The 113,859-nt window shown below is 75.4% G+C and carries 98 protein-coding genes (2 of these 98 cut by a window edge); 45 read left to right on the top strand and 53 right to left on the bottom strand.

Features of this window, described 5'->3' with window-relative positions; translation table 11 throughout:
- The 8 genes from AB0N04_RS10200 to AB0N04_RS10165 form a co-directional block, all read right to left on the bottom strand.
- On the bottom strand, positions 1-757 hold the 5' portion of the coding sequence (locus tag AB0N04_RS10200) for an alanine--tRNA ligase-related protein (RefSeq protein ID WP_360215719.1). 410 nt of this gene lie to the left of the window's left edge; 757 of the gene's 1,167 nt are visible here — the first part of the coding sequence; the start codon lies at positions 755-757; the stop codon falls past the left edge of the window.
- A 330-nt stretch (positions 758-1,087) separates the two neighbouring features.
- Positions 1,088-2,419, bottom strand: coding sequence for a helix-turn-helix transcriptional regulator (locus AB0N04_RS10195; protein WP_360215722.1), 1,332 nt, complete (start codon positions 2,417-2,419; stop codon positions 1,088-1,090).
- A gap of 492 nt (positions 2,420-2,911) precedes the next feature.
- The gene (locus AB0N04_RS10190; protein ID WP_360215725.1) at positions 2,912-3,172 is read right to left on the bottom strand and encodes a GlsB/YeaQ/YmgE family stress response membrane protein; all 261 of its coding nucleotides are present in this window, start codon (positions 3,170-3,172) and stop codon (positions 2,912-2,914) included.
- Positions 3,173-3,330: 158 nt separating this feature from the next.
- Positions 3,331-4,518: a sn-glycerol-3-phosphate ABC transporter ATP-binding protein UgpC gene (ugpC, locus tag AB0N04_RS10185; protein ID WP_360215728.1), complete on the bottom strand. Its 1,188-nt coding sequence runs from the start codon at positions 4,516-4,518 to the stop codon at positions 3,331-3,333.
- Positions 4,519-4,552: 34 nt separating this feature from the next.
- Positions 4,553-5,383 (bottom strand): carbohydrate ABC transporter permease, encoded by an 831-nt coding sequence (locus tag AB0N04_RS10180; protein ID WP_360215731.1) that lies wholly within the window; start codon positions 5,381-5,383, stop codon positions 4,553-4,555.
- Positions 5,380-6,315 (bottom strand): sugar ABC transporter permease, encoded by a 936-nt coding sequence (locus AB0N04_RS10175; protein ID WP_360215734.1) that lies wholly within the window; start codon positions 6,313-6,315, stop codon positions 5,380-5,382. Before AB0N04_RS10175 ends, AB0N04_RS10180 begins: the two co-directional genes overlap by 4 nt.
- Positions 6,312-7,589 carry an ABC transporter substrate-binding protein gene (locus AB0N04_RS10170; RefSeq protein WP_360215737.1) on the bottom strand — a complete coding sequence of 426 codons (1,278 nt, stop codon included), beginning with the start codon at positions 7,587-7,589 and terminating at the stop codon, positions 6,312-6,314. Before AB0N04_RS10170 ends, AB0N04_RS10175 begins: the two co-directional genes overlap by 4 nt.
- A gap of 166 nt (positions 7,590-7,755) precedes the next feature.
- Complete coding sequence (locus AB0N04_RS10165) at positions 7,756-8,640, bottom strand: helix-turn-helix transcriptional regulator (protein ID WP_360215740.1); 885 nt, start codon at positions 8,638-8,640, stop codon at positions 7,756-7,758.
- 138 nt (positions 8,641-8,778) lie between these two features.
- Here AB0N04_RS10165 and AB0N04_RS10160 point away from each other — a divergent pair, with 138 nt between their 5' ends.
- Positions 8,779-9,558: an NAD(P)H-dependent oxidoreductase gene (locus AB0N04_RS10160; protein ID WP_360215742.1), complete on the top strand. Its 780-nt coding sequence runs from the start codon at positions 8,779-8,781 to the stop codon at positions 9,556-9,558.
- A gap of 43 nt (positions 9,559-9,601) precedes the next feature.
- On the opposite strand, the gene AB0N04_RS10155 is transcribed toward AB0N04_RS10160, so the two are convergent.
- Positions 9,602-10,198, bottom strand: coding sequence for an NAD(P)H-dependent oxidoreductase (locus AB0N04_RS10155; RefSeq protein WP_360215745.1), 597 nt, complete (start codon positions 10,196-10,198; stop codon positions 9,602-9,604).
- A 266-nt stretch (positions 10,199-10,464) separates the two neighbouring features.
- Here AB0N04_RS10155 and AB0N04_RS10150 point away from each other — a divergent pair, with 266 nt between their 5' ends.
- Positions 10,465-11,445, top strand: a complete 981-nt coding sequence (locus tag AB0N04_RS10150) for an endonuclease/exonuclease/phosphatase family protein (RefSeq protein ID WP_360215748.1) — start codon at positions 10,465-10,467, stop codon at positions 11,443-11,445.
- A gap of 125 nt (positions 11,446-11,570) precedes the next feature.
- Here AB0N04_RS10150 and AB0N04_RS10145 read toward each other — a convergent pair whose 3' ends face one another.
- Positions 11,571-12,128: a YceI family protein gene (locus tag AB0N04_RS10145; RefSeq protein WP_360215751.1), complete on the bottom strand. Its 558-nt coding sequence runs from the start codon at positions 12,126-12,128 to the stop codon at positions 11,571-11,573.
- Between the two features lie 398 nt (positions 12,129-12,526).
- Between AB0N04_RS10145 and AB0N04_RS10140 the strand changes: the two genes are divergently transcribed.
- Positions 12,527-13,666, top strand: a complete 1,140-nt coding sequence (locus tag AB0N04_RS10140) for a D-alanyl-D-alanine carboxypeptidase (protein ID WP_363363951.1) — start codon at positions 12,527-12,529, stop codon at positions 13,664-13,666.
- 63 nt (positions 13,667-13,729) lie between these two features.
- Here the strand turns inward: AB0N04_RS10140 and AB0N04_RS10135 are convergent, their stop codons facing one another.
- Positions 13,730-14,614, bottom strand: a complete 885-nt coding sequence (locus AB0N04_RS10135) for a prohibitin family protein (protein WP_360215754.1) — start codon at positions 14,612-14,614, stop codon at positions 13,730-13,732.
- Positions 14,615-14,861: 247 nt separating this feature from the next.
- Complete coding sequence (locus AB0N04_RS10130) at positions 14,862-15,362, bottom strand: TetR/AcrR family transcriptional regulator (protein ID WP_360215757.1); 501 nt, start codon at positions 15,360-15,362, stop codon at positions 14,862-14,864.
- Between the two features lie 440 nt (positions 15,363-15,802).
- Between AB0N04_RS10130 and AB0N04_RS10125 the strand changes: the two genes are divergently transcribed.
- Positions 15,803-16,204, top strand: coding sequence for a hypothetical protein (locus tag AB0N04_RS10125; protein ID WP_360215760.1), 402 nt, complete (start codon positions 15,803-15,805; stop codon positions 16,202-16,204).
- A gap of 57 nt (positions 16,205-16,261) precedes the next feature.
- Here AB0N04_RS10125 and AB0N04_RS10120 read toward each other — a convergent pair whose 3' ends face one another.
- The gene (locus AB0N04_RS10120) at positions 16,262-16,687 is read right to left on the bottom strand and encodes a DUF5959 family protein (protein ID WP_360215763.1); all 426 of its coding nucleotides are present in this window, start codon (positions 16,685-16,687) and stop codon (positions 16,262-16,264) included.
- 283 nt (positions 16,688-16,970) lie between these two features.
- Between AB0N04_RS10120 and AB0N04_RS10115 the strand changes: the two genes are divergently transcribed.
- Positions 16,971-17,309 (top strand): nuclear transport factor 2 family protein, encoded by a 339-nt coding sequence (locus AB0N04_RS10115; protein WP_360215766.1) that lies wholly within the window; start codon positions 16,971-16,973, stop codon positions 17,307-17,309.
- A 61-nt stretch (positions 17,310-17,370) separates the two neighbouring features.
- Here the strand turns inward: AB0N04_RS10115 and AB0N04_RS10110 are convergent, their stop codons facing one another.
- The 5 genes from AB0N04_RS10110 to AB0N04_RS10090 form a co-directional block, all read right to left on the bottom strand.
- Complete coding sequence (locus AB0N04_RS10110; protein ID WP_360215769.1) at positions 17,371-17,805, bottom strand: hypothetical protein; 435 nt, start codon at positions 17,803-17,805, stop codon at positions 17,371-17,373.
- A gap of 89 nt (positions 17,806-17,894) precedes the next feature.
- On the bottom strand, positions 17,895-18,575 hold the full coding sequence (locus AB0N04_RS10105) for an SGNH/GDSL hydrolase family protein (RefSeq protein WP_360215772.1): 681 nt from the start codon (positions 18,573-18,575) through the stop codon (positions 17,895-17,897).
- A 251-nt stretch (positions 18,576-18,826) separates the two neighbouring features.
- Positions 18,827-20,449: an AMP-binding protein gene (locus tag AB0N04_RS10100; RefSeq protein ID WP_360215775.1), complete on the bottom strand. Its 1,623-nt coding sequence runs from the start codon at positions 20,447-20,449 to the stop codon at positions 18,827-18,829.
- Between the two features lie 142 nt (positions 20,450-20,591).
- Positions 20,592-21,056, bottom strand: coding sequence for a phage tail protein (locus AB0N04_RS10095; protein ID WP_360215778.1), 465 nt, complete (start codon positions 21,054-21,056; stop codon positions 20,592-20,594).
- Between the two features lie 281 nt (positions 21,057-21,337).
- Positions 21,338-21,700 carry a hypothetical protein gene (locus AB0N04_RS10090; protein ID WP_360215781.1) on the bottom strand — a complete coding sequence of 121 codons (363 nt, stop codon included), beginning with the start codon at positions 21,698-21,700 and terminating at the stop codon, positions 21,338-21,340.
- A gap of 100 nt (positions 21,701-21,800) precedes the next feature.
- Between AB0N04_RS10090 and sigJ the strand changes: the two genes are divergently transcribed.
- The 3 genes from sigJ (at position 21,801) to AB0N04_RS10075 (ending at position 25,708) form a co-directional block, all read left to right on the top strand.
- Entirely contained in the window at positions 21,801-22,727 is a 927-nt protein-coding gene (sigJ, locus tag AB0N04_RS10085) for an RNA polymerase sigma factor SigJ (RefSeq protein WP_360215784.1), read from the top strand.
- A 161-nt stretch (positions 22,728-22,888) separates the two neighbouring features.
- Positions 22,889-24,412, top strand: coding sequence for a hypothetical protein (locus AB0N04_RS10080; protein ID WP_360215787.1), 1,524 nt, complete (start codon positions 22,889-22,891; stop codon positions 24,410-24,412).
- Positions 24,413-24,688: 276 nt separating this feature from the next.
- On the top strand, positions 24,689-25,708 hold the full coding sequence (locus tag AB0N04_RS10075; RefSeq protein ID WP_360215790.1) for a YdcF family protein: 1,020 nt from the start codon (positions 24,689-24,691) through the stop codon (positions 25,706-25,708).
- Positions 25,709-25,832: 124 nt separating this feature from the next.
- Here AB0N04_RS10075 and AB0N04_RS10070 read toward each other — a convergent pair whose 3' ends face one another.
- Entirely contained in the window at positions 25,833-26,618 is a 786-nt protein-coding gene (locus tag AB0N04_RS10070) for an NAD(P)-dependent oxidoreductase (RefSeq protein ID WP_360215793.1), read from the bottom strand.
- 65 nt (positions 26,619-26,683) lie between these two features.
- On the opposite strand from AB0N04_RS10070, the gene AB0N04_RS10065 reads away from it, so the two are divergent.
- The 3 genes from AB0N04_RS10065 (at position 26,684) to AB0N04_RS10055 (ending at position 28,731) form a co-directional block, all read left to right on the top strand.
- Positions 26,684-27,580: a LysR substrate-binding domain-containing protein gene (locus AB0N04_RS10065; RefSeq protein WP_360215796.1), complete on the top strand. Its 897-nt coding sequence runs from the start codon at positions 26,684-26,686 to the stop codon at positions 27,578-27,580.
- Between the two features lie 109 nt (positions 27,581-27,689).
- A complete protein-coding gene (locus AB0N04_RS10060; protein WP_360215799.1) occupies positions 27,690-27,890 on the top strand; it encodes a hypothetical protein in 201 nt (66 codons plus the stop codon).
- A 142-nt stretch (positions 27,891-28,032) separates the two neighbouring features.
- Positions 28,033-28,731 carry a hypothetical protein gene (locus AB0N04_RS10055; protein WP_360215802.1) on the top strand — a complete coding sequence of 233 codons (699 nt, stop codon included), beginning with the start codon at positions 28,033-28,035 and terminating at the stop codon, positions 28,729-28,731.
- A 74-nt stretch (positions 28,732-28,805) separates the two neighbouring features.
- Here the strand turns inward: AB0N04_RS10055 and AB0N04_RS10050 are convergent, their stop codons facing one another.
- From AB0N04_RS10050 to AB0N04_RS10040, 3 genes are all read right to left on the bottom strand, one after another.
- Positions 28,806-29,558: a hypothetical protein gene (locus AB0N04_RS10050; protein WP_360215805.1), complete on the bottom strand. Its 753-nt coding sequence runs from the start codon at positions 29,556-29,558 to the stop codon at positions 28,806-28,808.
- 370 nt (positions 29,559-29,928) lie between these two features.
- Positions 29,929-30,759: a maleylpyruvate isomerase family mycothiol-dependent enzyme gene (locus AB0N04_RS10045; protein ID WP_360215808.1), complete on the bottom strand. Its 831-nt coding sequence runs from the start codon at positions 30,757-30,759 to the stop codon at positions 29,929-29,931.
- Between the two features lie 113 nt (positions 30,760-30,872).
- On the bottom strand, positions 30,873-32,411 hold the full coding sequence (locus AB0N04_RS10040) for a DNA adenine methylase (protein WP_360215811.1): 1,539 nt from the start codon (positions 32,409-32,411) through the stop codon (positions 30,873-30,875).
- Positions 32,412-32,648: 237 nt separating this feature from the next.
- Between AB0N04_RS10040 and AB0N04_RS10035 the strand changes: the two genes are divergently transcribed.
- The 6 genes from AB0N04_RS10035 (at position 32,649) to AB0N04_RS10010 (ending at position 41,895) form a co-directional block, all read left to right on the top strand.
- Positions 32,649-34,526, top strand: a complete 1,878-nt coding sequence (locus AB0N04_RS10035) for a TnsA endonuclease N-terminal domain-containing protein (RefSeq protein ID WP_363363913.1) — start codon at positions 32,649-32,651, stop codon at positions 34,524-34,526.
- Positions 34,527-34,875: 349 nt separating this feature from the next.
- Positions 34,876-35,832, top strand: coding sequence for a hypothetical protein (locus AB0N04_RS10030; protein WP_360221544.1), 957 nt, complete (start codon positions 34,876-34,878; stop codon positions 35,830-35,832).
- 70 nt (positions 35,833-35,902) lie between these two features.
- Complete coding sequence (locus AB0N04_RS10025; RefSeq protein WP_360221547.1) at positions 35,903-37,354, top strand: hypothetical protein; 1,452 nt, start codon at positions 35,903-35,905, stop codon at positions 37,352-37,354.
- Positions 37,355-37,929: 575 nt separating this feature from the next.
- The gene (locus AB0N04_RS10020) at positions 37,930-39,276 is read left to right on the top strand and encodes a hypothetical protein (RefSeq protein WP_360221550.1); all 1,347 of its coding nucleotides are present in this window, start codon (positions 37,930-37,932) and stop codon (positions 39,274-39,276) included.
- A gap of 109 nt (positions 39,277-39,385) precedes the next feature.
- The gene (locus AB0N04_RS10015; RefSeq protein ID WP_360221577.1) at positions 39,386-40,663 is read left to right on the top strand and encodes an AAA family ATPase; all 1,278 of its coding nucleotides are present in this window, start codon (positions 39,386-39,388) and stop codon (positions 40,661-40,663) included.
- Complete coding sequence (locus AB0N04_RS10010) at positions 40,660-41,895, top strand: VWA-like domain-containing protein (RefSeq protein ID WP_360221553.1); 1,236 nt, start codon at positions 40,660-40,662, stop codon at positions 41,893-41,895. Before AB0N04_RS10015 ends, AB0N04_RS10010 begins: the two co-directional genes overlap by 4 nt.
- A 77-nt stretch (positions 41,896-41,972) precedes the next feature.
- On the opposite strand, the gene AB0N04_RS10005 is transcribed toward AB0N04_RS10010, so the two are convergent.
- The 10 genes from AB0N04_RS10005 to AB0N04_RS09960 form a co-directional block, all read right to left on the bottom strand.
- A complete protein-coding gene (locus tag AB0N04_RS10005; protein ID WP_360221556.1) occupies positions 41,973-44,957 on the bottom strand; it encodes a condensation domain-containing protein in 2,985 nt (994 codons plus the stop codon).
- Positions 44,954-46,741, bottom strand: coding sequence for a non-ribosomal peptide synthetase (locus AB0N04_RS10000; protein WP_360221559.1), 1,788 nt, complete (start codon positions 46,739-46,741; stop codon positions 44,954-44,956). The genes AB0N04_RS10005 and AB0N04_RS10000 overlap by 4 nt, the downstream gene beginning before the upstream one ends.
- Positions 46,742-46,817: 76 nt before the next feature.
- The gene (locus AB0N04_RS09995) at positions 46,818-48,614 is read right to left on the bottom strand and encodes an AMP-binding protein (RefSeq protein ID WP_360221560.1); all 1,797 of its coding nucleotides are present in this window, start codon (positions 48,612-48,614) and stop codon (positions 46,818-46,820) included.
- Between the two features lie 26 nt (positions 48,615-48,640).
- Entirely contained in the window at positions 48,641-49,816 is a 1,176-nt protein-coding gene (locus AB0N04_RS09990) for an acyl-CoA dehydrogenase family protein (RefSeq protein WP_360221562.1), read from the bottom strand.
- A gap of 14 nt (positions 49,817-49,830) precedes the next feature.
- Positions 49,831-52,923 carry an amino acid adenylation domain-containing protein gene (locus tag AB0N04_RS09985; protein WP_360221565.1) on the bottom strand — a complete coding sequence of 1,031 codons (3,093 nt, stop codon included), beginning with the start codon at positions 52,921-52,923 and terminating at the stop codon, positions 49,831-49,833.
- Between the two features lie 264 nt (positions 52,924-53,187).
- On the bottom strand, positions 53,188-54,450 hold the full coding sequence (locus AB0N04_RS09980) for a non-ribosomal peptide synthetase (RefSeq protein ID WP_360221568.1): 1,263 nt from the start codon (positions 54,448-54,450) through the stop codon (positions 53,188-53,190).
- A gap of 39 nt (positions 54,451-54,489) precedes the next feature.
- On the bottom strand, positions 54,490-55,935 hold the full coding sequence (locus tag AB0N04_RS09975; RefSeq protein ID WP_360221571.1) for an MFS transporter: 1,446 nt from the start codon (positions 55,933-55,935) through the stop codon (positions 54,490-54,492).
- Between the two features lie 473 nt (positions 55,936-56,408).
- On the bottom strand, positions 56,409-57,533 hold the full coding sequence (locus AB0N04_RS09970) for a PP2C family protein-serine/threonine phosphatase (RefSeq protein WP_360221574.1): 1,125 nt from the start codon (positions 57,531-57,533) through the stop codon (positions 56,409-56,411).
- A gap of 180 nt (positions 57,534-57,713) precedes the next feature.
- Entirely contained in the window at positions 57,714-58,595 is an 882-nt protein-coding gene (locus tag AB0N04_RS09965) for an AfsR/SARP family transcriptional regulator (RefSeq protein ID WP_363363907.1), read from the bottom strand.
- A gap of 275 nt (positions 58,596-58,870) precedes the next feature.
- Complete coding sequence (locus AB0N04_RS09960) at positions 58,871-59,557, bottom strand: ScbR family autoregulator-binding transcription factor (protein WP_360205993.1); 687 nt, start codon at positions 59,555-59,557, stop codon at positions 58,871-58,873.
- 430 nt (positions 59,558-59,987) lie between these two features.
- Here AB0N04_RS09960 and AB0N04_RS09955 point away from each other — a divergent pair, with 430 nt between their 5' ends.
- From AB0N04_RS09955 to AB0N04_RS09945, 3 genes are all read left to right on the top strand, one after another.
- A complete protein-coding gene (locus tag AB0N04_RS09955) occupies positions 59,988-61,007 on the top strand; it encodes a ScbA/BarX family gamma-butyrolactone biosynthesis protein (protein WP_360205996.1) in 1,020 nt (339 codons plus the stop codon).
- 243 nt (positions 61,008-61,250) lie between these two features.
- Complete coding sequence (locus tag AB0N04_RS09950) at positions 61,251-61,781, top strand: DUF5959 family protein (RefSeq protein ID WP_360205999.1); 531 nt, start codon at positions 61,251-61,253, stop codon at positions 61,779-61,781.
- 82 nt (positions 61,782-61,863) lie between these two features.
- Positions 61,864-62,529 carry a response regulator transcription factor gene (locus AB0N04_RS09945; RefSeq protein ID WP_360206002.1) on the top strand — a complete coding sequence of 222 codons (666 nt, stop codon included), beginning with the start codon at positions 61,864-61,866 and terminating at the stop codon, positions 62,527-62,529.
- Positions 62,530-62,596: 67 nt separating this feature from the next.
- Here the strand turns inward: AB0N04_RS09945 and AB0N04_RS09940 are convergent, their stop codons facing one another.
- From AB0N04_RS09940 to AB0N04_RS09920, 5 genes are all read right to left on the bottom strand, one after another.
- A complete protein-coding gene (locus tag AB0N04_RS09940; RefSeq protein ID WP_363363903.1) occupies positions 62,597-63,904 on the bottom strand; it encodes a sensor domain-containing protein in 1,308 nt (435 codons plus the stop codon).
- A gap of 73 nt (positions 63,905-63,977) precedes the next feature.
- Entirely contained in the window at positions 63,978-65,366 is a 1,389-nt protein-coding gene (locus AB0N04_RS09935; protein WP_360206008.1) for an ABC transporter permease, read from the bottom strand.
- 5 nt (positions 65,367-65,371) lie between these two features.
- On the bottom strand, positions 65,372-66,136 hold the full coding sequence (locus AB0N04_RS09930) for an ABC transporter ATP-binding protein (protein WP_360206565.1): 765 nt from the start codon (positions 66,134-66,136) through the stop codon (positions 65,372-65,374).
- Between the two features lie 202 nt (positions 66,137-66,338).
- A complete protein-coding gene (locus AB0N04_RS09925; protein WP_360206011.1) occupies positions 66,339-66,857 on the bottom strand; it encodes a universal stress protein in 519 nt (172 codons plus the stop codon).
- A 194-nt stretch (positions 66,858-67,051) separates the two neighbouring features.
- Positions 67,052-67,687, bottom strand: coding sequence for a TetR family transcriptional regulator (locus tag AB0N04_RS09920; protein WP_360206013.1), 636 nt, complete (start codon positions 67,685-67,687; stop codon positions 67,052-67,054).
- A gap of 109 nt (positions 67,688-67,796) precedes the next feature.
- On the opposite strand from AB0N04_RS09920, the gene AB0N04_RS09915 reads away from it, so the two are divergent.
- The 6 genes from AB0N04_RS09915 (at position 67,797) to AB0N04_RS09890 (ending at position 73,232) form a co-directional block, all read left to right on the top strand.
- A complete protein-coding gene (locus tag AB0N04_RS09915) occupies positions 67,797-69,275 on the top strand; it encodes an FAD-dependent monooxygenase (RefSeq protein ID WP_360206016.1) in 1,479 nt (492 codons plus the stop codon).
- 201 nt (positions 69,276-69,476) lie between these two features.
- Positions 69,477-70,361 carry a 2-dehydropantoate 2-reductase gene (locus AB0N04_RS09910; RefSeq protein ID WP_360206018.1) on the top strand — a complete coding sequence of 295 codons (885 nt, stop codon included), beginning with the start codon at positions 69,477-69,479 and terminating at the stop codon, positions 70,359-70,361.
- 170 nt (positions 70,362-70,531) lie between these two features.
- Positions 70,532-70,933 carry a hypothetical protein gene (locus AB0N04_RS09905; protein ID WP_360206020.1) on the top strand — a complete coding sequence of 134 codons (402 nt, stop codon included), beginning with the start codon at positions 70,532-70,534 and terminating at the stop codon, positions 70,931-70,933.
- 118 nt (positions 70,934-71,051) lie between these two features.
- Positions 71,052-71,711 carry a transcriptional regulator gene (locus AB0N04_RS09900; protein ID WP_360206022.1) on the top strand — a complete coding sequence of 220 codons (660 nt, stop codon included), beginning with the start codon at positions 71,052-71,054 and terminating at the stop codon, positions 71,709-71,711.
- Between the two features lie 127 nt (positions 71,712-71,838).
- Entirely contained in the window at positions 71,839-72,285 is a 447-nt protein-coding gene (locus AB0N04_RS09895) for a GFA family protein (protein WP_360206024.1), read from the top strand.
- Positions 72,286-72,611: 326 nt separating this feature from the next.
- Positions 72,612-73,232: a hypothetical protein gene (locus AB0N04_RS09890; protein ID WP_360206027.1), complete on the top strand. Its 621-nt coding sequence runs from the start codon at positions 72,612-72,614 to the stop codon at positions 73,230-73,232.
- Positions 73,233-73,307: 75 nt separating this feature from the next.
- Here AB0N04_RS09890 and AB0N04_RS09885 read toward each other — a convergent pair whose 3' ends face one another.
- The 3 genes from AB0N04_RS09885 to AB0N04_RS09875 all read right to left on the bottom strand — a co-directional run bounded on the left by AB0N04_RS09885 (position 73,308) and on the right by AB0N04_RS09875 (position 76,549).
- Positions 73,308-73,862: a hypothetical protein gene (locus tag AB0N04_RS09885; protein WP_360206030.1), complete on the bottom strand. Its 555-nt coding sequence runs from the start codon at positions 73,860-73,862 to the stop codon at positions 73,308-73,310.
- Between the two features lie 300 nt (positions 73,863-74,162).
- A complete protein-coding gene (locus AB0N04_RS09880) occupies positions 74,163-75,371 on the bottom strand; it encodes an ROK family transcriptional regulator (RefSeq protein ID WP_360206033.1) in 1,209 nt (402 codons plus the stop codon).
- A gap of 323 nt (positions 75,372-75,694) precedes the next feature.
- A complete protein-coding gene (locus AB0N04_RS09875) occupies positions 75,695-76,549 on the bottom strand; it encodes an SDR family oxidoreductase (protein ID WP_360206036.1) in 855 nt (284 codons plus the stop codon).
- Between the two features lie 288 nt (positions 76,550-76,837).
- On the opposite strand from AB0N04_RS09875, the gene AB0N04_RS09870 reads away from it, so the two are divergent.
- Positions 76,838-78,478: a SpoIIE family protein phosphatase gene (locus AB0N04_RS09870; RefSeq protein ID WP_360206039.1), complete on the top strand. Its 1,641-nt coding sequence runs from the start codon at positions 76,838-76,840 to the stop codon at positions 78,476-78,478.
- A gap of 225 nt (positions 78,479-78,703) precedes the next feature.
- Here AB0N04_RS09870 and AB0N04_RS09865 read toward each other — a convergent pair whose 3' ends face one another.
- Positions 78,704-79,099: a hypothetical protein gene (locus tag AB0N04_RS09865; RefSeq protein WP_360206041.1), complete on the bottom strand. Its 396-nt coding sequence runs from the start codon at positions 79,097-79,099 to the stop codon at positions 78,704-78,706.
- 396 nt (positions 79,100-79,495) lie between these two features.
- On the opposite strand from AB0N04_RS09865, the gene AB0N04_RS09860 reads away from it, so the two are divergent.
- Positions 79,496-80,995 (top strand): LCP family protein, encoded by a 1,500-nt coding sequence (locus tag AB0N04_RS09860; RefSeq protein WP_360206044.1) that lies wholly within the window; start codon positions 79,496-79,498, stop codon positions 80,993-80,995.
- Positions 80,996-81,103: 108 nt separating this feature from the next.
- Here AB0N04_RS09860 and AB0N04_RS09855 read toward each other — a convergent pair whose 3' ends face one another.
- The 4 genes from AB0N04_RS09855 to AB0N04_RS09840 all read right to left on the bottom strand — a co-directional run bounded on the left by AB0N04_RS09855 (position 81,104) and on the right by AB0N04_RS09840 (position 84,068).
- Positions 81,104-81,763, bottom strand: a complete 660-nt coding sequence (locus AB0N04_RS09855; protein ID WP_360206046.1) for a zinc ribbon domain-containing protein — start codon at positions 81,761-81,763, stop codon at positions 81,104-81,106.
- Positions 81,764-82,076: 313 nt separating this feature from the next.
- Positions 82,077-82,325: a hypothetical protein gene (locus AB0N04_RS09850; protein ID WP_360206049.1), complete on the bottom strand. Its 249-nt coding sequence runs from the start codon at positions 82,323-82,325 to the stop codon at positions 82,077-82,079.
- A gap of 155 nt (positions 82,326-82,480) precedes the next feature.
- A complete protein-coding gene (lepB, locus tag AB0N04_RS09845) occupies positions 82,481-83,407 on the bottom strand; it encodes a signal peptidase I (RefSeq protein WP_360206052.1) in 927 nt (308 codons plus the stop codon).
- 64 nt (positions 83,408-83,471) lie between these two features.
- Positions 83,472-84,068: a helix-turn-helix transcriptional regulator gene (locus AB0N04_RS09840; protein ID WP_360206054.1), complete on the bottom strand. Its 597-nt coding sequence runs from the start codon at positions 84,066-84,068 to the stop codon at positions 83,472-83,474.
- A gap of 282 nt (positions 84,069-84,350) precedes the next feature.
- Here AB0N04_RS09840 and dacB point away from each other — a divergent pair, with 282 nt between their 5' ends.
- Together dacB and AB0N04_RS09830 are read left to right on the top strand one after the other, a co-directional pair.
- The gene (gene dacB, locus AB0N04_RS09835) at positions 84,351-85,943 is read left to right on the top strand and encodes a D-alanyl-D-alanine carboxypeptidase/D-alanyl-D-alanine-endopeptidase (protein ID WP_360206057.1); all 1,593 of its coding nucleotides are present in this window, start codon (positions 84,351-84,353) and stop codon (positions 85,941-85,943) included.
- 281 nt (positions 85,944-86,224) lie between these two features.
- Positions 86,225-87,562, top strand: coding sequence for an FAD-dependent monooxygenase (locus AB0N04_RS09830; protein WP_360206060.1), 1,338 nt, complete (start codon positions 86,225-86,227; stop codon positions 87,560-87,562).
- 168 nt (positions 87,563-87,730) lie between these two features.
- Here AB0N04_RS09830 and AB0N04_RS09825 read toward each other — a convergent pair whose 3' ends face one another.
- Positions 87,731-88,663, bottom strand: a complete 933-nt coding sequence (locus AB0N04_RS09825; protein WP_360206063.1) for an alpha-L-glutamate ligase — start codon at positions 88,661-88,663, stop codon at positions 87,731-87,733.
- A 352-nt stretch (positions 88,664-89,015) separates the two neighbouring features.
- On the opposite strand from AB0N04_RS09825, the gene AB0N04_RS09820 reads away from it, so the two are divergent.
- Entirely contained in the window at positions 89,016-90,617 is a 1,602-nt protein-coding gene (locus AB0N04_RS09820) for an ABC-F family ATP-binding cassette domain-containing protein (RefSeq protein ID WP_360206066.1), read from the top strand.
- 51 nt (positions 90,618-90,668) lie between these two features.
- On the opposite strand, the gene AB0N04_RS09815 is transcribed toward AB0N04_RS09820, so the two are convergent.
- Both AB0N04_RS09815 and AB0N04_RS09810 read right to left on the bottom strand, forming a co-directional pair.
- On the bottom strand, positions 90,669-91,241 hold the full coding sequence (locus AB0N04_RS09815; RefSeq protein ID WP_360206069.1) for a YciI family protein: 573 nt from the start codon (positions 91,239-91,241) through the stop codon (positions 90,669-90,671).
- 134 nt (positions 91,242-91,375) lie between these two features.
- The gene (locus AB0N04_RS09810) at positions 91,376-92,215 is read right to left on the bottom strand and encodes a methyltransferase domain-containing protein (protein WP_360206071.1); all 840 of its coding nucleotides are present in this window, start codon (positions 92,213-92,215) and stop codon (positions 91,376-91,378) included.
- Between the two features lie 253 nt (positions 92,216-92,468).
- On the opposite strand from AB0N04_RS09810, the gene AB0N04_RS09805 reads away from it, so the two are divergent.
- Positions 92,469-93,944: a cytosine permease gene (locus AB0N04_RS09805; RefSeq protein ID WP_360206074.1), complete on the top strand. Its 1,476-nt coding sequence runs from the start codon at positions 92,469-92,471 to the stop codon at positions 93,942-93,944.
- 193 nt (positions 93,945-94,137) lie between these two features.
- On the opposite strand, the gene AB0N04_RS09800 is transcribed toward AB0N04_RS09805, so the two are convergent.
- Positions 94,138-94,809, bottom strand: a complete 672-nt coding sequence (locus AB0N04_RS09800; RefSeq protein WP_360206077.1) for a hypothetical protein — start codon at positions 94,807-94,809, stop codon at positions 94,138-94,140.
- A 311-nt stretch (positions 94,810-95,120) separates the two neighbouring features.
- On the opposite strand from AB0N04_RS09800, the gene AB0N04_RS09795 reads away from it, so the two are divergent.
- Together AB0N04_RS09795 and AB0N04_RS09790 are read left to right on the top strand one after the other, a co-directional pair.
- Positions 95,121-95,960, top strand: a complete 840-nt coding sequence (locus AB0N04_RS09795; protein WP_360206079.1) for a class I SAM-dependent methyltransferase — start codon at positions 95,121-95,123, stop codon at positions 95,958-95,960.
- A gap of 524 nt (positions 95,961-96,484) precedes the next feature.
- Positions 96,485-96,988, top strand: coding sequence for a DUF6624 domain-containing protein (locus AB0N04_RS09790; RefSeq protein WP_360206082.1), 504 nt, complete (start codon positions 96,485-96,487; stop codon positions 96,986-96,988).
- A gap of 39 nt (positions 96,989-97,027) precedes the next feature.
- Here the strand turns inward: AB0N04_RS09790 and AB0N04_RS09785 are convergent, their stop codons facing one another.
- The 3 genes from AB0N04_RS09785 to AB0N04_RS09775 all read right to left on the bottom strand — a co-directional run bounded on the left by AB0N04_RS09785 (position 97,028) and on the right by AB0N04_RS09775 (position 99,278).
- On the bottom strand, positions 97,028-97,534 hold the full coding sequence (locus AB0N04_RS09785) for a DUF1877 family protein (protein ID WP_360206084.1): 507 nt from the start codon (positions 97,532-97,534) through the stop codon (positions 97,028-97,030).
- Positions 97,535-97,652: 118 nt separating this feature from the next.
- Entirely contained in the window at positions 97,653-98,774 is a 1,122-nt protein-coding gene (locus AB0N04_RS09780) for a DUF6745 domain-containing protein (RefSeq protein WP_360206087.1), read from the bottom strand.
- A 177-nt stretch (positions 98,775-98,951) separates the two neighbouring features.
- A complete protein-coding gene (locus tag AB0N04_RS09775) occupies positions 98,952-99,278 on the bottom strand; it encodes a hypothetical protein (protein ID WP_360206089.1) in 327 nt (108 codons plus the stop codon).
- Between the two features lie 200 nt (positions 99,279-99,478).
- On the opposite strand from AB0N04_RS09775, the gene AB0N04_RS09770 reads away from it, so the two are divergent.
- From AB0N04_RS09770 to AB0N04_RS09730, 9 genes are all read left to right on the top strand, one after another.
- The gene (locus AB0N04_RS09770; protein WP_360206092.1) at positions 99,479-100,435 is read left to right on the top strand and encodes an STM4015 family protein; all 957 of its coding nucleotides are present in this window, start codon (positions 99,479-99,481) and stop codon (positions 100,433-100,435) included.
- 165 nt (positions 100,436-100,600) lie between these two features.
- Complete coding sequence (locus AB0N04_RS09765) at positions 100,601-101,530, top strand: STM4015 family protein (protein ID WP_360206095.1); 930 nt, start codon at positions 100,601-100,603, stop codon at positions 101,528-101,530.
- 16 nt (positions 101,531-101,546) lie between these two features.
- Positions 101,547-102,695, top strand: coding sequence for an STM4014 family protein (locus AB0N04_RS09760; RefSeq protein ID WP_360206097.1), 1,149 nt, complete (start codon positions 101,547-101,549; stop codon positions 102,693-102,695).
- A 116-nt stretch (positions 102,696-102,811) separates the two neighbouring features.
- The gene (locus AB0N04_RS09755) at positions 102,812-103,660 is read left to right on the top strand and encodes an STM4013/SEN3800 family hydrolase (protein ID WP_360206100.1); all 849 of its coding nucleotides are present in this window, start codon (positions 102,812-102,814) and stop codon (positions 103,658-103,660) included.
- Positions 103,657-104,988: an STM4012 family radical SAM protein gene (locus tag AB0N04_RS09750; protein WP_360206102.1), complete on the top strand. Its 1,332-nt coding sequence runs from the start codon at positions 103,657-103,659 to the stop codon at positions 104,986-104,988. Before AB0N04_RS09755 ends, AB0N04_RS09750 begins: the two co-directional genes overlap by 4 nt.
- Positions 104,985-105,941, top strand: coding sequence for an STM4011 family radical SAM protein (locus AB0N04_RS09745; protein WP_360206105.1), 957 nt, complete (start codon positions 104,985-104,987; stop codon positions 105,939-105,941). The genes AB0N04_RS09750 and AB0N04_RS09745 overlap by 4 nt, the downstream gene beginning before the upstream one ends.
- 136 nt (positions 105,942-106,077) lie before the next feature.
- A complete protein-coding gene (locus tag AB0N04_RS09740) occupies positions 106,078-106,464 on the top strand; it encodes a VOC family protein (protein ID WP_360206108.1) in 387 nt (128 codons plus the stop codon).
- 445 nt (positions 106,465-106,909) lie between these two features.
- Entirely contained in the window at positions 106,910-107,869 is a 960-nt protein-coding gene (locus AB0N04_RS09735) for a LysR family transcriptional regulator (RefSeq protein WP_360206110.1), read from the top strand.
- A gap of 111 nt (positions 107,870-107,980) precedes the next feature.
- The gene (locus AB0N04_RS09730) at positions 107,981-108,214 is read left to right on the top strand and encodes a hypothetical protein (protein ID WP_360206113.1); all 234 of its coding nucleotides are present in this window, start codon (positions 107,981-107,983) and stop codon (positions 108,212-108,214) included.
- A gap of 52 nt (positions 108,215-108,266) precedes the next feature.
- Here AB0N04_RS09730 and AB0N04_RS09725 read toward each other — a convergent pair whose 3' ends face one another.
- Complete coding sequence (locus AB0N04_RS09725) at positions 108,267-111,056, bottom strand: tetratricopeptide repeat protein (protein ID WP_360206115.1); 2,790 nt, start codon at positions 111,054-111,056, stop codon at positions 108,267-108,269.
- A 414-nt stretch (positions 111,057-111,470) separates the two neighbouring features.
- Here AB0N04_RS09725 and AB0N04_RS09720 point away from each other — a divergent pair, with 414 nt between their 5' ends.
- Together AB0N04_RS09720 and AB0N04_RS09715 are read left to right on the top strand one after the other, a co-directional pair.
- The gene (locus AB0N04_RS09720) at positions 111,471-113,354 is read left to right on the top strand and encodes a serine/threonine-protein kinase (RefSeq protein WP_360206117.1); all 1,884 of its coding nucleotides are present in this window, start codon (positions 111,471-111,473) and stop codon (positions 113,352-113,354) included.
- A gap of 79 nt (positions 113,355-113,433) precedes the next feature.
- On the top strand, positions 113,434-113,859 hold the 5' portion of the coding sequence (locus AB0N04_RS09715; RefSeq protein ID WP_360206120.1) for a hypothetical protein. The gene runs 333 nt beyond the window's last position; 426 of the gene's 759 nt are visible here — the first part of the coding sequence; it begins with the start codon at positions 113,434-113,436; its stop codon lies beyond the right edge, outside the window.

Genomic DNA, 113,859 nt, shown 5'->3' with positions numbered 1-113,859 from the left:
GCCACACGGTGGGGACGTGGTGGCGCCAGGGGTCGAAGACGTCGCACTCGAAGACCGACGACCGGCCCTGCAGCAGCGAGGAGAGCCGTTCCAGGCCGAGTCCGGTGTCGATGTTGCGCTGGGGCAGCGGCACGAGCGTGCCGTCCTCGAGGCGCCGGTGGCGCATCATCACGTGGTTCCACACCTCCACCCAGCGGTCGTCCTGGGTGGGCGTCGACCGCGGCGGGGTGTCGCCGGTCCACAGGAAGATCTCCGAGTCCGGGCCGCAGGGGCCAGTCGGCCCGTTGGACCACCAGTTGTCCTCGACGGTGAGCTCGACGGGCACGCCGCGGTCCTGCCACAGCTCCAGCGAGCCGGTGTCCGGACCGACCTGGTCGTCGCCTCCGAAGACGGTGACGTGGAGCAGGCCGGGATCGATGCCGAAGCCGTCGGTGAGCAGCCCGTAGCCCCAGTCGAGGCTCTGCGGGCCCTCGTAGTCGCCGAGGGACCAGGTGCCGAGCATCTCGAAGACGGTCAGGTGGGTACGGTCGCCGACCTCGTCGAGGTCCGTGGTGCGCAGGCAGCGCTGGACGTTGACGAGCCGACTGCCGAGCGGGTGCGGGCGCCCCTCCAGGTGGGGCGTGAGGGGGTGCATGCCGGAGGTGGTGAACAGCACCGGGTCGCCGGGCGGGGGCAGCAGGGTCGAGCCCGTGATCCGGTGGTGGCCGCGCTCCTCGTAGTACTCGATGAAGGTGCGGACGAGTCGGTCGGTGTTCATGGGGGTGGCTCCTTCGCGTGGGCCGTGGTGGGGCGCCGGAGGACTGGTCCACGCGATCATCGGGGCCGAGGAGGGAACGCCTCGGGGCCACCACCGGCGGACCGTGTCCGGTCGCCGGGGGGTGAGGGGTACGTCAGGCGGCGGCAACCGGCGAGCTGGTCGCTCGCGCGGTAGCGGTGTTCGGGCCGGTGACGTTCATGGGACCGAGGGTAACGCGCTCCGCTCCCCCGGTGCACCCGGTTTTCCGCCCAGCACTCCCGGAGCCCCCGGAAGGCCGCTCCTCGCCTCGCGCCGACGCCCGGCCCGGGGCGAGGACGCGCCGCGCCGCCGTCACCGCCGGTACGGGCTCGGCTCCCAGGCCTTGCCGCCGATCGGGTAGACGTACTGCGGCCGGCCCTTGATCGCGCTGGTGTGGAACGGCGTGCCGTGGCCCAGGTCGACGGGAAAGGTCCCCTTCCGGTTGCCGCTGGTCCACTCCAGTTCCAGGTACCAGGTCACGTCGTGGGCGGTGGTCTCGGCGGTGACCTCGATGACCTCCGGGTCGCCCTCGCTGACCTTGACCGGCAGGCCCTTGCTGCCCTCGGTGACGACCGGACGGGGGCGGGCCGCGTCCAGGTCGAGGTCGTAGGAGTGGACTTCGACCCCGCCGCCGCAGCCCTCGCCCATGGAGTAGGCGTTCCAGGCGAGCGGGGCCGCGCTCCGGACGATCCGGACGTTGAGGGCCGTCAGCACCACGGTGTCCTTGCCGGTGCCCTGCACGGTGAGGTTGATCGCCTGGTAGTGGCCGGGAACGGCACCGACCCCGGCGGCCCAGCCCTTCACGTCCTGCACGGCGGGCGGCCGGGGGACCTCGGACGGCGGGCGGTTCACCACGTACTGGTCGCAGGCGGAGTCCCAGCCGGCCGGCGCGACCGAGACGGTGATCGGGGCCGGGTCGGTCCCGCCGGCCGGCCCCGACGGGAGCACGTCGGCACCGACGGCGGGCGGCGGGGAGCCGGGGGCGGACGGCACGTCGTGGACGCCCGGGGTCGAGGGTCCGGCGGAGGGCGTGACGCCCTCGGCCCGGGCCGGCGGCGTGGCGGCGTCGGTGTGCGCCTTCAGACCGGCGGCGACGGCTCCGACGGTGGCCAGCACCGCGGTGGCCGTCACCGCGGCGAGCACGCCCCGGTGACGGACGTGCCAGCGGCGCGGTACGACGGGGCCGCGGCCCGGGTCCGCACCGACGACGGCCGGGGCGTCGACGGGCTCGGTGCCGGAGGCGGGCTCGACCTCCCCCACGCCTCCCCTGCCCGCGGCCGCCTCCGCGGGCTCTGCCGCTGTGACCACTCCCGTCGTCGCCCCCGCGTCCGCCTCCCGGGCCGCCGGGCCCTCGTCCGCGTCCACCGCCGCCGGCACGGGGGCGGCGCTGGGCGCCCTGTTCCCCCGCATCGCATCGGCGACGACCCAGAGGCGGTACAGCTCGACGAGTTCGGCCGGCGTCGCCTTGCACAGCCGCGCGAGCTGGTCCAGCGGGGCGAACTCCGTCGGCGTCACATCGCCGTTGCAGTAGCGGTGGAGCGTCGAGGTGCTCAGGTGCAGCTTCTTCGCCAGCACGCCGTAGCTGAGCCCCGACCGACTCTTCAGCTCCTGGAGCAGCTGCGCCGGCCCGTTCGTCTCCCTCAACTCCGCGATCCCCTCTGGCACTGTTCCCCCGCCTCGCTCTTGATCCCCGGGAGGGAAGTACGCCGTGTACGGTCCGGCGGTTCCCGCTCCGGTGCCCGCGCGGGCGGCGGACCAGCGCGCCGGGGGCGTGTCCGTCACCCGTCACGCCGCCCGTTCGTCCCACGGACGCGTCCCAGGAAGGTTACGACCTCCCAGGTCACGGGAGGTAACGGCGGTCCGGTGTCCCTGATCGACCGTCCCCGGTCGCGGCCGGGGCGAGCCGGCGGAGAAGCTCTCGACGGGCGCCGGGAGGAAGCTGCCGTGCGCGCTCTCGGGGCGCCCGCCTGCGAACACGTTCGGCCGGAGGACCCGAGGGCACTCCTCGGGTCCTCCGGCCGAACGGCCGACTCAGCGCGTCGACTCAGCCCGTCGACTCAGCGCGTCGACTCAGCGCGTCGGCTCAGCACACAGACTCAGCACGTAAAGCTCAGCGCACAGACTCACCACGCCGGCTCAGCGCCGCCGGCCCGCGTAGGCGGGCGACACCAGCGCGATCAGCACCGCCGCCACGCCGACCTGCAGCAGGTGCCGGATCCAGTCGATGCCGCCGGTGTGCCGCACCCCGAAGTAGGACGCCGCGGCATTGCCGAGCACGGCACCCGCGGCGCCGACGAGGACGGTCAGCCACAGCGGGACGGGCTGACGGCCCGGCAGCACGAGCTTCGCCAGCAGACCCACCACCAGGCCTGCGACCAGGGCCCACAGGATCGTCACGGTCTTCTCCCCTCGTTCGACTCCGACCCGATCGGACTACCGTGTGCCCCCGCCCCCGGACTTCATGCCTGCCCGCGTGCCGCGCCGCCGTCGGGCGGGCCGGCCCTCCCCGGCGGCCGAGGGTCACGGGACTCAGGTCGCCGTCTGGTCGGGCCTGGTCAGGTCTCCGGCTGGTCGGGCCTGGTCAGGTTGACGCCGTTGCGGGGGTCGAAGACGTGCATGCGGGAGGCGTCGATCCGCAGGTCCAGCCGGGCGCCCTCGGCCGCGCGGGTGGCGGGGTTCAGCCGGGCGACGACGTGGTGCTCGCTCATCCCGGTGTCGGCCCGGCCCGAGTCGGCGGCGAGCTCGGCGAGTTCCTCGGCGTGGGCGGGCCCGCCGGTCTCGGCGAAGTGCACGAACACGTCGGAGCCGACGGACTCGCGCACGTCCACGGTGACGGTGAAGTGCGGGCCCGCACCGTGGTCGTCGACGAGGTCGGCGTCCTCGAAGTCCTCGGGGCGGATCCCCACGATGACGTCCCGCGGCGCGTCCGCCCGTTCCAGGACGCGGCGCGTGCGGTCGTCCAGGGGGAGGTCGCCGAGGGAGGTGCGCAGGGCGCCCTGTTCGACGGTCGCGGCGAGGAAGTTCATGCCGGGCGAGCCGATGAAGCCGGCGACGAAGAGGTTCGCCGGCGCGTCGTAGAGGTGCTGCGGCTCGCCGACCTGCTGGACGACGCCGGCGCGCATGACGACCACCCGGTCGCCGAGGGTCATGGCCTCGACCTGGTCGTGGGTGACGTAGACGGTGGTGGTGCCCAGGCGTCGCTGGAGGGCGGCGATCTGGGTGCGCATCTGGACCCGGAGCTTGGCGTCGAGGTTGGACAGCGGCTCGTCCATCAGGAACACCTTGGGGTCCCGGACGATGGCCCGGCCCATCGCGACCCGCTGGCGCTGGCCGCCGGAGAGGTTGGCCGGACGGCGCTCGAGGTGCTGGGTCAGGTCGAGGATGCCGGCGGCCTCCTCGACCTTGGCCGCGATGGTCGCCTTGTCGACCTTGGCGAGGCGCAGCGCGAAGCCCATGTTCTCCCGGACGGTCATGTGCGGGTAGAGCGCGTAGCTCTGGAACACCATGGCGATGTCGCGGTCCTTGGGGGCGCGGTCGTTGACGACCTGTCCGCCGATCCGCAGGGTGCCCTCGGTGATGTCCTCCAGCCCGGCGATCATGTTCAGGGTGGTGGACTTTCCGCAGCCGGACGGTCCGACCAGGATGACGAACTCCCCGTCGGCGATGGTGAGGTCGAAGTGGTGGACGGCGAGCGCGCCGTCGGGGTAGCGCTTGGTGATGCCGTCGAGGACGATCTCGGCCACGGTCCGCCTTCCTGGTCCGCCCGGTGGGGCGGTCTCATCCCTTGACTGCGCCGGCGGTGAGGCCGGCGACGATACGGCGCTGGAACAGCAGGACGAAGATCACGATCGGGATGGTGATGACCACCGCCGCGGCGGCGATGGATCCGGTCGGCTGCTGGAACTGCGAGCTGCCGGTGAAGAAGGCGATGGCGGCCGGGACGGTCCTGGCCGAGGTCGTCGAGGTCAGCGAGATCGCGAACAGGAAGTCGTTCCAGCAGAAGATGAAGACGAGGATGCCCGTGGTGAACACGCCGGGCGCCGCCAGCGGGGCGATCACCAGCCGGAAGGCCTGCCACGGGGTGGCGCCGTCCACCTTGGCCGCCTTCTCCAGGTCCCAGGGAATCTCCCGGAAGAACGCCGACAGCGTGTAGATCGCCAGCGGCAGCGAGAAGGTCATGTACGGGATGATCAGGCCCGCCCAGGTGTCGAAGATCCCCAGCACGCGCTCGATGTTGAACAGCGGCGAGACCAGCGAGATCGGCGGGAACATGGCGATCAGCAGCGAGACGCCGATCAGCAGCCGTTTGCCGGGGAAGCGCAGCCGCGCCACCGCGTAGGCGGCCATGGTGCCGAGGACGACCGCGATGGTCGTGGCGATCACCGAGATGCCGATCGAGTTGATCAGGGCGCGGGTGAACTCGGACGTCTGGAAGATGCCCCGGTAGTTCTCCCAGGTCCACTCGCGCGGGATGAAGTCGCCGTCGGTGAGCGTGCTCGGCGTCTTGAAGGAGAGCGCCACGATCCACCACACCGGGAACAGCGCGTACAGGACGACGATCAGGTTGGCGACGCCCCAGCTCGACAGGGTGCGGGTGTGGCTGCTCATCTGCGCTCCGGTTCGCCGCCCGGCGCGGCGGCGCCGAAGACCTTGATGAAGACGACGGCGATGACCACCACGCAGAGGAAGATCAGGACCGAGATCGCCGACCCGATGCCCAGGTTCAGAGCCGTGAAGAGGTTGTCGTAGCCGAGGATCGACACCGAACCGGTGTCGTTGGAGCCGCCGGTCAGCACGTAGATGTTGTCGAAGACGCGGAACGCGTCCAGGGTGCGGAAGAGCAGGGCGACCAGGATCGCCGGCTTCATCAGGGGCAGGATCACCAGGCGCAGCCGCTGCCAGAACGTCGCGCCGTCGACCATGGCGGCCCGGACGGTCTCCTCGGGGACCAGCGCCAGGCCCGCGAGCAGCAGCAGGGCCATGAACGGCGTGGTCTTCCACACCTCCGCCAGGATGATCAGGCCGATCGCCTGCCACTGGTCGGTCAGCGGGGCGCTGCCCTCCGGCAGGAGTGCGGCGAGGTAGCCGACACCGGGCGTCCAGGCGTACTGCCAGGAGTAGGCGGCGACCACGGTGACGATGCCGTACGGGATCAGCACCGCCGTCCGGACGGTCCCGCGGCCGAACACCGTACGGTGCATCACCAGGGCGAGCGCCATGCCGAGCACCAGCTCGATCACCACCGAGACCACCGTGATCAGCACCGTCACCCACAGCGCCTGCCACCAGAACGGCGAGCTGAGCACCGCACCGTAGTTGGACAGCCCCACCCAGTGGGCCTGCTGAGGGAAGCGCAGGTCGTAGCGCTGGAGCGAGAGGTAGACCGCGTAGGCGATCGGGTAGGCGGTGACCGCCAGCATCACGACGGCGGCGGGCGCGCACAGCAGCAGTCCCAGCCGGCGCTCCTGGCGGGCGCCCTCGGAATGCCCCGCGCTCTTCTTCTTCCCGGCCGGGTCGCCGAGTGCGGTGGCAGGTGTCACGGGATCAGCCCCTTGGAGCCGAGGGCGGCCTCGATCTGCCCGCGGAGGTCGGCCACGCTGCTCTCCGGGCGGATGTCGGCGGGCGGTGAGAGGGTGTGCGAGATGGCGATGGACACGTTCTGGTAGGCGGGGGTCTGCGGCCGGACGCTGGCGTTGTCCAGCGCGGTCAGCACGTCGGCCGCGAACGGGTAGCTCTCGGTGAGCTCGGCCGCCTGGTAGAGGCTGCGCAGCGACGGCGGCAGGCCGCCCTTCAGCGCGTTGGTGAGCTGGTTCTCCCGGTCCCGCAGGCACAGGGTGGCCTCGAACGCGAGGTCCGGGTGCCGGCTGTACGCGCCGACGGCCAGGTCGATGCCGCCGATCGTGACGGTCGCCGGCCGGCCGGGCAGCACCGACGGGTAGGGCGCCCAGCGGAAGTGCTGGAACAACTCGGGCTGGTTGCTCTTCATGGACGGGTAGACGAACGGGTAGTTGAGCTCGAACGCGGCCGTCCCCGACTCCATCGCCAGCCGGTTCTGGTCCTCCATCTGGTTGGGCAGCGAGGGGTCGGCGGCCGCCGAGGTCGCGGTGTCGTGCATCACCTGTGCGGCCTGCACCGCCGGCGGACCGAGCGAGGGGGCCTGCGCGTCCGGGGTGAGGATCGACCCGCCCGCGCTGGTGATCAGGGTGTTGAACCAGACCGTCAGGCCCTCGTACTGCGCGCCCTGGATCTCCACGTAGTGCGGCTTGCCCTGCTTCGCCAGCGCGTCCGCCTGCGCCAGCATCTCCGCCCAGGTCTTCGGCGGGTCGGGGACCAGGTCGTCCCGGTACCAGAGCAGTTGGGTGTTCGAGTTGTACGGCGCCGCGAACAGCCGCCCCTGCCAGGTCGCGGTCCGCACCGCCGCCGCGAGGGTGTCCGCGGTGGCCCGGTCCTTCATCGCCCCGGTCCACTCCCGGATCCAGCCCGCCTGCGCGAACTCCGCCGGCCAGGTCACGTCCAGCCCCAGGACGTCCACCTCGGCGTCGTGCGCGGCCATCCGGCGCACCAGTTGCTGCCGCTGCCCGTCGGCGCCGCGCGGCAGCTTGTTGTACTTGATGCTGTACCGGCCGCCGGACTGCTGACCGCAGCGGTCGGCGGCCTGCTGCAACGCCCCCGAGTCGTCGGGGAAGTTGTACCAGTTCAGCGTGACCGGGCCGCCCTGCGCGCTGCTCCCGCAGCCCACCAGGCCCGACGCGAACACCAACAGGCCCGCGGCGGCGGTGAGCCACCGTGAGCGGAAGCTGCGGATACCCGGCATCACTCTCCCGGAACGGGGACGAACGGGACGGGACGGACCGCACCACGGTAGCCCGGCACGGCTCCGCCCGACCCCGCCCTCCGGCCCGCCACGCCGCGAGGTCCAGCCGAACGGCCCCGTCCACCGACCACGGGTCCCGGCCGGTCGGACCCGGTCGCGGGGCCGGTCAGACCTGGTCGCGGGGCTCGGCGACGGGGGCGGCGACGGGGGCGGGGTCTGCGGGTGCCGCGGCGGGAGGGGTGTCGTCGTCCGTGCCGAGGCGGTCGAGGAGGCGGAGCCCGTCCTCGGCGGGGCTCCCGGGGGGCGCGGACAGCACCACCACCTCCATGCCCGACTCGTCCGGGAGCGTGAAGTTCTCCTGGTGCAGTTCCAGCAGACCGACCAGCGGGTGCCGGTACGCCTTTCGCCCGTGGGTGCGGGCCCGCACGTCGGCGCGGGCCCAGAGGCGGCGGAAGCGCTCGCTGCCCATGGCCAGCTCGCCGACGAGCGAGGCCAGGCGGGGGTCGTCGGGGTACTTGCCGACGGCCAGGCGCAGGTGCCCCACCACGTCGAGGGTGCAGTTCTCCCAGTCCGCGTAGAGACCGTGCTCCGCCTCGTCGAGGAAGATGTGCCGGGCGATGTTGAGGCCCGGCATCGGCCGGCCGAAGAGGAGCCCGGCGAGCCGGTTCCCGGCGAGGGCGTCCAGGCGGTGGTCCATGATCAGCGCGGGTGCGCCGGTGACCAGACCGAGGACGCGCAGCAGCTCCGGCCGGACCCGGCCGCCCGGCGTCCTCGCCCGGCGGCGGCGCTGCCGGGCCAGCCGGTGGAGGTGTTCGCGCTCGGTCTCGTCGAGGTCGAGGACCCGGGCCAGCGCGTCGAGGACCTGCTCGGACGGCTGGGTCGCGCGGCCCTGCTCCAGGCGCACGTAGTAGTCCACGCTCACTCCGGACAGGTGCGCGACCTCCTCGCGGCGCAGCCCCTCCACCCGGCGGCGGCTGTCGACGGGGATGCCGACGGCCGCCGGGTCGACCCGGGAACGCCTGGTCCGAAGGAAACCCGCAAGATCGTCCATGCCCCGAGTATGGCGGCGGCCGCGCCCCGTGAGGGTGGTCCTGCCAGTACCAGGAAGTCCGGTCCTACGGAAGTCGCGGCCCTGAACACCGGGCCGCGGGGCGCCCAGAATCGGGGCATCCGATCCGAAGGAGTTCCCGTGAAGACGCTGATCGTCCACGCCCACCCGGAGCCGAAGTCGCTCAACGGCTCGCTGAAGGACCTCGCGGTGTCCACCCTGGAGACCGCCGGGCACGAGGTGCGCGTCAGCGACCTGTACGCCATGAACTGGAAGGCGGTGGTGGACGCCGCGGACTACGGCCCCGAAGCCTCGAACCCCTTGAAGGTCCCGCTGGACTCCGGCCGCGCCTTCGAGCGGGGAACGCTCGGCCCGGACGTCCGCGCCGAGCAGGAGAAGCTGCTCTGGGCCGACACGATCGTCTTCCAGTTCCCGCTGTGGTGGTACACGATGCCCGCGATCCTCAAGGGCTGGGTGGACCGGGTGTTCACCTACCGCTTCGCGTACGGCGTCGGCGAACACAGCGCCACCAAGTACGGCGAGCGCTTCGGCGAGGGCACCCTCGCGGGCCGGCGGGCCCTGCTGTCGGTGACCGTCGGCGGCCCGCAGTCCCACTACGGCGCCCGCGGGATCAACGGCCCCGTCGACGACCTGCTGTTCCCGTTCCAGCACGGCATCCTCTACTACCCGGGCATCGAGGTGCTGCCGCCGTTCGTCGTGTACGGCGCCGACCGGATCACCGACGAGGACTACCCGGCCGTCGCCGGGGCCTGGGAGCAGCGGTTGCTCACCCTGGAGTCGACCGAGCCGATCGCGTACCGGCCGCAGAACTTCGGCGACTACGAGATCCCCTCGCTGCACCTGAAGGAGGGCCTGGAGCCCGCGGGCCGCACGGGCTTCGGCCTGCACGTGCGCGGCTGACCGCCGCCCCGGCCCGGAGCGGCGGCGCGCGCCGGGCGGGGCGTCAGCCGATCAGGGCGGCGGCCTGCTCGCGCGCCTGGCGGAGCCAGTCGGCGCGTTCGGCGGCGGGCGCGTCGGTGACGGTGCGGAACACCGTCCGCCGGACGTCGGTGACGCCGACGTACGGCAGCACGCAGGCCGCCCACACCCGCTCGAGCGGGTCGCCGAACTCGTCGCGCTCCCGGGCCTCGGGCGTGTCCGAGGTGTTCAGCACCAGGGCCCGCCCGGCCCGCAGGAGCCCGGCCGGTTCGCCGTCGGCCGTGCCGAGCTTGTAGGCGACGCCGGGGGCCAGCACCCGCTGCACCCAGCCGACCAGGACGGCGGGCGGCATGCCCCACCAGTTGGGGTGGATCAGCACGAGGCCGTCCAGGGTGGCCACCTCGGCCCGGTGCAGGGCGAGCACGGGGTCGGCGGACGGGTCCGCCGCGTCCACCGTGCCGGTCTCCTCGGCGGTCAGCAGCGGCGGGAAGCCCTCCGCGTGGAGGTCGTGGGCCCGCACCTCGCAGCCGCGCCCCCGCAGTTCGTCCACCACCGCCTCGTACAGCGCGTGGTTGAAACTGCCCGGCCGCGGATGCGCCAGGTAGACCCCGATCGTGCTCATGGCCCGTCCCCCTCCGAGTGGTCGCCGACCGCGATCGTACGTCGTGCGCGCGGCGGGGCCCCGGCGCGGGCCGCCCCGCCGCCCACGGGCGATCCACGGGACGCCCGCGGAACGCCCCGCTCCGGACCAGGGGTGCTCCGCGGCGCCTGCCTGCGGGTGAACGGGACGGCGGGGCCCGGCGCGTCGTCCGGGGCCGGCCGCGGCCGAGGGGATAACGGCGGGGACGGGTCGGCGCGGTGCTGACCGAGAACCTGCCGGGAGCGGCCATGAGCACGATCATCGGGACCTGGAACCTGGAGAACTTCTGCCGCCCCCTACCGGCCGGCAGCCCGCCCGGCGCGGGCACGTGCGCGGCCAAGGACCAGGCGACGTACGACGCCAAGGTCGAGGCCCTGGCCGGCGTCATCACCGAGATCGGCCCGGACCTGCTGGGGGTGCAGGAGGTGGGCGGCCAGGAGCCGCTGGACGACCTGGTGGCCCAGCTGCCGGGCACCTGGCACACCTCCCTGTCGGACCACCCCGACCCGCGCGGCATCCGGGTCGGCGTCATCAGCCGCTTCCCCCTGCTGGACGTCCGGCAGCGCAAGGACTTCCCCGGCCACCTCCGCCCCGTCCAGGTCGAGGACGACGGCGTGCCCGGCAACGAGACCGGCGAGATGGGCCGGGGCGCCCTGGCCGTACGGGTGGAACCCGCCCCGGGCCGGAGCCTCCAGGTGGCCGTCTGCCATCTCAAGTCGAAGCTGCTGACCTTCCCCGACGGGCAGCACAGCACCGCCGACGAGCGCCTGCGGGCCCGCTACGAGGCCTACGCGCTCTTCCGCCGCACCGCCGAGGCCGTCACCGTGCGCGCCCTGGCCGACGAGCTGCTCCAGGGCGACGGCCGGACCCACGACGTCGTCGTGCTGGGCGACCTCAACGACGAGTGGCAGGCCGCCACCACCCAGATCCTCTACGGGCCGCCCGGCTCCCAGCTGGGCACCGGCGGCTTCGACCGCCCCGACCGGGGCGACGCCGAGCGCCTGTGGAACCTCGCCCCCAGGATCCTCGAACAGGGCGGGTTCTCCCGCGTCTTCGAGGGCCAGCACGAGCTCATCGACCACGTCCTGATCAGCCACTCGTTGCTGGCGGGGTTCCGGACGGTGTCCACCGGTGGCGGCAAGCTGCCCAACGTCCTGGAGGCCCGGCCGGCCGCGCCGCACGACAGGCCCTCCGACCACTCACCGGTGGTGGCGGCCTTCGACCTGTAGCGGCGGCGGGGCCGGGGAGAGCGCGGCGGGGGAGGCCGGTCGGTGCCGGACTCCCCCGCCGGGGGTGACGGAGCGGCGTGCGGCCCGGACGGCGGGGTCCGTGCCGCGGAGCGCCGCCCGCGCCGTCAGCCCTGCTTGATCGCGGAGATGTCGAACTCCAGGACGACCTTGTCGCCGACCAGGACGCCGCCGCCCTCCAGGGCCGCGTTCCAGGTCACCCCGAACTCCTTGCGGGAGATGGTCACCGAGCCCTCCAGGCCGACCCGCAGGTTGCCGTACGGGTCGACGGCGTTGCCCGTGTACTCGAAGTCGATGGAGACCGGGCGGGTGACGTCCTTGATGGTGAGGTCGCCGGTGACCCGGTACTCGGTGTCCGAGTGCCGCTCGACCGCGGTGCTGCGGAAGGTGATGTCGGGGAAGGCGGGGGCGTCGAGGAAGTCGTTGGTGCGCAGGTGCTGGTCGCGCTGTTCGACTCCGGTGTCGATGCTCTCGGCCTTGATCACCACCTGGCCGGTCGAGCGGGACGGGTCGGAGCCGTCCAGGTGGGCCGTGCCCTCGAACTGGTGGAACGCACCGCGGACCTTGGTCACCATGGCGTGGCGGGCGACGAAGCCGATCCGGGTGTGGGTGGGGTCGAGGACGTAGTCCCCGGTGAGCGCGGCGAGGCCGGCGGTCGTGGTCACGATGTCTCCGTAGGGCCTGGATCCCGACGGCGGTCCCGCCCGGATCGGTCCCGGGTCACGCTAGGGCGTGATCCGTTCGCGGCCCCGCCGAACGCGCGGTGCGCCGCCGGAGTGCACCCTGACCGGTGACCCCACGAGCACCCGCGGCGATCGTCCGACCGGATGATGTTCGGCCCACACGCCGTCACCGTGCCCCGGACAGCCCGGACCACGACTCCGGCGTCCCTACGATTCCGCCGTGAGCGCCCCGGCGTCCGTGCCCGGGGCCTGCGGCCCGCGCGCCGCGGGCCGCGGGCCGGCGTCGGGCCCGGTCCGACAGCCCGGGGCCGCCTCCTCGACCCGGGGTTCCACGACCCCAGAAACGGCGGAACGCATGAGACCGACGATCCGAGGCCGGCCTGCCCGGCGCCGGCCTCACCCCCGAGAACCCGCTCGCCGGGCTGAACCAGATCGCCCGGCAGGTGCACGACGCGGGCATCACCCGGGTCGACGGCGACGTGATCGTCGACCCCCGGCTGTTCACTCCCCCGGCACTCGACCCGCAGCCCACCCCGATGATCATCAACGACAACCTCATCGACCTGCTCACCACCCCGACGGCCGCCGGGCAGCCCGCCCAGCTGATGTGGCGCCCGCAGGTGGCGCCGTACCAGGTCAGCTCCACCGTCCGGACGGTGGAGGCCGGCGGCCCGACCGACGTCCAGGTCTCCGCCTCCCCCGACGGCACCCGGATCGCCCTCTCCGGCACGATCGCCGCAGACGCCCAGCCCCTGCTGCGGGTCTCGAACATCCAGGACCCGAACGCCTTCGCCCGCACCGCGCTGATCGAGGCGCTCGCCCGCGCCGGCGTCACCGTCACCGCCGACCCGACCGGCCCCAACCCGCAGGACGCCCTGCCCGCCGACTACACCGGCGACCCGCAGGTCGCCGCCTTCGTCTCCCCGCCGTACAGCCAGTACGCCAAGCTGATCCTGAAGATCAGCCACAACCTCGGCGCCAACCTGGCCCTGTGCAACATGGCCGTCGTCCATGGCAGCCGCAACTGCTTCGACGCCTTCGGGATCGAGCACGGCTTCCTCACCGACGTCGCGCACCTCGACCCCAAGCAGTTCCAGCTCGCCGACGGGCGCGGCGGCGTGGCATCGGACCGGGCCACCCCGATCGGCCTGGACCAGCTCCTGGCCTACTGGCTCGGCACCCCCGACGCGGACGCCTTCCGGCCGTCCCCGCCGATCCTGGGGGTCGACGGCAGCAACGACATCTCCTGCACCACCGACTGCCCGGCCAAGGGCAAGGTCTTCGCCAAGCCGGGCACCACCCTGGGGATCGACGAGCTCAACCAGCAGATCGCGGTCGGTGCCCAGGAGGAGGCCGGCTACCTGCAGACGGACGACGGCTGCCTGCACCTCTTCTACATCGGTGTCACCGGCGCGGCCAGCCCGGACATCCCGAGCTTCATCGGGATCTTCGACGACGTCAACCAGATCTCCGCGCTGCTGCAGGAGCAGGCCTCGGCCGCCGAGCACCGGGCCCGCTGACGGTCGGACCGCCGGACCGGACGGGCACCGGGCTGCGAGCCCGTCCGGTCCGGCGCACGCCGCTCAGCGCTTGGTGCCGTCCACGATGACGGGCGTGCCGTTGGCTCCGCAGGGGCTGGCGTAGACGGGGTTCTTCTCGGCCGCGGCCTTGAAGGCGTCGATGCACTGGCTCAGCAGGATCTTGTCGGTGAGCGAGTTGGCGATCGCGGCGTTGGCGGCGGCGGTGCTGTCCGCCTCGATCTTGCGCTTGTCGGCCTCGGCCTTGGCCGTGCGCACGGCCGCCTCCGCCTGGGCGGTGGCCTGGTCCTGCTGGATCTTCTGGTCGATGGCCTTCTGCAGGCCGTCGCTCGGGCGGACGTTGCGCAGGTTGACGCCGTTGACGAGGATGCCGCGCGGGGCCAGCCGGGCGGTGATCAGCTTGTCGATCTCGGAGCTGATCGCCTCCCGCTGGGAGGAGTAGCCCTCGACGCTGGTGTGGCGGGCGAAGACGTTGCGGACGATCTCCCGGCTGTCCGGGTAGACCAGGCGCTGCTGGACGGCCTCGGCACTGCCGGCCAGCCGGAACAGCTCCGCAGTGTGCTCCGGGTCGATCGACCACTTGACGGTGAGGTCGGCGTACAGCACGCCGCCCTCGGAGGAGCGGACCTCGACGGTGGAGTCACCGGTCAGGTCGAGGTCGGCGGGGCGGGTCGAGAAGGTGGTCACGTCGGTCAGCGGCGACTTGAAGTGGAGCCCGGGCTGCCAGGTGCGGCCGACCTTGCCGAGGCTGGTGGGCACCGCGACCTCGGTCGGCTCGACCACGTGCACGAAGGTCGTGAGCCCCAGCAGCAGCCCGAGGACGCCGGTGAGGATGCCGCCGAGGGCGACCGGCCAGGAGCCGATCCTGCGCCACCGCAGGATGAGCAGGCTGATGCCGACGGCCAGGAGCAGCAGGGACAGGATGAGCATGGTGGGGTCTCTCGGGCTGGAGTGATCGGGGCGGACGGCCGCAGCCTAGGGAGCCGTCACCCACCATGACGCCGCTTCAGATGATGTTCATACGATCGACTCCGCGCGTTGGCCGGAGGGGTTCGGCCGGGGAGGCGCAGTCGGAGGGATTCAGCCGGAGGGGTGCGCCGGAGGGGTGCGGCCGCCGGGACTCGGCCGGGCCCGGGCCTGGCGCTCGGACCGCGGAACCGCCGCGGCGCCCGCGACCTCAGCCGTCGGCGAGGCGCTGGATGGCCGCAGCCAGCCAGGCCCGCAGGTCGTCGGGGTCGCCGAGGTCGGAGCGCAGGATCCGGCGGCGGGTGGAGACGCCGAGGACGAAGGCGTCGATCGCCGCGGCCCGGCGGCCCGCCTCCGCGTCGTCCAGACCACTGTCACGCAGGTAACGGTGCAACGGCTCCAGGGAGTTGGCGTCGAGGAAGGCGGCCAGCGCCTCCGCCGCCGCCGGTCGTTCACCGGAGGCGCGGTGCAGCACGAGCAGCGGGTCCTCCCCGGCGGCGCCGAACCAGCGCCGGACGATGTTCGCCGCGAGGCGCTCGCCGAGCCCGGACCGGTCGCCGTCGAAGGAGTCGGGGACCGGGATCCCCACCTCGGTCGCCGCCAGGAACAAGCCGTCCTTGCCGCCGCTCCACTCCCGGGCCGCGGACGTGGCCGCGGTGATCTGGGAGGCGCGGCGGCTGACCACCCCCCAGCTCGCGGAGGTCCGGCTCACCTCCCGTCGGCTGGCCGGGCGCTGACCCGCGGACCTGCCCGGGGCCGGGGGACGACGGCGACGGCCGCGGGAGGTGGTGGGGAAGCGGAGGGCAGGGGCGCGGGGCTTCGCGCCGGCGCACGCCCCCTCGGTGTCACCGCCGACCAGCCGGGGCCGCGGGGACGGGGAGAACCCGGGGCCCCGGCTGTGGGAGGCACCGGCCGTCATGGGGGGGACGCGGCCGGTCTGCTCGGCAGCCGATCGAGGGGGTGAAGGGGCTGCCGTGACGGGAATGCTAGACCCCCTGCGCCTTCCGGAAAAGGCCTTTTGACCTGCGATTTTCCGGCCGCGGACATGCCAGGCGATCCATCGCCCGACCGGGTGGTGCGCCTGGCGGATAATGGCGGGGCACGGCCCGGCTGCGCCGGCGCACGACCCATCGATCGAGAGGCAGCGGACGGATGACCCTGGAGGAAGGCCGACGCGTCAGGCTGGCCGAGGACATCGGGATCGGCGAGGCGTTCGCCGCCGGCCCCGGGGAGGCCGGGGAGAGCGGCGAGACCGGGGGCGTCGTCGGGTTCCTGTCGCTGGGCGCCGGGATCGAGGGCACCGTCGAGCGGGTGGACGGGGAACTCCCGGAGAGCCACGAGGTCCTCGAGTACCAGCGGCTCAGGTCGCTGTTCGAGGACTACGGGCACACCATGCCGGCCGCGAGCCGGGAACGGCTGGAGGCGCAGATCGCCGTCCTGGAGCCGGAATGGGCCGCCCACCGGGAGCGGGGCAGGCGGGTGACCGTGCGGGTCCGGTGGGACAACGGCTTCGTCCTCGACGGCGCGCACCAGGACGTCCTCACCCCGCTGTGAGGCAGCACGGCCGCATCGGCGGGGCCGCGGCCCGCGGGCGGGCGCCCGGTCGCGGTCTCAGCCGCTCAGCGCGGTGCGCAGCCCGTCGAGCCGGGCGGCGGCGCGGGCGGCCCAGCCGTCGCGAAGGTGCAGCGGCACGCTGACCGTGACCCCGCTCTGCACCGGGTCCCGGATCTCCACCACGAACGGGTCGGCGGCGTACAGCCGCAGGTAGGCGCTGCGGCCGGCCTGGGGCCAGTCGGTGGCGGAGCCGCCCGGCAGGGCGCCGCTCTCCTCGGCCGCGGCGCGGGTGGCCAGGAAGTCGGCGAGGTCGGCGAGGTCGGCCCCGGTGAGGGGCAGTGGCAGCTGTGCGGTGACGAAGCCGGTCGTGATGACGATCTCGGCCTCGTGCCAGCCGTCGCGGCGTCCGCGGCCCGGCCTGTCCTCCAGCTCCACCGTCACGCTCTGCGTGCGGTCCGCGAACCTGATCACCTCGGCCGCCATCTGCGCCCCCTTCGTCCGGACCCGGTCGGGCCGTGCGGCCGGCCCGGTACCGGCATCCTGCCAGGTGCCTCCGACACGGTGCCGCGTGGTCCGTCGGAGGCACCCAGGGCCCCGGTTCCGAGGTCCCGCGTCCGGCGCGGGCGGCGGGTTTGCCGAGCGCCGGGCGAGGTACCTCTGCTGGGTCCGCCCCGGGGGCGCTCGGTCTCCGGGGCTCCTGCTCCGCCGCGGGCGCTCGTCCCGGCGGGACGCTCCCCCACCCACCCGGCCGACAGACGGAGATCGTATGAACGCCAGCCCCGCAAGCGTCGTCGAGGCGGCGTTCCGCTGCTACCGGTCGCAGGACCGGGAGGCCGCCCTGCCGCTGTACGCCGACGACTTCACGTTCACCAGCCCGCAGGACGACCGCATCGACAGGGCCGCGTTCTTCCGGCAGTGCTTCCCCACCGCCGACCGGTTCACGGAGCAGCGGCTGCTGCACGTCACCCCCGCCGACGGGGAGCTCGTCTTCGTCCAGTACGAGTACGAGCTCGCCGACGGCGGACGGTACCGCAACGTCGAGGCGATCACCGTGCGGGACGGCCTGATCCGGGAGGTGCAGGTCTTCTTCGGCGGCAGGGTCTGAACGGCAGGGGTCTCGGCCACGGTGTCGGTCACGGTCCCGGCCCCGGTCTCAGGCCCCGGTCTCAGGCCGCGTCCGCCGGGGGTTGCGGGAGGCGGGCCTCGATCGCCTCGAGGACCGGGCGGTAGGCCTCCTCGGCGGCCCTCATCCGGGTCAGGCACTCGGCGAACAGCCGCCGGGAGCGGGCCTTCCGGTTGGGCATCAGGTCGTAGCGGCGCAGCCGCACCGAGCGAAGGTCCACCATGAGGCCGCTCCTGCAGCGCACGCCGTGGGCGTGGCGCACGACGTCCTCGGCCTCGCGCAGCAACGCCCGGTAGGCGTCGTGGGCCGTCTTCCAGCGGGCGGCCTCCTCCGGGGTGCCGGGCACCTCGACGCCGCGCAGCACCGGGTCGTCGACGTCGTACAGGGTGAACTCGAGCCCCTCGGGCGCCTGGGCCCAGGAGATGACCCGCCACGGCCACGGGATCAGGGTGTAGGTGCGGTGGTGTACGCGTATCACGTGGGCCCCCCGGGGTCTGCGCGCGCCGGCGCCGGGCGCGGTCTGCGCCCGGCGACAGCGTAGAGGCCCGCGGCTCGGCCCGGGCCCGATCACTCGACCAGGCGCAGCCAGGCCTCCGCGAGGGCGGCGTGGCCCGCGGGCGTCGGGTGGACGCCGTCCGCGGCCCAGTGCTCCGGCTCGGTCGTGGTGGCGAGTTCGGCGAACATGCCGTCGGCGGCGAGCAGACGGGCGCCGTACCGGCGGGCGAGCCGGCGGACGGCCTGGATCTTCGGGTCCAGGTCGGCGCGCCACGCGTCGCGCTGCTCCTCCCCGATCCGCACGGCGTCTCCGCCGGGACCTTCACCGGCCTCGACGACGGCCCGGATCGGCAGCAGGAACGGTTCGACGAGGATCAGCCGGGTGCCCGCCTCGGCGAGCGGTGCGAGGAGGCGGTCGTAGTCCGCCTCGAAGCGCTCCGCCGGGATCACGAAGCCCTTCGGGTCGAGGGTGTGCCAGCCCATGTCGTTGACCCCGACCAGGACCGACAGCACGTCCGGGCGCGCGTCGAGCACGTCCCTGCGCCAGCGGGCCTGCAGGTCCATCACCTTGTCGCCCGCGTTCGCGGTGTTCAGCCAGGTCACCGGGCGGTCGGGGTGCCGGTGCCCCCAGGCTCCGGCGACCAGCAGCGGGTAACCGTAGCCGAGGCCGTCCTCGCTCTCGCGGCGTCGGCAGTCGGTGATGGAGTCTCCGGTGAACATCACGGTGCTTCCCGGTCGGATGGCGATCGTCATGCGCGCTCTCCTTCGGTTCGGGGGTGCGGGGGTTCGGGGGTGCGGGCGGTCGGCCTCGGACGGAACCGGGGCGGGGCCCCCGGAGAACATGCCGGACCTCGCCGTCACGGCACCGACGGCCACCGTCACGGCCGCCCGCCGTCACGGCGCTGGCAGTCCCCGGCGGAGCGCCGTCGCCGGACCGACGGCCGTCGGCGGACGCCCGTGCCTGTCACCGCGCCGACGGGCCGCGGTCGGCGCCCTGCACGGACTCAGACCGGAAGGGTGGCGCGCAGGCGCTTCCTGTCGGGTTTGCCCACCGGGGTGAGCGGGATCTCGGGCACCACGTGCAGGGCCTCCGGGGCGTAGATCCGGCCCTTGTGGGCGGTGACGAAGGCGCTGACCTCCGCCAGCTCCGGGTGCCGTCCGGCGGCGGGGACGACCGCGGCGTGGACGTGTTCGGCCTGCTGGGCGTCGCGGACGCCGAAGACGGCGCACTGGGCGATGGACGGGTGGGTGACGAGCAGGTCCTCCAGCTCGGAGGGGTAGACGTGCCCGCCGACCACGATGATCTTGTCGGAGAGGCGGTCGGCCAGGTAGAGGTAGCCGTCCTGGTCGAGGTAGCCGATGTCGCCGGTGTTCAGCCAGCCGTCGCGCAGCACCTCGGCGGTGAGGTCCGGCCGCTTCCAGTACCCCGCCATCAGGGTGCGCGAGCGGACGTGGATCCCGCCCTGCTCACCGGTCGGCAGCTCGGCGCCGTCGGCGGAGCGGATCACCACCTCGACGCCCGGCACCGGGCGGCCGACGGAGATCTGACCGCCGTGCCCGACCCGGTCGTGCTCCTGCGGGCCGAGCACCGCGATGTTCTGCGCCTCCGACATCCCGTAGCCGCTCGCCAGGATCGGCCCGAACACCTTGAGCGCCTCCCTGATCCGGCTCGGCGAGGAGGCGCAGCCGCCGTACAGGACGCGCTGCAGGCTGGACAGGTCGGTGCGGGCGATCGCCGGGTGGTCCAGCAGCCGGTAGAGCAGCGGCGGCAGGACCCACAGATCGGTGATGCGCTCGCGCTCGACCGCGGCCAGCACCTCGCCGGGGTCGAAGGAGCGGTGGATGAACACCCTTCCGCCGTGGTGCAGGGTCAGGTCGGAGAGCACGCCGGCGAAGTGGGCGAGGGAGGTGGCCGCGAGGAGGCGGGGCTCGTCGCCCTCCGGGCCGAAGGGGACGTCGAAGGCCCTGCGGTAGGAGCCGTGCAGGCTGAGGATGCCCTTCGGGACGCCGGTGGTGCCTCCGGTGTGGCGGATGCCGAGGTGGTCGTCCGGGCCGATCCGTACGGCCGGCGGCTCGGCGGGGTGGCGGGCGGAGGCGGCGATCACGTCCTCGCCGATCACGGCCGTGGCGGTCGCGGCCCCGGCGGTCGACGTGGAGGTGGTCGCGGCCCCGGCGGTCGGCGCCGGTCCCGGGCCCAGGGTGAGGACGGTCGGCACGTCGACGAGGGCGAGCAACTCGGGCGCGTCCGCGTACCGTTCGGCGTCCACGAGGAGGACGGTGGTGTCGACGCTGGTGACGATCCGGGCGAGGACCGGCACGCTCATGCCGTCGTACAGGTTGACCGTCCGGGCGCCCGCGATGCCGACCGCGTACCGGGCGCTGAGCGCCTCGGGGGTGTTGCCCGTGAGGAGCGAGACGGTGACGCCCCGGGTGACGCCCCGGGCGACCAGTTCCTGCGCGAGGCGGTAGGTGGCGGCGGCGAACTCGCCGGCGGTGATCGTGACGCCGTCGGCGGTGGTGACGGCCGGCCGGTCGGGGTCGCGGGAGAGGGAGCGGAGGATCAAGGCGGGGGCGCTGATGAACTCCGCGTCGTTCATGGCCACTTCTTCTTTGTAGTTTGCAACCATGTCGACAGGCTAACCCCATCTCCCGCGCGGCGCCGCCATGTTCGGGTCAGAGCGGCACGGGTGGGCCGGCCGGGCCGGCCGGGCCGCGCCGGGCCGCGCCGGGCCGCGCCGGGTGGCGCACCGGCCGGGCCCGGCCCCGGTCTCAGTGCTCGTTCTTGATGACGAAGAAGGAACCGCGGATGGTCCCGGCGAGCTTCGACTTCTGGCGCGCGAACTTGAACCGGGAGGCGAGCTCCTCCGGGACCTCCATCCCGTCCGAGAGCTTGAACCCGACCGCGCGCTTCCCGCCGTCGTCGAGGGTGTACATCACGTTGACCGACAGGCCGCTCTCGTAGAAGACGTAGGCCATCCGGATGCCCGCGACCTCGAACCCGGTGGCCTCCAGGGGCGTGGACGCGATGACGATCTCGCGCTCCTCCCGGAGGATCCGGTGCACCCACTCGACGACGTCCGCGGCCTCGGCCGCGGGCTCCACCGTGAAGACGTGGTCGTACTTGGTCTTGAAGTAGCGGGCCTCGTTCGCCCGCAGACCGGCGAGAGCCTCCGCGACGGGCGACGACTCCAGACCGACGGTCGACACGGTGGTGAAATCCACGGCGTAGGTCATGGCGGATCCCTTCTCTTGGGCGTGGACGGACGACGGGGCCTCCGGCCGTGCGCCGGACACGGAGGCCGGGATCGCGCCCCCGCCGCGGCGCGCCGCGGCACGACGGCTCAGTGGGCTCGACGGGCTCGGCAAGCACGACGGCTCGACGGGCTCGGCGGGCTCGACGGCTCACCCGGGCGGGGGTGCCGTGCGGTGATCCTATGCGGCATCGGCGGGGCCGGCAGGCCGCCGGACGGGGCGTCGCCCGCCTTTCCTCCCCGCGGCTGCCCGCTCCCCCGAGCTCAGCGCCGGGCCAGCGCCAGCACGCTCAGGCCGAACATCAGGACGCCCAGCGGGAGGTGCACCGACGGGACGTGCGCCACCCCGAGCACGACCTGCACGGAGGCCAGGGCCAGGAACCCGGACGCCTGCCAGACGGGCCGCGGCGAGCCGCCGCCCGGCTTCCAGGCCAGCACCGCCGCGAGCACGTACAGCATCGACGCCCCGTACATCACCCGGGCGCCGACGCCGTGCAGCGTCTCCCCGTAGGACGAGGTGAGCAGCAGCCCGGCGGACACCGCCTGGAGGAAGATGGTCAGGGTCTGCAGGGTGACGGCGAAGCGCAGGAACGGGAAGCTGCGCTGTTCTGTCGCCTGGACGGCCATGTCACGGTCCCCTCTTCCCGCCCGCGGGCGGGAGATCGGTAAGGTCTCACCGGTCCGACGAGACGGGCCTGCGAAAGGTCAGACGGGGAGGCGGTCCGGCATGGGGACGACGGGGACGGGCACCGATCCGGTCGCCGGCGAACGGCGGCAACTGATCAACGTCGCCTACCGGCTGCTCGGCTCGCTCACCGAGGCCGAGGACGCCGTCCAGGACGCCTACGCGCGCTGGTACGCCCTGCCGCGGAGCCGGCGGCAGGAGATCCGCTCCCCCGGCGCCTGGCTGTCGACGGTGACCGGCCGCATCTGCCTGGACGTCCTCGGCTCCGCGCGCGCCCGGCGGGAGCGCTACGTCGGCACCTGGCTGCCCGAGCCGCTGCCCGACCTCCGCGAGTGGGACCACCGGCAGACCGCCGACCCCGCCGAGCAGCTGGTCCTGGACGAGTCGGTGGCCATGGCCTTCCTCGTCGTCCTGGAGTCGATGACACCCGCCGAACGGGTGGCGTTCGTCCTGCACGACGTCTTCCGCTACCCCTTCGCCGAGATCGCCGCCGTCCTCGACCGAACCCCGGCGGCCTGCAAGCAACTGGCGTCCTCCGCCAGGCGGCGGGCGGGCGCCACCCGCACCACGGGCGCGGCCGGGCCCACCGGGGCCGGGCGGGGCGACGCGGTACCGGGCGACGTCGTACGGGGCGTCAAGGCGGCCTGGGAGAGCAGGGACATCCCGGCCCTCGTCGACCTCCTCGACCCGGCCGCCGTCATGACCGCCGACGGCGGCGGCATGGTGGGCACCGCCCTGCACCCGATCGAGGGCGGCGCGTGCATCGCCCGGTACATGGTCGCCATCGCCGACCGGGCCCCCGGCCTCGAACTCCTCGAACGGACGGTCAACGGCGCGCCGGGCCTGGTCGCCCACCGCGCCGGCGCCGTCCTCACCGTCGCGGCGTTCGACGTCACGCACCACCGGGTGACCCGGATCTGGGTCGTCCGCAACCCGGAGAAGCTCCGCCCCTGGGCGAGGAACGGCTAGGCAGAGCGGGGGCCCGGACACCGGACCCGTCCAGCGCCCAGTGGTCCAGGGCTCCCCCCGAACCGGCCGGGCCCGATCCTGCGCCGAACCCCCACCGTTTATCGACCGTGTAGTCGGGTCCGCCATGCTCCCGCCCGGCAGCTCGATCCCGAGGGGGCACCTTGTACTACCACTGTGACCGTTGCGGGTACATCCACCGCCACACCGGCGCCCTGGACCAGCACGGCCAGCCGTGCCGCGCCTGCGGCTCCGGCCACCTGCGCCGGGGGCACCCGGACCGCGGCTACCGCCTGACGGACAGCTTCCACGCCGAGCCGTTCAACCTCCCCGTCCCCGCCTACCAACCGGTCCTCACCGGGCAGATGGGCACGCCGGGCGACTTCAACTACTTCTCCGGCGTCGCGGGCCAGTCCTTCCTCCAGTTCGTCCGCCAGCGCACCTGCTACGTCGGCCGGCTCACCAACCTCTCGGTGCCGCGGGCGAACCAGTTCGGCTGGCTGTCGCCGTACACCGGCAACAAGCACAACCGCTCGCACTTCACGCAGTTGGTGCTCGCGCACGTCGCCCGCGCCAAGTTCGCCGACAACAAGGGCCGGCTGCCCCGGCTGATCGAGCCGTTCGTCGGATCCGGGCAGATCTTCCTCAACTCCTCCTGCTGGGGCCAGGCGATCAACGACGGCATACCGCTGTTCCGGTCCGTCCTGGCGGGCGACCTCAACCACTACGTGGTCGTCGCGTACCGGCTGATGCAGCAGTACGGCTCCTCCTTCGTCACGCGCTACGTCAAGCAGGCGGTGATCTGGGACTGCAACGACCAGGCCCTGATCTACCACCAGCTGATCACCGACCTCCACGAGGGCAAGGCGGTGCTCCGCGACCCCGACGCGGACCCCGCGCACGTGCTGAAGACCGTCTTCAAGTACATCTGGCTGGTCAACCGCTGCGTGCACGGCACCAAGCTCACCGACACCGGCGGCCTGGTCGGCACCCCCCGCGGCCTCTCCGAGGACCAGCTCGACGAGCTGCGCGAGCGGGAGCGGGCACGGCTCGGTGCGGTGGTCGCCCAGGTGCTGGCCGTCGACTTCTCGGTCGAGTGGCAGGACTTCCGGCTGACCTGCGCGGAGGCGGAGCCGACCGACGTCGTCGTGATGGACTGCCCGTTCCCGGCGTTCACCACCCTGGTGCCCCCGCTCGGCCACCCCTCGCCGGAGACCTTCCACGCGCAGGCCGCGCACACCTACGGGGTCGGGGACGACGGCGCCGCACTCCAGAAGGCCATCCTGGAGGCCGCGGCGGCCCTGGTGGCGAAGGGCACGACCGTCATCCTCTGCAACTTCGCGAACCCGGGCCTGATCCGGGCGTACTCCGAGCTGGTCCAGAACGGCGTGGCGACCGAGGACCTCAAGTACTTCACCTACACCTACCGTTCGCCCAGCACCACCAGCGAGGCGTACCAGCTGACCATCCTCCCCGGCCTCGGGAACGCCAACGTCACCCGCGTCCCCACCACCCTGCTGCCCGCCTGGCTGGCCTGCGGCGGCGACGACGTGGCGCAGCAGGAGTTCTTCGTCCCGCGGCAGCGCGTCCTCACCGCCGCGGACCGGGCCTACCAGGACGCACACGACGCGTCCGAGGAGGAACGCCAGAACGAGGGCTCGGACTACGAGATGAGCCTGGAGGACTAGGGTCTCATTCCGGCCCGGGTTCCGTCCGGGTGGTCATGTGCGGAGCCGGATGACGAGGGGTGCTGCGGTGCCGGTGCCGGGGTAGACGTAGCAGGGTGCACCGTCCGGCGCATGCCTCGGCGGGGCCGGGGCAGGAGCATGCCGTCGCCGACCGGCCGCCACCGCGTGCGCCGGGGCGTCCCTGCGCGAGCGGGCTCGGGCGGCGTGGACTCCGGTCCCGCCGTCCGAGCCCGCTCGCCGGAACCGTGCTTCGAACCGTGAACACTGCGAGGAACCATGACGGCCTTCCCCTTCTCCCTCTCCTGGCTCGTGGCCGTACTGCTCCTGCTGCTCTTCGTCCAACGCTTCCGCGGTGACCAGCGCCGTTTCGGGAACGGAGTCCTGCTGGGCCTGTGCACGCTGGTCCTGCTGGTCGGCGCGGCCCTCGAGCTCGACCGCCTCCCCCGCCCGGTGGCCCGGGCGGTGACGGGCGGCATCGTCGTCGGCGCGGTGCTGAGCGCGGTGGTCGTCTCCGGGCTCCTGCTGGCGACCGGTGTCCGGATGGTCCGCGCCGAAGGCGGCCGGCTGGCGAACCTGCTCTCCCTCCTGGCCGGGTCGGCGATCCTGGCGGCCCTCGGACTCCTGGTGGCGTGCGCCCGCGCCGAGGACGGCCCCTTCCGCGCCGTGGCCACCGCGGCCCTGCTGGTGGCCGGCTACCTGTCGTTCCTCCTCGTCTGCTTCGTCGGGTACGCGCTCCTCTACCAGCGGGTGGCGACGCACCGCCCGGTCGACTTCGTGGTCGTGCTCGGGGCCGGGCTGACGAACGGATCCACCGTCCCGCCCCTGCTGGCGGCGCGGCTGGACCGGGCCCTGGCCCTCGTCCGCTCGCAGGCGGCGCGCGGGCGGACGCCCGTCCTCCTGGTCTCCGGCGGCAAGGGCTCGGACGAGCGGCTCTCGGAGGCCGAGGCGATGGCGGAGTACCTGACGGCGCGCGGCGTACCGGGCGAACGCATCGTGCAGGAACGCTCGTCGACGAACACCCGGGAGAACCTGGAGTTCAGCCGGGCCATGATGGAACGGCTCCGGCCCGGCTACCGCTGCGTCGTCGTCACCAATGACTTCCACGCGCTGCGGGCCGCCATCACCGCGCGCCGTGCCGGGGTGCGGGGCGAGGCCGCCAGCGCCCCCACGGCGGCCTACTACTGGCCCAATGCGACGCTGCGGGAGTTCGCCGCCGTCCTGACCGCCTACCCCGTCACGAACCTGGCGGTCTGCGCGGTACTCGCCGTCGCCGGGGCGCGGGCCGCCTGGAGCTGACCGGCGCCGACACCGGACCGCCCGTCCCGGGCCCCTGCCCGGACCTCGTACGGCCGCACGGCGGTACCCGGATGCGCACGCGGCGGCGGCTCCCTTCACCGGGCGCACCCGTCCGGCCTCCCGCCTACCCGCGGCGGAGGGAGCCCACCACCGCGGACAGGTCCCGGTCGGCGATCGACGGGTCCGCCAGGAGCACCGCGCGGGCCGCCGACAGGACCGGACCGCCGCCCGCCAGGGCGAGGTCCTTGGCGGCCAGGCGGACCGGGAAGTCCGCGTCCGTGCTGAGCGCCCGGGCCACCACCCCCGCGAGCGGCCCGGCTGCCAGCACCCCCTGCGCCAGCTCGTGCGGCACGCCCAACTCCTCGGCCACCGCCAGGACTTCGCCGACGACCGTGACCGAGGCGACGATCGCGCCGATCACCACCACCTTCAACGCCGCGCCCGACCCCGGCCCGCCGCAGCGCCGCACCCGGCCCAGCAGCTCCAGGACGGGCTGCGCGACGTCGAGGTCGGCGTCCGTGCCGCCCGCGAACACCACCAGGTCGCCCGTCGCCGCCGGGCCCACGCTGCCGACCACCGGCGCGTCCACCAGTCCGACGCCGTCGGGGAGTCCTGCACGCAGCCCGGCGGTGGCGTCCGGGCCGATCGAGGACATGTCGATCCACAGCGTGCCCGGCGCCAGCTCCGGCACGAACCGCCCGGCCACGTCGGCGACGGCCTGCGGGTCGGACAGCATGGTGACGACGACGTCCGCGCCCCGCACCGCCGCTGCGGGCGTGGCGGCCTCGACGAGGCCGTCGGCACGGCCGGGGGAACGGTTCCAGACGGTCAACGGGTGTCCGGCGGCGGCGAGTCGGCGGGCCATCGGCAGGCCCATCCGGCCCAGCCCCAGAAAAGCGATCTTCTTCATGGCCACCACGCTAGGCAGTCGCCACCCAGGCGACAAACGAATGTCTCGCATGGTACCCATGCTGGATGGACATGGCTTGGCTGGACGTCTTCCGCACCGTCGCACACCTCGGCTCCTTCACCGCCGCCGGTGAGCGGCTGGGCTTCACCCAGTCCGCGATCTCCCGCCAGATCGCCACCCTGGAAGCCGAGTTGGGCACTCCGCTGTTCGACCGCCTGCCCCGCGGCGTACGGCTCACCGAACACGGCCACGCCCTGCTGCCGCACGCCGAAGCCCTGTTGGACCGCCTCGACAGCACCCGGCGGGACCTGGCCGCGCTCACCGAACTCACCGCCGGACGACTCCGGGTGGGCGCCTTCGACAGCGCCAACGCGGCCCTCGTCCCCGGCGCCCTGGCCGCGTTCCGCACCGCGCACCCGCAGGTGGCGATCAGCCTCACCGAAGGCCTTTCGGCGCACCTGCTCGACCTGCTCGGCACCGGCACGATCGACCTCGCGGTCGTCGCCTCGTACGCGGAGGACGCCTACGACCGCGAACGGTTCGAGCTGCAACCGCTGCTGGCGGATCCCGTACTGGTCGCACTCCCCCGGGGCCACCGCCTCGCCCGCCGACGGCGCCTGCGCCTGGTCGAACTCGCCGACGAGTCCTGGATCGCCGCCAGCCGTCACGCCGAGTCCACCCTCCTCGCGGCGTGCCTGCGCAGCGGCTTCCAGCCCCGGATCGAGTACGCCGTCGCCGCCTGGACCGCCAAACTCGGCCTGGTCGCCGCCGGGCTGGGCCCGACGCTGATCCCCTCCCTCGCCGCCCGGGCCGCCCGCGCCGACCTCGCCCTCGTCCCCCTCCACCCCGACGACACGCCCGTCCGGCACGTCTACACGGCCACCCGGCGCGGGCAGCGCCCACCGCCCGCGGCGGCGGCCTTCGCGGACCTCCTGCGGGCGGCGGCGGAGGCACGGCAGTAGCGGAGCTCCCGGCCGGCGGCGTTTCGCGAGGTCGGGCTTGGCCTGCACGGGGCGGGCTGAGACGATCGGCGGAGCCGTGTCGACCGACACGACGGAGACGGGAAGAAACATGATCAGTCTCGTACTGGTGGGCGCCCTGGTGCTCGCCGTCGGCGGGTGCGTGTGCGTGGTGTGGGCGGAGCGCGGCGGGCCGCCGTGGGTCCGGACCGTGGCGACCGTGACCCTCGCCGCTGGCGAGTTGGTGCGCCTGGTCGGCCGGAACCGGCGGCGGAGCATCAGGCGGAACACCAACAGTGGCGGCGGTGACTAAGGCTGTGGCTGAGGGGCGCTGAGGCGGACCGGACCCGCGCGCCCGGGGAACGCCGGCGCCGGGGGCCATCCCGGGGATCCCGCGTGGCGTGTCGGGCGGCGCACCGCGCGGCACCGACGGGGCGGCGAGGTCAGAATGAGGCATGCGAGCAAGCCCCGACCCGGCCGGTCCGCCGCCGGTGGCACCCGGTCAGGCCGCCGAGCGCGGCGAGCACTGGTGGCCTGTGGCGTCGGCCGTCACCGCCACCGCGCTCCTCCATGTGGCCCTGCCCACGACGTACCGGCTGGACCCCGTCTGGGTGGTCCCGGTGGTCATGTTCACCCTGCTGGTGACACTGATCGTCGGCGACCCGGGGAGGATCGACCGTCAGAAGGTCTGGCTGCGGGTGGTCACCGAGACCATGATCGCCTTCGTCACCGGCTCGAACCTGTACGCCGGGGTCCACTTGGTCTCCGACATCCTGACCAACAACAAGCTGTTCGCCAACAACGCCACCGGCCTGCTGGCCACCGGCGGCGTGACCTGGGCGACCAATGTGATCGCCTTCGCGCTCTGGTACTGGGACCTGGACCGCGGCGGCGCCGCCGCCCGCGCCCACCGGCCCTCGACGAAACCGGCGTTCGTGTTCCCCGAGATGCAGCACACGGGCCACGCGCCGGCCGACTGGGTGCCGCGCTTCATCGACTACCTGTCGCTGTCGTTCTGGACGGCGACCGCGTTCAGCCCGACCGACGTCTCCGCGATCAAGCCGTGGGCCAAACTGCTGATGATGGTGGAGGCCGCGACCTCCCTGATCGTGGCCACCCTGGTGATCGCCCGCGCGATCAACATCCTGCAGTGAGCGGGACGCGGCCCCGGCGACGGAGGCCGGGGCCGTCGGCCCGCGAGCCGACCTGCCGGCCGGACTCCGGCACCTCAGGGCAGCAGGAGCCCCCAGTAGCCCGCCCACGGGACGAACACCGCGCTGGACAGCAGGAGCAGGCCGAGCCGGGCCCGACAGCCGGACGACAGGGCGCGGTGCCCGCGCAGGCCACCGACCGCGGCGAGGCCGGACGCGCCGACGGCGAAGACGGCGCACAGCTGCAGGGCCGCCCAGACGACGGGGCGGCCGAGCAGCACCGGCCCGGTCAACTGTGCGGCGGTGACCGCCAGGAACAGCAGGTAGCCGAGCGCGCCCACGGTGGCCGCCGATCCGGCCAGCGACCCCACCCAGGCCCCCTCCGAGAGCCCCCAGAGACCGACCCGGGACGGCTGGACGCCCGGACGGGAGCGCAGCGCCGCGACGGCGGCGAGGGCGTCGTCCGCGAGCTTCCCGTAGTCCCGGCGGGTGGTCGAGTAGCCGGCGGTGCGCTTGTCGTAGACCAGCGTCGTGACGCCGCGCCGCGCGTACGCCGCCGCGGCGTCCTCCAGGTCGGTCACCGTACCGGGGCCGGCTCCGCCGACCATCACGAGGCCCGGCCCACCGGTGCCGGAGGGTGCGGGCGGGGCCAGCACGACCCCGTGCAGCACGGTGCCGTCGGCGCTCGCGAACGAGACCTCCGACCGCGCCGGATCACCCGCCCCGGCTGCCGCGACCGCCGGGGCCGCCGGGGCCGCCGGGGCCGCCGGGGCCGCGGACGGTGCAGCGACGGCTGTGGGTGCCAGGAGCGCCAGGAGCGCCGCCAGCAACCCGAGTAGCGGGAGCAGCGCCCGCAACGGGAGCAGCGGGAGTGCCGACGGCCCGGTGGCTCCGACTCTCCGGTGTCCTTCCCTCGTCCGAACCGCCCGCGCGTGGATCCCCGTACCTGTCACCCTGTCCTCCAGCACCGTGTCCGGGCCCCCATGGCCGGTGTGTCAGTGCTCCGATCCTTCTCCCGCACGGGGCCGACGGGCATGGCGACGGCACCCGGATCCGGGGTGGGGACAACCTCCGTAGCGTGGTGCCGAAGCCGCGCGGTCAGCGGGCAGTCGCGGTCAGGGGGCGGCCGCCGTCAGCGGGCGGCCGCCGTCAGCGGGCGGCCGCCGTCAGCGGGCGGCCGCCGTCAGGGGGCGACCGCCGTCAGGGGGCTGCGAAGAGGCGGGGGAAGGCTGGGGCCAGCCAGGGGCGGCGGCCCCAGGCGAGGACCTTGCCGCGGGTGAGGGCGGCGGTGGCGGTGTAACGGCCGAGGGCGATCAGGAGGAAGGCGACCGGCTCGGTGAGGATCGTGCAGTCCGGCCGGCGCGGCGGCTCCTGGGTGACCACGGCCGCGCCGTCGGTGAAGGTCACCGCGAATCCGCGCAGGCCGCGGATCCGCAGCCGGTAGCAGGCGTTGTGACCGGCCGCGGTGCGGGCGTCCGTGACCCGGGGCATGGCGGTGCGCAGGAACGGCAGGGCCAGCTCGACCCGGTGCCGGTCGATCGGGTGCGGCCGCCCGAGGGCGACGGCGATGTCGTAGAGGTGGCCGAGCATGTGGGTCAGCAGGTAGGCGCCGAGGGTGTCCAGGTCCATCGGGCCGAGCGGGGTCCGCACCGGCTCGGTGCCGGCGCGGGGGCCGGCCGCCGCCGTGAACTCCCGTGCCCACCGGGCGATCTGTGCGCCGAGCAGGTCCGGGTCCCGCTCCGGGCGGGCGGCCAGCGAGGCCTCGTTCGCCGCGGCCAGCGAGCCCGGGGTGCCGTCCCCGTAAGGGCGTTCCTCGCCGGCGGCCAGGGCGGCCATCAGCTCGTTGGCCATCGCGAGGTGGGCGGCGGCCTCGGCGACCGTCCACTCGGCACCGGGTATCGGGGTGTCGCCGCGGCAGCCGGCGAGCAGGGCGACGGTCTCGTCGCCGACCGCGGTGAGCGCCTCGAAGAGCGCGACGCGCGCGTCGCCGGGGCGGCGGCCGGGGCCGTGGGGCGGGAGCGGGAGGGTCATGGTGGTGAAGACTGACCGACTCCGGCGGCCCTGTCCAGAGCCGTGGCGGGGCGGGGCGGCCGTGCGTCGTCGCTGCTCCGCGTGCGGGACACCGGCCGGTGTCCCGACGCCCGTCAGACGTCGTCGAAGGACTCGTCCTCGTCGCCGCTCACCACGTACTCGGTCTGGGCCTCCTGGCGGAGCTGCTCGCGCCGGGCGTGGCGGACGTCGTCCTCGTCCTCCTCCATGGCGAAGACGCCGGTGTCCCGGAAGAACTCCTCGTTCAGCGCGTCGTCGCCGCCGGCGCGCACCCAGTCGGCCAGGATCCGCTGCGGGCTCAGCGCGACCGCCGGGTTGCCGCGGCCCGGCAGGAGGGTCAGCTGGTAGGCCTCGCTGGTCGTGGTGGGCGAGCGGTAGGTGTACGTGTAGTGGCGGGCCTCGGCGCCGTCCGGGAGGCGGCCGAGGAGTCTCGCGTAGGCCTGCACCAGGCCGGGGTTGGCGAAGTTGCAGACCAGGACGGTCGTGCCGCGCTCGACGAGTTCGCGGACGGCGGCGACGATGCTGGTCTGGAACGCGGCTCCGTCGTTCCCGGTGCCGTAGGTGGCGGCGGACTGGGAGCCGAAGGTCTCGGGGCTGGCCAGGAAGCCGGGCGGGACGGAGTTGCTGAACTTGGGGAACGGGCAGTCCAGGAAGACGACGTCCTCACGGCCGGCGAGGTCGCACGTCGTCCGGAAGTCGCGGCAGGCGAAGTCCTCGATGCCGGCGGTGCCGCAGAGTTCGGCGATCGCGGTGAGCGTGGCCGTCTCGCGGGCGCGGATGGCGGCGAGGCGCCGGCCCGCCTCAGGGTTGAACGTGCCCTGCACGCCGCCGCCTTCGGAGAGCTTGGTCCCGCGGGTGCAGCGGTTGACCAGCCAGATGTAGGCGCTGACGGACCGCCGGGCGGAGACCGGGTAGGCGTCGGTCTCGGCGATCTCCCGCCGGCCGTTGGCCTCCAGGTGGTCCAGCAGGCGGCGGTAGGTGTCCGCCGGCGCCTCGTCCCACCGGGCCGCGCGCTCGCCGTACTCCCTGACGAAGTCGCCGCCGTGCTCCACCAGCGCCCGGTAGGCGCCGAGCACGTACGGGTTGAGGTCGCCGGCGACGACCGAACGGAACAGCCGCATACCGTCGTTGAGGCCGGGGCCGAAGGCGGTGGCGTTGAGGAAGACCTGCCCGGAACCGACGAACGGCTCGATCAGCCGCGGGAACCTCCCGCCGTTGTCGGTGAACTTGGCCCGGGCGACGCGGGCGATCACGAGCTGGGTGAAGTGCGCCCGGTTGTGCATGTTGCCGGTGTACGGGGACAGCCAGGCGAAGCGCCCCGGTTCGGGCATCCAGAGGTTGGTCATCCGGCCCACGTAGCAGCTGTTGGCACGGACGAACGCCTCGTACGCCCGGCCGTTCCCGGCGGCGAAGTAGTGGAAGCTCGTCGGGTCGTCCATCTCGCCCGTCCCGAACGGGACGTACGGGACCTGCATGTCGCGCGGGACGGGGACGCCCTGGACGACGGTGAAGCCGCGCGCCGGGACGCCGTTGCGCATCCGGCCGTGGACGCAGACGGCGCACGGGACGCCGTCCTGGTTCATCGCCCCGGTGTAGTCGCGCTCGAAGCCGCAGCGGTCGCAGTGGATGTGCATGATCCCCCTCAGGAGTCCGAACCCCGGTCATGCGTGGGAGACGACCCGAGGGTCCGTCTTCGGACCCGCGTCCGCGGGGCGACGGGGGTCCGAGGACCGACCCTAGAAGCCGCGCGCGCGGAGCGGAACGGGTATCACGGCACCGGCCGGGTGGACGGGGGCCAACGGCTCCCGCGTGCGCGGAAGGGCGCGCGCCGGGGCATACTCCAGCCTGTTGTCACGAGCCGTGGGGGGACTGTGCAGGAACGTTCGACCGGTCCGAGGTCGGGTCAGCCGTGGGACGGCGCGGAGGACGCCCGGCTGCTGGAGGGGGCGCGGCAGGGCCTGGGCCTCGACGGACTCGCCGCCCGGCACGGCCGCACCGTCGGCGCGATCCGCGCTCGGCTGGCCCGGCACGTGCCGCTCGCCGGGGCCACCGACGAGGAGCTGCTGCGGTGGGTGAGGTCCTCCTCCCCCGGGCCGGACGCCGCCGGCGCGGGCCGGGGCGGCGAACCGGGCGGCACGGACAGGGACCGCGAGCCCGGCGGCACGGACTGGAACCGCGGGCCCGGCGGCACGGACCGGGACCCCGGGCCCGGGCACGACGCGCCCGCCGCACCGGACCGGCCGGATCCCGCCGCGGCCGAGGTCCTCGCCCAGTGGCAGCAGCTGACCGGGCACGCCCTCGCCCCCGAGCGCCGGGCCGTCTTCCTCGCCCGCCCGGCGCTCGCAACGCTCGCCGTCGTCGACGAGGCGGTCCGCCTGGACGCCGGACGGCGCCTGTGGCGGGAGACCGGTCAACTGCTCCTGGAAGACTGGTCGTTGGAGTGCCGATGCCCGGGCGCCGCCACGCTCGACCCGCCGTGGAGCGCCGTCGCCGGGCACGACGAGGACACCGCACTGATCCTGCGCGAGCTGCTGGCCGCGGCCGTCGACGAGATCCCCGGGGAACGCGACCGCCGGATCCTGGCCCGCCGGTTCGGCGTGGGCGACCACGAGGCCCAGAGCCTCGGGCAGATCGGTGCCGCCCACGGGCTCTCCCGCGAGCGCGTCCGCCAGCTGCAGAACAGGGCCGTGCGCGCGATGGCCCGCAGCACCGCTCCCGCCATCGCCCGGCTCCGCGCCCTCCTCGCCGGGCTCGGACGGCTGGACGGACCCCTTCCCGAGGACGACGGTCCGTCCGGTGCCGAGCGGATGCTCGACCTGGCGCAGGTCCTGGTGCCGTCCTTGGCACCGCGCCAGGCCGTCGCCCTGCTGGCCGCCCTGGCCGGGGTCCGCAGGGCACCCGCCGACGACCTCGCGGCGCGGGCCGTGGCAGTCCGTGCGCTGCGCCACGACGCACAGCGCCGCGAGGCCACCCTGCAGAAGCGCGTCGAACGGGCCTTCGCCCGGTGGGAGCGCCTCGCGGAGTTCGTGCGGTGGTTCGGCGCACCCGGGAGCGCTCCCCCGCGCAGCGAGCTGACCGCACTGCGCCAGGCCCACGACGAGGACCCGCGCTCCGGTTCCTGGCACTGCCCCAAGCTCGGCCGGGACGTCGCGTACGAGTCGGATCCCGAGCTCCAGTTGATCCAACTCCTCTCCCACGCACCGCAGATCGCCTACTACCAGGAGCAGCCGCTGGCCATCGGCTACGACTTCGACGGGCGCGCCCGCACCTACTTCCCCGACCTGCTCGTCGCCACCGCCGACGGGCGCTGCGTCCTGGTCGAGGTCAAGGCGCTCTTCGAGATGGCCACCGCCGTCAACATCGCCAAGTACCGCGCCCTGGAGGGGCTGTGCCGCGAGCGCGGCTGGGGCCTGCTGGTCACCGACGGGCACCGTAGCCGTGCCCTGATCGAGGAACACCGACCGGACCCGGTCCTCGTCGACCGGATCGGCCCGCTGCTGACGGAGGGAGCGGTGCTGGGCTGGCCGCACGTGGTCGCCGCGGTCGGCGGGCAGCGCCCGCCCTGGCTGGACTTCACCGCCCTGGTACTGAGCCAGGGATGGGACTGGCGCACCCGGCCGTTCCGGCTGAGCGCCGGTGCCGCCGCGACGGCCACGACCGGCACGCCTGCCACCGCCGGCCGGGGCTCCGGAACCGACTCGATCGTCGACGCCCCCGCCACCCGCCCGACCCGGCCCCTCCCGAACTGACCCCCGTCCCGCTCCCCGTCCCCCGCTCCGCGTAACCCGCGCCCGCTCCCCGTCCCCCGCTCCGCGTAACCCGCGCACCGTCACCCCGGCACCGGCCTCCGACGGCCCGACCGCCCTCCCGCCCCGGAAGGGCGGTCGGGCCGTTTCCAGGTCCGCGCCACCCTGCCGCTGGACGGATCCGTCCAGTACCGCTTCCGTCCAGTCGGAGGCCCTTCCACCCGCGCTGAGCTGCGACGACAGTAGTCATCGCCACCAGGGCCCACCGCCCGGGCGGCACCGGGCGAGGCGTCAACCGCGCGAATGCGGGCGCCTCCGCCACCCCTGTCCCCCCTCCGTTCCGGGAGCCGTCATGCCCGCACGCCCTCGACGCTCGACCTTCACCGCCGTGTCGTCGGCAGCCCTGGCCCTGTGCACCGCCGTGGTGGTGGCCGGCTGCGCCGCCGCCCAGGCGGACACCCGCGAGGCCGCGGTGTCCGGCGTCGGCGCTCCCGTGGCAACCACGAACGCCGCGGCGGACGGAAGGACGGCGGCGGATCCGACCGGGGCCCCGGAACCCACGACCACCCAGACGCCTCCGGCCACCACGCCGTCGTCGGCACCGACACCGGCACCGACCGGCACTGCGGCTACGGCCACGGCACCGTCGGCCGCACGGCCGTCGGCCCCCGCACCGAAGACCGCCACACCGACGCCCCCGGCCGCCGCGGTACCGGTGCCGCAGGGCCCGGCCGGCACCGCCGCACCACTCACCGCCGCCGTCGCCCCGGCCGGCCTCGCCGCGCTGCCCATCGCCCCGTCCTTCGGCTGGAAGCCCGACGGCCCGTTGGCCAGCCAGGACGTGAAGGGTCGCACGATCACCCTCAACGAGTGCACGAGCGTCTCCGGCGCCGTCACCTGGCAGCAGCAGGGCTACCTCAGCGCCGCCCGCAATCCCGCGGGGCAGCAGCTGTTCGCCTTCCCCACGCCCGGGGCCGCGCAGGCCGCCTACCGTCAGCTGCTGGCCGACATGGGCAGCTGCCAGGACGCATCCCGCCGCCTCCAGGCCGAGCGTGGAGTCGCCCAGGACGCGACCGTCGCCCGCACCGCCCAGACCCCCGACGGCACCTCCTGGTCACGCCGTTGGACGGGAGCCGGCGGGCTGTCCGCCCCGGACCTGCAGACCAACCACGTCTACGCCCTCCAGCAGGGCGCCGACCTCACCCTCTTCCAGTTCGACGAGCTGCAGGAGCGGCCCGGCCCCGCCCACGACACCGGCACCGACGCCTCGGTGATCGCCGCCGTCGCGGCCCTCGGGCCCAAGGGCTGATCCCGTGCGCAGCCGCCCCTCCGTCTCGTCCCACCGCGTCACCACCCGACCCTCCACCCAAGGACTCCCCATGTCTGTGCTCAAGTCGACCTCCCGCCGCACGGTCGGCGTGCTCGCCGCCTCCTGCATCGCCTCCGTGGTGCTGGCCACCGTTCCCGCCCACGCCGACAGCGTCCAGGGCATCTCGTTCAGCTCGACCTCGACGGGCGCGCTGGGCAAGAACGCGGCCCCCGGCGGTCAGGTCACCCGCAGCCAGGTGATAGCCCGGGCGCAGGACTGGGTCGACCAGTACGTCCCGTACAGCTCCAACGGCCTTCAGGCGCCGTACAGTTGGTGGTCGGACGCACAGACCGGCGGCCGCTACCGGCAGGACTGCTCCGGACTCGTCTCCATGGCCTGGCAGCTGAAGGACAGTCCCAACACCGGCGGCCTGCCGTCGTACGCCAACGCGATCAACAAGTGGGACATGCAGCCGGGTGACGTGCTCAACAGCGACCAGCACGTGGTGATCTTCGCCGGCTGGCGCGACAAGAACGCCGGCACGTTCAACTACTACCAGGAGAGCAGCCGCAGCCGGCCGACCAACTACAACACCGACGGCAACCTCAACGCCTCGACGCTCTCCTCCCACCCGATGAGCGGCTACACCGCGCTGCGGTACAAGAACATCGTCGACGACCCGACGACGCCGCCGCCCGCGCCGTCGGCCAACAACCGGACGGTCGAGGCGATCGTGGGCGGCGCGCTGCACGAGATCTACACCGACGCCAACGGCTGGCACGACAGCGCCGTCCCCGGCGTCGGCAACCTGACCACCCTGGGCTTCGCGTACAACCCGGCCGGTCAGCGGGTGATCGAGGCCGTCGAGAACGGCGCCCTGCACGAGATCTACACCGAAGGCGGCACCTGGCACGACAGCGCCGTGCCCGTGTCGGGCACCATCGACACCCTGGGCTTCGCCTACAACCCGAACACCGGACAGCGGGTGATCGAGGCCGTCGAGGGCGGTGTGCTGCACGAGATCTACGCCGACGGCAACGGCTGGCACGACAGCGTCGTCCCCGGTGTCGGCGGCAACATCAGCGCCCTGGGCTTCGCGTACACCACGTCCGGCGACCGCGTCATCGAGGCCGTCGAGAACGGCGCGCTGCACGAGATCTACACCGACACCAACGGCTGGCACGACAGTGCCGTCGCCGGTGTCAGCGGCAACATCAGCACCCTCGGCTTCGCCATCAACCACGCCACAGGCCAGCGGGTGATCGAGGCCGTCGTGGACGGCACGCTGCACGAGATCTACAGCGACGGCACGACCTGGCGCGACAACGTCGTCCCCGGCATCAGCGGCACCATCACCTCGGTCTCCGTCAAGGTCAAGAACAACACCGGCGACCGCGTCATCGAGGCCGTCATCGACGGCACGCTGCACGAGATCTACACCGACGCCTCCGGCTGGCACGACGGCGTCATCCCCGGCACCCCGGGCGGCGCGACCGGCGTCTCCTTCGACCTCACCATCTGACCCACCCCGCCCCCACCCCGTGTGCCCGGTACGGACCCCCGTACCGGGCACACCGGCACATCCGGACGGCCGCCCCGGGCCCGGGCCGTCGAGGCTAGGCTCGGGGGATGATCGACGGCGATGGCGAGGTGACGGCGCCCCCACCGGGCCTGGTCGAGGCCGGAGATCGCCTCTGCGCCTCTGCGCGGCGCTCGAGCGCCACCTCGCCGACCCCGGCGTCGAGGCCGACGTCGAACGCGCCCTGGAGGAGCTGGACCTGGCCGTCTCCCGCCACCCCCGCCACACCGCACCCGAGGAGTGGCGGGCCCGCTACCTGAGGGTCCGGGACGTGTCCTGCTCGATCCGGCACGAGTACGGCCTGGGGGCGACGCCCGCCGACCTCCGCACGGCCCTCGCCCGACTCGACTCCCCCTGAGGGCACACCGGTTCGGACCCCGCCCGGCCCCGCGGGGCTCCCCCGACGCGGGCCGCCGGGAATCTCCCTGGCGCGGAGCGGCGGTGGCGGCTAGGCTCCCCGCGATGACCACGAACTCCCTTCCCAGATCGGAGGTCCCGTCCGCGCAAGGTGAGTGCTGATGCTCACTCACTCCGCGAACGGGGATCCCCGCCTTGCCCTCTGGCGGCGCGTACGCGAGTACGCCGTACCGCCCACGATGATCGAGACCGCCACCACCCGCCGCCTCGCCGGGGACTGGGCGGGCGCCTGCGCCGCCGCCGGCGTGGACGTCGACATCAGACTCCGCGACGTCGCCCGCGGCCACGGGCGCGAGCTCGCCGACCGGCTGCGGGAGGACCTGCACCGGCTGGCACCGGACCTGCTGCGCTGGCACCTGCCTCGGACCGCGCCCGACGGGCTGCTGCGGCCGGGACTGACCATGGCACTGGCCCGGTACCGGAGCGACCGTCCGGTCTTCCTGGTGGTCCGCACGCCGCCCGCCTGGGCGGACTACGAGCAGCGGATCAGCCTGGCCCTGACGGACGGCCCGGCCCCCGACGCCCACCCTCATCCGCGCCCCGGCCGCCGGTTCCGCCTCGACCTGCACCGACACCTGTGGGACGCGGAGCGCGGCCCCGAACTGCGCCTGCGGGCCGGTGACGGCGGGCCGAAGGACGACGCCCCGACGGCCCCGACCGGCCTGCGCTGCGCGGTGGACCGCTGGGCGGTCGAGGCCCGGCTGCTGCTCCGTGCCGACGGCCTCGCGTCCGGGCCCGTGGTGGTCCGGCTCGGGCGCCGCCACCGGCTGCTGCTCGACCCGGAGACGGACGCGCTCGCACCGGTGCCCGACGGGCTGGACGTCCACCGGCTGCCGGTGCTGCCCGATCCGGCGGTGTGGGTGCCGCCCGACCTCGACCTGCTGCGGGCCGGAGCGATCGAGGCGGACCGACTGCACCCGCTGGTCGCGGCCGCTCTCACGCCCGGAGGCCCGCACCACCGACCCATCGGGCCCTCCGGCCCCGTCGGCCCCGTCGGCCCGGACGAACCGTGGCTGGTGGAGTGCCGCGGCGCCCGGCACCGGATCGGTGTGGTCGACGGACGGCTCACCCCGCTCGACCACGACCCCGCCCAACTGCGCCGCGAGGAACTGCTCGCCGCGCTGTCCGGCACGGCGCTGCCCTGTCTGCGCGCCGTGCACCGGGCGCACCGTGCACCGCACGACTTGGACGAGGTCCGCGAGCGCCTGCGCCACGGCGACACCGCCGGCGCCCTCGCCGTCGTCGAGGCCCTGCTCGGCCCGGACGCCGCGCTGCCCACCGGCGCGCTGAGGGACGAGCTGGAGGCGGCCGCCGAACGGCGCACTGCCTACCGCCTGTACCGCGCGGGCCTCGACGGGCCGGCGCCCGACGGACCTCGGCGGGCGCATCACGCCTCCGCTCCGCGGCACTCCCGCTCCCGAACCCGCACCCGCGCCGCCGCGCGCTGACCTCCTGAGCTCCTGGCCTCCTGGCCTCCTGAGCTCCTGAGCTCCTGAGCTCCTGACCAGCAGACCTCCCGACCGCTCACTCCCTCCCCCAAGGTGATCACCCATGCCCATGCCCATGCCCATGCCCAAGCCCATGCCCGCACCCGTGCCGCCCGGTACCCGGCTCGACGTCGCCCGCCGGCTGCTCGACCTGCTCGGCGACACCACCACCGAGCCTCGCCCCGACGCCCAGTTGGAGGCCCTGACCCTGGCCGTCGCCGCCGATCTGCCCGTGCTGCTCTGGGGCGAGCCCGGCATCGGCAAGACCGCCGCGCTCAACCAGCTCGCCGCCGCCCTCGACCTACCGCTGACCACCGTGATCGCGAGCGTCCACGAGCCCTCCGACTTCGCCGGCCTGCCCGTCGTCGGGGACGACCCGGCCCACCAGGGCGTGCCGATGGCCCCGCCGGACTGGGCGGTGCGGCTGGTCCGGGCCGGGCGTGGGCTGCTGTTCCTGGACGAGCTGTCCACCGCGCCGCCCGCCGTCCAGGCTGCCCTGCTCCGGCTGGTGCTGGAACGACGCGTCGGCGCCCTCCGGCTGCCGCCGGGCGTCCGGATCGTGGCCGCCGCCAACCCGCGCGCCTCGGCGGCCGACGGCTGGGAGCTCAGCCCGCCACTGGCCAACCGCTTCGTCCACCTGCGGTGGGTGCACGACCACGAGGTCGTGGTCCGGGGACTGGGCGGTGTCTGGCCGGTGGCACCGCTGCCGCTGCTCGACCCGGACACCCTGCCGCAGGCCGTCGTGCTGGCCCGGCGCGCGGTGTGCGGGCTGCTCACCGCCCGCCCCGAGCTGGTGCACCGGCTGCCCGCCGACGAGGCCCGGCGCGGCGGCGCCTGGCCCTCGCCGCGGAGCTGGGACATGGCGCTGCGGCTGGTCGCCTTCGCGAGCGCGGCCGGTTCCTCCCGCGAGGTGCTGTCCCTGCTGGTCCGGGGGGTGGTCGGGGACGGCCCGGGGCTCGAACTGATCGCGACCATGGACCGGATGGACCTGCCGGACCCGGAGTCGCTGCTCGCCGACCCGGCCGGTGCGGTGCTGCCGGAGCGCGGGGACCTGCGCCAGGCGGTGCTCGACGGTGTGGTGGCCGCCGTTCGCAGCCGGCCCGAGCGGGCCCGCTGGGAGGCGGCCTGGGCCCTGCTGGCCCGGGCCGTGGAGACCGGCGCGCCGGATCTGGTGGTCGTCCCGGCCACCACCCTGGCCGCGTTGCGGCGCGAGGACTGGGAGGTGCCGGAGGCCCTCGAACGCCTCGCTCCCGCGGTGGCGCTGTCCCGGCGGGCCGAGCGGGCGGCCGCCCGTGCCGGGGCCGTCGCGGGTGTCCTCTCCGGGGCCGCCGCCGGGGCCGGCCGATGAGCGCGGCCGGCACCGGGGCGCTGGACCTCGACAAGCTGTTCGCCGCCCGGCTGCACGCCACCCGGGCCCGGCCTTACCTGGCCACCGCCCTGTTCGCGCTCCACGTCGTGGAGTCGCGGGAGGTCCCGACGGTGGCCGTCGACCGGTACTGGCGGTGCTACGCCTCGCCCCTGTTCGTCGCCCGCACCCCCGTGGAGGAGCTGGCCGCGGTCTGGGTCCACGAGGTCTCCCACCTGCTGCGCGACCACCACGGGCGCGGTGACCGCCTGGCCCGGGAGCTGGGCTTCGACGGCCCGGGGGCGCGGCTGCGGATGAACATCGCCGCCGACTGCGAGATCAATGACGACGTGTACGGGGACGGTCTGGTCGAGCCGACGGGTGCCGTGCGACCCGCCGATCTGGAGCTGCCCGAGGGGCTGCTGATGGAGCAGTACGTCCGCGGGTTCCGGTTCGACCCGAACGGCCTGGAGGCGGCCTGGCTGGACTGCGGCAGCGGTGCCGACGGGCTGGCCCGGAGCTGGGAACAAGGGCCGGAGGGCGCACACGGGCTCAACCCGCAGGAGCGGGACGCCGTGCGCTTCCGGGTGGCCGAGGGCATCCGGGCCCGGCCCGGAGACGCCCCGGGCGGCTGGCAGCGCTGGGCCGAGGAGGCGTTCCACCCGCCGCAGGCGTGGCGGGCGCTACTGGGGGCGGCGATGCGTTCGGCGCTGTCGGGGGGAGGTGCCGGCGACGACTACAGCTACGGCCGGCCCGCGCGCCGCTCGGCCGGGGTGCCCGGCGCGGTGCTGCCGAGCCTGCGCCGGCGTCCGCCCAGGGTCGCCGTGGTCGTGGACACCTCCGGGTCCGTCTCCGACGCAGAGCTCGGCAGCGCGCTCCTGGAGGTCGCCGCGATCGGCCGCGCCGTCGGCGGGCGGCGTGACCAGGTCAGCGTCGTCCCGTGCGACGCCGTCGCCCAGACCGTCCACCGGCTGTGCGGCACCCAGGGCGTCCCGCTGCTCGGGGGCGGCGGGACGGACCTGAGGACGGGCTTCACGGCCGCGCTGCGGGCCCGTCCCCGGCCGGACGTCGTCGTGGTGCTGACGGACGGCCAGACGCCGTGGCCGCCCGCGCCACCGCCGTGCCGCACGGTGGTGGGCCTGTTCCCCCGGTCCGGGCGGCGCAGCATCGAGCACGATCCGGACTACCAGCCGGCCGCGCCGCCCGGCTGGGCCCGGGTGGTCACCATCGGGTGAGGCCGCCCGGGCCGCTGCCCGGCGGGAGGGTCGCCGCCCGGAGCCGCCGCCGGGTGGCGGCTCCGGGTGGGCGGGGGTCAGCCGACCATCGCCGCCAGGACGCTGCGCCAGTCCTCCCCGGGCTCCGGGGTGAGCGCTGCGGACAGGGCCTCGGCGCGGTAGTGCCAGGGGCGGCGGAGCTCCGGGTCGGCGTCGGGCCGGAGGTCGAGCGGGCTCGCGGAGCCGAGCAGGCGGACCAGTTCGGTGCCGAAGTCCGTCCAGGAGACGTGCCCGCTGACGGCGTTGACGATCCGCCCGGCCGCCGGGTTCGGCTCGCCGACGCAGGCCGCGAGGGCGCGGGCGAGGGCGGCCGCGTGCACCCAGGACGCGCCGTACCAGCCGGGGCGGCCGTCGGGCGCCGGGGTCGGCAGGGTGATCGGGCGGCCGGCCAGGGCGGCCTGGTAGAGGGCGCCGGTGGAGCCCCAGCGGAGCTGGTCGCGCAGGCGCTGGTGCGGGCCCCAGACGATCGGGGCGCGCACCACGGTGGCCGGGCCCCGGTCGGGGGCCGCGGCGGCCTCGAACAGGATCCGCTCGCAGTCCAGCTTGGCCTGCCCGTAGGGGCTGACGGGCTCGCCGGTCGGGCCGCCTTCGGCCACGTCGGTGCCGGCCGGCCGCCCGTAGGCGTCGATGCTGCTGACGAAGACGAACGGGCCGCCGCGCCAGCCCTCGACGAGGGCGCGCATCGCGGCGAGGTCGACGGCGTGCTCGGTGAAGGTGCAGGCGGCGTGGATGACGGCGTCGACGCCCTCGACCGCGCGGCGCAGGCTGTCCGGGTCGGCGAGGTCGCCCTCGGCGAGTTCGGCGCCGTGCAGGGCCGGCAGGTGTGCGGACTCGGGGCGCACCAGGGCCCGGACGGGGCGGCCCTGGGCCATCAGTTCCTGCAGGACGGCGGCGCCGACGCCGCCGGTCGCGCCGGTGAGCAGCACGGTGCCGGCCCGGGAGCGGGCGCTCGCGCCGGGGCGGGCCCCGGTGCGGGCGCGGGCGGCGCGGCGCTCGTCCTCGCGGGTGGCGAGGAGCGCGGCGAGGGCGCGCGGGGTGCGCTGTTCCAGGACGTCCAGGCCGGTGAGCGGCAGTCCGGTGCGGGTGCGCAGGCGCTCGGCGAGCTGGACGGCGACCAGGGAGTGGCCGCCGAGGGCGAAGAAGTCGCCGTCGGCTCCCGGGGTGGTGCCGAGGAGTTCGCCGAAGGCCGTCCGGACGGTGTCGAGCGGGCCGCGGGCGTCGGGGGCGGCCGGGGTGGCGCCGGGCAGCCGGCCGCGGTCGGGGGTGCCGTCGGGCAGCCGGGGCAGCGCGTCCACCAGGGTGACGGCGCGCGGGAGTCGGCCGGGGGCGAGGTGGCGGCGCAGGGCGGCGCGCAGCTCGCTGCCGGTGGGGGCGACGGGGCCGCGCACCACGGCGTAGGCGAGCGGCGGGCCGTCGGCGGCCTCGACGACGGCGGCCTCGACCACCCGGGGGTCCGCGGTCAGCGCGCTGACGACGGGGTGCGGGGCGCCGGCCAGCAGTGCGCCGGGGAGCGCCGAGAGCGGCCGGTCGGCGTCCTCGGCGACGGCGCCGAGCAGCCGGGCGAAGGCGTCCAGCAGCCGCCCGGCGGTGGCCTCGTCCAGGGCGTCGCGGTCGTGCTGGACCAGGCAGCGCGGCTGCGGGCCGTCCTCGACCAGCAGGGCGAGGCCGAACTTGGCGAGCCCCAGGTCGAGTTCGACGTTCTCGCTGGTGAGCCCGGGCAGCGTGAGCGGCTCGGCGGGGTGGACGAGGTCGCAGCTGACGGAGAGCAGCGGGGTGCCGTCGGCCCCTCGGGCGGCGCTGCCGAGGCGCTCGACGACCAGGTCGAAGGGCACCTCGTGGTGCTGCTGGGCGTCGAGCAGGGCGGCACGGACCAGGCCGAGGGTGTCGGTGAAGGTCGGGTCGCCGGCGAGGTCGGTGCGCACCGCGAGGGTGTTGACCCCGAGGCCGACGGTGCGCCGCAGTTCGGGCCGCAGCCGCTGGCCGCTGGCGCAGCCGAGGGTGAGGTCGGTGCGGCCCGCGGCGGTGGCGAGGGTGGCGAAGGCGGCGGCCAGGACGACGGCGAACAGGGTGGCGCCGTGCCGGGCGCCGAGCCGGCGCAGCCCCTCGACGGTGGCGGGGGTGAGCGGTGCGGTGTGCAGGGCGGCCCGGCGTTCGCGGGCGCCGGCGGGGACGGGGCGCAGCAGCGGCAGCGGGCGGGCCCCGGCGAGCCGGGCGGCGCGGGCGTCGGCCGCGGCGGTGAGCTCGGCGTCGCGGGCCCGCTCGCCGCGGGCGTACTCGGCGTACGTCGGCCCGGGCTGCGGGAGTCGGGGGGCGTGGCCGTCGCGTGCGGCGGCGTAGAGGGCGGCGAGGTCGGCGGCCAGCACCGGCAGCGAGCCGCCGTCCACGGCGATGTGGTGGATGGTCAGCAGCAGGGTGTGGTCCTGCGGCCCGTGGCGCAGGAGCAGGGCGCGCAGCACCGGCCCCGCGGCGAGGTCGAAGGGGCGGGCGGCCTCGGCGGCGAGCAGGGCCGGGGCGTTGTTGCCGGCGCCGTCCTCCCAGGTGGCGTCGACGGTGCGCAGCGGCACGGGGGTGACCGGGTCGGTCTGCTGGTGGGGCTGGTCGCCGTGGCTGCCGTACCGGGTGCGCAGGACGGCGTGGCGCTCGGTGAGGCCGGTGAGGGCGGTGGCGAGCGCGGCGGGGTCGAGCGGTCCGCGCAGGCGGGTGGCGAGCGGGACGTTGTAGAGGGCGCCGCCCTGGCCGAGGTGCTCCATCAGCCACATCCGCTGCTGGGCGTGGGAGAGCGGGGCGGGGCCGTCCTCCGGGGCGGCCGGGCGCGGCGCGGCGGCGGGGCGGTTGCGGCGGGCGCGGCGCAGCAGGTCCGCCTGGTCGGCCTGGTCGCCGGCGGCCTGCGGGGCCGGGGACGGCGTGGTGTCCGTACGCGGCGTGGTCGCCTGACCATCGACCGGCTGACCATCGGCCGGCTGCCCGTCGATCGGGTACCCGTCGGCCGGCTGCCCGTCGGCCGGGTGCTCGGTGGCGTTCATCGGGCGGCTCCTTCCGCAGTGTGGTCGTGCGCCGCGCGCAGGGCGCGTTCGAGCAGGTCGGCCTGCCCGGCGACGGTGGGGTGGCCGAGGAAGTCGGCGAGCGAGAGCTCCACGCCGAGGTCCTCGCGCAGGTCGTCGACGACCCACATGGCGAGCAGCGAGTGGCCGCCCTCGGCGAGGAAGTCGGCGCCCGGGTCGGTGATCGGTCGCTCCAGGGCGCGGCTCCACGCGTCGGCGACGGCCTGCTGGATCGGGGTGAGCGGGGCGGCCGTCCGACCGCCGGCCGGGGTGTCGCCGTCCGCGGCGGCCAGGGCCCGGCGGTCGATCTTGCCGCTGCCGGTCAGCGGGAGCGCGTCGAGGACGTGCCAGGCGGTGGGCACCAGGTGGGCGGGGAGCCGGTCGGCGAGGCGGGCGCGGAGCGTGTCGGCGGCGGCGCGGCTGCCCTCGGCGAGGACGAGGCAGGCGGTGAGGGCGGCGTCGGGGTGGCCGGCGCGGCGGACCACGACGGCGGCCTCGGCGACCTCGGGCAGGAGCAGCAGGGCGTGTTCGACCTCGCCGGGCTCGATCCGGAACCCGCGGACCTTGACCTGGTCGTCGGTACGGCCGTGGAACTCCAGGGCGCCGTCGGGGCGTTGGCGGACGAGGTCGCCGCTGCGGTAGGCGCGGCCGGTGCCGGGGAGGTCGCGGAAGCGCTCGGCGGTCAGCTCGGGCCGGTCGAGGTAGCCGCGGGCGAGCCGGTCGCCGGCGATCCACAGTTCGCCGACGGTGCCCGGCGCGACGGGGTCGAGCCGCTCGTCGAGGACGAGGGTGCGGGCGCCGCCGAAGGGCCGGCCGATCGGGACGGGCCCGCCGGTGCAGTCGGCCGGGGTGATCCGGTGCAGGGTGGTGAAGGTGGTGGCCTCGGTCGGCCCGTAGACGTTGAGGAGTTCGAGCCAGGGGAAGGCGCGCAGCACCGCTCCGGCGTACTCGGGGGACAGCGCCTCGCCGCCGACGGCCAGGGTGCGCAGCACGCCGAAGATCCGGGACTGCCGGGCGGCCAGGTGGTGGAAGAGCGCGGTGGTGATGAACAGCGTGGTGACGCCGAACCGTTCGACGTCGCGCACGAGGTCCTCGGCGGTGGGCCGGTCGGCCGGGGAGACGGCGACGGCGGCGCCGCGCGCGAGCGGGGCCCACACCTCGAAGGTGGAGGCGTCGAAGCTGACGGTGGAGTGGAAGAGCACCCGGTCGCGGGGGCCGAGCGGCACGGCGTCGGCGGCGGTGACCAGGTCGGCGACGGCGCTGTGCGGGACGAGGACGCCCTTGGGCCGGCCGGTCGAACCGGAGGTGTAGAAGAGCAGGGCGGTGGTGTCCGGGTCGGCGGCGTCGGGCGCGCTCACCGGGCGGGCGGCGGTCTCGGCGCCGTGCTCGGTGAGCACCAGGGTGCGCTCCTCGGGCAGCCCGGCCTCGGCGAGGAGGGTCTTGTCCCCGAGGACGAGGTGGGCGCCGGCGTCTCCGGTCATCTCGGCGATGCGCGGGCGCGGGTAGCCGGGGTCGAGCGGGACGGCGTGGGCGCCGGCCCGCCAGATCGCCAGCTGGGCGACGACCAGGCGGGTGGAGCGGGCGCAGAGCAGGCCGACGGCGCTGCCGGGGCCGATCCCCCGCTCGGCCAGGGCGGCGGCCAGCCGGCCGGACGCGTCGAGGAGCTGGCCGTAGGTCAGGGCGGTGTCGCCGTCGGTCACGGCGAGCGCGTCGGGGCGCTCCTGGGCGTGCCGGGCGACGAGTTCCGGGAGGGTGGCGGTGGGCATGGTGGTTCCCTTCCGGGCGCCCCGGCCGGTGGGCCGGCCGGGGCGCCCTGCGCAGGAGGTGCTTGCGGGCGGACGGTCAGGCGGTGGTGGCGGGCGTCGGCCGCCGTTCCTCCACCAGCCGGGCGACGGCCCGCAGGTCGGGCTGGCGCAGCACCAGGGGTGCCCGCAGCCGGACGCCGTACTCGGCCTCCAGGGCCTCCAGCAGTCGGGCGGCGGCGAGCGAGTTGCCGCCCGCGGCCAGGAAGTTGTCCGCCGGCCCGAGGTCGGCTCGGCCGATCAGGTCGCGGCAGAGCCGCAGCACGGTGCGCTCGGTGGGAGTGTCGCCGTCCTCGGTGTCCGGCGCCGCGGCAGCCCGCTCCTCCTCCAGGGCGAGCAGGGCGGCCCGGTCGACCTTGCCGTTGGCGTCCAGCGGGAAGGCGTCGACGATCCGGACGGCCGAGGGGACGGCCTGCTCCGGCAGCCACGGCCGCACCGCGGCGAGCAGGTCCTCGGCGCCGCCCGCCGGGGATCCCGCGGCGGTCTGGACGTAGGCGAGCAGGCGGGTGACGCCCGCCGAGGTCGCGGCGGCGACCACGGCCCGGCGCACCCGCCCGTCCCGTTCGAAGGCCGCCTCGACCTCGGCGGGCTCGATCCGGACCCCGCTGACCTTGACCTGGTCGTCGAGCCGGCCGTGGAACTCCAGGACGCCGTCGGCCCGCATCACCACCCGGTCGCCGGAGCGGTAGAGCCGGTCGACGCCCTCCACGCCGGCCGGCACGCCGACGAAGCGGCGGGCGGTCAGCTCGGGGTCGAGGTAGCCGGCGGCCAGGCCGCGGCCGCCGATGCGCAGTTCGCCCGCCTCGCCGCGCGGCACCGGCCGGCCGTCCGGGTCGGTGACCAGGACGACCGCGCCCGGGATCGGCAGCCCGATCGGCGGGGCGCCGGTGCCGTGGTCGCCGCCGGGCGCCATGGTGTGGACGGTGGTGGTGACGGTGGCCTCGGCGGGCCCGTAGGCGTTGTGGACGGTCGCGGTGACGTCCGGGCCGGGGGCGCGGCGCAGCCGGTCGCCGCCGACGGTGAGGTGGCGCAGCGCCAGCCCCCGCGGCCAGGGCCGGGCCAGCAGGGGCTCGGCGAGCGGGGTGGGCAGGACGGCGGCGGTGATGCCGGCCTCGCGCCACCAGTCGGCGAGCGCACCAGAGTCCCAGCGGACGGCCTCGGGGGCGACGACGAGCGCGGCGCCGGAGGTGAGGGTGGCCCACAGCTCCATCACGTGCGGGTCGAAGGCGACGCCGATCAGCAGGCTGTGCCGCTCGCCGGGGCCGAGGCCGGCCAGCTCGCGGTACCACTGGAGCAGCGCGCCGAGCGCGGGCTCCCCGACGGCGACGGCCTTGGGCGTGCCGGTGGAGCCGGAGGTGAGGACGGCGTAGTGGGTGCCGGCCGGGACCTGCACCTGCTCGCCGGGGACGAGGGCGACGGCGACGGGGGTGTCCCCGAGGTCGAGGTCCAGCGTCCGGTGCTCGCCCTCGGGCAGCACCGCCGGGTCGCCGACCAGGCAGGCGGGCCGCAGCTGTTCGGCGACGGCCTGCAGCCGGCGCTCGCCGGGGCGGGGGCCGAGCGGCAGGTGGACGGCGCCGAGCTTGGCGGTGGCCAGGGTGACCGCGGCGAGGGCGGCCGAGTGGCCGAGGCAGACGCCGACGAGGTCGCCCGGGCGGACCCGGTCGCGCAGTTCGTCGGCCACGGCGTCGGCGAGGCGGTCGAGTTCGGCGTAGCTGTGGGTGCGGGCGCCGTCGATCAGGGCGGGGGCGTCCGGGGTGCGGTGCGCCCAGGTGGTGAACAGGTCCAGGACCGCACCGTCCTGGTGCGGACGGCCGTACCCGATGCTCAGGTTTTCCATCATCGTCTCCAGGTCTCGACGGTTCGTCAGTTCAGGCCCATGGCCCGGGCGACGATCACCTTCTGGACCTCGGAGGTCCCCTCGATGATCGTGGTCATCCGCACGTAGCGGTACAGGAACTCCAGCGGGTGGCCGCGCACCCAGCCGGTGGCGCCGTGCACCTGGAGCGAGCGGTCGACCGCGCGGACGGCGGTCTCGGAGGCGGTGAGCTTGGCGAGCGCCGCGTTCTCGGGCGCCTCGGTGCCCTCGTCGACGAGCCGGGCGCAGGCGAGGGTGAGCAGCTTGGAGCACTCCACCTCGGCCCGGGTGGCGACCAGGTGCTCCTGGACGTGCTGGTACTCGCCGATCACGCGGCCGAAGGCGCGCCGCTCGCGGGCGTACTCGAGGCCGACGCGCAGCGCGTACTCGGCGATGCCGTTGCACATCGCGGCGACGACCAGGCGGCCCCGGGAGAGGCTGTCCATGGCGAGGGCGGTGGCCGCGCCGACGCCCTCCTCGCCGCCGATCACGGCCTCGGTGGTGACGGTGACGCCGTCGAGCAGCAGCTCGAACAGCGGCTCGCCGGACATGCCCTCGTAGCGCTGGCCGAGGCGCAGGCCCGGCTGGTCCATGGGGAGCACGAAGGCGGTGGCGCCGGCGGTGGGCCCGGCGCCGTCGCCGAGGTCGGTGGCGGCGACGACCAGGGCGATGCCGGCGTGGCCGGCGTTGCTGACGAAGGTCTTGCGCCCGTTGAGCACCCAGCCGTCGGCGGTGCGCACGGCGGTGGTGGTGAGGCGGAACGCGTCGGAGCCGGCGTGCGGCTCGGTGAGGGCGAGGCAGCGGGTCTGCTCACCGCGCACCAGCGGGACGAGGTGGCGCTCGATCTGTTCGGGCGTGCCGTGCCGCAGCAGCGGGCTGGGGCCGTCGGAGCCGGCCAGGGCGTACGGCGCGAGCGGGCAGCCGCTGCGTCCGGCGGCGTGGTGCAGCAGCACGACGGCGGTGAACGGCATGTCGGCGCCACCGAGCTCCTCGGGGTAGTCGCCGGCGTAGAAGCCGAGGGCGGCGGAGCGCTTGCGGACGTAGGCCCGCAGGTCGGACGGGATCTCGTCGGCGGTCTCGGGGAGTTCGGCGGCCAGCGGGACGAGTTCGCGGCGGACGAAGCTCTCGAAGGCCTCGACGAGTTCGCGGTGGCCGTCTTCCAGGACGGCGGAGGGGGCGGTCACGGGGACGCTGCCTTTCAGTTCTGGCCGGTGAGGGCGCGGGCCTGGTCGGCCAGGACGGCGTGGCGGAACAGGGTGCGCAGCGGCGGGCGGCTGCCCAGGTGCGGCTCCAGCCAGGCGGCGAGCTGGGCGGCGAGCAGCGAGTGGCCGCCGACCTCGAAGAAGTGCGAGTCGGCGGTGAAGCGGTCGTGGCCGAGCACCTCGCGCCAGGCCGCGGCGACCAGCTGCTGGCCGGGGTCGGTGAAGGCGCTGGTCGCGGCGGACTCGGGCTCGGGCTCGGCCGCGGCCTCGTCGGCGAGGCGGGCGAGGGCGGCGCGGTCGGGCTTGCCGCCGGGCAGGGTGGGCATCGCCTCGACGGCGGTCCAGGTGGCGGGGACGAGCCCGCCGGGCAGCCGCTGGGCGAGGGCCGCGTGCAGGGCGGCCTGGTCGGGGCGGTCGGCGCCCTCCAGGAAGCCCACCAGGCGGGGGCCGGACTGCGGGTCGGTGTGCAGGACCACCGCGCAGGAGCGGCCGCCGAGTTCGGCGGAGGCGGCGGCCTCGATCTCCTCCAGCTCGATCCGGTGGCCGCGCAGCTTGACCTGGTTGTCGGCGCGGCCGAGGAAGGAGAGCCGGCCGCGCAGGTCGCGGTAGCCGCGGTCGCCGGTGCGGTAGACGCGCTCGCCGCCGAGGGCGGGCACGGTGACGAAGCGGGCGGCGGTGGGCTCGGGCAGGCCGAGGTAGCCGTCGGCCAGCAGGGCGCCGCCGACGGCGAGTTCGCCGACGCAGCCGGCCGCCAGCGGGCGCAGCGTCTCGTCCAGGACGTGCAGGCGCACGCCGTCGAGCTCGGCGCCGAGCGGGATCTCGCCGTCCTCGGTGAGGTCGGCGGCGCCGACCTGGTGGACGGTGGAGGTGACGGTGGCCTCGGTGACGCCGTAGGCGTTCAGCACGGTGGTGGCCTCGGTCAGCCCGGCCAGCGCGCGGGCGGGCAGCCGCTCGCCGCCGAGGACGAGCAGCCGGGGGTTCCACCGGCCGTCGCGCAGCGCCTCGCGCAGGTCCTCGCGGACGGCGAGCAGGTAGCTGGTCGGCAGGTTGGCGACGGTGACGCCGCGGGCGGCCAGCACGGCGACCAGCTCGGGGCCGGTGGGGACCTCGCGCTGGGGCACCACCAGGGCGGCGCCTGCGCAGAGCGCGGGCAGCACCTCCTCGAGGGCCACGTCGAAGGAGGGCCGGGCGAACAGCAGCACCCGGTCGGCTGCGGTGAGCTCGTAGCGGTCGGTGATCGCGGCGACGTACCCGGCGAGCGCCTCGCGCCCGACCAGGACGGGCTTGGGCACGCCGGTGGAGCCGGAGGTGTGGATCAGGTAGGCGGCGCCGTTCAGGACGGCGGCCGGTTCGGCCTTGGGGAAGGCCGGGCCGTCCAGCAGGGCGGGGGTGACGCCCTCGACGGGCAGGGCGAGCGCGCTCTGCCGGGTGGCGAGCACCAGCGCCGGGGCGAGCCGCTCCAGGAGCAGGCCGAGCCGGGCGGCCGGGTCCTCGGAGGACAGCGGCGCGTACACGGCGCCGTGGCGCAGGCAGGCCAGCAGGGCGACGACGCTGTCGGTGCCGCGCGGCAGGACGGTGGCCACCGGCTGGCCGGGCTGCACCCCGGCGGCGCGCAGCCGTTCGACCAACTGGTTGACGCGGCGGTCGAGTTCGCCGTAGCTGATGCGCTCGGTGCCGGCCAGCAGGGCGAGCGCGCCGGGGTCGTGGGCGGCGGCCGGGTCGAGACCGGCGGGCGTCACGGCGGTGGCGGGCGCGGCGGCCGGGGCGGGGTCGAGCGCGGCGAGCGGCGCGTCCGGCGCGTCGAGGTAGCGGCGCAGCAGTTCGAGCAGGCGCTCGGAGAGCAGGGTGGCCTCGGCCTCGCCGAAGAGGTCGGCGTCGTAGTCCCAGACCAGGGTCATGCCGGCGGCGCCGTGCTTCTCGCCGACCACCCGGCGGTCGTCGGGCAGCAGCACCAGGTCGAGGTCGAAGCGGGTGGTGCCGGTGTTGAAGCCCTCGTACAGCGAGACGTCGAGGTCGGGGGCCTGGACGTCCGGCAGGGCGGCGTCGTGCGCGCTGAACATGACGTTGAACAGCGGGTTGTCGGCGCCGCCGGTGTGCAGGCCGAGCCGGCGGGTCAGCTCCTGGACCGGCAGGTCCTGGTACGGGAGGGCGCGCAGCAGGACGTCGGTGACCTCGTCCACGGCCTCGGTGCCGGGGGCGGCCGGGTCCAGCCGCAGGCGCAGCGGGACGGTGTTGACGAACATGCCGACGGTGCCCTCGAAGCCGGCCGGGCGGTTGCCGACGGCGGTGCCGACGACGAGCTCGCGGTGGCCGCTGTGGCGGCGCAGCAGTTCGGCGAAGAGCGCGAGCAGGGTGCTGAACGGGGTGTGGCCGTCCTCCTTGCTGCGGGTGCGCAGCCGCTCGGCGAGGTCGGCGCCGATCGACTGGCGCAGCTGGCCGCCGCGGTGGCGGCGCACCGCGCCGGGCCGGGCCAGTCCGGGCAGGGTGACCTCGCGCGGGGCGTCGGCGAGTTCGCGCAGCCAGAAGGCGAGGGCGCGCTCGCGGGCGTCCGGGTCGACGGCGGTGCGCGCGTGCTCCTCGTACGAGGGCGCGGCGGGCAGCTCGTAGGTCTCGCCGAGGACGTGGGCTCGGTAGACGGTGAAGAGGTCGCGCAGCAGGATCGCGAAGGAGTGGCCGTCGTGGACGAGGTGGTGCTCGACGTGGATCAGCCGGTGGTGGTCGTCGCCGAGGCGGACGAGGTGCCAGCGCAGCACCGGCGCCCGGTAGGTGTCCAGCGGCTCCTCGGCCTCGGCGGCCAGCAGGGTGCGGAACGCGCCCTCCGGGTCGGCCTCGGCGGTGAAGTCGCTGCGGCGCAGCAGGGGTTCGCCGGGTGCGGCGACCCGCTGGCCGGGCAGCCCTTCGGCGCGGGCGACCAGCTCCAGGCGCAGGCCGGGGTGGTGGGCGAGCACGGCGGTCAGGCCGGCGTGCAGCGCGTCCTCGTCGAGGGTTCCCCAGAGGTCGAGGACGGCGGTGAAGTTGTACGCGCGACTGCCGGGCAGCATCTGCTCGTGCAGCCAGACGATCTCCTGCGAGGAGGAGAGCGGGAACATCGGGGACTCCCTTGTGTGGTGGGCGTGGTGGTACTGCGGTGGCGGGGCGGTGTGGGGTGGTCCGCCCCGGCCGGGGCCGGGCGTGCCGGGGTGGTGGCGCGGTCCGGCGGTCGGTGGCGTGAGGGTCCGGGACGGTCGGGGGTCCGTCGGGTCGGGTCCGGCGGGTCGGGGTCCGGGACGGTCGGGGTCCGTCGGTCGGTGGGCGGCGGCTCTCCGGTCGCGGTCCGTCGGTCGGTGCGCGGCGGGTCTCCGGTCGGGGTCGGGTCAGGCCGCGTGCAGGTGGCGGCGCAGCGTCGCCAGCAGGTCCTCGAAGGCGGCCCGGGCGGTGGCCTCAGGGAACCGTTCGCGGTCCCAGGCGAGCCTCACCAGCAGGTCGTCGCCGTGCGAGGCGGCGACGGCGAGCGGTGCGGCGAGCGGCCGCCCGGCGAGGTGGGTCTCCCGGCCGGGCACCCCGCCGAGCACCAGCGGCGGCCGGCGGTGCAGGTCCTCCAGGGTGAGCATGCCGTCCAGCGCGCCGGTCCAGGGCGCGCCGGCCGTGCGGGCGGCCCGGACCAGTTCGTCGAACGGGGTGTCGGCGTGGTCGAGGTCGTCCCACCAGGCGTCGGCGAGGTCGTCGAGGGCGGCGGCCCCGGGGTCGGCCGGGTGGACGAGGGTGTTGAGGAAGCAGCCCAGCACGGGCGCTGCGCCCGGCGGGCGGCCGCCCCACGGGTAGCCGAGGGCGAGCGGCCCGACCGGGCCGTGCAGCCGGTGCGCGGCGACCGCGGTGGCGTCCAGCAGCGCGGGGAAGACGGCGCTGCGGGCGGCCCCCTCGGCGGCGGGCAGCCGGTGGCTGAGCATGCCGGTGGTGGGGGCGGCGCCGCCGCCGGCACCGCTCAGGCCGCCGAGCCGACGGCCCCAGTGGGCCTGCGCGGCCGCCCCGGCGGCGGCGTCCTCGGCCGCCAGCTGGCGTTCGACGGCTTCGCGGTAGCCGTCCAGGGCGGCCCGGTCCGGCGCGGTCGCGGGTGCCTCGTCGCGGGCGTAGGCCTCGGTGAGGTCGGCCGTCAGGATGCCGAGCGACTGCTCGTCGCAGGCCGCGTGGTCGACGGCGACGGCGAGCAGCTCCTCCTCGCCGTCCGGCTCCCGGGCCACCAGCAGGCGCAGGGCGGGCCCGTCGGCGGGCCAGTCCAGCAGGGCCTCGCGCAGGGCCGAGCGGGCGGTGCCGCCGGGGGCGACGGGGACCGCCCCGGCCGCGGCGGAGGGGCCGCCGACCCGGAGCACGGGCGTGCCGCGGACGGTGGCGAAGCCCCCGCACAGGGCGGGGTGGCGGGCCGCCGTGGCGGCGGCCGCGCGGCCCAGCCGGTCAAGGTCGAGGGTGCCGCGCGGGTAGGCGAAGAACAGCGGGACGACGTCGGGGCGGCCCGCGGCGGCGAGGCGGCGGGTGATCAGGAAGCGCCGTTGGGCGCCGGTGAGCGGGAGGAGGTCCGTCGTGGCGTCGGCGGCGGCGGAGCGGTACCGGGCGAGGTAGGCGGCAGTGATGCTGGCGGGCACGGAACGGTCTCCGGTTTCCGGTGTCGGTTCGGGTCGGGGTCAGGGGGCCGGGCGCGCGGCGGGCTCCTGCTCGGCCGCCCCGGCGGCGGTGGCGGACCCCGTGGTGGTGGCCCCGGTGGTGGCGGCCGGGTCGGCCGCGGTGGTCGCAGCGGCCCCGGTGGCGGGCGCGGCCGCGGTGGCGGCGTCGGCTCCGGTGCTCGGGTCGGCTCCGGTGGCTGCCCCGGTGGTCGCGGCGGCCCCGGTGGTCGGCAGGTCCCGCATGCCGCGCAGCGGTGACAGCAGCAGGGGCACCGGGACGATCAGGAAGCCGGCCGCGCAGAGCCAGAGCGCGGCGCGCGGCCCGGCCGCGTCGGCGACGGCGCCGCCGACCAGGGCACCGAGCGGCAGCGTGCCCCAGACCAGGAAGCGCATGGTGGCGTTCATCCGCCCGAGCAGCTCCGGCGGGCACAGGCTCTGCCGGAAGCTGACCTGGGCGACGTTGTAGGCGACCGCGCCGAACAGCACCACCGCCGAGGCGATGCCGAACAGCAGCACGCCCGCGCCCCGGCCGGACAACGGCCACAGCACCGCGAACGGCGCCGTCACCACGGTGGCCAGCCAGATCAGCCGGGCCTGGCCGACCAGGGCGGCCAGCCGACCCGCGCACAGCGCCCCGGCCAGTCCGCCGACGGCGGAGGCCGACAGCAGCACGCCGATGGCACCCGGCGCCAGGTCGAGCACCCGCACCCAGAACACCGTCTGCACGGCGGCCAGGACGGCGCCGAACAGGTTGGACACCGCCGTGGCCGTGGCGATCGCCCGCAGCAGCGGGTGTCCGAGCACGAAGCGGACGCCCTCGGCGACCTCGGCACGCAGCGAGGCGCCCGGATCGGGCTCCGGGCGCGGCTCCTCGACCCGGATCCGGGCGAGCAGCAGCGCGGAGGCCAGGTAGCCGACGGCGTCGGCGACGATGGCGATCGACGCGCCGAGCAGTTGGACCAGCCCGCCGCCGAGCCCGGGCCCGACGATCTGGGCCGAGGAGCGGACCGTCTCGATCGCGCCGTTGCCCCCGACCAGCTGCTCGCGCGGCAGCACCGACGGCAGGAAGGACTGGTGGGCGACGTCGAAGAAGACCGTGGCCACCCCGGTGACCAGCGCCACCAGGTAGAGCTGGGCCATGGTCAGCACGCCGAGCGCCGCGGCCGGCGGGATCGAGCCGACGGCCAGGCAGCGCACCACGTCGGCGCGGATCAGCACCGGCAGCTTGCGCATCCGGTCCAGCCAGGCCCCGGCCGGGAGGCCGACCAGCAGGAACGCGGCGGTCTCGGCGGCGGTCAGCAGGCCGACCTCGAAGGGGGTGGCATCGAGCACCACCACCGCGACCAGCGGCAGCGCCACCAGGGTGACCTGACTGCCCGTCTGGGCCGCGGCGGCTCCCGTGAGCAGGAGCCGGAAGTCGCGGTGTCCGAACAGGCGGGTCGGGCTGGGGCTTGGCGTCTCGTTCATCAGTGCGACTCTCGGCCACCCCTTCACCGCCGGGCAACCGCCGGGTCCGTTTCCGGACGAACCGGGGATCGGCCGGATCACGCCAGCCCTCCGAGCTCCGCCCACGACCCCGCGGCGGCCCCCGACGAACCCGCCGGACGCCCCGGGCAGCCCGTCTGCCAGCAGGAATCCGCCCGGCCGCGGGGCGCCTCGGCCGGGCGGCGGCACGTCCAGACGGGAGTCCGCTATCCGGGCATCGGCATTCCGGCCATCGGACGCCCCCGCTCAACTTGGCCGGATTACGTGAAGCGCTGACCCTCCGTCATCTGATCGTGATACCGGCCGCGCCGCCGCCGGCCGTCAAGGACTACAACCCACCGATTCCGCGGACGGCGCGGTGACCTGCCCGAACGCCCCGGCCGGGCGCCGCCAGCGGCACGCCCCGCCCGGCCCCGCCCAGTCCGCCCGGCGCCGCCCAGTCCACCCGGCGCCGCTCAGTCCGCCCGGCGCCGGGTCACCGCCAGCACCGCCATGTCGTCGTCCCGCGGACCACCCACCCACCGCTCGACATCCGCCACCAGCGCGTCGACGACGCCCTGCGGACCGTCGAACGGACCGAGCGGCCCCAGCCCGTGCAGCGGCTCGTAGAACTCCCCCGCCGCGTCCCGGGCCTCGGTCACCCCGTCCGTCACCAGCAGCAGCGTCCGGCCCCGCGGGAACGGCCACGCCTCCGGAGCCGGGCGCGCCACGCCCAGCGACCCCATGCCCAGCGGCAGCCCCGGGTCCGCGGCGTCCAGTCGGCGCATCGGCTCCCCGCCGCCCAGCAGGTAGGGGCCGGGATGCCCGCAGTCCAGGGTGCGCACGACGTCCCCGCCCGGCGGGAACTCCACCAGCAACGCGGTGATGAACCCCTCCAGCCGCACCTCCTCCGCCAGCAGGCCGCTCTCCCGCACCAGCGCGCGCTCCAGGCCGTCGGCCAGCGCCGCGAGGTCCGGCGCGCGGTGCGCGTCCTCCCGGAAGGCACCCAGCAGCACCGACACCGCCCCGACCGCCTGCAGCCCCTTGCCCCGCACGTCCGCGATCAGCACCCGCACGCCGAACGCCGTCTCCTGCAGCGCGTAGGCGTCGCCGCCGATCAGCGCCTCGGTCTGGGCGGCGCGGTAGCAGGCCGCGACGGACAGCCGCCCCACCCGGGCCGGGGGCTCCGGCAGCACCGCCCGCTGCGCGGCCTCGGCCACCGAGCGCACCCGCTCCAGGCGTCGCCCGTACCGGTCCACCACGCGGTTCACCCAGACCCCGAGCAGGGCGGCGAACACCGTGTTCGCCAGCTCCAGGTACCCCGCCCGGGTGCCGATCGTCCCGTCCTGCACGCCCAGCACGAGGATGCCGGCCACGTTGGCGGCGCCCACCGCGAGGACGTCCCGCAGCGTCAGCAGCGCGCCGGCCAGTACGGCGGCGGCCGCGAGCATCGGATCGCCCCAGTAGTCGGCCGGGTCGAGCGCGTTCCAGACCAGCCCGGCGAGGATCAGGCACCACGGCGCGAACCGCACGTACGGCGGCCACTGCGCGGACCTCGGGCCCGGGGCCATCGGCGACCTGGCTTCCGTCTCGGCGACCATGCGGACATTCGGAAGATCTCCTTCCGATCGTAGGGCCTGTCCGAGGATTCCCGCCGGGCGTGCCGCACCGGGGCCCGGCCCGTGCGCCGGGCCGGCCGCCGTCCGGGTGACGCCGGGCGGGCGCGGCCGGCGGGGGCGGACGCGACGGGCGGGCCGGGCCCCGGCGCCCGCCGACCCGGGTCAGCCGACCCGGGTGAGCCGGGTGCCCCGGACCGGCGCCGGGTCCGGGGAGGGCACGGGGGCCACGGGGGCGTCGACGGCCGCGGGGCGTTCCTGGTCGGCGCGGTCGGGGCCGGCGAGCAGGATGGAGCGCTGCAGCCGCCGCAGTCCGGCGGAGGGCTCCATGCCCAGTTCCCGGACGAGGGTGTTGCGCAGGCGCTGGTAGGCCTCCAGCGCCTCGCCGCGCCGGCCGGAGCGGTGCAGGGCGATCATGTACTGGCCGTGCAGGCTCTCGTGGGTGCGGTAGCGGTCCACCAGCACGGTCAGTTCGGCGAGCAGCACCCGGTGCCGGCCCAGCCGCAGGTCCGCCTCGATCCGCTGGTCCAGCGCACAGAGCCGGGTCTCCTCCAACCGCTTCGCCTCCACCCCCAGCTGACCGCCGAGCGGGACGTCGGCGAAGGCCGGGCCGCGCCAGTGGCCCAGCGCCTCCGCCAGCTGCCGGGCGGCGAGCGGGAAGTCCCCGCCGTCCATGGCGCGGTAGCCCGTGCCGGCCAACCGGTCGAACTCCCGGAGGTCGACCCGCCCGCCGTCGCTGTTCAGCCGGTATCCGCCCGGCAGGGTGGTCAGGACGTCCTTGGCGCCCAGCCCCGCCGGGGTGTCGCAACTCCGTTCCAGCGCACGGTCGATGAGGTCGCGCAGCTGGAGCACGTAGGTCTGCACCGTGGTGCGCGCACTGCGCGGCAGCCGGCCGGACCACAGCTCGTCGGCGAGGGCGCGCGCCGGCACGACCTGGTCGGCCCGCAGGGCCAGCAGGGCGAGCACCTGGCGCGGTTTCGGCGCCGACGGCACCACCGACTGCCCACAGACCCGGACCTCCAAGGCCCCCAGCACCCGGATCTCCATGATGACCACCCCTATCCAGACGGATCGGCGACCCCGACGGCCACCGGCCGGCCGGTACTCCGCCGCCGTGCGACCGGCCGGCCGCGGGGGTGGAGCACCCGCCGCACATCCAAAAACAGGACGGGCGGTTTGTCAATACAAAACCGAACGCGCTGTTTGTTTTTGAACGGAGGATCGGCCCCCACAGCGCCCGGAGCGGGCGGGGAAGACTGGGGCGCAGAGAGCAGCGGGGTCGCCGGGGCGGCGAGCGGGAGGCGCCGGGGCGGCGGCCGGCCTCAGCCCTCGACGCCCGCACGGGACGAGGCCAGTTCGGCCGCCACCCGCCCGCCGCGGTCCGCCGCCAGGTCGAGAGTGGCCAGCACCCCGGGCACCGCGATGCTCGGCATCAGGTGCTGGTAGAGCGCCGCCACCCGGCGCTCCAGGTCCGCCCGGCCGGACATCTTCTGGGACTGGATCTGCACGCCCGTCCAGGCTCCGGTGACCAGCCAGGCCGTCTCGTCCGGCTGCACGTGCGGCAGCAACTCGCCCCGCTCGCCCGCCGCCGCCAGCACGGCCTCCGCCCGACTGATCCACCCGGGGGCGGCCCCGCCGCCGAGGTCGCCGAAGTCGTCCTGGCCGAGCGAGAGCCGGGCCCCCGCACTGAGCAGCGGGTCGCGCGGCATCAGGTGCGCCACGACCATGCCGAGGTCGACGAACTCCTGCAGCTTGCAGTGCCGTTCGGGGATCTCGTCACTGCCGAACTGCTCCTCGACGACACCCTGGGCCAGCTCCCGCTTCGACGCGAAGTGGAAGTACACCGCGCCGCGGGTCACGCCCGCGCGGGCGACCACCTCGCCGATGGTCGCCCCCTCGTACCCGTACTCATCGAAGACCGAGGCCGCCGCCTCCAGGATCAGCCGACGCGTCCGGACCGCCCGTTCCTGCCGCACCACCGCCACCACCCCGCCCGCAACGCTCGGCAAACAAAACCAAACACCCCGTATCTTACCCGCCGGTCAGTCGCCGATCCCTCGAGGCGGAGTCGCGTCCACCACCCCGGGGCGAGGGAAAACCGCGTGGACGGTATGGGACTCCCAGGCGACCGGCGCCACTCCGCGGGAAGGCAGAGACGGAGGACACCCCCTCACTTGCGGTCGCCCTTCACCCGGAACACCCTTTCGTGATAATGAACCTGTCACGCGATCCACACCCACTCCCCCGCAGGTCAGGACAGGTGAACCGACCCCCCGGCCGAGGCCTGCGACCACCGGCCGCCACTCCGAGCCACCGCGCGGGCACGCTCGGCCGCCAACGAACCTTCGTTCGGGCGCCTTGAAAACCAAACCGGAAGGTACGTATCTTACGAGCCCTGAGCAGCCCACCCCGCCCGTCACGGCCTTCCGGAGCGCTCCCATGACTCTGCTTGCCTACCGCGCCCCCGCCGACGCCCGCGCCACCGGCGCGACCCCCGGCAGCACGCCCGGCCTCACCGCCGACCCGGCCGCCCCGGCCGGCGAGACCGCCCCGGCACCGCGCCTGACCACGACCGTTGCCAAGGAGTACGTCCACCGGGCCTGCCACGCCGAGGTCTTCCTCACCGGCAGCGAGCAGTTGAACGAGACCACCTTCACGGTCAGCGCACAGTGGCCGCGCGCCCACACCTTCTTCAGTACCCCGGACGGCACCCACCACGACCCGCTCCAGGCCGCTGAAACGATCCGCCAGGCCGGCATCTACCTCGCCCACACCCGGTTCGGCGTGCCCCTCGACCACAAGTTCATGATGTGGAACCTCGACTACACCACCCGCCCGCGCCACCTGTTCATCGGCTCGACGCCCACCGACCTCACCATCGAGGTCAGACTGGTCCCGCGGGCCCGCCGGACCGGCAGCACCGTCGACTTCACCCTCAACACCGTCCTGCGGCGCGGCCCCCAGCTGGCCGCCGCCGGCCACGCCCGGTTCACCACCGTGCCCGACTCCACCTACCGGCGGCTGCGCGGCGCCCGCCGCGAGGCCGACCGGGCACCGGCACCCGCCGTCACCACCGAGCCGCTGGCTCCCGGGCGGGTCGGCCGGCTCCGCCCCTGCGACGTCGTGCTGACCCCGGCCGACACCCCCGCGACGTGGCACCTCACCCCCGACCTGCGCCACCCCATCCTCTTCGACCACGCGAACGACCACATCCCCGGCATGGTCCTGCTGGAGGCGGCCCGCCAGGCGGCCAACGCGCTCGTCTCACCGACCACCGTCACCCCGGCCTCCGCCGCCACCACCTACCACCGGTACGCCGAGCACGACGCCCCCACCACGATCACCGCCCGCCACACGCCCGGGCCCGACCGGGACGCCATCACCACGACGGTGAGCGGCTACCAGCACGGCGAGCCGATCTTCACCACGGTCCTGACCGGCCACGCCGACGGGCACTGACCGCCCCCGGCCGGGAGGGGCGCACCGCCCGCCGCTACCGCTCCGTACCCGCCCGACCGGCCCGGCGCCGCCGACGGCCCGCCCGGCCGTCCGTCCCCTCCGGCGCCCCCGACGGCCCGCCCGACCTCCCCGGTCGGACGGGCCGTCGGCGCATCGGGGACGAACCCCCGCCACGGACTGGCACCGGGCGAACGCCTGCGCGAGGATGTCAGCCCTTGGATCCACTGTTACCGGGAGTAGACAGTGCGTGAAGTCGCTTCGCAGCAGAACGAGTTGATCAGACTGGCCGACCGGCCGGGCACCGACGACGCCCCCGGCAGGGAGGGGCGCACCGGCGGCCGGAGCGTACGGGTCCGGGTACTGGGGCGGCACGCCCCCGGCTCGCTGCTCGGCCACGACTGGCTGGACTGCGAGATCACCGTGACCGCCGACGCCGCCCGCGGGCACTTCGTCACACTGGTGACGCGACGTCAACTCCTGGACTGGGAAGCATCACTGGAGCGTCTCGCCCGGGGTGAGGCGGTGCGCTGGCTGGACGAGGAGCACGGGCCGGAGCTGCGCATCGAGCCCGGCCGGCCCGGCGGCGTGTGGGTGACGGTCTCCGACGCCGAGGAGTCCGGCGTCACCCTCCGGGTCGTCCTGTCCCCCGCCCCGGGCTGGCTGGACGAGCAGCACGCCCTGCTGGAGCGCGTCCGGGAGGCCTACCCCTCGGAGGTGGTCGAGGTCGCCCCCGGCGTGCGGGCCTGGCGCGGGCGGCGGGCCGACACACACTGACCGACACGTACTGACCGACCGTCAACCACCGGTGGCGGGGACGGGCGGGCGACGGCCCCCGCCCGCCCCCGATAATGGCGTCATGATCGACAAGCAGCTCCGCGTCGTGCTCGCCGAGGACTCCGTGATCCTCCGGGACGGAATGGTCGAACTCCTCACCGCACGCGGCTGTGCCGTGGTCGCCACCGCCGGGACGGCGCCCGACCTCCTCGCCGCCGTCACCGGGCACCGGCCCGACGTCGCCGTGGTCGACATCCGGATGCCCCCCACCCACACCGACGAGGGCATCCGCGCCGCCGTCGAGATCCGCACGGCCGCGCCCGAGGTCGGCATCCTGGTCTTCTCCCAGCACGTCGAAACCGCGTGGGCGGCCCGGCTGCTCGCCGGTGGAGCCTCCGGCATCGGCTACCTGCTCAAGGAACGCGTCGCCCGCACCTCGGAGTTCGTCTCCGCCCTGCAGCGGGTCGCCGCCGGCGGCACGGCGCTCGACCCGGAGATCGTCAACGGGCTGCTGCACGGCGGGCGGCGCAGCCGGGTGGACACGCTCACGCCGCGCGAGCGCCAGGTGCTGGAACTGATGGCGCAGGGCCACTCCAACCGCTCGATCGCCGGCCTGCTGGTGGTCTCGGAGCGGGCGGTGGAGAAGCACGTGGCCGCCGTGTTCACCAAGTTCGACCTGCCGGCCACCGACGCCGACAACCGCCGGGTCAAGGCCGTCCTGACCTACCTCGCCGAGAGCGGCGGCTGAGGACGTCCGGCGCGGGGCGTGGTCCGGCACGCACCACGGGCCCGGGTCCGCCACCCCTGCGGGTTCGTCACAGACGGACGGGCAGTTCGGCGGTGACGGTCGTCGGGCCGCCCGGCGGGCTGTCCACCCGCAGCACGCCGTCCACCGCCGAGAGCCGCTCCGCGAGACCGGCCAGCCCCGATCCGGCCGTCGGCGCGGCGCCCCCGCGGCCGTCGTCGTGCACCGACAGCCGGACCCGCCCGCCGGTCGAGCCCGCCGTCAGCTCCGCCGCCGTCGCGCCGCTGTGCTTGGCCACGTTCGTCAGCAGCTCGGCGGCGCAGAAGTAGACGGCCTGTTCGATCGCCGCGTCGGGCCGCTCCCGCAGGTCCAGCCGTACGGCGACCGGCACCGGCGACGTGGCGGTGAGACCGGGCAGCGCCTCCGCGAGGCCGCCGTCCAGCGCCACCGGGTGGATGCCCCGGGTGAGCCTGCGCAGACCGCCGATGGTGTCGTCGGTCTGGCGGCGGGCCCGGTCGACCAGCGTCCGCAACCGGGCGGCGTCCGGCACCCCGGCCCCGGCGGCCCCGGTGCTCCCGTCCGGGACGCCGGTGAGGCCGTCACCCGCCGCGCCGGTGCCCGGGGCCGCCGCGCCCAGGGCGTCGTCGGCGAGCGAGAGGGTGATGGCGAGCGCGACCAGCTGGGCCTGGGTGCCGTCGTGCAGGTCACGCTCGAGGCGGCGCAGGCGGTCCGCGTTCTCCGCCAGCAGGGTGGCCCGGGCGGCCCTCAGCTCGCCCACCCGCTGCTGCGAGCGCACCGGGCCGAGCAGCAGCCGGGCCAGACCACGATCGGCGGCGCTCACGCCGCGCAGTGCGGCCGGCACCGCGGCCAGCACCGCGAGCCCGACCGGCGCCGCCGCCACGTCCAGGAGGTCCACCGCCCTCGGCCCCGGTTCCAGCAGCCGCACCCAGAGCGGGAACCCCGTCAGCCAGAGCGCCGCGAGCGGCAGACCGACCACCACCAGGAAGCCGAGCACCCCGAGCGGCAGCCGCAGCAGCAGGTAGAGCAGGGCCCGCCAGGCCACCGGATCGGCCAGCACCGCCCCGCCCCTGGCGAACACCCCGGATCGCCGGGGCCGTGCCCCCGGGGCGGGCACCCGCTCGGCGAGCAGGCGCCCGACCAGCCGCCGGTGCAGCCCGCCCAGCCCGCGCGCGCCGAGCAGCGCCACGACCACGAACGGCAGTCCGACCACGGTGAGCGAGAGCAGCGCGCCCGCGTAGAGGACGGCGACGGCGTACACCCCGCCCAGCACCCCGATCGGCAGCCCGAGCAGCGCGAACGCCACGTCCCCGCCCCGCGCCGACAGGTACCGCCGTCGTTCGGCCACCAGCCACCTCACCGCTCCTCACCACTCCTCACCGCTTCCTCGGCCCACCATCGGCGAGCCGACCCGCCGCGCCGCCCGCCCGCGCTCACTCCCGCTCACCGCCGACCGCCTCCGGCACCCGGCCGCCGACGGCGCGCAGGCCGGTGCCCAGGATCCCCGGGACGGTCAGCGCCGCCGCGCCCGCGAGGACCCAGGCGCAGGCCGCGATCGGGACCGCCGGCACCACCGAGCCGGTGACCGACCGGGCGAAGGCGCCCGCGGCGGTGGCCGCCACCGCCGAGCCGAGCAGCACGCCCACCGCGGTGGTCAGGACCGCCTCGACGGCCAGCATCCGCAGCAGCTGGCGCCTGGTCGCCCCGACCAGCCGCAGCAGCGCGAACTCGCGGCGCCGGTCGGCCGTCAGCGCGACCAGCGTGTTGACGGTCGACACCGCGGCGAAGCAGACCAGCATGCCCAGTTCCGCCCCGCGCAGCCAGACGTCCGTGGCCCGGGTGACGCCGGTGGCGATCCCGGCCGCCCCGGCCGCCCGCTCCGCGGTGCTCGTCATGATCAGCATGGTGCCCGACAGCCCGACCAGGAGCGCGACCGGCACCACCGCGGAGGACGACCGGGCCGCGTAGCCGCGCAGGTTGGCGTCGGCCAGCCAGCCCACCCGCGGGGCGAGCACCCGCACCGGCGCCCCGAGCACGGTGGCCAGGACCCGGGCGGCGAGCGGCCCGAGCAGGGCCAGCCCGACGAGCAGCACCAGCGCGCCGAGCATCGTCGCCTGCCCCGCCTTGTCCACCTCCCCGGGGGCCCTGGTGGCCGCGAGCCTCAGCAGCAGCGCCCCGCCCGCGAGCACGGCCACCCCGGCGAGCAGCCGCAGCACGCCCGTCCGCCGCTGCCCGGCCGTGTCGGCGGTCAGCGCCGCGGCCGGGGTGGGGCGGGTGATCCGCCGGGCCCCGAGCGCGGTGGCGGCCAGGCCGACCAGCAGCGCGACGCCCAGCGCGACCGCCATCGCGACCGGCGCGCCGGGGATCCGCAGGCCGGGTGCGGCCATCCCGCGCCGCTGGAGTGCGCCGAGGAAGCCCCGCGCGGCGAGGGCGCCGACCGCCCACCCGGGTGCCGCGACCAGCAGGACCGTCGCCGTGACCTGCGCCCGCAGCAGCCGGCGCACCTGCCGCGGAGTGGCCGCGACGGTGCGCAGCAGGGCGAGGTCGCGGAACTGCTGACGGACGGTGAAGCCCAGCGCGTTGACCACGACGAACAGGGCGACCAGCACGGCGATCTCGCCGAACGCCCCGGCGATCAGCATCACGCCCGGGCCGTCGACGGGTGTCCGGGAGACCGCGGGCGGGGCGGCGGCCTGTGCGGCGACCAGCGAGCCGAACAGCGTCAGGGTGGCCACCGCCAGCAGCAGTGCCACCGCCAGCCCGACGAACGAGGCCGGCCGGCGCCGGATCTGACCGACGGCCAGGGGCAGGACGGTACCCATCGCGCTCACCCGCCCAGCCGGGCGAGCCGCTCGGCGACCCGTCCGGGGCTCGGCCGGTCGAGTTCGTCGACGAGCAGTCCGTCGGCCAGCAGCAGCACCCGGTCCGCGTAGCCGGCGGCCACCGGGTCGTGGGTGACCATCACGCAGGTGCGCCCGTCCTCGTCCACGCCGGCGCGCAGCAGGTCGAGGACGTCGTGGCCGGTCGCCCGGTCGAGCGCGCCGGTGGGCTCGTCCGCGAACAGCACGGCGGGGCGGGTGACCAGGGCCCGGGCGATCGCGACCCGCTGCTGCTGCCCGCCGGAGAGCTGCCCGGGCCGGTGCCGTTCGCGCCCGGCCAGCCCGACCCGGGCGAGCGCCTCCAGCACCCGGGCCCGCTCCGGCGGGGCCCCGGCGAGCCGCCCGGGCAGTGCCACGTTCTGCGCGACGGTCATCGCGGGCATCAGGTTGAAGGCCTGGAACACGAAGCCGACCCGGGTGCGGCGCAGCGCGGCGAGCCGCCGCTCGGGGAGCCCCGACACCTCCGTCGCACCCCACCGGACGGTGCCCCGGGTGGGGCGGTCCATGCCGGCGAGGCAGTGCAGCAGGGTCGTCTTGCCGGAGCCGGAGGGGCCCATCACGGCCGTGAACGTGCCCGGCGCGAAGGCCACCGTGACCCCGCGCAGCGCCCTCACCGCGGCCGCGCCGCGGCCGTACTCCCGGTGCAGCCCCTCACCGGTCAGTGCCGCGTCCGCGGCCTCGTCCCGTGCCGCCCCGACGGCGGCTGTCGTCATTCCGTTCATGCCCTTCATCCTGGGCATTCGGGGCGGGGGGATCGATGGGGCCGACCCCCGGATCCGGGGTTCGGGAAACCGAACCCCGGGTGGCCCTGGCGGCTCCGGGCGGTGCCGCGCGCGGCGCCTCGGGCCGCGGGTCCGCGGTCCCGGCTCGGGCCGTGGGTCGGGCCGCGGCTCGGACCGGGCCTAGGGCCGCGCCTCAGGCCGCGATGAGCTCGCGCAGGTCGATGCCGCGGTGCAGGGCGCGCAGGTCGGCGTGGAGCGTGGACGGCGGCACGGCGAGCACGCTGCAGCGCGCCCTGCTCAGGCAGTGGCGGGTGACCGATCCGCGCAGCAGCCGGCGCAGCGTGCCCCGAGCGGCGCCCTGCCGACCGGTGCTGATCACCAGCAGGTCGTCCGGGCGGTCGGCGAGCGCGGTCAGGGTCGGGCCGGCCTCGCCGCGCAGCACCAGCGGCTCCACCCGGACGCCGACCGGCAGGCCGCCGAAGGCCTGGTCGAGCGCGCGGTCCAGGCGGGTGCGGGCCGCCTCCTCCCAGGCGCGCAGCAGCGGCGGGCACGGCTGGGCGCGGTAGTTGCGCTCGCCGCCGACCGGGGTCCAGGCGAACACCGGGACGAGGACGGCCTGCCGGGCCCTGGCCTCCTCCGCCGCGCGGTGCAGGGCGGTGAGGCTGTGCAGCGAGCCGCTGACTCCGACGATGACGCGTGCGCCGTCCGACATGATCCTTCGCTTTCAGGTGTCCAACTCAGCCAATGTCTGCGAATAGATTGGCACACTTCACATCCAGCCTGCAAATCCAAGGCCGATGACGTTTTCGACCTTGCATCGCTCGCAGTGGCGACCCGCTCCTCCCCCGGATCCCCGGAACCGGGCCCGGGAGCCGGACCCCGGGCCCCGCACCCCGCGGACCGGACTCAGAAGCCGCGAACGGCCGCACCCCCGCGCAGCAGGGCGAACGCCTCGACCGTCTCCGCGACGGCCACCCGGCCGACCTCTTCGACACCCTCCCCCGCCGCGAGCCGGGACCAGGCCGCGTGGGCCAGCACCTGACGGACCGCCGAGTACTGGGCGGCGACCAGCCGGGCGGCCGTGCTCCCGTCCGGGTCCAGCGCCTCGGCGAGCGCGCGGGTGTCGGCGGCGACGTAGTCGAGCAGCGCCGCGGAGAGGCTCGGCGTCTCGTAGACCAGGCGGAGGAAGGCGAGCACCTCGGGGTGGTCGGTCAGCCCGGTGTTGGGGTCGCGGGCCGCGAGGCCGTCCAGGTGGTGGCGCTCCAGTGCCTCCAGTGGGCTGAGGCCGGCCGCGCGGTCGCGCACGACCCGGCCGGCCTCGCCGAGGTGGTCGGCGAAGCGGTGCAGGACCAGCTCCTCCTTGCTCCCGAAGTAGCGGAAGAGGGTGGGCTTGGACACCTCGGCGGCGGCGGCGATCTCGGCCACCGAGACCTGGTCGAAGCCCCGCTCCAGGAACAGGGCGATGGCGACCTCGGCGATGGCGCGCCGGGTGCGCTGCTTCTTGAGGGCCCGCAGGCCCGTCTCGGACTCGCTCGTACTCATACGCCGATCATAACCGGGAAACGTTTGTTACTCAGTTGCTTTTGTTACTTGGTTGCTGTTCCATGGAGTCCATCGACGGAGCACAGCGACGACCGGAGGACGAACAGACATGACCACCGTGCTGATCGTGGGAGCGGGGCCGACCGGACTGACGCTGGCGTGCGGGCTGGCGCGCCAGGGAGTCGCGGTCCGGGTGATCGAGAAGGCCGACGCGTTCCACACCGGCTCGCGCGGCAAGACGCTCAACCCCCGCAGCATCGAGGTCCTCGCCGACCTCGGCCTGGGCGAGCGGCTGGCCGCCGCGGGCCGCACCCACCTGCCGTTCCGCAAGTACTACGCCGGCGAGTTCGTCAACGAGACCGAGCCCTTCGCCGACGCGGGGCCCACCGCCGCCGTCCCCCACCCGGCGAGCATCTGGCTGCCGCAGACCCGGGTCGAGCGCCTGCTGCGCGAGCGGCTGGCCGAACTCGGCGGGGCGGTCGAGCTCGGCACCGAGCTCGTCGACCTGAGCCAGGACGACGGCGGCGTGCGGGCGCGCCTCGCGGACGGCCGGACGATCGCCGCCGAGTACCTGGTCGCCTGCGACGGGGGCCGCTCCACCGTGCGCAAGCTGCTCGGCACGGCCTTCATCGGCGTCGGCGACCCGGAGCCGATGATGGTCTGCGGCGACGTCGAGGTCGACGGCCTGGAGGGGGGCGCCTGGCACCAGTGGTTCGGGCCGCAGGGCGTGTTCATGCTCTGCCCCTTCGAGGGCACCCGGCGCTGGCAGCTGCAGTCCAGCCCCGAGACGGACGCCGAGGGCCGGGCGATCGCCCCGTCCCTGGAGAGCTTCCAGCGGCTGGCCGCCCTGCACACCGGCCGCGCGGACCTCAAGCTCTCCGACGCCACCTGGCTCTCCACCTGGCGGGTCAACGTCCGCAGGGCCGAGAGCTACCGCACCGGCCGGGTCTTCCTCGCCGGCGACTGCGCCCACGTCCACCCCACCGCGGGCGGGCTCGGCATGAACACCGGCATCCAGGACGCCTGGAACCTCGCCTGGAAGCTCGGGTACGTGCTGCGCGGCCTGGCCGCCCCGGCCCTGCTGGACACCTACCAGGAGGAACGGCTGCCGATAGCCGCCTGGACGCTGGAGGTCAGCACCGCCGGCATGGACGCCGTCTCCGAGGGGATCAACACCCCCGGCATCGGCGTCGAGGCGGGCCGGGTGGGCGACTTCACCGGTCTCTCCCTCGGCTACCCGTGGAGCCGGCTCGCCGTCGACCGCCTCGCGGGCCCGGTGCGCGCCGGCGACCGGGCGCCCGACGCGGTCTGCACCGGCCCCGACGGCCGGCCGGGCCGCCTCTTCGACCACTTCGCCGGCGACCACTTCACCCTGCTCGGCTTCGGCGCGGCCGCCGCCCCCGCCCTCACCGGCCTGCCCGACCACGTGCGACCGGTCCTGCTCGACGACCCGGACGGCACCACCCACCGGGACTACGGGATCACCGGCGACGCCCTCGTCCTCGTCCGGCCCGACAACCACATCGCGCTCACGGCCCCGGCCGACGCCCGCGAGGAGGTCCTCGACTACCTCGCGGCCCTGGGGTAGCCCCCGGCGGCCCGCGGGACACCGCAGCGCGGGGGAAGGGACGCCACGGAGCGGGACGTCGGCCGGGCCGACCTCCTGCTCCGGCACCGCGGACCCGGAGGAAGGCCCCGGACCAGCCCGGGGGATCATGGTCCGGTGAGCCCGTCCCTCCGGCCGGCCGCGGCCGGCCGGCGATCCGACCCCACGCCCCAGGAGCTCGACATGACGACCACCCCCACGACCCCGCCGCTGCGCACCGCCGTCCTCGGACCGGGCGGTGTCGGCGGCCTGCTGGCCGGCCTGCTCGCACGGGACGGCCACCGGGTCGTCTGCCTCGCCGGCGAGGCGACCGCCACCGTGCTGCAGCGGGACGGACTGCACGTCCGCAGCGGGCGGTTCGGCACGTTCACCGCCCAGGTCGAGGCCGCCACCGAGCTGCGCGAGCCCGTCGACGCCCTGTTCGTGACCGTCAAGGAGACCGCGCTGGAGGCCGCGCTCGACCGGGTGCCGGCGCAGGTGCTCGGCGACGCCGTCGTGGTGCCCCTGCTCAACGGGCTGGAACACGTCGAGGTGCTGCGCCGGCGCTACCCGGACGGGCGGGTCGTGGCCGGCACGATCCGGATCGAGGCCACCCGGACCGCCCCCGGCCGGATCGAGCACAGCAGCCCCTTCGCCGCCGTCGAACTCGGCGCGCCCGTCACCGGGTTGGCCGAGCAGCTACGGCACACCGGCCTCGACGTCACGCTCCGCGAGGACGAGACGGCGATGCTCTGGAGCAAGCTCTCCTTCCTCGCCCCGTTCGCCCTGCTCACCACCCGGCACGCCGCCGAGATCGGCGTGGTCCGCACCGAGCACCGGGGCGAACTCGCCGCCGCCGTCACGGAGATCGCCGCCGTCTCCGCCGCGGCCGGCGCACCGGTTGACGCCGACGCCCTGCTCTCCGCCTTCGACCGGGTGCCCGGGCCGATGAAGTCCTCGATGCAGCGGGACGCGGAGGCCGGCCGACCGATCGAGCTGGACGCCGTCGGCGGCGCCGTCCTGCGGGCCGCCGCCGCGCACGGGGTCGCGACCCCGACCCTCACCCGACTGGTCCGCGAACTCTCCTGACCCACCCTCCCGTGCACCACCATCCCGTGAACCACCCTCCCGACCAGCAGGAATGACGATCCATCAGTTCGTCGACCGTGCCGACGGTCAAGGTTCACCCATGATTCACCCGCCGGGGCGGAACCGCCGGCCGCCGATCCGGCGTTGATCCCGGCGGGAGGGATACAGACATGACAAGGAAACCGTACCGAATGGCCGCCGCCGCGCTCGCGCTACTGGCCGCCGCCCCGCTGCTCAGCGCCTGCAAGGACGTCGACCAGGCGCTCGACTGCGGATCACGGGCCGTCAGCCTGGCCGGAGACGTCCAGGACATCGCGTCCTCGGCCGTCAACGTCGGGCAGCTCAGCGACCAGGAGCGCCGCAAGCACACCGCCGACGCGCTGAAGAAGGTCGGCGACGACATCAGGAACCTGCGCGACCACAACAGCGGGGACAAGATCGACAAGGCCACCGACAAGCTGACCAAGGCCGTCGACAACGCCCAGAACGCCGTCTCCAACGGCAAGGTGCCCGACCTCGGGGCGATCACCGACGCCGCCGGCGACGTGACCAAGGCCTGCGCCGACTCCTGACCGACCCACCGGGGCGGGCGGACGACCACCTCCGCCCGCCCCGGCCTGTCGCCACGGCGGGCACCCCGCCGCACGGTAGGAATGGGCACCGGACCCGCACCGCACCCCGGAGGCACCGGTGAACGACCCGATCCGCGACCGGATCAGTGACCTGCGCGCCGAGCTGGCCCCCGGCGACGCGGCCCCCGCACTCGTCACGGCACTCGCCGACGGCACCGCCCCGCTCGGCGCCCTGGCCGAACTCGCCGCCCAGCAGCAGCGGATCATCACCTCGGACCGGCGCAGCCTGCTGCTCCTCGCCACCCGGTGCGCCGACCGCCCGCTCGGCGCCTGGTTCGCCACCCTCGCCGAGGGCGAGAGCGCCGCCCTGCGCACCCTGCCCGACCTCGCCGCCGCCTGCGGCCTCGCGCCCGCGGAACTCCCGGCCCGCCCCCCACTGGCCGGCTGCCAGGCCTACCCGTCCTACCTCGCCTGGCTCGCCCTGAACGGCGGTCCCGCCGCCACGGCCACCGCGCTGGTCGCCAACTTCGCCGCCTGGGGCGGCTACTGCGCCACCGTCGCCCGGGCACTGCGGCGCCACTACGGCTTCTCCGACCAGGCCTGCGCCTTCTTCGACTTCTTCGCCCAGCCCGCCACCGCACTGGAGCAGCAGGCCGCCGAAGCCCTCGGTCCGGACGCACTGGACCAGCCGGCCCTCGCCGCGGCCCGCGAGCACGCCCTGCTCCTCCAGGCCTACGAGCACCTGTTCTGGGACACCCTCGACCGGCCCAGACCGTAGGGCACTCCGCCGTGGCCGACGACCGGTCCGGTCCCCGCCGCCGAACCCGGCGCCCACGCGCCCCGACCGGGCGTCCGGACCCGCCGGCAGCCGGAAGCACCCCACTGCCCACTCCGGAGGAACCCCCGTGCCCCACCTCCCCGTTCACCCCGCCCGCACCCAGCGCCGTTCCGGCGGCTGCCTGTGCGGAGCGATCCGGTTCACCGTGACCGGCGAGCCCGAAGACCCGCACATCTGCGGCTGCGCCCACTGTTCCCACCGGGCCGGGAGCCCGTTCCAGTGGTGGACCGGCTTCCCGCTGGCCGGCCTGTCCTGGACTGGCGACCACGGCGAGCCCACCTGGTACGACACCCACGCCGGAAGGACCAGGCGCGGCTTCTGCCCCGTCTGCGGCAGCCACATCGCCGCTCTCGACCACGGCGACACCGCCCTCGTCGGCATCCTCGTCACCGCACTCGACGGCTACCGGGGCGACCCCGCCCACGTCCCGCTCAACCCGAACCGCCTGCCCGAAGCCGCCCCCTGGCTCGCGCCCGCCACACACCGCACCGGCGACCCGTCGACGTCCGTCTGATCCTGCGCCGGGGGCGCTCGCCCAGGCTCTGGACGGCGACGAGCTGGACGCCTCGGCGCTGCTGACGCCGATGGCCGAGTTCGTCCCGCCCGACGGGCGAGCAGCTCGGCGGCTTCCCGAGGGTGTTCACCCACCTCGCGCCGATCAGCGCCGCCCTCGACCCCGACCGCGCGCCGGGCAGACCCGGCATCGCCGTACTCGGTGGGACCACCGCCGCCTGCGTCCGGGTCGGCGCCGACGGCCGGCTGGGTCGTGATCCGGCGTGTGAGCGGTGGGGACCGCGCCGGATGCGGGAGCCGGGCGCCGCCGTGGGAGAGCATGCCGTCATGGACATCGAATCGCTTGTACGCACCCGCCGTGCCCTGCACGCGGTCGCGGAGCTGGTCCTCGCCGGACCGCAGTTCCGGACGAGTGGCACGATCAGGCTGCGCGCCTCCCTCGGAGGTTTCGCCACCCGGGCCGAGCCGAAGGTCCAGGTCGTCGGCGCGGATCTGGTAGCGCCCGGGCAGCGCCTGTTCCTCGAGCGGACCACGTGCGCCGCGCTGGCGGCTGCGATCGGGGTCACGGCCGGTGCACCCGCGGGGCTCTACCAGGACGGATCCGGTGTCGGCCCCGAGGACGTGATCGAGGCCGATCCGCAGTCGGCGCACCGGATCGCGCAGGGTTTCGCGGTCGGCGACGCCGCGCTGCGCCGGATGTTTCCCGGGGCGGATCCGGTGATCTGGCCCGAGCACTTCGACATCGGCGTGACGGTGGACGCGGTCAACTACGGGGTCTCCCCGGGCGACGGCTTCCAGGCGGAGCCGTACGCCTACGTCGGCCCGCACACCCGGCAGCAGGGGAAGTACTGGAACGCGCCGTTCGGCGCAGTGGCCACGATCCGCGAACTCGGCGGCTTGGAAGACGTGTTGGCCTTCTTCGAGCAGGGCCGCCGGTCGGTCGTCTGATCGCCGCTGCCGGCCGTAGGCCCGGGGCGGGCGGAGGGTGGTGGGGGCCGGGCGAGGACCCGGCCCCCGGCAGGCTCAGGCCTGCCAGTGCGGCTTGCCGCTCACCATCCGGCAGTAGATCATCCGGCCGTTGGCGTCATGGGTGCTCCGACCGAGGTCGGCCTCGCGGCAGAACTGCCCCGCCGCGTAGCAGTTCCCGGCGTTCGAGCGGATCTCGCACCCGGTGGCGCCGGCCGCGGAGGTCTGCTGCGGCTCCGGGTCCGTCGGCGGCTGCGCCGTGGTGACCTTCGGCTGCGGTGCCTTGGGCGCGGGCGCCGAGGCGTGGACGCTGGGCACGGCCGACGGCGGGGCGGCGGTCCTGGTCGGGGCCGGGTCCGGCGCGGTCGGGGCGGCACTGGTCGGGGGCGCGACGGGCGGCACCGCCGCGGGGGTCGTCGGCGCGGCGGGCGGCGTGGCCGGGGCGGCGGGCGGCGTGGTCGCCGTGGTCACGGCGGCCTTCGGCGAGGGCGGCGCGGTGGTGCCGTCGGTGGCCGACGGGTCGCAACCCGTCAGCGCCAGGCCGACGGTGAGGACGAGTCCGGCGAATCCGGCCAGGCCGGCGCGCCGGCGCCCGGATATGCGTGAGGGCATGGGTGGAGCACGCTCCGTTCCGTTGGGATGAGGTGCGTGATTCAAGCAGAGCCCGCACACCTCCTGCGCACGGATCCTCCACTCGTTGGCAGATCGAGATGTTCCCGCTACCCGGTGTCACCGCCCCGGGGCCACCGTCACCCTGCGCCTCCGCGGCGACCGCGCCCACCAGCGCCCGCCGTCCGGCCCACCGCCACCCCGCCCGATCCGCCGTCACCACCCCCGGGACGGCCAGGTCGACCCCTAGGCCAGGTCGGTCGCTACGGCGGGCCGGTCCCTACGGCAGGTCCACCCCTCCCCCTACGGCAGGCCGGACGTGCGGCGTTCGAACACCTCGGGGCGGGCCGTCTCCAGGGCGGTCGCGACGGCGCCCAGGAGCACCGCCTCCTCCCCGAGCAGGCTGGGCGCGAGCGTCGGACGCATCGGGGTGATCCGGTGCAGGGCGCGTTCCAGCGGCTCCAGGAGGAGGTCGGCGCTGCTGCCGATGCCCCCGCCGAGGACGACCAGGTCGGGGTCCAGCACGGCGGACAGCACGGCCACGGCGTAGGCGAGTTGCCCGGCCTCGTGGTCGACCGCCCGCAGCGCCGCCGGGTCGCCGGCGCGGGCCAGCTCGAACACCTGCTTGGCGGTGCGCGCGCCGTCCAGCCCGAGCTCCGTGGCGGTGCGCACCACGGCGTCGGCGGCGGCCTGCTGCTCGATCGTCGCGGCGGGTTCGCCGGGCCGCTCGGGCAGCGGCACCAGGCCGATCTCGCCCAGGGCGCCGTGCGCGCCGAGCAGCGGCTCGCCGTCCTTGACGACGCCCACGCCGAGGCCGGTGCCGACCAGCAGGTAGGCGAACATCCGGCTGCCCCGGCCGGCGCCCAGGGTGTACTCGCCGAGCGCGGCGAGGTTGGCGTCGTTGGCGACGGTGACGGCCGCGCCGAGGCCCTCCCCGATCCGGTCGAACAGCCCCGGTCGGCCCCACCCGGGCAGGCTGGTGGCGTAGCGGACGCCGCGCCGCTGCTCGTCCCACACGCCGGGGGTGCCGATCACCGCGTGCACGATGTCGGCGGGGTCCAGCCCCGCCTCGGCGGTGGCGTCGTGGGCGGCGGCGACCACGGCGTCGGCGACGGCGTTCGCCGAGCGGCCGCGGTTGGCGACGTCCCGGCGGGCGACGACCGTCCCGGCGAGGTCGGCGACGGCGACCCTGAGCCGGGCCCGGCCGATGTCGACGCCGAGCACGTGCCCGGCGGTCGGGTCGACCTCGTACAGCACCGCGGTGCGGCCGCGCTCGGGGGCCAGGCGGCCGGCCTCGCGGACCAGTCCGGCCAGTTCCAGGGTGGCCAGGGCGGCGGACACGGTGGGTTTGGACAGCCCGGTGTCCCGGGCGAGTTGGGCGCGGGAGGAGCCTCCTCCGGTGCGCAGCAGTTCGAGCAGCAGCCACTCGTTGTTGCTGCGCAGCCGCTGCCGGTTCCACGGCACCGCCGGGGCCCCGGCCGCCGGGCGGTGGGTCGGCAGGTGGCGGCTCATCGGTTCCTCCGGGGTGAACGGACCGGCGGGTGGGCCGGACTGCGGGTGGGGCGGGCGGGGCCGCGCCTGGCACCGCCCCCGGCGCCCGGTGTCGGGAGCCGCCGCCCAAGTATGACCGGTGATCATTCCGTTCTCGCCCCGGATACCGGACGTCGCCCGCCGCAGGCCCGGCGGCCGGACGGGCGCGACGACGCGCGACCCGGTCCGACCGCGTCCGGCCCCGCCCGTCCCGCACCCGCCACGGAAGCGCCTGCCGCCGGGCCGGGCCCCGCCCGCCACGGCCGGGCGGCCGACCGGCCCGGCTCCACCGTCCCGGCCGGCCGTCAGGCCACCCAGCCGCCCGTCATCGTCTGCACCGCCGAGCCGTCCAGGTCGGCCAGCTTGGCACCCACGAAGGCGCGGGCCCGCTCGGAGGTCTGCACCCGCGCCGGGGGCCGCTCGGCGGTCAGCGCGGCGACGATCGGCTCGGCCGCCTCCTCCGGGGTCTGGGCCTGGCCGAAGGCCTTCATGGTCCGGTCGACGTACGCCTGCAGGGCCGGGGCGTACGGACCGGCCGCGGCGAGCAGTGCGGGCAGGTCGATGGCCTGGTTGCCGATGAACTCGCTGGCCACCGCGCCCGGTTCGACGACGGTGACGTGCACGCCGACGGTCGCGGCGACGGGGGCGAGCGCCTCCATGAAGCCCTCGACGGCGAACTTGGCCGCGCAGTACGCCTCGTTGAAGGGCTGCCCGACCACGCCGCCGACGCTGGTCACGGTGATCACCCGGCCGCCGGTGGCCCGCAGGTGCGGCAGGGCGGCCCGGGTGACCTCGACGACGCCGAAGAAGTTCACCTCCATGGTGGACCGCACGGGCGCCATGCCGTCCTGCTCGATGGTGCCGACGTATCCGGCGCCCGCGTTGTTGACCACCGCGTCCAGCCGGCCGTGCCGGGCGAGGACGGTCTCCAGGCAGGCGGCGACGGACGCCGGGTCGGTGACGTCCAGCCGCTCGATCTCGATCCGCTCGCCGACGCCGGCCTCGACGGCGGCGTGGCGCAGCGCCTCGGCCCGCGCGGTGTCGCGCATGGTGGCGACGACGCCGTAGCCGGCCCGGGCGGCGGCCACGGCGGCGGCGAGGCCGATCCCGGAGGAGGTGCCGGTGATGAGGACGATCGGGGTGGCGGCGGCGGTGTCCATGCGGGTCTCTCCTCGGGCGGCCCGGGGTGCGTCGCCCCGGGCAGGGATGTGTGCGTGTGCACGCACTCTACATTTGTGTGCGCGCACACGCAAACACCTGTGCCGCCCCCTACCGCGACGGCCCCGGACGGTCAAGGTTTCACCCTCTTGTGGGCGTGGCGCGCCCCGGCGCGTGATCATGGGCGTATGCAGTCCCGGCACGGCAACCGAGCAGAAGGCGCCCAGTCCGCGACACCGGACACCCGGTCACTCACGGCAGCGGCGGCGCTCGCGGCGAGCCACGGCGCGATGACCGACAGCGACAGCCCGGACCTCCTCCGCGACCTCCTCGCCACCGCCCCGATCGGCGTCGCCCTGCTCGACGACGAGCTGCGCTGGCAGTACCTCAACGCCGCCTTCACCGCCGTCACCGACCTGCGCCGCGCCGACCTGCTGGGCCGCCCCGCCGGCGCCACCCCCTTCGGCCCGGCCGCCGCGACCCTGCACGGCGTCCTCACCGACGGACGGGACCGCGAACACGCCACCGGCGGCCCCGACGGACCCGGCTCCCCCGTACCGCCCGGCCTGCGGGTGCGCTACCGGGCGCTCGAACGCGCCGGGCGGACCACGGGCGTCGTGGTCGTCGTCCTCGACGACCCGGACCCGGCCCGCGAGCAGCTGCGCGAGCTCGAACGGGCCCGCGCCCGGCTCGCCCTGCTCGACGCGGCCGCCGAACGCATCGGCACCACCCTCGACGTCGGCGCCACCTGCGCCGAACTCGCCGCGTTCGCGGTGCCCGCCTTCGCCGACCTCGCCACCGTCGACGTCCTGCCGCCCGACGCGGAACCCGCCCGCCCCGGCCACGGCGTCCCGCGGCGCCTCCACCGGGCGGCCGTCCAGTCCGTCCCGGCGCTGGGCCCCGCCCTCGCCGACCTCGCCGGGCCCGGCGAGTCGGTCCGCCAGCCGGAGGGCTCGGCGGCCGCCCGCAGTCTCGCCGGCGGCATCGCCGTCCTCACCGAGGCCGGACCCGCCGATCCCGCCCCGGCCGGGATCGGCTCGCTGCTCGTCCTCCCGCTGTCCGCCCGCGGCCGCCTCATCGGCCTGCTCACCCTCGGCCGCACCGCGGCCGGGCCGGCCTACACCCCGGACGAGGCCGCGCTGCTCGGCGACCTCGCCGCCCGCGCCGCCACCGGGATCGACAACGCCCGCCGCTACACCCGCTCCCAGGGCATCGCCCTGGAACTCCAGCGGGCCCTGCTCAGCGAGCCCGGCAACCCCCACCAGAACCTGGGCCTCGCCTCCCGCTACCTGCCCTCCGGCAGCAGCTCGGTGGTCGGCGGCGACTGGTACGAGACGGTCCGGCTGCCGTTCGGCCGCACCCTGCTCGCGATGGGCGACGTCATGGGGCACGGCGTCGAGGCCGCCGTCGACATGAGCCACTACCGCTCCACGCTGCGCGACGTCGCCGGGATGGACCTCCCCCCGCACCGGATCCTGCGCCAGCTCGACACCGTCATCTCCGCCATCGAGAGCGCCCGGCCGGCCACCTGCCTGCTGGTCCTCGCCGACCCGGGCCGCGGCCGCTGGACGCTCTCCAGTGCCGGCCACCTCCCGCCCGCCCTGATCACGCCCGACCGCCCCACCGAACTGCTGGAGGTCCCGACCGGCCCGCCGCTCGGCACCGGCCTGGGCGGCTACGAGCAGACCACCCACCCGCTCACCGCCGACCAGACCCTGCTCCTCTACACGGACGGCCTGGTGGAACGCCGCGACGAGGACATCGACACGTCGCTGGAGCGCCTCGCCGCCCTCCGTCTCCCCGCGGCCGGCGACCTCGACGACCTCCTCGACGCCGTCCTGCAGGCCCTCGCCCCCCCCGCCACCGGCGCCCCGGGCGGCAATGCCGAGGACGACATCGCCCTCCTCGCCGCCCGGCCCAGGCCCCGCTGACTCCGCCCGGGGGCGGCGCCGGGACGCCGACCGCCCCGGCGCCGTCAGAGCGGCACCGGGGCGGTGGGGGGCGTCAGCGCATCGACCTGTCGACCCGTCGACGCATCAGCGCATCGACGCATCAGCGCATCGACGACTCAGCGCGTCGACGTCTCGACGCGGGAGCGCGCCGCCGCGCCGTGACGTCGGCGCACCAGTCGGCGCACCAGTCGACGCACCTGCACGTCACTTGCGACGGCCGAAGATCCGCTTGGCGGCGTAGACGACGCCGACGATCAGCAGGACGAAGAAGAGGATGATCAGGATCACCACGACGATCAGGAACTTGCCGAGCTTGGCGAAGAAGCCGGACTTCTTCTTGTCCTTGGCGGCGAGGTGCGCCACCGGCGCGGCCTGAACGCTGCGGGCGCCGGCGGCCACGGCCTGGACGGCGGGGGCCGCGGGCGCGGCGGGGGCCGCCCGGCCCGCCGCCGGTGCGACGGGTGCCTGGACGGGGGCGGTGGCCGCGACGGCCCGGGGTGCGGCCACCGCCGTCGCGCTCGACGCCGCGGCGGTGAGGCCGGCGGCGGCCAGCAGTGCCACCAGGGCGCCGGCTATCGAACGTGCGATCCGGTGAGTCATCGTGCTCCTCGTACGTGTTCCGAGCAGCGCGGAGGAGCCCGGCCGACCGAATCCGTTGGTCTGACCAGGTGGTTTTCTCATCTGCGCCTAGTATGCTCCACTGAAGTTCTACAGCGGTGTAAAAGTTTAGCGACGGGCCTGCCCGGATCGGCTCCGGCCCCGGCCACGCACGCCCGCCGCTCCGACGGGGGTCTCGTGGCAACTGTGGAGGATGACGACGTGGCTGGTCGCAGGGGTTCCCGCGAAGCCGAAAAATCGCCGCGCCGGGCCACCGACAGCCCACCGCGCCGCTCCGGCGACGGCCCACCGCCACCCCGCCGGTCCACCGAGGGCCCCCCGGCGGGCCGCCCCGCGAGCCGGGCGAAGCCGAAGCCCGGGCGCAGCACCAAGCAGAAGGTGCTCTGGGTGACCGCCGGCTGCACCGCCCTCCTCGTCCTCGGCGGCTGCGCCGTCTACTACCGGCTGAACGGCAACATCACCACCTTCGACGGCGACGCCGTCAGCAAGGACCGCCCGGCCGCCGCGGCCCCGGACGCCCAGGGCCGCACCCCGGTCAACATCCTGCTGATCGGGTCCGACAGCCGGGGGAACGGCAACAGCGACCTCGGCGGCGGCGGGGACGGCGGCGCCCGGTCGGACACCGCGATCCTGCTGCACGTCTACGCCGACCACCGGCACGCGACCGGTGTGTCGATCCCCCGCGACTCCCTGGTCACGATCCCGCCGTGCAAGCTCCCGAACGGCAAGTGGACCAAGGAGCAGACCAATGTGATGTTCAACAGCGCCTTCTCGGTCGGCGACACCGAACAGGGCAACCCCGCCTGCACCCAGAACGCCGTCGAGAAGTTGACCAACCTGCGCGTCGACCACACCATCGTGGTGGACTTCAACGGCTTCGCCTCGATGACCAAGGCGGTCGGCGGCGTCGAGGTCTGCCTGCCGAACGACGTCCACGAGGGCGACCTCAACCCGAACCTCGGCCGCAAGGGCAAACTGCTGTACCCCAAGGGCAGGCAGAAGGTCGAGGGGCAGTCCGCGCTCGACTACGTACGGATCCGGCACGGCATCGGCGACGGTTCGGACATCGGCCGCACCAAGCGCCAGCAGGCCTTCCTCTCCTCGCTCATCAAGCAGGTCAAGGCGGGCGGCATGGACCCGACCACGCTGCTCCCGCTGGCCGACGCCGCCACCAAGTCGCTGACCGTCGACCCGGACCTCGGTTCGGCCGCGAAGCTGCTCTCCTTCGCCATGTCCGTCAAGGACGTGGACCTGCACGACGTCAAGTTCGTGACCACACCGTGGCGTTACGAGGGCCCCCGGGTCGCCCTGGTCCACCCCGACGTGGACCAGCTCTGGGCCGCGCTCAAGGCCGACCGCACCCTGGACGGGCAGGACGCCAGCGCCGCCGCCCCGGCCGCCGGCGAATCGGCCGCGCCCACCGCCCCGGGCAGCGCGACCCCCGACGCCTCGCCGGACGCCGCCGCCGGGAGCGGCGAGGTCAAGCCCGCCGAGGTGAAGGTCACGGTGCTGAACGGCACCGGCGCGGCCGGGCTCGGCGGCAAGGCCGCGGAGACCGTCAAGGGCGCCGGCTACACCGTCACCACCGTCGGCAACGCGCCCGGCCGGCCGCGGGCGGCCACGGTCGTCGAGTACGGCACCGGCGAGCACGCCGCGGCCGACGCCGTCGCCAAGCTGTTCCCGGGCGCGACCGTGCAGCCCGGCGGCAAGGGGATCAGCCTGGTCCTCGGCCACGACTTCGCGGCCGCCAACCCGGCCGGCACCGCCACCGCGCCGACCACCGGGGCCGCGTCGGCCCCGGCCCCGGTGCCCAGCAGCGTGGCCGGGTCCGCCCGCTCGGCGGACGACGACCCGTGCGCGAACGTCTCGTACGGGTGACGGACGGCTGACCCGGCGAGTCACCGTCGACCGACCGGCGACCGACCGGAAGCCGGGGCGCCCCCGAAGGGACGCCCCGGCTCGAGAACGGACCCGCTTCGGACCGGCTCAGCGCCTGGCGCCGCAGGTCGGACAGAAGGCGGCGCCGTCCGGGACGTTCTGGTGGCACTGCCCGCACTGCACCGGCTGGGCCAGCCGGAAGCCGCAGCCCGGGCAGAACGGCGTGCCGTGCGTCTCGGTCGAGCACTGCGGGCAGACCAGCTGGCGCGGCGTCCGCACGTCGAACTCCGCACCCGACTGCTGGCCCTGCTGGTAGGCGCGGTCGGACACCATGTCATTGAGGCCGCGCCGCTGCGCCACCACCGCCTCGGCCGCGGTGTCCGGGGCGCAGGTGTGGCACAGGCCCTGGCCCGGGTCGAAGCAGCGACCGCAGACATAGTGGGTGCAGCGGGCGCAGCGGTTGAAGTGGCTCTGGGCGTTGCCGATGGCGTGCTGGAACGCGGCGTCGCGCGCGTTGCCCCAGGTGTGCCCGGCCAGGCCGTCGGCGGCACTGCTGATGGTGCTGGCGTTGCCGCCGATGAGGTTCCAGGCGGCGCTGACGCCCTTGCCGATCCAGCCGGCCACCTGACCGGTGGTGAACGCCTCGAAGGGCGAACGCCAGGTGTCGGAGCAGCGGGAGCAGTAGAACTCGAACTGGAACCCCGCACCGGTGCCGTGCTGCTGGCACAGGTCGCGGTAGTTGCTGCTGAAGTAGATCTCGGAACTCACGTCGTCCCCGGTGGCTGAAGTGGCGCGTCGGCGGTCCCCGGGCCCCCGGGTCCCGACAAGGACGGCGGGTCACGAGGCGCTGCACAGAATCGCACACGCCTTCATCCGTTGTGAATCTCGTACGGGTAAAGCCGTCCGCGGCAGCGTCTCGCGATCGCCGCTCCAGGGGACGCACGCGCCCGCCGGCCCGGTTCCGGCCCCGCGGGGGCTCCCCGGCGGACCGGTCACCGCCCGCCCGGACCCCGGTCGGCCCGGCCCCGATCGACCCGGCCCGGCGCACGGGGCCCGGGCCTGCCCCGGTCCGCACGGTGGTTCAGAGCCCGGCCACCGGCAGCAGCAGGACCCGCGCCGGGTCGAAGCGCTCCCAGCAGGCCGGCCGGCCGCTGCGGCTGACCCTCAGCCGGCACCACCGCTCCCCGGCGTCGTCCCGCCACCAGCCGCTGATCCGCCCGGACGCCCAGGTGCCGCCGCCGAGGTCCACCTCGACCGGCTGGTACACCCACTGGACGTCCGGCTCCGCCGGCTCCCCGGCGGGCGCAGGACTGCGCCGACTCTCCACCACGGTTCCGCCTCCCGACCCGGCCCCGGCCGCGGCCTCCCCGGTCGGGCGGCCACGCGACCGCGCGTGCAGCTCACCCGGGGACTCTACAGGCGTGTAGAGGATCGCGGAGGGGGTTTCGCCACGGTCGGTGGGGCGGCCCGCGGCCCGGGGCCGTCTCAGTCGCGCCCCCGACGGGCACTCAGCACCGAACGCGCCCGGGAGACCGGGGACGGAGCGGCACCCCGGCGGCGGCGCCAGAGCGCGACCGGCAGCACGGCACCCAGCGCGACCGCCCCCGGAACCGACGGCGTCGCCGCCGGCGCGGCGGCGGCACCCGACGGCACCTTGTCGAAGGTGTCCGGGACGGGCAGCGTGGACCAGTCCGAGAGCGGCCAGGCCACCACGAAGGCCCGGCCCACGACGTTGTCCACCGGCACGAAGCCGTCACCCGTCTCGTTGTGGTGCGGCCGGGAGTCCCGGGAGTTGTTGCGGTGGTCGCCCATCACCCAGAGCTTGCCCTTGGGGACGGTGACGGTGCCCACCGGGTCGTTGTCGCAGGGCGTCGAGCCGGGGAACAGGTACGGCTCGTCGAGCGCGGCGCCGTTCACCTTCACCGGGCCGCCCGCCTTGCACTCCACGGTGTCCCCGCCCACCGCGATGACCCGCTTGATGAGGTCCTTCTCGTCCGCCGAGGGCATCAGACCGACGGTGCTCAGGGCCTTCTGAACGGTGCTCATCACCGAACCGCCCGAGTGCGTCGGGGCGCCCTCCAGCCAGCCGCCCGGGTCGCGGAAGACCACCACTTCCCCGCGCTCGGGCTCGGCGCCGAACCACGGGGTCAGCTTGTCGACCAGGACCCGGTCACCGATCTCCAGGGTCTGCTCCATCGAGCCGGAGGGGATCGAGAACGCCTGGACGAAGAAGGTCTTGATCCCGAGCGAGAGCAGCAGGGCGATCACCAGCAGGATCGGCAGCTCCTGCCAGAACGGACGCTTCCTGCGCCCGGCCTTCCCGCCCGGCCCCGGCGACCCGGCCGCCGCGGTCCCCACCCGCTCCCCGGCTCCACCGCTCTCGCCGGACTCCGTGCTCTGCTGCACACTCATAATTCGCGGCCCCTCCCGACGGCCTGACGGGAGCCCGGAACGGACTCCCTGTCAGGGAACGAACCTACCGAACAGAGGTTCCCGGGCGCGCCCTGACGTGGATCCGCTCCCCCTGCGGGCCGAACAGGCTGAGGAACTCCACGGGCTGCGGCCCGGCGTTGCCGAAGGCGTGCGGGGTGCGGGTGTCGAACTCGGCCGCCTCACCCGCCGTCAGGACCAGGTCGTGCGAGCCGAGCAGCAGGCGGAGCCGGCCGGACAGCACGTACAGCCACTCGTAGCCCTCGTGCACCTTCAACTCCAGCCCGGGCCCGGTGCCGTGACCGGGCGGCATGATCTGCTTGTAGGCGTGCAGGCCCCCGAGGTGACGGGTCAACGGGACGACGGTCTGGCCGTTCCTGGTCACCGGGCGCGCGTGGATCCGGGGATCGCCGGTCGCCGGTGCACCGACCAACTCGTCCAACGGCACCCGGTACTCCCGCGCCAGCGGCAGCAGGAGCTCCAGGGTCGGCTTGCGCTGCCCGGACTCCAGCCGGGAGAGGGTGCTGAGCGAGATCCCGGTGGCGGCGGCCAGGGCGGCGAGCGTGGTGCCGCGTTCGCGCCGCAGGGCGCGCAGCCGGGGGCCCACCGTGGTGAGGACGTTCTCGAAGTCTTCGTCGGCCATGTCCGCCATTCGCCGCTACGGCAAGGGCGTTTGTCAAACCGGCACACCGTGCGCGCCGCCGGGCCCGCCCCGGGCGCCCCCGTCGGCCGGTCCGCGACCGGTGCCGGTGCCGGTCCGCGGCCAGTGCCGGTGCCGGTGCCGGTCGGCCGACCGGATGACGTTCGCCGCGCACTCCGGCCACCCGGCGCGGCCCGCCCCGCCGACCACCGCCCGCCTCCCTACGATGCGGCGGTGACCGCCCGGGCAGCCTCCGGGCCCCGACTCCAGAACGGCTGATCTCCCATGAGACTGACGACCCCCGGTCGGCTCCGGACCTGGGCCGCCGCCGGCGCGGCGCTGCTGGCCGTCACCGGGCCGGCGGCGACCGGGACGGCCGCCGCCGCACCGGCCCCCGACCCCGGCGAGCGCCTCTCCCCCGCCATCCGGGCCATCATGGCCAAACCCGCCTACCAGCACGCCCAGTGGGGCCTGCTGGAGGTCGACCCGGCCACCGGCGAGACCATCCACGCGCAGTTCCCGGACCAGCGCTTCATCCCCGGCTCGACCGCCAAGGTGGTGACGATCTCCGGCGCCTGGCACGCCCTCGGCCCCGACCACCGCTTCACCACGCCGATCCACGCCATCGGCCGGCGCACCGGCTCCACCCTCACCGGCGACCTCTCCCTGGTCGCCCAGGGCGACCTCACCATGGGCGGGCGCACCAAACCCGACGGCTCGGTCGACTACACCGTGATCGACCACACCTACGCCAACGACCTCCCGGGCGCCACCCTCACCCCGGAGGACCCGCTCGCCGGCATCGACCAGCTCGCCCGGCAGGTCCGCGACTCCGGGATCACCCGGGTCAACGGCGACGTGATCGTCGACCCCCGGATCTTCACTCCCCCGACACTCGACCCCCAGCCCACCCCGCTGATCATCAACGACAACCTGATCGACCTGCTGGCCACCCCCACCTCACCCGGGCAAGCCGCCCGGCTGGACTGGCGCCCGCAGGTGGCGCCGTACCAGGTCACCTCCACCGTCCGGACCGTGGAGGCGGGCGGCCCGACCGACGTCCAGGTCTCCGCCTCCCCCGACGGCACCCGGATCACCCTCTCCGGGACGGTCGCCGCCGACGCGCAGCCCGTCCTGCACACCGCCCCCGTCAAGGACCCGAACGCCTTCGGGCGCACCGCCCTGATCGAGGCGCTCGCCCGCGCCGGCGTCACCGTCACCGCCGACCCGACCGGCCCCAACCCGCAGGACGCCCTGCCCGCCGACTACACCGGCGACCCGCAGGTCGCCGCCTTCGTCTCCCCGCCGTACAGCCAGTACGCCAAGCTGATCCTGAAGATCAGCCACAACCTCGGCGCCAACCTCGCCCTGTGCAACATGGCCGTCGCCACCGGCAGCACCGACTGCGACGCCGGCTACCCCGTCGTCCACGCCTTCCTGGCCGACGTCGCCCACGCCGACCCGGACCAGTTCCAGCTCGCCGACGGACGCGGCGGCGACCCCGTCGACCGGGTCACCCCGCGGGGGCTCAACCAGGTCCTCGCGTACTGGCTGCGCACCCCCGACGCGGACGCCTTCCGACTCTCCCTGCCGATCCTCGGCGTGGACGGCTCCGGTGCCACCACCTGCACCACCGACTGCCCGGCCAAGGGCAAGGTGTTCGTCAAACCGGGCAGCGCGATCGGCGGCGACCGCCTCAACAACCGGCTCGCGGTGAGCGGCCAGGCCGTGGCCGGCTACCTGCTGACCAACAACGGCTGCCTGCGCACCTTCTTCGTGGCCGTCAACGGTGCGGCCACCCCGACCATCGAGACCTTCTTCGACGTCAGCGACGACGTCTTCCAGATCGCCGCGCTGCTGCAGGAGGAGTCACCTTAGGCCCGGTCCCACGACGGCCCGGGGCCGGTGGCGGATCCGTCCGCCACCGGCCCCGCGGGCTGTCCGGCCGAGCCCGAGTGCTCCGTCGGCGCGCGGTGCTCCGCCGGCGCGCGGCTCTTCGGCACCCGGTTCTTCGACACCCGGTCCGGCGGGCGCTCGGGCACCCGGTCCGGCGCGGGTCGTGCGCCCCGCGTGCGGGGGCGTCAACACCCTCCCGGACCAGGCCCGTTCGTTCGGCCGGCCCGCCCACCGGCCCCGTCAGCGCCACTACGCTACGTGTCATGACTTCTTCGGACAGGGGCCCCGGGCGGGGCACGGCGGTGGTGATCGGCGGCGGGCTCGCCGGCACGGTGGCGGCCTGGGCGCTGCGCGGGCACGCCGAGCGGATCGTGGTGGTCGAGCGGGACCGCTACCCGGCGGAGCCGACGTTCCGGGCCGGGGTGCCGCAGGGCCGGCACGCGCACCTGGTGCTGGAGGCCGGCCACCGGGCGCTGGAGGAGATGATGCCCGGCATCAGGCAGCAGCTGGCCGACGCGGGCGCGACCAGGGTCGCCGTCTCGGGTGACCTCAAGTGGCTCAGCTCCGCCGGCTGGATGGCGCAGTACCCGGCCCAGCTCGGTTTCCTCTCCTGCACCCGGCCGGTCCTGGACAAGGTGGTGCTGGACCGGGTCCGCACCGAGCCCTCGATCGAGTTCCTCGAGGGCGTGGACGTGGTCGGCCTGCTCGGCTCGGCGCGGGCCGTCACCGGGGTGCGGATCCGCGAGCGCGGCCCCGAGCGCGGCGAGGTCCGGGAGATCCCGGCCGAGCTGGTGGTCGACGCGGCGGGCCGCTCGACCTCGGTGCCGCAGTGGCTGGCCGAACTCGGCCACCCGGCGGTGCCCGAGGAGCGGGTCGACGCCGGCGTCTCCTACTCCTCCCGGATCTTCCACCGCCCGGCCGGCGTCGACCTCGGCCACCGGGCGATCTACCTGCAGACCAAGGCCCCCGACGCGCCGCGGCTCGGGGTGCTGCTGCCGGTCGAGGGCGACCGGTGGATCGTCAGCGTCGCCGGCATGCGCGGCGCCGAACCCGAGCCCGGCGAGGCCGGGTTCACCAAGCAGGTCGGCCTGCTGCGCGACCAGAGCATCCGCGAGGCCCTCCGGAACGCCGAACCGGACGGCGAGGTGCGCGGCTTCGTCCCCGGCCCGGGCGTGCGCCGGCACTACGAACGCAGCTCCCCCGACGGCCTGGTGGTGGTCGGCGACGCCGTCAGCACCTTCAACCCGGTCTACGGCCAGGGCGTCACGGTCGCGCTGTTCTGCGCCCAGGCGCTGCGCCGGACCGCCCTGCGGCACGGCGGCATCGGCCACGCCACGGCCCGGGACGCCCGGCGCGAGATCGCGACCGCGTCGAAGAACCCGTGGGTGATGTCCTGCAGCGAGGACGCCCGGTTCGCCGCCACCACCGGCGCCCCCTCCGGCGCCCTGCTCAAGCTCCAGCACCGCTTCCTGGACAAGGTGCTGGCCGCCTCCGTGAACGACCCGGCGGTCACCGCCGCCTTCCACGAGGTGATGTCGCTGGTCGCCCCGCCGACGCTGCTGTTCCGCCCGTCCGTCCTGGCCGCCGTCCTGCGGAGCTGACCGCCGCCCGGGGCCGGCCCGGCGGCGGTGCCCTGCGGCGGTGCACCGGGGGGCGGTGCGCCCGGGGCCGGCACAACTGGCCGTACAGCTGGGGCCCGTACGGCTGGGGCAGTGCACTGCGCCCGGGGCCGGTCGGCGGCGGTGCCGGGGCCGTGCCCCCGGGGCAGGTCAGGGGCGGTGCCCGGGCGTCAGGTGCGCGGCCACGTACGGCACGGCGACCTGCTCCAGCGCGCCGTCACCGAACGCCGGGTGGACGTTGACCTCGAACACCACACCGCCGCTCTCGGCCGCCAGGTCGACGCCCGCCAGCGGAAGGTCCAGGGAGGCGGCCGCCCGGATCGCCAACCGGTCCAGGCCGGCGGGCAGTCCATCGGTCGCGAGCACGGTGGAGACCGCGCCCCGGCTCTCGTTGCAGGGGGCGTCCGGGTCGGCCTGGACGTGCTCCACGGCGCGGACCACCCTGCCGTCGAGCACCACCACCCGGTACTGGTGACGGACGCCCTCCGGGGTGAAGTTGCGGGCGTCCCGGGCGATCAGCCAGTCCAGTCCCGCCTGCTCGTAGTACCGCGCCGCGGCGGCGAGTTGGGCGTGGCTGGTGACGTGGAAGACGTCGTCGCCGCCCATGCCGACGCAGGGGCGGGCCCAGACGTCGCCGCCGAGGCGCTCGAAGGCTGCGGCGACGGCCCGCGCACCCGGCCGGGAGAACGCGACGGTGGGCATGTGCGGGACGCCGTCGCGCACGAACCGTGCCACGGTCGCGTCCTTCTCGGTGGCGGCCCGCCAGGAGCGCGGGTCGGTGCCGAGCGAACGGGCTCCGTGCGCGCGCAGCAGGCGCTGGCAGGCCGCGAACTCCCGCCGCCGGTGCGGCGGGATCTCGTAGACCACCACGGTGTCGGCGGCCACGACGCGCCCCTCCGCCTCCAGGCGCAGCCCGCGCCCGCCGTCGGAGCGGATCCGGCCGCCCCCGCCGGCCATGAAGCACCGGGCGTCGAGCAGCACGGGCGCCCGGCCGGTGACGGCCCGCGCGGCGTCGGCCAGTACCTCCCGGCTGCCTTCGGTCGAGCTGTGATCGGTCAGGATGACGAGGTCGTCTCGGCCCATGCGGCCATCGAAGCGAGCGGCCCGGGGCCCGGCAAGACGGCCCCGCGCGCCAGTCGCCCACCGGGGTGGCCGAAACCCGCGCGCACCCCCACGCCCCCGGCCGACGCCCCGGTCCGACCGGACACGCCCGCAGGCCCCGTACGTCCCACGCGCTCCGCGCCCGCCGTGCCCGCCGTACTCCGTGCCCGCCGCGCTTCATGCCCGCCGCTCCACGCCCACCGCCGGTAATCCGGATGCGTACCATCCGACCGGCCCGCTACCCTGGCCGCATGTCGACGCCCCGAATCTCCTAGCTGACGGACCCACTCCCACGCCACCCGTGTGTCCGTTCGCTGTTTCGGAGCGTTACCTGATGATCACCACCCGTGGTGTCGACCTGCGCGTCGGCGCCCGCCTCCTGCTGTCCGACGTCACCCTGCACGTCGCCCCCGGCGACCGGATCGGCCTCGTCGGCCGCAACGGCGCCGGCAAGACCACCCTGCTGGCCACCCTGGCCGGGCAGCTACCGCCCGCCGCCGGCACCGTCACCCGCACCGGCGCCGTCGGCTACCTCCCGCAGGACCCGCGCGCCGCCGACCCGGCCTCCACCGTCACCGACCGCATCCTGTCCGCCCGCGGACTGGACACCGCCGTGCGCACCCTGCGCGGCGCCGAGCAGGCGATGGCCCGGGCCGAGGAGCCGGCCGACCAGCGCCGGGCGATGGACGCCTACGCCCGCGCCGAAGCCGAGTTCCAGGCCCGCGGGGGCTACGCGGCCGAGGCCGAGGCCGCCCGGGTCGCCGCCGGCCTCGGGCTGCCCGGCCGGGTCATGGACGCCCCGGTGGGCACCCTGTCCGGCGGCCAGCGCCGCCGGGTCGAACTGGCCCGGATCCTCTTCGCCGACCACGGCACCCTGCTGCTCGACGAACCCACCAACCACCTCGACGCTGACTCGGTGGCCTGGCTGCGCGACTTCCTGACCGCCCACCGGGGCGGGCTCGTGCTGATCAGCCACGACCCCGTCCTGCTCGCCGACACCGTCAACCGGGTCTTCCACCTGGACCCGCAGCGCGCCGCGCTCGACGTCCACAACACCGGCTGGCACGCCTACCTCGCCCAGCGCGCGGCGGACGAACGCCGCCGCACCCGCGAGCGGGCCAACGCCGAACGGAAGGCCGCCGCCCTGCACGCCCAGGCCGACCGGATGCGGGCCAACGTGGCCACCGCCACCAGCGCCCGCAGCATGGCCCGCCGGGCCGACCGGATGCTCGCCGGGCTGGAAGCCGTCCGGCAGGCCGACCGCACGGCCCGCATCCGGCTGCCCGAACCCGCGCCGTGCGGCCGGACGCCCCTCGGCGCGGTCGGACTCGCCAAGTCCTACGCCGGTCGCCCGGTGCTCGCCGGCCTCGACCTCGCCGTCGACCGGGGCAGCCGGCTGGTGGTCCTCGGGCTCAACGGCGCTGGCAAGACCACCCTGCTGCGGATCCTGGCCGGCCAGGAGGCCCCCGACGCCGGCCGGGTCGTCCCCGGCCCGGGACTGCGGCTCGGCTACTTCGCCCAGGAGCACGACACCCTCGACCCGGCGCGCAGCGTCCGCGACAACCTCGCGCTCGCCGCCCCGGGCCTCACCGACGGCGAACTGCGCCACGTCCTGGGCGCGTTCCTCTTCCGCGGCGACGACGCCGACAAACCGGCCGGAGTGCTCTCCGGCGGCGAGAAGACCCGGCTGGCCCTGGCCGCCCTGGTCCACTCCGGCGCCAACGTCCTGCTGCTCGACGAGCCCACCAACAACCTCGACCCGGCCTCCCGGGCGGAGGTGCTCGCCGCGGTCGGCACCTACCCGGGCGCGATCGTGATGGTCACCCACGACCAGGGCGCCATCGAGGCCCTGCGCCCCGACCGCGTGCTGCTCCTGCCGGACGGCGACGAGGACCTGTGGCACGACTCGTACCTGGAGCTGGTGACCCTGGCGTAGCCGACGGGCCGGGGCCGCTGCGCGCGGGGCCGGGGCGGAACCCTGCCCGGCTCAGGGCTCCCGCCCGCCGAACTGCCACCGGTGCACCTCGACGTCCGCGTACGGCTCCGGGCCCAGCACGGCGCGCGCCTCCGCGGGGCCCGCGGCGCGTACCAGCGCCGCGGTGCCCAGCCAGTCGGCCCCGTCGTCGGACAGCAGCGGCCCGTAGGCGATCAGCTCGTCCCGCGGCAGTCCCGCGGGCAGCCCCACGGGCGCTGCTGCGGAGCCGGCCGGCCCGGCCGGGCCCAGCCCGAGCACCAGGAACCGGCTGCCGCCGGTCCGGCCTCCGGGGAAGTCCCACATCGTGCGGCCCAACAGGTTGCGCCACCGCCGCAGCAGCAGGTCGCGGTACACCCCGGCCTGGTAGCCCGGCTCGTCGAGGGCGAAGGCCCGGGCGGCGGCCGGGCCGGGCAGGTCGAGGACGTGCACGCTGCCGGTCGGGGCTCCGTCCGGGCCGGACAGCGTCGGCCCCCGGGCGATCATCTCCGCGGCGTACCCGTCCATGTAGGACCAGTGCCGTTCGAGCAGCTCCTGCCGCAGCTCCAGGGAGCCGGGCCGATCACGGTGGTAGCAGAAGAACTCCATGCGCGGCAGTCTCCCGGCCCGCACGGCCCGGGTACAGCGAATACCCGCGCCGAGCGGCCCCGGGCGGCCCCGCCGACCCCGCGACCCCGGCCACCCGGGCGATCAGCCGCGCACGACTCCGACCGCCGGCACGGTCACCGCCCGGCCTCTGGCTTGCGGGCCTCGATCAGGAACCGGGCCGAGTGGGCGACGAAGGGCCCCTCGGCCCGGATCAGGGCGTCCAGCTCGCGCAGCCGGTCCCGGTGGGCGTCGACGGTGAAGCCCGGGACCATCCAGATCACCTTGCGCAGGAAGTAGACCACCGCGCCGATGTCGCGGAACTCCATCCGCAGGCGCTCGGAGCGCAGGTCCACCACCTCCAGGCCGGCCTCCCGGGCGGCGGCGCTCTCGTCCTCGGGCCGGCGGGCCTGCCGGGCCTGCGGCTGCGGGCCGAGGAAGTACTCGACCAGCTCGAAGCCGGACGCCGGGCCGACGTGCTGGGCGAAGTACGTGCCGCCGGGCCGCAGCACCCGCTCGATCTCCGACCACCAGGCCTTCACCGGGTGCCGGCTGGTGACCAGGTCGAAGGCGCCGTCGGCGAAGGGCAGCGGCGGCTCGTCCGGGTCCGCGACGACGACCGCGCCCAGCGGGTGCAGCAGCTCCGTGGCGCGGGCGACGTTCGGCGGCCAGGACTCGGTGGCGGCCAGGGCGGCCGGCAGCGCGCGGGGGGCTCCGCTTCCTGCCCCGGCCCCTGCTGCAGAGGCACCGGAGGGACCGAACGCCGCGGTCGCCAGCCGTGCGGCGCCGGCCAGGACCTCGCCGCCGCCGGTCTGCACGTCCAGGGCCGCCGAGGCCGTGCCCAACCGTTCGGCCAGCATCCGCTGGTACCCCCAGGACGGCCGTTCCTCGGTGGCACGGCCGTCCAGCCAGGAGAAGTCCCAGCCGTCCACGGACACGGCCCCGGCCTCGGCGATGAGCCCTTCGAAGGTGCGCATACCGGCATCATCCCGGCACCGCCCCGCCCTGACCAGCCGATTTCCCGCGACCCGGGCCACGCCGCACGGCCGCACCACGGGGTACGCGTCAGCCCCTTCCCCGGCTGCTCGCCGCCGCCGGGGGACAACCGCGTCAATCGGGCCACATCGTGAACAAGTAGGATGACTCAACTTCCGCGCTACGCGCGGAGACTTCCATAAATGTTCCATTTGCCCGATTCATCTCCCGCTTCACACGCACGGAGCCACCCTCATGGACAACCCGTCCGCCGTCGACGTCGACGGCGCGATCGAGACGCGCGGTATCGAACCCGTCCCCGACCACGAGCGCCAGGGCAGAGTCCGAGAGCTCTTCCCGACCTGGGTCGCGGCGAACATCAGCGTCCTGCTGCTGACCATGGGCGCTGCCCTGGTGGTGTTCAACCAGTTGAACTTCTGGCAGGTCCTGATCGTCGCCGCGTGCGCCGCGCTCGTCTCGTTCGGCATGGTCGGCGTGCTGTCGGTCTCCGGGAAGTGGGGCGGTGCGCCCGGCGCGACCCTCTCCCGGGCCACCTTCGGGGTGCGCGGGAACCTCTTCCCCGGCGCGATCCTGTGGATCGCCCGGTTCGGCTGGGAGACGATCAACGCCGTCACCGGCGCCTACGCCGTGCTGACCGTCCTCGACCTGCTCTTCGGCGTGAAGAGCAACACCGCGCTGATCGTGATCACGCTCTTCGCCTTCGTCGCCTGCACCTTCCTGGTCTCCGGCATGGGCCGGAAGGCGCTGAACGTCTGCAACACCTGGTCGACGTACCTCTTCGGCGTCTTCAGCGTCCTGGTGCTGGGCTACCTGGTCGCCACCATGCACTGGAGCGAGGTCTTCTCCAAGCCCGCGGGCACCACCGCGATGATGATCGCCGGCATCGGGACCATCGCCGCCGGCGGCATCAGCTGGGTCCCCACCGGCCCGGACTTCGCCCGCTACCTGCCGCACGCCGCCTCCGGCAGGAAGATCGTCGGCGTGACGGTCTCCGGCGCCGGCCTGGTGATGGTGCCGATGGTGCTGATGGGCGCCGTGATGGCGGTGGCCTCGCCCGGCCTGGCGGACGCCGCCGACCCGGTCTCCTTCCTCGGCGACCTGCTGCCGACCTGGCTGGCCGTGCCCTACCTGCTCACCGCGATCGTCGGCATGCTGCTGATCAACAGCCTCTCCATGTACTCGGCCGGCTTCACCGCGCAGACCATGGGCGTCCGGCTGCCGCGCGCCCTGGCAGTCAGCATCAACGCCGTGATCTCGCTGGTCGGCGGCCTGCTGCTGATGCTGGTGGCCAAGAGCTTCCTGGGCTCCTTCATCACCTTCCTGATCCTGCTCGCCGTCTCCTTCTCGGCCTGGATCGGCGTCTACGCGGTGGACATGTTCCGCCGCCGCACGCGCGCGGTGCGCTACGACGCCGCCGCGCTGATGGACACCGGCAGGAACAGCCGGTACTGGTACGTGGGCGGCTTCTGCTGGCAGGCGATGGTGTCCTGGGTGCTCGCGCTCCTGAGCGGGCTCGCCTTCACCAAGTGCGACTGGTTCGCCGGACCGCTCTCCGACACCCCCGTCGGCAGGTACGGGCTCGCCTGGGCGGCGACCATCGTCATCTCCGCCGCGATCATGGCCGTGCTCCCCGCGCCGCGGGAGAACACCCCGGCCGCCGAGCGGACCACCGGCCCCCGGGCGGAGCGGACCGAGACCGTCACCGTCTGACCCCGCGGCGCCGACCGCGCACGCCCCGACGCACCGGACCGCCCGGTCGCCCGCTCGACCGAGCCGGCGGCCGGGCGGTCCCGTTGCGACCGGACCCTCCCGTTGCGGCGCCACCGTCCGTCCCGGTCGGCTGCACCCGGCGAGCACCGCCGGGCGGGCACCATCGGGCGCGCCGTCGCCTCGGTCGCTCAGGTCACCCCGGCCATCGGGCCGGGCGGCCCTGGACCTCGGCGACGGCCGGGTGGCGAACGGCCTCCAGGACGTCGTCGGCGAGCAGCTCCTCGATCAGGGCGGGCGGGCCGAACACCTCGGTGGCGCTGAGGTCCCAGTCGGTGAGGACGAACCAGGAGCCGTCCAGCGGCCACCAGTGGGCCGGGAACTGCAGTCCGCTCGCACGGGCCGGGCCCTCGCAGGCCTCGTGGTGGGCCACGGCCTCGCCCAGCCGGCCGCGATGGGCGGGGACGGGCGCCGACAGGTCCTCGATCGCCGCCTGCGCCCAGTAGCACTCCGTCGCCGTCCCGTCGGCTCCGTGCCGGGCCAGCAGCTCCACCAGGCGGGTCAGACAGTCGCGGTCCGGTACGCCGATCCACGGGTACTCGACCCCGCCGGGCAGCGCGGCGTGCACGGCCCCGTCGAGCAGCAGGGAGGAGAGCGTGAACGGCCAGTCCGCGAGCCGGCGGCCGGCCGCCGAGAGGGCGTCGGCCCAGCGCACCCGCCGCCCGTCCACCCGCAGGGTGTGCAGCACCCAGCAGCGATCGGCGAACCCGTGCCCCGGGCCGACCGGTTCGTAGCCCAGCACGGCGTCGCCCGCCTCGAGGAACGGGCGCATCCCGCCCAGCGGGTCCTCGTCCGGTATCCGTTCCACCGCTCCGCCGTCCTCCGTCCGTTCTCCGCCCGCGCTCTGCCAGTCCTCCGCCCGCGCTCTGCCCGCCCCTTCCGTGCCCCGCGTCCGCCGCGTCCGCCTCGTCCGCCGCGTTCCCGGACGGGCCCCGGCCCGGGGTGGTCGACGCGGGGTGACGCCGTCGGCGCGGGGTGACGCACCGTCGGAAAACCGCTGTCCGGCCCGGCTCGACCTGGGCGAGGATAGCCGCACGACGACCGGGCGGACCGCCGGGGTGCCACGTCCGGTCGGTCCCACCGCCCGCCCCGCCCCGCCGACCGTGGAGGCCAGACGCCATGACCGACTTCCCCGCCGACACGGCCGACGCCGCCGGCTTCCCCGGCCCCGCCCGTCCCACCGGCCCGGTCGGGCACTTCTACGACGGGCTCGCAGCCGGCTACCACCTCCTCTACGCCGACTGGTCGGCCTCCGTCGGCCGGCAGGGCGCCGCCCTGGACGCCCTGATCCGCACCGACCTCGGCGACCGCCCCGGCGAACCACCGCTGGACGTCCTGGACTGCGCCTGCGGCATCGGCACCCAGGCCATCGGCCTGGCCGGCCTCGGCCACCGCGTCACCGGCACCGACCTCAGTCCGGTCGCCGCCGCCCGGGCCGCCGACGAGGCCGGCCAGCGGGGCCTGCACCTGCCGACGGCCGCCGCCGACATGCGCCGGCTCCCCTTCCCCGACGCCCGGTTCGACGTCGTCGTCTGCGCCGACAACGCCCTCCCCCACCTGCTCACCCCCGAGGACGTCGACGCCGCGCTCGCCGAACTGCGGCGCGTCCTGCGGCCCGGCGGCCTGCTGCTGCTCAGCACCCGGCCCTACGACGAACTGCGGCGCACCCGCCCGGCGTCCACCCCGCCGCAGACCGTCGACCGGGACGGCCGGCGATCGGTCGTGTTCCAGCTCTGGCACTGGCACGAGGACGGCGAACGCTACGACCTGGAACTCTTCCGCCTCGTCCCGGACGCCGCCGGTGCCTGGCAGGTCGACGTCCACCGCTCCACCTACTGGGCACTGACCGCGCCCCGGCTCACCGCCTTCGCCACCGCGGCCGGCTTCACCACCGTCCGCTGGCGACAGCCCGCCGAAACGGGCTTCTTCCAGCCCGTCCTGATCGCCCGGGCCCCCTGACGCCGGCGAGCGCCACCGGTGACGTCCGCCGGGAGCGGACCGAGCTCCGCGGGCGGTGCCGCCCCTCAACGTCGGCCGCACCGCCGCCCACTCGGGGTCGTCCTCAAAGATCCAGATCCAGAGCAGGATCGAGGCGATGGTGACGGCCGTCTGATCGGGCTCGCGGGTCGTGCCGTCACCGGTCTCCAGGCCGCGCCGTCGTCCGAGCCGGTCGATGTCCCAGGCGGCGCTCACTACCTATGCGGACGTCAGATCAAGCACGCCGTTGCGGAGTTCCAGGACCCGCGCTCCGACCGGCAACGCTGCGGCGACCGAGGTGGTCGGCCGGCGGGCTCGACGAGCTCGCCCGTCTCCTCCACGGGACCGTCACCGTGGCGCCGATCCGGCCCCGGCTCCGTGGATAGATCAAGTATCCCAATCGCCGGATGCGCCTGTCACCGCCCTCGCGGAGGAGATTTTGTCGCATTCTGCACACTTAGGGTTGCGGATGACCAACGGGAACGTCGATCTGATCTGGAGTAGGGATGGCATCCGACCGTGCCGCAGTGGCCGCGGAGCTCAACGTGATGGCCGCGGCAGATCACCAGGCCGCGCGCAAGGCGAACAGTGACGACCCGGCGGAGCAGTTGGCGTGGCGTCGTTTGACCGCGCAGCACGCGGACCGTCTCAGCGAGATCATGGCCGCGCACGGATGGCCGACCGCCGGACTTGTCGGTGACGACGCGGCCCGGGCCGCGTGGCTGATCGCACAACACGCCGACCGGCAGCTCGACGTTCAGCGGCGCGCGCTGCGGCTGATGGAGCAGGCCGTGGCCGACGGCTCCGCCAGCCCTCGCGATCTCGCCTTCCTGCGGGATCGCACGCTTGTGAACGAAGGGCAGAAGCAGATCTACGGCACGCAGATCGCCGGAGTGAGGGACGGCTCGCCGGTCCCGTGGCCCTGCGAGGAACCCGAGCTCATGGACGAGCGACGGGCAGAAGTCGGAATCCCACCGTTCGCCGAATACATCGCTCGGTTCTCGGCCTGAGTCACTCCGCCTACCAGGTGCCCTGCCGCCGGGGCGCCGTCAGTCCCACCAGAGGACCACGGCCAGGCCCCGCCGGGCGGCCTCGGCGTAGAAGCCGAGCAGTGCGGCGAAGTGGGTGGCCGCGTAGCGCCGGGCGCCGCCCGTGATGCCCTGGGAGAGCGGGCCGAGGTCCTCGGGCGAGACGGACTCCCACAGAGCCGGCAGGTCGATCCCGTGGAGCAGCCCGGCGACCCGGGCCACCTCCGCCGGGGCGAGTGCGGTCGGGGTGCCGCCGAACGCGGCGATGGCGTGCGGGTACCGGTTGAGGAAGGCGAGGTCGGAGGCGGGATCCCCGTCGAGGGCCAGGTGCAGCGCGGCCAGCGGGGCCTGGTCGAGGCCTCCGAGTTCGGCGACGCGCTTGAGGAGGAAGGGCGCCCAGTCGAGGTCGAGGCAGTCCGCGGCCGGCGGGTCGAACCCGTGGTCGCCGTCGGCCCGCTCGGCGGCCAGGGTGCGGCAGCGCTCGAGATAGGCGACGGGGACGCGGGCGAGTTGTTGGGTGACGGCCATGCCCACCAGTGTCCCGAGCGTGTCCAGCGCTTTTCGCGGCCCTGGGCGGCCCTGAGCGGCCCTGACGGCCCGACCGCTCGGGCCGCTCAGGCCGTCAGGGGGCCCGGCGGCGGCCCGGTCAGGTTTCGCGCTGCGGGTGGTACTCGGATTCCGGGACGCCGAACGTCCAGGCGACCCCCGCGCGGGCGGTGCGGGTGCTCGGCGGGACGCGCAGCCAGTAGGTGCGGAAGGTGCCGTCGGGCTCGGCGGTCGAGTTGACCACCTCGACCATCACCACCGGCTCGTCGTCGGGCAGGGTGATCCGCCAGAGCACCCCGGTCTCGTCACGGTCGACCGGGACGGCGCCGGAGTCGGCGAGGTAGCGGTCGTAGCCGTAGTGCTCCAGCAGGACGCGGCGCAGCTCGGCGTTCTCCTCGGTGCGGATCCGCTCGGCGGTGACGTCGCCGAGCCCGGCCAGGAACTCGGCGGGCACCGGCATGCCGCGCCAGGCGTGCAGGGCGAAGCCGTCGGCGTACTCCAGGGCGGGGCCGTCCGCCCGGTCGAGCCGCCCGGCCTCGTCCCGGTGCAGGGCGACCGGGCGTTCGCTGACCAGGGCGACGTCCTGGTACGGCCACCACCAGCCGGCTTCCCGGGCCACCGCGGCGAGCGGCTCGGCGGCGCCGGCACCCGGCTCGTCGGTGCCGAACGCCGCCTCGAAGGCGGCGAACCAGGGCGCGTCGTGCTGGCCGCGCACCGCGTCCAGCAGGGCGAGCCGGGCGGCGGTGCGGCGGGCGCGGGCGGCGTCGGCCGCCCCGCCCGGGGCCTGCGCGCGGTCCGCCTCGGGGGCGAGCCGGTCCAGGACGGCGTTGCGGACGCGGTCGGCGAGCGGGGTGGTGACCGGGCCGAGTTCGCCGCCGGTGACCGCCCAGTGCGCCGCCCACCCGGCGGCGCCGACCCGGTCGACGGCCCGCCGCCGGTCCCGCTCCCAGGGCCCGGTTCGCACGGCTTCGCGGACGCTCACCGCACCGGCGGCCCGCAGCTCCAGCGCCGCCTCGGCGGCCGCCAGCGGCGAGCCGAACCAGCGGACGGCCGCGGGTTCGGCCAGCCCGGCCGCCCGGTACGCCGCGCGCACGGCCCGCTCGGCCGCCGCCCGGTCGGCCGCGCCGGTGGCCGCGGCGACCGCCCGCCAGCGGGCCGTCACCCCGGCGGGACCGTCCGCCGTCGCCGCCCCTGCCGGGTCGTCGGGAATCACCGTCTGCATCGTCCTGCTCCGTTCCCGGCCGGGCTCCCCGCCCGACCGCATGCTGCCGTTCCGTTCCGAGTTCCGGGCTGCCTGTCGTGCCGCCCGCCGTACCGCCCGACCGACCGCCGGTCGACCGCCGGCCGCGCCGGACACCGGTCGGTCCGGGCACCGGTGCCGACGGGCCGGTCGGTCCGCTCAGTCCGCGACCATCCGCACCGCGCCCGGGACGTACTCGCGCTGACGCACCACCCGGTACCAGCCCCTGGGCAGCGGTATCGCCGCGTGCTCCTCGTGCACCACCCGGCCCCCCTCGGGCAGGTGCAGCCAGCCGGCGCCGAACGGCCCGGCCTCCCGCCGGAGGGCGCCGGGGCCGACCACGGCGTGGGCGTGCCCGGTGACCTCCCCGAGCGCCAGCACCATCCGGCCGCGCCCGTCCCGCGGCTGCTCGGCCAGCGCCGCGACCCGGCCCGGCACGGCGCCCTCCTCGACCGGCACGATCAGCACATCGCCCTGGCGGTACATCAGTCTCCCCTCACCGTGGACCGGGCCCGGCGGACACCGGACCCCGCGGCTCCGCCGTGCCCTGCGCGGTCACGTTCCGGAGCCAGGACCCGAACGTAGGGCACGGGTCCGACAACCCGCCCCCGCCCGCCACCCGGGCACCGGACTGTCAGACCCTGCTGGTAGACATCTGTTCGGCCCCGACCCCAGAGGAGCAGCGCATGACCGTCAACCACCACATCGAGCAGTTCCACGGTCTCCCGGTCTTCGACTTCGTCCAGGCCGTGGACGCCGCCGCGGAGGCCGGCGGGGCGGTGCTCCCCGACCTCCCGGAGCCCACCGCCGTCGCCTGGCGGATCGGACTGAACTACGAGTCCGAGGAAGCCTTCACCGAGCGCTGGGAGCAGTTCCTCGACACGGTCGACGCCGAGCGCGTGGCGGCCGTGGTGATCGGCCCGTGGTTCTCCGAGGAGCCGGAGGGCCTCGGCTCGGCCCTCGAGGCCATCACCGGCGCGGCGGGCCGGCTGCCCGCCCTGCGCGGCCTGTTCGTCGGCGACATCACCTACGAGGAGAGCGAGATCTCCTGGCTGGAGATGGAGGACGTCACCCCGCTGCTGACGGCCTTCCCGCGGCTGACGGAGCTGGTGGTGCGGGGCGGTACGGGCCTGCGGCTCGAGCCGGTGCGCCACGAGGCGCTGACGGCGCTGCGGTTCGAGACCGGCGGGCTGCCCGTCGAGGTGGTGCGCGCGGTGGCCGGCTGCGACCTGCCCGCCCTGCGGCGGCTCGAGCTCTGGCTCGGCGTGGACCACTACGGCGGGGACGCCGGCGTCGTGGACCTCGCCCCCTTCCTGGACGGCACCCGCTTCCCCGCGCTGCGCCACCTGGGCCTGCAGAACAGCCTGCTCCAGGACGACATAGCGGCCGCGGTGGCCCACGCCCCGGTGGTCGCCCGGCTGGAGTCGCTCAGCCTCTCCATGGGCGCGCTGACCGACCAGGGCGTCACCGCCCTGCTGGAGGGCCAGCCGCTGACCCACCTGCGCACCCTCGACCTCCACCACCACTTCCTCACCGAGGACGTCCAGCAGCGGTTGCGGGAGGCCCTGCCGGAGGTCGGGCTCGTCCTCTCCGGCGCCGGCAAGCCCGACGACCGCCGGCGCTACGTGGCCGTCTCCGAGTAGCGGCGGCCGCCCGGCACCCGTCACCGGCCGACGCACCCGGCCGGCCGTACCCCCGCCGACCGACGACCCGACCGACCCGCAGCCCTACCGGCCACAGCCCGACGGCCGGTTCCCGCCCCACCCCGCACCCCCGCCCGCCCGCCGAACTCCCCGCCTGGACCGAACATGACCGTCTCGCAGCACCCCGACCGCTTCCACGACCTGCCGATCCACCCCTTCGACCCCACCGCGGCCGCCCGGCCCGCCGCGGGCGAGGTCGCCTGGCGGCTGGCCCTGGAGTACGACACCGACCACGACTTCGACCGGCTCTGGAAGGCCTTCCTGGACACCGTCGACCCGGCCGGGGTCCGGGCCGTGGTGATCGGCCCCTGGTGGCAGGACGGCTACGTCTCCGTGGCCGCCGCCGTCACCGCCGTCACCGCCGACGCCGCGCGGCTGCCCGCCCTGGAGGCGCTCTTCCTGGGCGACGTGACCTTCGACGAGTGCGAGATCTCCTGGATGGAGATGGACGACGTCACACCGTTGCTGACGGCGTTCCCCGGGCTCACCGAACTGACCGTCCGCGGTGGCATGGACCTCGTCCTCGCACCGGTGCGGCACGACCGGCTGACGGCGCTGCGGTTCGAGGCCGGTGGGCTGCCGGCCGCCGTGGTGCGGGCCGTGGCGGCCTCCGAACTCCCCGCGCTGGAGCGGCTGACGCTCTGGCTGGGCACCGACGAGTACGGCGGCGACACCACGATCGACGACCTCGCGCCCTTCCTCGACGGCGCGCGCCTGCCGAGCCTGCGTCACCTCGGACTGGCCAACAGCGACATCCAGGACGAGATCGCCTCGGCCGTGGCGCACGCGCCCGTGGTGGCCCGGCTGGAGTCGCTCGACCTCTCCATGGGCGTGCTCTCCGACGAGGGTGCGGCCGCCCTGCTGGAGGGCCAGCCGCTCACCCACCTGCGCAGCCTCGACCTGCACCACCACTACCTCGGCGAGGAGATGCAGCAGCGGCTGACCGAGGCCCTGCCCGGGGTCGCGGTCGACCTCGGCGACGCCGAGGACGACGACGATGACGACGGCTGGCGCTACGTCGCGGTCGCCGAGTAGGCGGGTGGGGGGCACGATGACGCCGCAGCTGACCGTCCTCGGCAATCCCGGGCACCGGCGGGTGACGCTGTTCGCCGCCGCGGCCCGGGCCGCCGGGCTGCCCGAGCCCGCCGTCCTGCCCTGGCTGGACGTGCTGCGCGGCCAGTACCGGCCGCCCACGGGCGGCCTGCTGCGGATCGAGTCGCCGGGCGAGGACGCCCGGGTCGACGAGCTGCTGCGCGGCCCGGCGCTCGGCCCCTCCTACGCGCCGACCAGGGTCGAGGGCACGGCAGCCTGGTACGCGGGCGTGCTGGCCGCGCTGCGCGGGCTGGCCGCCCGACCGGGCGTGCGGCTGCTCGGCGACCCGGAGGAGATCGGCGTGATGTTCGACAAGCGGCGGTCGCACGCGCTGCTCGCGGCCGCCGGGGTGCCGGTGCCCCGGGCGCTCGGCGGGGAGGTCACGGGCTGGGAGCAGCTGCGCGGCCGGCTGGCCGAGGCCGGGCTGCACCGGATCTTCGTCAAGCCCGCGCACGGTTCCTCCGCCTCCGGGGTGCTCGCCCTGGAGTTCGGGCCGCGCGGGCAGGTGCTGGCCACCACCTCGGTCGAGCTGGCCGACGGCCGGCTGCACAACTCGCTGCGGGTCCGCCGCTACCGCGACGAGGCGGAGGTCGCCGCGATCGTCGACCGGCTGGCGCCGGACGGCCTGCACGTCGAGCAGTGGATCCCCAAGGCCTCCCAGTCCGGCCGCTCCACCGACCTGCGGGTGGTGGTCGTCGCAGGCCGGGCCACCCACGTGGTGGTGCGCACCAGCGCCCAGCCCATGACCAACCTGCACCTCGGTGGCGCCCGGGGCAGCGTCGACCTGGCCCGGGAGGCCGCCGGGGCGGCCTGGCCGGTCCTGCTGGAGACGGCCGAGCGCGCGGCGGCCTGCTTCCCCCGGTCGCCGATGGTCGGTGTCGACGTGCTGCCCGCGGCCGGCTGGCGGCGGGCGCTGGTCGGCGAGGTGAACGCCTTCGGGGACCTGCTGCCCAACCTCACCGGCCTGTCCGGCGGCCCCGCCGAGGGCCTGGACACCTACGGCGCCCAGCTCGCCGCGCTCACCCGGCCCGCCGCCTTCACCCGTTCCACGGGAGGGGCCCCCGGCCCCGCCCCGACGACCCACCAGATGACGGAACACGCACCATGAACCACCGCTCTCCCGACCGCACCCCCGCCCAGGCCCCGGCCCCGGTACGGCCGCGGGCCAGCCGGGTTCCGGCCCCGGAGCCCGCTCCCGCTCCGGCGCCCACGCCCGCTCCGGACATGAACGCCGTGGTCGGTACCCACGACCTCCTGCTCGTCACCCTGGACACGCTCCGCTACGACGTGGCCGAGGAGCTCGCCGCCGCCGGCCGGATCCCGCACCTGGCGGCGTTCCTCCCCGGCGGCCGCTGGGAGCGCCGGCACGCGCCCGGCAGCTTCACCTACGCCTCCCACCAGGCCATCCTGGCAGGCTTCCTACCCACGCCGGCCTCCCCCGACGGCCCGCACCCGCGCCTGTTCGCGGCCCGCTTCGCCGGTTCCGAGAGCACCGCCCCGCGCACCTGGGTGTTCGACGCGCCCGACCTGCCGACCGCTCTCGCCGGGGCCGGCTACCGGACGGTCTGCATCGGCGGCGTCGGCTTCTTCAACAAGCAGGGCCCGCTCGGCTCGGTGCTGCCCGGCCTGTTCCAGGAGAGCCACTGGGAGCCCGCGATGGGCGTGCCCTCACCGACGTCCTTCGAGGAACAGGTCGCCCGGGCCGAGCGGGTGGCCGCCGAACAGCCCGCCGGGCAGCCGCTGTTCCTCTTCCTGAACGTCTCCGCGCTGCACCAGCCCAACTGGTTCCACCTGCCCGGCGCCACCCGCGAGCACGGTGACTCCCGGGACAGCCACGCCGCCGCGCTGGAGTACGTGGACGCGCACATCGGGCGGCTGTTCGCCGCGATGAGCGCCCGCCGGCCCTGCTTCGCGATCGTCTGCTCCGACCACGGCACCGCGTACGGCGAGGACGGCTACACCGGGCACCGGATCGGCCACGAGGTGGTCTGGACGGTCCCGTACGCCCACTTCACCATCCCGGCCCGGCCCGGAGCCGGTACCGCCGCCACCACCACCGAGGAGCGCGCATGACCACCGCACCCCCGCGCCCCGACTCGCCCTACCGCTCGTACGTCTACGCCTACCCGCACAAGACCGCCTACCGCCCGCTGCCCGAGCGCCCGGCGCTGCGCGAGCTGTGGGCCGGCGAGGCGCAGCACGCGCTCTCCCTGTACCTGCACGTCCCGTTCTGCGAGGTCCGCTGCGGCTTCTGCAACCTCTTCACCCGGATCGGCAGCCCCGAGGGCCTGACCACCGCCTACCTGGACGCCCTGGAGCGCCAGGCCGTCGCCGTCCGCGCGGCGCTGGAGGAGGACGCCCGGTTCGCGCTGGCCGCGTTCGGCGGCGGCACGCCCACCTACCTGACGGCCGGCGAGCTGGGGCGGCTGTGCGACATCGCGGAGCGGCGGATGGGCGCCGACCTGCGGGCGGTGCCGCTGTCGGTGGAGGCCTCCCCGGCCACCGCGACCGCCGACCGGCTGGAGGTGCTGGCCGCCCGGGGCGCCACCCGGCTGAGCCTGGGCGTGCAGTCCTTCGTCGACGCCGAGGCCCGCTCCGCCGTCCGCCCGCAGCGGCGCGCCGAGGTGGAGGCCGCGCTCGGCCGGATCCGCGCGGCCGGGTTCCCGGTGCTCAACATCGACCTCATCTACGGCATCGACGGCCAGACCGAGGCCAGCTGGCTGCACTCGCTGGACGCGGCGCTCGCCTGGCAGCCCGAGGAGCTCTACCTCTACCCGCTGTACGTCCGCCCGCTGACGGGCCTGGCCCGGCGCGGCGAGCAGGAGAGCCCGTCCGCCTGGGACACCCGCCGGCTCGCGCTCTACCGCGCCGGCCGGGACCACCTGCTGGCCCGCGGCTACCAGCAGGTGTCGATGCGGATGTTCCGCCGCGCCGCCTCCCCGCAGGCCGGGGCCGGCGAGTACGCCTGCCAGACCGACGGCATGGTCGGCCTGGGCTGCGGCGCCCGCTCCTACACCTCGCGGCTGCACTACTCCTTCGACTACGCGGTGAACGCCACGGAGGTGCGCGGCATCATCGACGACTTCGTCGCCACCGAGGACTTCCACCACGCGGAGGTCGGCCACCGGATGAGCGGCGACGAGCCCCGCCGGCGGCACCTGGTGCAGTCCCTGCTGCAGGCCGCGGGCATGCCGCTGGCGGACTACCGCGCCCGGTTCGGCAGCACGCCCACCGAGGACTTCCCGGTCGAGCTGGCCGCGTTCGCCGCCCGCGGCTGGCTGGCCGAGGACGGGGAGCGCCTGCTGCTCACCCCGGAGGGACTGGCCCACTCGGACGCGGCCGGGCCGATGCTGTTCTCACCCGGGGTCGCCGCCCTGATGGCCGCCTACGAGGCGAAATGACCTTCCTCGGCCTGCCCGTCGTCCGGCCCCCGCACGCCGCCCCCGTGCCGGGCCTCGCCACCGCCGCCCCGGTGGAGCCCGGTCCGCGGGCTCTCCCCCTGCTCTACCGCGGTCCGCTCGCCTCCTGTGACTACGACTGCCCCTACTGCCCGTTCGCCAAGCGCCGCGACACGCCCGACCAGCTGCGCGCCGACCGGGCGGCGCTGGAGCGGTTCACCGGCTGGGCGGCCGGGCGGGCGGGCAGCGGCGACACCCTCTCGGTGCTGTTCACGCCCTGGGGCGAGGGGTTGGTGCGCTCCTGGTACCGGCAGGCCCTGGTCGGGCTGAGCCGGCTCCCGCACGTGCGCCGGGTGGCGATCCAGACCAACCTCAGCTGCCGCACCGGCTGGCTGGCGGAGGCCGACCTCGACACCCTCGCGCTCTGGGTGACGTACCACCCGGGCCAGGTCTCCCGCGAGCGGTTCCTCTCCCGGTGCCGGGAGCTGGACGCGCTGGGCGTGCGGTACAGCGTCGGGGTGGTCGGCCGGCCCGAACACCTCGCGGAGGCCCGCCGGCTGCGCGCCGAACTCGCCCCTGAGGTCTACCTCTGGATCAACGCCGCCGAGGGCCGGACGTACTCGGACGCCGAGGCTGCCGACTGGACGGCGCTCGATCCGCACTTCGGCTACAGCCGGCACGCCCACCCCAGTGCCGGCCGCCCCTGCCGCACCGGGGAGTCCGTGCTCTCGGTGGACGGCGACGGCACCGTGCGCCGGTGCCACTTCGTCCGGGACGTCCTCGGCAACCTCTACGACGGCTCGTACCGCACCCGGCTGGGGCCGCGCGACTGCCCGTTGCCGGTCTGCGACTGCCACATCGGCTACGTCCACCTGGAGACCCTGCCGCTGTACGAGCTGTTCGGCGCGGGCGTGCTGGAACGCGTCCCGGCGGCCTGGCCACCCGGTTCCGGCTGAGGGCCGGCCACCGACCGACCGAGGACCGGCCCGTGGAGGGCCCATGGAGGGCCCGTGGAGGGCCCGTGGAGGGCCCGTGGCCCACGTTTCCCCGAGCAGGCCGGCGCGGACGTACCTAGCCTGGTGGTAGGAGGCGATGGACATGCTTGGAGACGCACCCCTGATAGCCATCATCCCGGCCGCCGATCTGGCCCGCGCCAAGGCGTTCTACACCGACACCCTCGGTCTGAAGCTCACCGAGGAGAACCCGCACGAACTCGTCTTCCAGTGCGGCGGCACCGAGGTCGGCCTCTACGAGACGCCCAGCGCCGGGCAGGCCGCCCACACCCTCGCCAGCTTCAAGGTCGCCGACCTCGACGCCGAGATGGAAGCCCTCCGCAGCCGCGGCGTCACGTTCGAGGACTACGACTTCCCCGGTCTGAAGACCGTCAACGGCGTCGCCGACGACGACGGCATGCGCGCGGCCTGGTTCAAGGACAGCGAAGGAAACATCCTCTGCGTGAACGAACGCACCACCGGATAGCACCGCACCCGCCCGCCCGATTCGGCGGAGGCAGGAACGGCGCCGCACTGCACCGGGGCGGCGGCCGCTGAGGGAGGCTGCCGGGGCCGGCGCTCGACCGGCCCCGTGCTGGGCCGCGCCCGGCTCCGGGGGTGGACCCGGTCCTGAGTCCGGCGGGGTCAGCGGGCGGAGGAGACCGCGAAGGGGGTAAGGCCGTGGCGTCGCGGGGGGCGGGGGATCACGAGGCATGGCCCCGGCGGTGCGGGCCGTGGTGATGCCGCCGAGTTCCTCGACCTGTACGGGCTGCCAGCCGCGGTCGCCGAGCAGGCCGGTGACGGCTGCCAGCCGGCTTCGCCGTGCAGGCCGGTGACGGTCTGCTCGGCGTCGGTCGCCACCCGGGAGATACGCGGCCCCGGCCTCGATCGTTAACAACGAGTGCATGCCACGCACTTGTAGAGTTCCCTCCATGCAGCTGGATCTGAACCTGCTCACAGCACTGGACGCATTGCTGGAGGAAGGCAGCGTCGCCGGCGCCGCGGCACGCCTCCACGTCACCTCACCGGCGATGAGCCGCTCCCTGGGCCGCATCCGCAAGGCCACCGGTGACCAGATCCTGGTCCGCACCGGCCGCAGCATGGTGCCCACCACCCGCGCGCTGGCCATGCGCGCCCAGGTCCACGCCCTCGTCGAGCAGGCCCACCACCTCCTGTCGGCCCATCAGGAGCTCGACCTGGCAGCGCTGGACCGGGTGTTCACCGTGCGCTGGCACGACGCCCTGACCGCCGCCTGCGGCACCACCCTGACCACGGCCGTCCGCCGGCAGGCCCCCGGCATCCGGCTGCGCCTGTCCGCCGAGCCCGGGGCGGACGACGCCGAGTTGCGCCGGGGCGAGGTCGACCTCGAATCGAGCTCCCGCGCCCCGGAACTCCCCGACATCCGCCACCGCCTCGTCGGCAGCGATCGGTTGGTCGTCGCCGTCCGGCCGGGCCACCCCCTCACCGAAGGCCCGTCGGACCTGGAGCGCTACGCGGCCGCCGAACACCTCACCGTGTCGCGCCGCGGAAGCCTGCGCGACCCGATCGACGACGCGCTCACCACGCGCGCTCTCACACGACGCGTCGTCGCCGCCGGGCCCACCGCCGCCTTCGCCCTGCAACTCGCCCTCGAATCCGACCTGGTCGTCACCCTCCCCGACGCGGTCACCCGCACCGCCCGGGAACGGCTCGGCCTGGTCACGCTGCCGCTGCCACTCCCGCTGCCCGACGTCCCGCTGTACCTGCTGTGGCACCAGCGCTACGACGACGACCGCGCCCACGCCTGGCTGCGCGACCTCGCCGCCGAGACCGTCCGGGCCCTGTTCGCCCCGCCAACCGCTGCCGGAGCACCGCCCGTCCCGGAGCCGGCCGCGCCCGGGGCGGGCGGCTGACCTCGGACTCCCCGGCGGCTCCTCGAAGGCTTGCCCACGGCTCGGGGCGGTGGTTTGCTGCTCGTGTCAACTCCCGTCACCACGACGGGAAATGAACGGGGGAGGCAGCACATGCCGGAAGTGACCGGCGGGCTCGCGAAGATGGCCGTCACCAGCGCCGTCGTGGCGAGCGCCGCGTTCGGCTTCGCGACACCGTCACACGCCGCCGCGCCGCAGGCCCCGGTGTCCGCGGCCCACGCGGCCGACGCGACCCACCAGGCCGACAGGGCCCTCGGGGCCGACGGAGCCACCGACACCGCCGCGCCCGTGCACCCGGTGGTGGACAGGCAGAACCAGGGACACTAGCCGGAGGTGACGGGTGCCCCCCGGGCCCGCGACGGCGCGCCCGGGGGCATCATCAGCCTTCGCCTTCACTCCGCCTCGTGCTCGTGCCGGGCACGCCCGGCGCGCCCGGCACTCCGCCGCGGGCCCGCAGCGCGGCCCGGGCCGCCTCCGCGAGGCGGTAGGCACCGGGCAGGACCTCGTCCATCTCGGGCACCCGCGGCTCCACGTGCGGGCCGACGGCCTCGATGGCCACCGCCGCGTCCTCCGCGGCCTGGTCCGGGTCCTCGGCGAGGACGGCCTCGCCCCGGTGGACCCGCAGCAGGGCCACCGCGTGGCGTCCGATCAGCGTGTCGCGGTGCGTCGGGCCGAAGACGCGCTCCTGCTGGGGCCGCAGGGCCTCGGCGAGCTTCAGCGCACGGGCGACCTCTCCGTTCGTGGCATAGGCGTTGACCAGGTTGGCCGCGGAGACCAGGGTGTCCGGGTGGTCCCGCCCGAGGACCCGGGCCCGGGCCGGCAGGACCCGTTCGGAGAGCTCGACGGCCTCCCCGCGCCGCCCGGTCCGGCGGCAGGACACCGCGAGGTTCGCCAGCGCGGTGAGGGTGTCGGGGTGCTCCGGGCCCTGGATCCGGGTCAGATCGGCCGCGGCCTGCCGCTCCAGGACGATCGCCTCCTCGGCACGGCCGCTCCGGGCGTAGGAGACCCCGAGCTCGACCTTGGTGTTCAGGGTGTCGCGGTGGTCCGGGCCGAGCGCGCGGGTCCTGGCCGGCAGGACGGCCTCCAGGATCGCGATCGCCTCGGCGTACCGCCCTGACGCGTTGTACCCGACGGCCAGGTTCGCCCAGGCGCTGAGGGTCTCGGGATGCTCCTGGCCGCCTTCCGCGCGCCGGCCGTCGAGCTGCACGCGCTCGGCCACGACCCGTTCAGCGAGCGCGACGGCCTCCTCCGACCGGCCGGCGTCGTGGTAGGCGCGCACCAGGCTTCCCCGCGCCCGAACGGTGTCCTGGTGGAACGCTCCGCGGACCCGCTCGTGAGCCTCCAGCACGCGTTCCCTGAGCGCCAGCGCCTCGCTGTAGCGGCCGGCATCGCTGTAGGAGCCGGCGAGACCGGCCAGGACGGTCAGGGTCCCGGGGGCGTCGGCGCCGTGGCTGCGCTCCGTGGCGACCGCGACCTGCTTCTGCAGGGCGATGGCCTCGGCGGTGCGTCCGGCCTGCCGGTAGGCGGCGGCGAGGTTGGCCCGCGAGGCGAGCGTGCTGTCGTCGTCCGCGCCGAGTTCACGGGTGTCCCCCTCCACCTCCTCCTCCCAGTGGGCGATGGCAAGCTCGTGCAGGCCGGCGTGGAGCAGGCTCATCCCCGCCTTCGTCCGCAGGACGAACCCGGGGAAGAGCCGCAGCACCTCGCTGCCGACCGTGTCGCGCAGGATCGCGGTGTTGGCCCGGAGGCTGGCCGCGAGGCGGTGGTCGGTGTGGTCCTCCTCGGGCCAGAGGAGGTACATCGCGAACATCACCGCGGACTGGACGGGCGTCGGTTCCGGGGTGGTGTCCCTGGCCGCGCGGGCCGTCAGCGCGTGGACGGAGACCTCCCGGTGGGCGGGGACCACTCCCCGGTGGGGGAGGTCGACTCCGGCCGGGTAGCTGCTGAGCAGGTTGTAGCTGTGCAGGACGGCGAGGGCGGTGAGGGCGTCGTCGGCGCTGACCGGCGGAGGTTCGCCCGGTTCGGCGGGCTCCGCGCCCGGGACGCCGGTCGGCGACGGCCGACCGGAAACCGCGGCAGCGTCCGCGGCGGCGCGTTGCTCCGTGAGGTAGTCGGTCACCGATGCGGTGGTCCAGAGGTCCCTGGGGTGTCCGGCCGGGTCGAGCAGGGCCGCCAGCCGGATCGCCGGGACGGCGAGCCCCCGGGGCTCGGTCCGCTGGGCGGCCTCCAGGGAGATCAGCAGCGCGGCCGCGACGGGCCTGCCGTACAGCTCGGTGTCCGCCTCGGGCGGCAGCAGGGCCTCCAGGGTCCGGGTGCGCTCCCGGAAGAGTTCCAGGTAGACGGTGCAGGTCCGCTGCTGGTTGACCATGTAGGCGGCGGCGTGGGCGAGGGCGAGCGGCAGGCGTCCGAGCGCCTCGGCGAGTTCGCCGGCCTGCGGGTCGAGCAGGTAGGGGTAGCCGGCGGTGGTGAGGCGTTCGCGCAGGTAGGAGACGGCTTCGGCCGCGTCGTAGACGTCGACCGGGACGATCGCCCGACCGCCGCCGGAGGCGTGGGCACCGCGCTGGCGGGTGGTGGCGAGGACGCGGCCGTTGCCCCGGCGGGACCGCCCGGGCCACAGCGGTCCGGTGGCGGTGAAGTCGGTGACGTCGTCGAGGACCACCAGCCAGCTGCGCTCGGTGCTGCGGAGCCAGCTCAGGAAGCGCTGGGCGTCCTTCTCGACCCGGTCGGTGGCGTTGGTGGCACCGGGCAGCTGGACGGCGGCGGCCGCCTCGGCGTACGCGAGGAGGACGGTGACCGGGTCGGCGGCCGCCGCCCAGACCACCACCTCGACGCCGTCCTCGAGGGCCTGCCAGGCGTAGTGCGCGGCCAGTTGGCTCTTTCCGACCCCACCGCCGCCGGCGAGCACCTGGGAGAGCACCACGGTCTCGCTGCCGGCCCGCACCCGGTCGACCGCCTCGCGCACGGCGGTGCGCGGCTGGAAGGCGCTGGCCAGGATCGGGATGGCGCCGATCGAGACCGGCCACTCCGGCGGCGCCGGCGGAGGCAGGTGGACGGTGCCGCCCTGGACCACCGGGCCGTTGACCGTCGAGTTGGCGATCACGTTGACGACGTTCAGGCCCCCGCCCGCCTCCGCGTCGTCCCCCGACCGCGGCGGCGGCGTCACTTCGTTCATGATCTGATCCTCCGTCAATCATTCGACGGCGCACATCCTTGCGCGCGGGGCCGCCGCTCGGAAGCCGTTTGCCCGAACCACCCCGCGACCCGGCGGCCCCCAGTGCCCCCGGCGTCCCTCGCCGACGCCCCACCCCGGTGACGGTGCGTCAGGCCCGCCGGGAGCCCTCGTCGGGGCGCTGTCGCGCACGACGGGCGCGAGCCGCCTCCGCGCGCGACTCCCGAGTGCGCCGGTGCGTCCCAGATCCTCGAAAGGCCAGGTGGGGCGGCCTGCCTGCGGGAACGCGGAGGTGGTGCACGACCCACCCCCGGGCGGGGGTTCGGACGGCCTCCGGAGCGGGAACCCGGCCGTCCACGGCCGCGTCGATGGCAACGGCCGCAGCACGGGCGGCGGCCCGGAGCCGAGGGGGTCGGGATGCACGACGACGCGTCACAGGACACCGCACGGGACACCACCGGCTGGGAGCTGCCGGGGTACCGGCACCAGCGGGAGCTCGGGGCGGGGGCCGGCGGCCGGGTGGTGCTCGCCCTCCACGAGGCCACCGGCACACCCGTCGCGATCAAGTACCTGCACGACGGCCTGGGCGGCCCGGCGCTGCGCCGGGAGGCCGAGATGCTGGCCAGGGTCGACTCGCCGCACGTCACCCGGCTCTACGAGTACGTGGAGGGCGGGCCGTCCCCGGCGCTCGTGATGGAGCTGGTGGACGGCCTCTCGCTGCGCACCCTGCTGAAGGAGCTGGGGGCGACCACCCCGCAGGCGGCGCTCACCGTGCTCAAGGGCTCCCTGCTGGGCCTGGCCGCCGCCCACGAGGCCGGGCTGGTACACCGCGACTACAAGCCCGCCAACGTCCTGGTCGACCGTCAGGGGGCCTCCAAACTCGTCGACTTCGGCATCGCCGTGCCCGGCGGCGACGACCGCGACGTCTCCGGCACGCCCGCCTACCTGGCGCCCGAACAGTGGGAGGGCGCCCCCGCCGCGCCCGCCGCCGACGTGTACGCGGCCACCGTCACCTTCTTCGAGTGCCTGGTCGGCCACCGCCCGTTCACCGCCGAGGGCATCGGCGCGATCGGCGAGCAGCACAGGTTCGCGCCCGTCCCCGAGGAGCTGGTCCCCGAGCCGGTCCGGCCGCTGATCCGCGCCGGGCTCGCCAAACGACCCGCGGACCGGCCCGCGGGCGCGGCCGAGTTCGTCCGCCGGCTCGACGCGGTCGCGACGGCCGGGTACGGCGAACGGTGGGAGGAGCGCGGGCACGAGGACCTCGCGGCCCTGGTGGCCCTGCTCGCGGCGCTGCTGCCGTGGCCCGGGCCGAGCCCGGCCGCCGCCGGGACGACCGCCCTCGCCCGCACCGTGCTGACCGCGGGCACGGGCACGGCCACCGCGACGGCGGTGCGGCGGCCCGTACGGCGGCGGGCATCGCGAAGACCGGCCCGGCTGGGCATCGGGGCGGTGACGGGTGCCCTCGTCCTGGCGTCGATCGCCGGGATCGCCCTGGCCGGGGTCACCGACCGCAACGAGCGCACGGTCGCGGGCGATCCGATGCCGCTGGCGACCACCACGCTGTCCGCGGCCGGGGGCACCACCGGGGAGCCGTCCGGCCGCGCCGCTCCGCCCACCGTGGCCGCCGACCACGGCACGGCGTCGCCCTCACCGTCGCCCACCGCACCGCACTCGCCGTCGCCGTTCACATCCCCCTCGCACGGCTCCTCCGGCAGCAACGGCGGTACCGGAGGCGGCAACGGAGGCAACGGCGGTACCGGCGGTACCGGCGGCGGCAACGGAGGCACCGGCGGCAACACCGGCCGGCCGACCTCCGGACCGCCGCACCCGCCCACCACCCCGCCGACGACACCCCCGCACCCGCCGACCGTCCCCACCCCGCCCACGACACCGCCGACCACCCCACCGAGCACGCCGCCCACCACCCCGCCGACCAGCAAGCCCCCCACCACCAGCCCGCCGCCGGTCCGCGTCACCTCGCTGAACATCGACTCGATCGCCTGCGACGGCGGCTACGGCGTCCAGGCCAACGTCACCGTGGTCACCTCCGGGCCGCCCGGCGCCACCCTGGAGATCAACTGGATGCACAACTCCGCCCCGCGCGACCCGGCCTCGACGGTGGTGGCGAGCGACACGGTCAAACTGGCCGTCGGCCGCTCCACGGTGACGGTCCGCCACCAGTTCGGCACCGGGGACAACTGGCTGCAGTGGGGGCTGCAGGTGGCCACCGCACCCTTCTCCGAACGCGCCTCGACGACCTACCGGGAGCTGTACTCCCCGGGCTGCCACGAGCCCGGCTGATCCGCCCCGCCACCACCCGGGCCGGGCAACGGCCCGGCGGAGTCCCTGCCACCCGCCCCGTCAGAGCCTGGAGGACCCCGTGCCCCGTACCGGACCCGCTCCCGACGACGAACCGACCGAACGCCTCACCCCGGGCGGACCCGCGCCCGCCCACCCCACCCCGGCCACCGGCCGCCCGGGCCCCGTCGACCGGGCCGAGGAGGCTCCGGTCGCCACCGCCCTCGACCCCACCGCCTGGGCCACCCCACCCACCACCACCGCCACCGTGACCGCCACCTCCGAGGCCGGCCCCGGGCCGGCCCCCCGACCCGTCCCCCAGCCCGCCCCCGCGCCGACGGCCCCCGAGCTGCGCCGTTTCGGCCCCGGCGTCCCCCCGCGGGCCGCCGCGGCCTGGCGCGGTACCGCCGCGCCCGTCGATCCGCCCCGACGGCCCGCCCGGCGCCGGGCGGCCGGCTGGCTGGTCTGGGCGGCCGTGCTGCTCGCCCTGCTGGCCCTGCTCCTCAAC

This window comes from Kitasatospora sp. NPDC051702 (genome assembly GCF_040681575.1).
GTDB lineage: Bacteria > Actinomycetota > Actinomycetes > Streptomycetales > Streptomycetaceae > Kitasatospora.
The sequence above is the reverse complement of the archived record's forward strand: the minus strand, read 5'-3'. Positions and strand labels throughout refer to the sequence as shown.

Coding starts and splice junctions, on each gene's coding strand:
- AB0N04_RS10045 (WP_360215808.1), bottom strand. CDS start 30,759: ATGACCCTCCCGCTCCCGCCCCACGGCCCCGGCCGCCGCCCCGGCGAC.
- AB0N04_RS10020 (WP_360221550.1), top strand. CDS start 37,930: ATGCTCACTCACTCCGCGAACGGGGATCCCCGCCTTGCCCTCTGGCGG.
- AB0N04_RS10015 (WP_360221577.1), top strand. CDS start 39,386: ATGCCCATGCCCATGCCCAAGCCCATGCCCGCACCCGTGCCGCCCGGT.
- dacB (WP_360206057.1), top strand. CDS start 84,351: ATGAGACTGACGACCCCCGGTCGGCTCCGGACCTGGGCCGCCGCCGGC.
- AB0N04_RS09830 (WP_360206060.1), top strand. CDS start 86,225: ATGACTTCTTCGGACAGGGGCCCCGGGCGGGGCACGGCGGTGGTGATC.
- AB0N04_RS10030 (WP_360221544.1), top strand. CDS start 34,876: ATGCCCGCACGCCCTCGACGCTCGACCTTCACCGCCGTGTCGTCGGCA.
- AB0N04_RS10100 (WP_360215775.1), bottom strand. CDS start 20,449: ATGGTTGCAAACTACAAAGAAGAAGTGGCCATGAACGACGCGGAGTTC.
- AB0N04_RS10060 (WP_360215799.1), top strand. CDS start 27,690: ATGATCAGTCTCGTACTGGTGGGCGCCCTGGTGCTCGCCGTCGGCGGG.
- AB0N04_RS09760 (WP_360206097.1), top strand. CDS start 101,547: ATGACGCCGCAGCTGACCGTCCTCGGCAATCCCGGGCACCGGCGGGTG.
- AB0N04_RS09985 (WP_360221565.1), bottom strand. CDS start 52,923: ATGTTCCCGCTCTCCTCCTCGCAGGAGATCGTCTGGCTGCACGAGCAG.
- AB0N04_RS09810 (WP_360206071.1), bottom strand. CDS start 92,215: ATGCGCACCTTCGAAGGGCTCATCGCCGAGGCCGGGGCCGTGTCCGTG.
- AB0N04_RS09970 (WP_360221574.1), bottom strand. CDS start 57,533: ATGGTCGCCGAGACGGAAGCCAGGTCGCCGATGGCCCCGGGCCCGAGG.
- AB0N04_RS10040 (WP_360215811.1), bottom strand. CDS start 32,411: ATGCACATCCACTGCGACCGCTGCGGCTTCGAGCGCGACTACACCGGG.
- AB0N04_RS09720 (WP_360206117.1), top strand. CDS start 111,471: ATGCACGACGACGCGTCACAGGACACCGCACGGGACACCACCGGCTGG.
- AB0N04_RS09880 (WP_360206033.1), bottom strand. CDS start 75,371: ATGAGCCGCCACCTGCCGACCCACCGCCCGGCGGCCGGGGCCCCGGCG.
- AB0N04_RS09775 (WP_360206089.1), bottom strand. CDS start 99,278: ATGTACCGCCAGGGCGATGTGCTGATCGTGCCGGTCGAGGAGGGCGCC.
- AB0N04_RS10005 (WP_360221556.1), bottom strand. CDS start 44,957: ATGAACGCCACCGAGCACCCGGCCGACGGGCAGCCGGCCGACGGGTAC.
- AB0N04_RS09905 (WP_360206020.1), top strand. CDS start 70,532: ATGACAAGGAAACCGTACCGAATGGCCGCCGCCGCGCTCGCGCTACTG.
- AB0N04_RS10125 (WP_360215760.1), top strand. CDS start 15,803: ATGACCCTGGAGGAAGGCCGACGCGTCAGGCTGGCCGAGGACATCGGG.
- AB0N04_RS10055 (WP_360215802.1), top strand. CDS start 28,033: ATGCGAGCAAGCCCCGACCCGGCCGGTCCGCCGCCGGTGGCACCCGGT.
- AB0N04_RS09755 (WP_360206100.1), top strand. CDS start 102,812: ATGAACGCCGTGGTCGGTACCCACGACCTCCTGCTCGTCACCCTGGAC.
- AB0N04_RS10025 (WP_360221547.1), top strand. CDS start 35,903: ATGTCTGTGCTCAAGTCGACCTCCCGCCGCACGGTCGGCGTGCTCGCC.
- AB0N04_RS10095 (WP_360215778.1), bottom strand. CDS start 21,056: ATGACCTACGCCGTGGATTTCACCACCGTGTCGACCGTCGGTCTGGAG.
- AB0N04_RS10165 (WP_360215740.1), bottom strand. CDS start 8,640: ATGGACGATCTTGCGGGTTTCCTTCGGACCAGGCGTTCCCGGGTCGAC.
- AB0N04_RS10150 (WP_360215748.1), top strand. CDS start 10,465: ATGAGCACGATCATCGGGACCTGGAACCTGGAGAACTTCTGCCGCCCC.
- AB0N04_RS09925 (WP_360206011.1), bottom strand. CDS start 66,857: ATGTCGGACGGCGCACGCGTCATCGTCGGAGTCAGCGGCTCGCTGCAC.
- AB0N04_RS09920 (WP_360206013.1), bottom strand. CDS start 67,687: ATGAGTACGAGCGAGTCCGAGACGGGCCTGCGGGCCCTCAAGAAGCAG.
- AB0N04_RS09945 (WP_360206002.1), top strand. CDS start 61,864: ATGATCGACAAGCAGCTCCGCGTCGTGCTCGCCGAGGACTCCGTGATC.
- AB0N04_RS10000 (WP_360221559.1), bottom strand. CDS start 46,741: ATGCCCACCGCCACCCTCCCGGAACTCGTCGCCCGGCACGCCCAGGAG.
- AB0N04_RS09965 (WP_363363907.1), bottom strand. CDS start 58,595: ATGGAGATCCGGGTGCTGGGGGCCTTGGAGGTCCGGGTCTGTGGGCAG.
- AB0N04_RS10070 (WP_360215793.1), bottom strand. CDS start 26,618: ATGAAGAAGATCGCTTTTCTGGGGCTGGGCCGGATGGGCCTGCCGATG.
- AB0N04_RS09910 (WP_360206018.1), top strand. CDS start 69,477: ATGACGACCACCCCCACGACCCCGCCGCTGCGCACCGCCGTCCTCGGA.
- AB0N04_RS10115 (WP_360215766.1), top strand. CDS start 16,971: ATGAACGCCAGCCCCGCAAGCGTCGTCGAGGCGGCGTTCCGCTGCTAC.
- AB0N04_RS10120 (WP_360215763.1), bottom strand. CDS start 16,687: ATGGCGGCCGAGGTGATCAGGTTCGCGGACCGCACGCAGAGCGTGACG.
- AB0N04_RS09865 (WP_360206041.1), bottom strand. CDS start 79,099: ATGACTCACCGGATCGCACGTTCGATAGCCGGCGCCCTGGTGGCACTG.
- AB0N04_RS09785 (WP_360206084.1), bottom strand. CDS start 97,534: ATGGCCGTCACCCAACAACTCGCCCGCGTCCCCGTCGCCTATCTCGAG.
- AB0N04_RS10065 (WP_360215796.1), top strand. CDS start 26,684: ATGGACATGGCTTGGCTGGACGTCTTCCGCACCGTCGCACACCTCGGC.
- AB0N04_RS09790 (WP_360206082.1), top strand. CDS start 96,485: ATGGCATCCGACCGTGCCGCAGTGGCCGCGGAGCTCAACGTGATGGCC.
- AB0N04_RS09805 (WP_360206074.1), top strand. CDS start 92,469: ATGGACAACCCGTCCGCCGTCGACGTCGACGGCGCGATCGAGACGCGC.
- AB0N04_RS10170 (WP_360215737.1), bottom strand. CDS start 7,589: ATGCCGGGTATCCGCAGCTTCCGCTCACGGTGGCTCACCGCCGCCGCG.
- AB0N04_RS09765 (WP_360206095.1), top strand. CDS start 100,601: ATGACCGTCTCGCAGCACCCCGACCGCTTCCACGACCTGCCGATCCAC.
- AB0N04_RS09795 (WP_360206079.1), top strand. CDS start 95,121: ATGACCGACTTCCCCGCCGACACGGCCGACGCCGCCGGCTTCCCCGGC.
- AB0N04_RS09955 (WP_360205996.1), top strand. CDS start 59,988: ATGACTCTGCTTGCCTACCGCGCCCCCGCCGACGCCCGCGCCACCGGC.
- lepB (WP_360206052.1), bottom strand. CDS start 83,407: ATGAGTGTGCAGCAGAGCACGGAGTCCGGCGAGAGCGGTGGAGCCGGG.
- AB0N04_RS10180 (WP_360215731.1), bottom strand. CDS start 5,383: ATGAGCAGCCACACCCGCACCCTGTCGAGCTGGGGCGTCGCCAACCTG.
- AB0N04_RS09780 (WP_360206087.1), bottom strand. CDS start 98,774: ATGCAGACGGTGATTCCCGACGACCCGGCAGGGGCGGCGACGGCGGAC.
- AB0N04_RS09840 (WP_360206054.1), bottom strand. CDS start 84,068: ATGGCCGACGAAGACTTCGAGAACGTCCTCACCACGGTGGGCCCCCGG.
- AB0N04_RS09740 (WP_360206108.1), top strand. CDS start 106,078: ATGGACATGCTTGGAGACGCACCCCTGATAGCCATCATCCCGGCCGCC.
- AB0N04_RS09870 (WP_360206039.1), top strand. CDS start 76,838: ATGACCGACAGCGACAGCCCGGACCTCCTCCGCGACCTCCTCGCCACC.
- AB0N04_RS10135 (WP_360215754.1), bottom strand. CDS start 14,614: ATGCTCATCCTGTCCCTGCTGCTCCTGGCCGTCGGCATCAGCCTGCTC.
- AB0N04_RS09875 (WP_360206036.1), bottom strand. CDS start 76,549: ATGGACACCGCCGCCGCCACCCCGATCGTCCTCATCACCGGCACCTCC.
- AB0N04_RS09935 (WP_360206008.1), bottom strand. CDS start 65,366: ATGGGTACCGTCCTGCCCCTGGCCGTCGGTCAGATCCGGCGCCGGCCG.
- AB0N04_RS09995 (WP_360221560.1), bottom strand. CDS start 48,614: ATGGAAAACCTGAGCATCGGGTACGGCCGTCCGCACCAGGACGGTGCG.
- sigJ (WP_360215784.1), top strand. CDS start 21,801: ATGGGGACGACGGGGACGGGCACCGATCCGGTCGCCGGCGAACGGCGG.
- AB0N04_RS09885 (WP_360206030.1), bottom strand. CDS start 73,862: ATGCCCTCACGCATATCCGGGCGCCGGCGCGCCGGCCTGGCCGGATTC.
- AB0N04_RS09975 (WP_360221571.1), bottom strand. CDS start 55,935: ATGAACGAGACGCCAAGCCCCAGCCCGACCCGCCTGTTCGGACACCGC.
- AB0N04_RS09820 (WP_360206066.1), top strand. CDS start 89,016: ATGATCACCACCCGTGGTGTCGACCTGCGCGTCGGCGCCCGCCTCCTG.
- AB0N04_RS10010 (WP_360221553.1), top strand. CDS start 40,660: ATGAGCGCGGCCGGCACCGGGGCGCTGGACCTCGACAAGCTGTTCGCC.
- AB0N04_RS09815 (WP_360206069.1), bottom strand. CDS start 91,241: ATGGAGTTCTTCTGCTACCACCGTGATCGGCCCGGCTCCCTGGAGCTG.
- AB0N04_RS10155 (WP_360215745.1), bottom strand. CDS start 10,198: ATGAGCACGATCGGGGTCTACCTGGCGCATCCGCGGCCGGGCAGTTTC.
- AB0N04_RS10075 (WP_360215790.1), top strand. CDS start 24,689: ATGACGGCCTTCCCCTTCTCCCTCTCCTGGCTCGTGGCCGTACTGCTC.
- AB0N04_RS10105 (WP_360215772.1), bottom strand. CDS start 18,575: ATGACGATCGCCATCCGACCGGGAAGCACCGTGATGTTCACCGGAGAC.
- AB0N04_RS09930 (WP_360206565.1), bottom strand. CDS start 66,136: ATGACGACAGCCGCCGTCGGGGCGGCACGGGACGAGGCCGCGGACGCG.
- AB0N04_RS09750 (WP_360206102.1), top strand. CDS start 103,657: ATGACCACCGCACCCCCGCGCCCCGACTCGCCCTACCGCTCGTACGTC.
- AB0N04_RS10090 (WP_360215781.1), bottom strand. CDS start 21,700: ATGGCCGTCCAGGCGACAGAACAGCGCAGCTTCCCGTTCCTGCGCTTC.
- AB0N04_RS09890 (WP_360206027.1), top strand. CDS start 72,612: ATGGACATCGAATCGCTTGTACGCACCCGCCGTGCCCTGCACGCGGTC.
- AB0N04_RS09915 (WP_360206016.1), top strand. CDS start 67,797: ATGACCACCGTGCTGATCGTGGGAGCGGGGCCGACCGGACTGACGCTG.
- AB0N04_RS09725 (WP_360206115.1), bottom strand. CDS start 111,056: ATGAACGAAGTGACGCCGCCGCCGCGGTCGGGGGACGACGCGGAGGCG.
- AB0N04_RS09770 (WP_360206092.1), top strand. CDS start 99,479: ATGACCGTCAACCACCACATCGAGCAGTTCCACGGTCTCCCGGTCTTC.
- AB0N04_RS09825 (WP_360206063.1), bottom strand. CDS start 88,663: ATGGGCCGAGACGACCTCGTCATCCTGACCGATCACAGCTCGACCGAA.
- AB0N04_RS09730 (WP_360206113.1), top strand. CDS start 107,981: ATGCCGGAAGTGACCGGCGGGCTCGCGAAGATGGCCGTCACCAGCGCC.
- AB0N04_RS09745 (WP_360206105.1), top strand. CDS start 104,985: ATGACCTTCCTCGGCCTGCCCGTCGTCCGGCCCCCGCACGCCGCCCCC.
- AB0N04_RS09735 (WP_360206110.1), top strand. CDS start 106,910: ATGCAGCTGGATCTGAACCTGCTCACAGCACTGGACGCATTGCTGGAG.